The following is a 111,384-nucleotide window of genomic DNA, read 5'->3' as shown; positions in this document are numbered from 1 at the left end:
TCGTCGTTGGTTTCTTCGCCATGCCTTCGCTACCCTGTACAAGCTGCCGCGGGACTTATGTTCTGCTTATTGATTCTGCCTAGCGTGTCCCGCGCAGGAGGCTGAAAATGGACCTGTCGTATCGTAATGACACAGCGGGGTAAAGAAAACATGCATTCCGCCCGATACGTAAAACTTTAAATATAAGGTTAACGAAGCCGTGATTTCGGCGCCGTTATCGCGACATTTTTCCGGGCCAATCATTAACCCGTTATCCACCGGATACGCCTAGTTTTTGCGGCGGCCGAAGAACGGAGTCTCAAAGTGATACGTGGCGAAAACGGCATTGCCTTCTCGATGCCCGGCGGCGACGTGTCGGGGACAGCCGGGGCGCGGCCGATCGACCTGGCGCATCTTGCGCGCCAGACGATGGGCGATCGGAGCCTCGAGCAGGAGGTGCTGGCGCTGTTCGTCCAGCAGGCGCTGTCGGTGCGCGACAAGATCGTCGATGCGGATGTCAGCCAGCGGCTGCTACTGGCGCACGGGCTCAAAGGCTCGGCGCGCGGGGTCGGTGCCTTCGCCATTGCCGATTGCGCCAGTGCGATCGAATGCCGGCCCGAAGACGCCAGCACGCTGAAGCGGCTTGGCTCGCTGATCGAAGAAGTGCGCGATTTCGTCGCCGCCATCAGCCGATAGGACTTATTCCCAAAACGCCACGCAGCGGCGCTTTCGCGCCGCAGTTGACTTGTCCGGCAGAGTGATTATGTCGGCTCAGACTCCCTTCAGGTGACAAATGACCAAGCTGACCTTCATCGCCCATGACGGCACGCATTTTGACGTGGATGCCGAAAACGGCTCGACCGTCATGGAAAATGCGATCCGCAATGCGGTGCCGGGAATAGAAGCGGAATGCGGCGGCGCCTGCGCCTGCGCGACCTGCCATGTCTATGTCGACGAAGCCTGGACGGCGGAGGTCGGCGAGCCGGAAGCTATGGAAGAGGACATGCTGGACTTCGCCTACGAGGTCCAGCCGAACTCGCGGCTGTCATGCCAGATCAAGGTGCGCGACGCCCTCGACGGGCTGGTCGTGCGCGTGCCGGCCCGCCAGGGCTGAAGCCGATTTTTGCCGCTGCCGCTTGGCAGCGGACCAATGGTCATGCAGTGTCGCGCCGTTTTCCCATAAAGGCGCACGCTCCATGACCGCTATCACCAAGACGGACGTACTCATTGTCGGGGCAGGGCCTGTCGGCCTGTTTGCCGTATTCGAGCTCGGCCTCTTCGACATGAAGTGCCATCTGATCGACATACTCGACCGGCCCGGTGGGCAATGCGCCGAACTCTATCCGGAAAAGCCGATCTACGACATTCCGGGCTGGCCCTCGATCTCGGCGCAAGGCCTGGTCGACAAGCTGCTTGAGCAGATCGCGCCGTTCAAGCCCGAATTCACCTATAACCGCATGGTTTCGAGTCTGGAAAGGCTGGAGGACGGCAGCTTCCGCGTCACGACCGACGAAAACGAGGTGTTCGAAGCCAAAATTGTGGTGATCGCCGCCGGCGGCGGCTCTTTCCAGCCGAAGCGGCCGCCGATTCCGGGCATCGAGCCCTATGAAGGCAAGAGCGTGTTCTACTCGGTGCGCCGGATGGAGGACTTTCGCGGCCACGACCTCGTCATCGTCGGCGGCGGCGATTCGGCGCTCGACTGGACGCTGAACCTGCAGCCGGTCGCCAAGAGCGTGACGCTGGTGCACCGGCGCCCCGAATTCCGCGCAGCGCCCGACAGCGTCAACAAGATGTACGCAATGCAGGAGATGAAGGAGCTGGAATTCCAGGTTGGACAGGTGACTGGCCTGACCGGCACCGACGGCCAGCTAGTCTCCGCCACCATCAAGGGGCCGGAGGGCGATATCGAAGTGCCGTGTACGCGGATGCTGCCGTTCTTCGGCCTGACGATGAAGCTTGGCCCAATCGCCGAATGGGGCCTCAATCTTCACGAGAACCTGATCCCGGTCGATACCGAAAAATTTCAGACGTCCGTGCCCGGCATCTTCGCCGTCGGCGACATCAACTGGTATCCCGGCAAGCTGAAGCTGATCCTGTCGGGGTTCCATGAGGTCGCGCTAATGGCGCAGGCAGCCAAGCGCATCATCAGCCCCGGCGAGCGCATCGTGTTCCAGTATACGACCTCGTCGACCAGTCTGCATAAGAAGCTCGGCGTGGTCGACTGAGCCTCGCTGTATTTTCGTCAGGCGGGTCTACTCCGCCATGGCCGGGGCCACAGCCTCGGCATGGCCGCGAAGCGTTTTCTCCGGCATCAGCCAGAGCGTGATGAACGACAGCAGCAAGGTCGCCGCCGCGGCAAGAAAGATCATCACAAAGGGCGTAACCGACCCGATATGGCCGACCTCCTGCGCGCCTTCGCTGGCCAGCGGCAGCCCGTAGCCAAGGGCGACGGCACCAAGCATTGCGACGCCAAGCGCACTGCCCAGCGAGCGGAGGAAGGTGAGCACGCCGGTCGCCACGCCAAGGTGCATGCGATCGACGGCGTTCTGGACCGATACGGTGGCAACCGGAAAGGTCGTGCCTGTGCCCAAGCCTATGCAGGTCGTCAACACCTCGACAACCAACAGCGAGGCATGCCCGGCGACCAGGCTGAGTACACCGAGGCACAGGATCGAGAAAACAGTGCCGATCATGGCGATGCGCTTATAATGGAAAAAGCGCGGGATCATTCGCCCGCTGAACGTCGCACCGGCGACCGTGCCGAGCATCAGCCCAAGCAACGCGGTGCCCGATTCACTAACCGACAGGCCGACGATCGACTGCAGGTAGACAGGCAGATAGACCGACAAGCCGACATTGGCGGCCTGCAGCAGGAACATCGAAAGCGTGCCGGCGAGAACAATCGGATTGCCTAGCACTTCGAGCGAGATCAGCGGTTCGGCCGCGCGCATGAGCCGCAGCGCGAACGCGCTCCAGAACGCAGCAGAGCAGGCGAGCAGTCCAAGGATTTCAGGCGACAACCACGGATACTCGCTGCCGCCCCAGTTCAAGGCAAGCAGCAGCAAGGAGGTGGCCGCGATCAGAAGCACCGCACCGAGGCCGTCGACGCGGTGATGCTTTGCGGCGATCGGCAGCTTCTTGAGCGGCTTGTTGATGATCGCCATGGCCAGCAGGCCAAGCGGGATGTTGATCCAGAAGATCAGCGACCAATGCAGATGCTCGGCGAAGGTGCCGCCGAGCAGCGGCCCGGCGATGCTGGCGACGGCCCAGGTGCCCGAGATCCAGGCGGCGTAGCGGGCCCGCTCGCGCGGCGGCACGAGATCGCCGATCACGGTCTGCGTCAGGGCGAACAGGCCGCCGCCGCCGGCGCCCTGGATCGCCCGGCCGACGACGAGGACCAGCATGTTGGGGGCCATGGCGCTGACCAGCGACCCGGCGAGAAAGATCAGGATTGCCGCATAGACGGTCGGCCGGCGGCCATAGATGTCGGAGATCTTGCCGTAGAGCGGCGCCACGGCGGTCGCGGTCAGAAGATAGCCGGTCACGATCCACGGCAGATATTCGGCATGCCCGAGCAGACGTGCCATCGTCGGCATCGCCGGCGCGACGATGGTCTGGTCGAGCGCCGCCAGCAGCATCGACAACAGCACGCCGCCGATGATGGCGTTTTTCTCGGCTTCGGTCAGCGGCGTGCTGGTTTCCACCATCGCTTGCTTGTCGATAGTCTGGTCCATATCCGTTCATCCATTAATGCTTGCGTGCAGGTCGGCGAGGCGGCTGGAGTGCGTCGAATGTGCAGATTGGACGTGTTCTCGTGCCTTGAGACTGAGCCTTGCGAACTTGACATATGTCGTTCGCTATAGGCCGATTTCGACAGGGGCTCGAAAGTTTTTCGAAGCTGGCACTATGCTTCGCCAAAATTGGCTTGTTCCAAATTGGCTTTGTCCGACGACGCAGAGTTCAGCCGGGAGCGAGCCGGCCGTTCTCGATGCGCTCGATGCGATAGTGCAAAAGCCGCAGGATACGGCTTTGGAAATTGACGCTTTCCACACGATCGAAGCGCATCTGGTCCTGGTCGTGCTTGGCAAGCATGGCCGCTGTGATTTTCGCGGCCTTGGCCTTGGCCAGTTCGCAGGTCTTTTCCGGGTAGCTCGCCTTCAAGGCGTCTTCGAGTTCGCGGCCATGGTTCTTGGCAATCTCGACGTGGCGTTCCTCATGGCGCTTGATGTCGGCGGATAACGTATCCCAGAACAGCCTGACGCCGGCATCGGCCTTGCGCGGGCGGCGCCATGAGGGAAGGATGACCTTGACCTTGACGGTGACGACGGCGTCAGCAATCCAGCACGAGCCCGGCTTTTCCGCATAACTGACGCGAGTGGTGAACGCCATCTGGGTGGCGCCTGGATGCCGCGACCCGGTGCTTTTCACCTGAGGCCCGAGTTTCGACAGCTGGGTCTCGATGTCGTCGAGCGTCCTGCCGCCGATCGGGAAATAACTATATGTCTTGACGAGAGTCGTAGCGCCGGCCGGGAGTGCGGTCAGAGCGAGCATCAGGGCGCAGAGGAGGGATCGTGTCATCGTGTTGCCTCTTTGCCCACCTTGCTTTACCGCCGTCTCCGGCGCAACGGAATTGATCCCCGGTCGTGGCGCGGGATCGAACATGGTTGATGGGCAATGATGACAGGGCGATGGCAACTGGCACATGGGCGCCATCTCGACCTTGGCGGCAAGGCCGTCGTCGTCGGCATCCTCAACGTCACGCCCGACAGTTTTTCCGACGGCGGGCTGTTCGATGCCCCGGAAAAAGCGGTGGCCCGGGCGCGCCGTATGGTGGAGGAGGGGGCCTCCGTCATTGATCTCGGCGGAGAATCGACACGTCCCGGCGCGACTGCGGTCTCCGCAGAGGAAGAACAGGCCCGCATATTGCCGATCATCGAGGCGCTCGCGAAATCTGGCGGAACGCTGATCTCGGTCGACACCTACCGGGAGGACACGGCCCGGCTTGCCGTCCAAGCCGGCGCGCATATCGTCAACGACGTCTGGGGCCTGCAGCGCGAACCGGGTATTGCCCGCATCGCGGCCGAAACCGGCGCCGGGCTTGTCATCATGCACACGGGACGGGATCGGCAGAAACTGCCCGACGTGATTGCCGATCAGCTTTTCTTCCTCAGGAAGTCGCTGGAAATCGCGCAGCGGAGCGGTGTTGCCGACGACCATATCGTGCTCGATCCGGGCTTCGGCTTCGCCAAGGAGACAGCTGCGGAAAACTTTGACCTGATGGCACGATTTTCCGAGCTTCATGCGCTGGGCTTTCCGCTGATGGCCGGCACATCGCGAAAGCGCTTTATCGGCACCGTCACCGACCGCGACGCGGCGGCAAGGGGTGCCGGAACCGCGGCCACCAGCGTCATCCTGAGGCTCAAAGGCGCGCATCTGTTTCGCGTCCACGATGTCGCAATCAACGTGGATGCGTTGGCCATTGCCGATGCTATGCTGGCACGTGAGACCGGGGAAAGCTGAGCCATGTATGTCATCCGAATGAAGAACTGCGCCTTCTTCGCCCGGCACGGCGTGCTGGACGAGGAGGAGACGCTCGGTCAGCGCTTTTATGTCGATGCCGCACTCACGGTGGATCCAGGGCGGGCGCTGGTCGACGATTCCATCGAAGACACCGTCAATTATGGCATTGCCTTTGCGGTGATCGAAAGGATCATTACCGGCGAGCGGCGCTTTCTGATCGAAGCGCTGGCGCTCGAAGTGGCGAGGGCGCTGACGGCACGGTTTCCGCAGATCAAAAAGGCCGAGATTACCGTGCGCAAGCCGAATGCCCCGGTGCCGGGTGTGCTCGATCATGTCGAGGTGACCGTTGTCTGGCCAGAATAATAATACCAGTAACACCGTCTATCTCAGCCTTGGTGGCAATCTCGGCGATCCGGCGAAGTCGATGGCCGCGGCGCTGGGCATTCTGGATGCCGACGAGAGTACGCGCGTCGTTGCCGTTTCGTCGCTCTACCGCACGCCGCCCTGGGGCAAGCTCGATCAGCCGGATTTCCTCAACGCTGCGGCCGAAATCTCGACCGTGCTCGCGCCGCGCGCCTTGCTCGAGCTTTGCCTTGATGTCGAGCGAAAACTGAAGCGGGTGCGCGAGGAGCGCTGGGGTCCACGCCTGATCGATATCGACATTCTCGTGTTCGGCGACCGCATCATCCACGAGACCGGACTGGAGGTGCCGCATCCGCGCATGCTGGAGCGCGCCTTCGTGCTGGCGCCGCTGGCAGAAATTGCGCCGGAGCTTGTGGTCGACGGCAAGAGCGTGTCGGAGCGACTGGCCGCCGTCGACACTTCGGGCATTGGACGGCTGCCGTCGGGCCGGGATTGGTGGACGGCCTGACGCTGCCGCCATCGGTGCCCGAACTCAGCCGGAAAACCCACCGCCGTCGAGGAACATCTGTTCGTCGGGTGTCGTCTCCCGGCCAAGCATCCTGTTTCGATGCGGAAAGCGGCCGAAGCGCTGGATGATATCGCGGTGCTCTACCGCATATTTCAGATAGGACGGGGCTTTGGCGGCGGTAAGCTCCATCGATTTGAGCTGGTCGGCAAGGTCCTCCGAATGCTCATAGGGCAAATAAAGAAAGACGCGGAGCTCTTCGTCGAGCGCCAGGTCATGACCGGCGGCAATCGCCTTCCCGGCGAAATGCCGCGCCAGCGGGTCCGTGGCGTACATGTGGCCGGTGCTGCGAAAGCAGTTTCGCGGAAACTGGTCGAGCAGGATCATCAGCGCCAGCGACCCTTCGGCGTGTTCGGACCAACCGTCGCATTCGCGCCGGGCGGCGGCGAAGTGCAGATCGAGAAACCGGGTGCGGAAGTCGGCATCAAAGGTGTCGCTCTTCTCGAACCATGCATCCTCCCCGGCGTCGCGCCAGAATCTGGTGACGGAGAGAGCGCGCTCGTCCAGTTCGTTCATCATTCGCGTCTTTCCAGGGGTTAGTCGGCCGGCTCGGATTTCTGCAGCACGCCGGCGGTCTCTTCATTGAGCGCCTGGCCCGCGCGCCGTGGTGTGCTGAGCGGCGTCGGGATGGGCGTGCCGATATTGCCTTTGAGAAAGCGCCGCCCGGCGCGGATGCCTTCGGCCTGCTGCAGTTCGAAACGGGCAGCATCGCGGCGACGGACGTCCTCGACGACCTCGGCGACCTCTTCGGGGTCGACGCCAAGAGCTTCCAGCGTCGAGCCGCCGAAGACAAGCGCCGATTCGAAAGTCTCGCGGAGCTGATAGTCGACGCCGGCACGAATGAGCTGTAAGGCGGTGCCGCGGTCGAAGGCCCGCGCCAGCACGGTCAGCAAGGGAAACTCCGCCTTGATCAGCTCCGCGATGCGCACGGCGGCATCGGGCTTGTCGACGCAGATCAGCACGGCGCGGGCCCGCCCGGCTCCCGCGGCACGCAGGATGTCCAGCCGCGTGCCGTCGCCATAATAGACCTTGAAGCCGAAATCGGCCGCCGCCTGGATCATTTCGACCTCATTGTCGATGATCGACACGTCGATCCCGCGCAACAAAAGCGGCTGGCTGGCGATCTGGCCGAACCGGCCAAAGCCGATGATCAGCACGCTGCCGGTCAGGCCGTTGGCGACATCGACGCCTTCGAGCGACTGCTCGTCGCGCGGCGTCAGATACCGCAGTGCTATGATTGCCAAAGGCGTCAGCACCATGGAAATGATGACGATGGCGGTCAGCATCGCATTGGCCTGGCCGTCGATGATGCCCACCGCCGCCGCTGCGGAATAGAGGACGAAGGCGAATTCGCCGCCCTGCGCCATGAAGACGGCGCGCTCGAGCGCTTCCCGATGGCCGGTTTTGAGGATGCGGGCAACGAGATAAATGCCGATCGCTTTCATCACCATGTAGGCAACGACATAGATGGCAATGAGCTGCCAGTTGACGACGACCACATGCAGGTCGAGTGACATGCCGACGGCGAGGAAGAACAGACCGAGCAGAATGCCGCGGAACGGTTCGATGTCGGCCTCCAGCTGGTGGCGGAAGGTCGATTCCGACAAAAGCACGCCGGCCAGGAAGGCGCCCATCGCCATCGACAGGCCGGAAAGCTGCATGGCAAGCGCCGATCCGAGCACGACCAGAAGGGCGGCTGCGGTCATCACCTCGCGGGCGCGCGCATCCGCCAGGATACGGAAGAACGGATTGAGCAGATAGCGCCCGGCAACCACCAGACCGACGATAGCGGCAAGGCCGATGCCGACCTCCGTCAACCGATCCGACAGGCTCATATCGGCGCCGCCCGGCGCAAGGAAGGCGATCAGCGCCAACAGCGGCACGATCGCGAGATCTTCCAAAAGCAGGATCGAGACGATGCGCTGGCCCTTGGGCGTGGCCAATTCGCCACGTTCTTCCAGCAACTGCATGACGATTGCGGTCGAGGTGAGCACGAAACCGGCGCCGGCAACGAAGGATTGTGCGATCGGAAAGCCTCCGGCCAGCCCGACGCCGGTCAGCAGAACCGCGCAGACGCCGACCTGCAGCGCGCCAAGCCCGAAAATCTCGCGGCGCATGCCCCATAGCCGTGACGGCTGCATCTCCAACCCGATGATGAACAGGAACATGACGACACCGAGTTCGGCGACATGAAGAATGGCTTCCGATTCGGAGAAGATGCGCAGCCCGAACGGGCCGATCACGACACCGGCCGCCAGATAGCCGAGAATGGAGCCTAGTCCCATGCGCCTGAAGATCGGCACCGCAACGACGCCGGCGGCAAGCAGCGCCACCACTTGGATCAGATCGCTGTTCGATGCCTCTGCCGCCATGCCTGCCGTTCCGCTCTCTTGGGAGTCAAGCGGCCAAGATAGGGGCTTCGGCGCGGATCGAACAGTGCGAATCCAGCGCATCGTGAAAGCGATATTGCAGGCGCACTGCACAGGATAGTGGGGCCTCCGGGGCGGCACGGTAGCGGCCGACGCCTGCAAGGCCTATGACGAGCTGATTGCCGCGATCAAGGGCTGAGCGCCCAGGTGCATGTCAAAGAGGGCGGCGCCGCTTGGCTGCCGCCTTTTTTATGCCGGAGGCTCAGTTCGGAGCGATGGAGCCAACTTCTACCGCATCGATCCGCTTCAACTTCATGCCGATGACCGGGACCAGTTGCTGGTCGACGCGCACGGCAACGGTCACCGTCATCGAATTGTCGTCGGGGACAAGCGCCTGCATCACGCCGCGCAACTGATTGCGATTGATGGTGAAAACCACCTTGTGCGCATCGACGACATTGCCACCGATAATGTCGAGGCCGGAGCCAGCGGCCCCGCCCATGAAGCTGCCCTTGTAACCCTGCCGGCCCTTGTGTTCGATCGTTGCCGACATCTGCTGGGTGAACATGCCGACCCGGCAGCCGCCGTCGAGCGACATGCCGACCTTGCCGTCAGGCGTCGAGCCGATGAAGCTGCAGGTGAATTTCGTGCCCTTGTATTTGCCGGCAACGATTTCTCCGGGGCCGACCCATTTGCCTTCGACCGATCGAAAGAACTGCTTGTCCGGTTCCGCCGCCGAAGCCTTTCCGGCGATGCCGACGATTGCGACAAGCGTGAGCGCCACGGGCAGCACGCTGGACAGAATAACGCTTTTCATCGACGACACCCGGCAACAAAGAGACTGGTTTGGACGCCTCCGACCATGAACAAGATTGGTTAATGCTTTGTCACCCGAAGGCGATAGTCACGTTCCGGAAGCGGATGTTTCTTTTTCTTTCTTTGCTGCAAAGGAGGTCAGCGCGGAGAGGAAATCGCCCAATCCTGGCCGCCTGACAGCGTTAAAGGGCAGGGGCCTTGCGGTTTCCATGGCGGCAATGCCGATGCGCGCGGTCATCATGCCGTTGACGACGCCTTCACCAAGCTTCGCCGACAGCCGGGCGGCGAGGCCGTGGCCGACGATCTGCTGGACGAAACTGTCGCCGACGGCGATCGACCCGGTGACCGCCAGATGGGCGAGAACGCTGCGCGCCAGGCGAAAGAAGCCAAGCGTGCCCGGGCGGCCGCCATAGAGCTCCGACAGGCGGCGAATCAGCCGGCCGGCTTCGAATACGACATAGGCGACGTCGACCAGCGCGCGTGGGCTGACCGCGGTTACCAGCGACACACGCTTCGCCGCATCGAGGATCATCACCTTCGCGCGGGCGTCGAGCGGGCCGAGGATCTCGGTCTCGGCCAGGCGCACCAGATTGCCGCCGTCGATGATCTCGCCGCGCAATTCGGCCAGCGAGCGCCTGCCGGCCGCTGTTTCGGGCTTGGCCGCGACAAAGGCCGACAACTCGTCGACCACGGCACGCGCGGCCTTCGGATCGTCGCGGGCAATCGCGTCGAGTGCCCGCTTCTGCAGCTTTTCGACCTCGGCGAGGCGGGCAATCGCCAGGAATTCGCGGACGAGGATGACCAGAAGCGCCAGGATGGCGATCGCGGCCATTCCGGCGGCCAGCCAGCCCAGCCATTCGGCGCGCTCGAACAGGTCGCGAATCAGCTGGTCGGTCCAGAGGCCGACGGCCAGCGAAACCAGAACGCCCAGCGCGCCGAAGAACAGGCTGCCAAGCAGCGAACGTTTTCGCGGCGCAATCGCCGGCGGCGGTTCGGCAGCGACGATATCAGGCTCGTCGAAGACGTCGATCTCCGCCGGTATGACCACGGCAAGATCCGCCTTCACGGTACGCGGCTTTCGCGCCGGCGCGGCCTCGGACGCGGCATGGCGAGACGTCGGATCTTCCTTCGGCAGGGGCTCCGGCTCGATGCGAAAGGCCGCCGGTCTGCGGGGTGCGCTCATGCGAGATGGTCTCCGATCAGGAACTGCAGCGCGCGGTCGAGCCTGATATGCGGCAGCGACAGCGTCACGCCTTCGGCCGTGCGTTCGAGTTTCGGCGGGCGAAAGCGCACGAAGCGGATCGCCGGGTCGTCATTGTTCTGCCGGTGCTTCGATTCGGAAACATCGAACACCGCATCAACTTTCTCCGGCAAATCACCGGGAAATATGGCCGTTTCGGTGTTCCCGTCAAAGGTTTCGCCATTGATTTTTTCGCCGCGCAATGGCGTGCCGATAATGATCGGCAAAGTCTCGCGGCCCTGCTTGACCGTGCCTTCCCGGGTCGCGCGCATGGCCGCCATGGCGACGACGTCGACGTCGGCGCCGGTGAAATTCGCCCGCGCCACGGCGCGGTCGGCAAGCCGCCGCACGATCGCCTGCAGCCGGTCGTGGCTTTCGTGGTGCAAATGGTCGGCCTTGGTCGCGGCCACCAATATGCGGTCGATGCGCCTCGAAAACAGGTCGGTCAGGAAGTTGCCACGGCCGGGACGGAAACAGGACAGGATTTCGGTGACCGCGCGTTCCAGATCGGCCATCGCGCCGGGGCCGGCATTCAACGCCTGTAAGGCGTCGATGAGCACGATCTGCCGGTCGAGACGCGTGATGTGTTCGCGAAAGAACGGTTTGACGACATGCGTCTTGTAAGCCTCATAGCGCCGCTCCATCATCGCCTGCAGCGATCCGGAGCGGGCGCGCCCGGCGCCGAGTTTCGGCAGCGGCGCGAAGGTCAGCGCCGGCGAGCCTTCAAGATCGCCGGGCATCAGGAAGCGGCCGGGCGGCAAGGTCGAAAGCGCCCGCTCGTCGAGCTTGCAGGCCTTGAGGTAGGCGGCGAAGCACTCGGCGAGGCGCCGCGCCGCCATCTCGTCGGCGTCGGCGTTCGGATCGACGGAGGCGGAGAGTGCCTGCCATTCCCGCGAAAGATCGACACGCACCGGCAACGCGGCCATCTCGAAGGCTTCGCGAGAAAAATCGGCGAAGGACTTGCCGAGCAGCGGCAGGTCGAGCAGCCATTCGCCGGGGTAGTCGACGATGTCGACCGACAATTTGCCGGCAGAAAACATGCGGCTCCAGCCCGAGGCCGCTTCGTATTCGATGGTGAGCCTCAGTTCGGAAATCGCACGCGTCGAATCCGGCCAGAGGCGGTCGTCGACAAGAGCCGCGATGTGATCCTCGTACTGGAAGCGTGGTACGGCGTCGTCCGGCTGCTCTTCGAGAAAAGCCCGGGCGATGCGCCCCGATTTTTGTGCCTCAAACAGCGGCAAGCGCCCGCCATGGACCAGATTGTGCACAAGGGCCGAGATGAACACCGTCTTGCCGGCGCGGGACAGCCCGGTCACGCCAAGACGCAGCGACGGAGTGAAAAGCCCGGCAGCGCGGCCTGACAACGTATCCAAGGCAATCTTCGCCTCGTCGGTGAAAGTCGTCAGCGATGATGCCAAAATCTGTTCTCGCGGGGCCGGTCAGGCTCCGATATAGGCTTTGATGCGCGGCTTTGAAATGGCCTCAGATATCGGCAGGCGTCAGGAAGGCTTCGAGATAGCCGGCGCCCGGCGCAGCCTCTTCAAGACTGCCTTTGAACCGGACCACCGCAAGAGCGGAGGTCGGGAAGCCGTGGTTCAGCATGGCCCGCGCGGTCTCGTCGCCATCGCCTGAGACCGCCATGGCGAGATCCTCAATCATCGGATTGTGGCCGATGACGAGCAGGGGGCCCAGCCCGCCATTCTGCCGGATGGTAGCCAGATACCCGGCGGCATCGTCACTGTAGAGCGTGTCAAAGAACAGCACCCGGCCCGTGTCCGCATAGCCCGCTAAGCTTTCCAGCGTCTGGCGCGCACGCCTGGCGCTGGAACAAAGGGTGAGGTCCGGTAGATAGTTGCGGGCGCGCATCAGCACGCCCATCGCTTCGGCATCGGCGAAGCCGGATGCATCGAGCGGGCGATCGAAGTCGCGGACGCCGGGCAGCGCCCAGCCGGCCTTTGCATGCCTCAGCAGGTAAAGTCTGGTCACGGAACCCCCGATATGTCGGGTACCGACCGGTCAAATGCGGCCGCTGGAATTAGCCATCAGAAGCGCTTCGCGCGCAATGCCGATGCCCGTCAAGCATAATGAATCATGCGCGAATTCGGGCGTGCCGTTCATGCGAATGATGTCGCCAATGTCGGTTTGTCCCACATAAACAAATGCGTGAAACTGTCGTCGATTGAGCTTGTGCAGTTTTCGGTCCGCGAATATATAGGCGCAAAAATTGGGGTTTGTTGGGTGAGTCGAATGAACGACATCGTTACCGCCGATTACGTACCCTCCGAAGACGAGCCGTTCATGAACGAGCGGCAGAAATCCTACTTTCGCCTGAAGCTCGTCACCTGGAAGAACGACATCTTGCGCGAAGCACGCGAAACTCTCGAAATCCTGCAGCAGGAAAACGCCAACCACCCCGACCTCGCCGATCGCGCCTCCTCGGAAACCGACCGCGCCATCGAACTTCGCGCCCGCGATCGCCAGCGAAAACTCATCTCGAAGATCGATTCCGCCCTCCAGCGCCTTGACGAAGGCACTTACGGCTATTGCGAGGAGACGGGCGAGCCGATCGCGCTGAAGCGGCTCGACGCGCGCCCGATCGCTACCTTGTCGATCGAGGCACAGGAGCGCCATGAGCGGCGCGAGAAGGTCTACCGCGACGACTGAGTCGGCGGGAAAAACAGCGGCATCGGTAAAGCGTTCAAAATGGCCGGTTTTCCGGCCATTTTTCATTGGCCGTTCGCTATCAGCCTATCTTTTCTGATTGGACAACTCGCCGAGGAGCTTCGTCATCTCGTCGTCGAGAGAGGGCGATGCCTTCGCCACTGGCTTGCTCGGCGTTTGGCTGAAGCGTGGCTCGTCGAGGGAAACCTCCAGCTCCTTCATCAGCGCATCGTCGATCGACTCATGCCGTGCCGGGGACGATTCATGTCTTGTCGCGGACTCGTGCCTTGCCGGAGGCTCGTATCTTGCCGGGGAGTCCTGTCTTGCCGGCGGCGGTGCATGTCGCGAGGCATTGGCGTTGACGGATCCATAACTTGGCAACGGTGTGACGTTCGATGCCGGTTTCGGCGCCGGTGCTGGCATTATTGCCGGGGTTGTCGCCGTCTGGCGGGCTCGGACGGGCGTTGCGGCTGCACTTGCCGGCTGCGGCGGCGCTTGCCTCACCGGCGCGGCTGTGGTCTGAGCCGACCTTGCTGCTGGCTGGTGGCTGTTGTCTCCGGTCAATGCCGGGCGGCGCAGCGCCGAGAGCCTGATGTCGCGCTCGACGACGACGTCGGTCGGGCCACCGATCAAGAGCAGGTGCTCGATATCGTCGCGGCGCACCAGCACCAGCCGCCGGTGACTGTCGACCGCTGTGGCGTCCATGACGGCCAGCCGCGTCTTGCGGTTCCTGCCGCCGGCGACGAATGTTCCGAATGTCAGGCTGCGGACCAGCTTGATGATGAGAAGAATGATGAGCAGAAGGACAAGTACTGCAAACGTCCACAGGATTGCTGCGGCATAACCAGGACCCGCCACGCCATCCAGCCATTGCAGCATTGGTTCCCCCAAAATCGGCTTTCGAAGAGAGGCGACACTAGACTGTTGCGGCAGGCCACCGCAAGTTGCCTTTCACGCTTCGTGAACAGCTTGAAACACCGGGAGCCGAACGGCGTCATTTTTAGCGGACATTTGCCGCCGGGCCTTTTCCCGACCCTGAGAATATGATTCAACCGACACCGGAATTCACGAGCAGGGGGCACATGGCCAAGGAAGCGCGCGGCGATTTCTATCCGGTACCTATCGTCGACCAGAACACGCGACCGGGCGCGGTCACCCGGCTCATCGTCTTCATCGTCGTCCTGACAGGGGCAGCGATCGTCTTCGGCCTTTTCCGCGAGCGACTTGGCGATCCATTCCTGCTCGGCATGCTTGGCGTGCTGGCGATGATCGGCGTCGGCTTTCTGTTCGCCACTGCGATCGGCTTCGTGCACATCACGCCGCGCTCGACAAGCGACGAACTGTCGAAAGCTTTCGTCGATTCGATGTCGCAAGGTCTCCTGGTCACCGACACCAAAGGCCGCATCATCTACGCCAACCGGACCTATGCCGACATGACGGGCGCCGAGTCGGCGGCCGCCCTCAAGACGGTCGAAGGTTTGCTTTCAGACGTTCCCGAGGCCTCGGTGACCATATACCGGCTGGCGTCGGGCCTGCGCGACGGCCAGCCGGGCGACGGCGAGTTTCGGCTGGCCCAGTCCATTCGGCCAGGCGCCGAACCGGGCGCGCGCTGGTACCGCGTTCGTGCCCGCGCGTTCAGCGTTCCCGGCCAGCGGCTGCCCATGCTTGCCTGGCAGCTTGCCGATATCTCGCAGGAACGGGCCGAGCAGGAGCGGTTCTTTCTCGACCTGCAAAAGGCCATCGATCACCTCGACCATGCGCCGGCCGGTTTCTTTTCCGCTGACCAGGAAGGCCGCGTCACCTATATCAACGCGACCCTTGCGGAGTGGCTGGGCATCGACCTGGCCAGCTTCACCCCCGGCGCCATCAAGCTGCCGGAGATCGTCGCCGGCGACGGCATGGCGCTGGTCCGTTCGGTCAAGGCCGACGCGGGTACCACGCGCAATGCCGTTATCGATCTCGATCTGACGACGATGACCGGCGAGGCGCTGCCGGTGCGCTTCATGCATCGTGTTTCGGCCAGCCGAGAGGGCCTCAACGGCCCGACTCGCACCATCGTGCTCAACCGGACGCAAGGCGAGGATGCTTCGGCCGACCTCCGCGCCTCGGAAATACGCTTCACGCGGTTCTTCAATTCGACGCCAATGGCGATAGCCGGCGTCGACCATGCCGGGCGCATCCTGCGCACCAATGCGCCGTTCCTGTCGCTGTTTTCCTCGGTCGTCGACCGCGACGCGGTCGATCGGCGTGTGCGGCTGGATACGGTGATCCACGAGCGCGACCGGCCGGCTTTCGCCGCGGCATTCGAAAAGGCACGCCAGCAACAGGCTGACATCGAACCGATCGATACGGTGCTGCCCGGCAATGAGGAGCGCCACATACGCTTCTACGTCAATGCAGTAGCAGACGGTACCGGCGGCGAGGGTGCCGAGGAATCGGCCATCGTCTATGCCGTCGAGACCACCGAGCAAAAGGCCCTCGAGGGCCAGATGGCGCAGAGCCAGAAGATGCAGGCGGTGGGCCAGCTCGCCGGCGGCATCGCGCACGACTTCAACAATGTGCTGACCGCCATCATCATGGCCTCGGACCTGCTTTTGACCAATCACCGGCCGTCCGATCCGTCGTTCCCGGACATCATGAACATCAAGCAGAATGCCAACCGGGCGGCCTCGTTGGTGCGGCAGTTGCTGGCCTTCTCGCGCAAGCAGACGTTGCGGCCGGAGGTGCTCAACCTGACCGACGTGCTCGCCGATCTAAGGATGCTGCTTGCCCGCCTGGTCGGTAACGACATCAAGCTCAAGATCGACCATGGCCGCGACCTGTGGCCGGTCAGGGTCGATATCGGGCAGTTCGAGCAAGTGGTGGTCAATCTGGCGGTCAATGCGCGCGATGCGATGCCGGCCGGCGGTGACCTCACCGTGCGCACCCGCAACGTCAGCGCCGGGGAATGCAAGACCTTTTCCTATCGCGAACTTACTCCGGCCGACTATGTGCTGGTCGAGGTCGAGGACAGCGGCAGCGGTATCGCGCCTGATGTGCTGAAAAAGATCTTCGAGCCCTTCTTCACGACAAAGGAGGTTGGCAAGGGAACTGGCCTTGGCCTGTCCATGGTCTATGGCATCATCAAGCAGACAGGCGGCTTCATCTTCTGCGATTCCGAAGTCGGCAAGGGATCCGTGTTCCGCATCTTCCTGCCGCGGCACATTGCGGAGGCGAGAAAGGCGGGCGAGGCCGGAGAAGTGCCGGCCGCACCTGCCAAGATCGCCGACTCAGCCAAGGATCTGTCGGGCTCGGCCACGGTGCTGCTGGTCGAAGACGAGGACGCCGTGCGCATGGGCGGCATGCGGGCGCTGAAATCGCGCGGCTATACCGTCCACGAGGCGTCCTCGGGCGTCGAGGCGCTTGAAGTCTACGAAGCGCTCGGCGGCAAGGTCGACATCGTCGTCTCCGATGTAGTGATGCCGGAAATGGACGGCCCGACGCTGCTTGGCGAATTGCGCAAACGGCAGCCCGACATCAAGTTCATCTTCGTGTCCGGCTATGCGGAAGACGCGTTCGCCAAGAACTTGCCGGCGGACGCGCATTTCGGCTTCTTGCCGAAGCCGTTTTCGCTCAAGCAATTGGCCACAATCGTAAAGGACATGCTGGAATCCTGACTCTTCCAATGCTCCGCTTGCGCAATGTCGTGAGACTGCCATGATTGCAGGCGAAACGGGCGACGGGTTTTGGAAAGCATGCCGTGACGCCACACAACGAGGCAAGCAAGGGCGAGTACGCAAGCACGGTGCTGCTGCCGGGCGATCCGCAGCGCGCTGAATGGATGGCACAGACTTTTCTGGAGGCGCCGCGCTGCGTCAACCGCCGCCGCGGCGCGCTTGGTTTTACCGGCCTGTTTCGCGGCAAGCCTGTCAGCATTCAGTCCACCGGCATCGGCGTCCCGTCATTCCTGGTCTACGTGCATGAGCTGCTGGATTTCTATGGTGCGAAACACTGATCCGTACCGGCACATGCGGTGGGCTGACCGCCGAGCTGGTGCTGCGCAGCCTGGTGATCGCGCAATCGGTGCGCGCTGAAAGCTCAGAAAGCGGCCAGAGTTTCGGGCTCTACCGTGCCGATGCCGGCCCCGATCCGGCATTGTTGGCTCAGGCGTTGGCCCGGGCCGCCGAGCTCGGCATCGATCATCGGGCCGGGCTGACCATCTGCAGCGATATTTTCTATCATCCGCAGGGGCGCGAGCGCTTCGCCGAAGCACAGGCACAGGGCGCGCTCGCCGTGGACATGGAAACCAGCGCGCTCTACCGCATTGCGGCCGATTTCGACGCCCGGGCGCTGTCGATCCTGACCGTCGTCGACAATGTGGCAACCGGCGAGCAGACCGACTATTCCGAACGCCAGGGGCTTTTCACCGATATGACGCGGCTGGCGCTCGACGTGGCGGCGGAGAGCTAGGCGGCTTTCTGCTTCGGCGCGATTTGCTTTTCGACTTTGGGCGAGGGCCACACAAATTAGAGCTGCCTTCCGGCGCGGAACCTTGCCGGGTTCGGCAATTTTTTCAGCGCCTCGTGCAGGTCGAGGCAGTAAAGGCTCCGTCCGACTGCTTCATGATGACATCGAAGGACGGGGTGGTTTCGCCGTCCAGCGTCGCTTGCGTGAGCGAGATCGAGTTGCCGCCGCTGGTGTAGCCGCCTAGTGGACCCAGCCAGGTGATCACCCCGTCTGCGTCCATCTGGTAGTTATGGCTCGGCGGGGCGGCGCCGAAGCTCACCGGACCGCTATAGACGTTTCCCTTGATGGTGATGTCGCCGAGGCTGAGAAACATGCCAAGCAAATAGACCTCGCAATGATAGGTGCCGTCCGGCAGCTTGCCGTCGCTGAAGTTGGCGCGCGCCGCGGTCGTCGTCGCCAGCAGAAGCATGGTGGTGAAAATGCAAGAAGTTCTGAAGGCCATGGCGTCGCTCGTTTGAGAGGCGAACTTGCCCCAGTTCGCTGCGGCGCCGCAATCCTTCGCCGGCGCTCATGTGATGTTGCCTAAAAACAAGTCATCTGTTGGCATATGAGTAAAACTTAGGCTGACGCGGGTGGTCGTTTCTCATTCAAAACCTGGTGAGCGGTGTTCATCTTCTGCGGCTAATATATTAACCCGCTGATAGGGCTGGGAAATCTCAATTCCTCCGATCTTGCTCCCGTGATTGGCACAGCCGTTGCATGGTCTGTTCCGATGCAGTTAACCAGTTTGGGAGTTAAAAGTATGAGGGGCAGTTTCTCGACAATAACAAAAATGTTTTCGGCCGGCGTGGTCACGGCCGGCTTGCTGATGAGCGTTCCCGCCAGGGCGGCCGACGACACCATCAAGGTCGGCATCCTCCATTCGCTGTCGGGAACCATGGCGATCTCGGAGACGACGCTGAAGGACGCCATGCTGATGCTCATCGAAGAGCAGAATGCCAAGGGCGGCCTGCTCGGCAAGAAGCTCGAGGCGGTGGTCGTCGATCCGGCTTCGAACTGGCCGCTGTTCGCCGAAAAGGCGCGCGAGCTGATCTCGAAGGACAAGGTCGCGGCGGTGTTCGGCTGCTGGACCTCGGTGTCGCGCAAATCGGTGCTGCCGGTGTTCAGCGAGCTCGACAACATCCTGTTCTACCCGGTCCAGTATGAGGGTGAGGAAAGCGAGCGCAACGTGTTCTACACCGGTGCGGCGCCGAACCAGCAGGCCATTCCGGCCGTCGATTATCTGATGAGTGAGGATGGCGGTTCGGTGAAGCGCTGGGTGCTCGAAGGCACCGACTATGTCTATCCGCGCACCACCAACAAGATCCTCGAAGCCTATCTGAAGGCGAAGGGCGTTGCTGCCGAAGACATCATGGTCAACTACACGCCGTTCGGCTTCTCCGACTGGCAGACCGAAGTCTCGGCGATCAAGAAGTTCGGTTCGGCCGGCAAGAAGACCGCGGTGGTCTCGACCGTCAACGGCGACGCCAACGTGCCGTTCTACAAGGAACTCGGCAACCAGGGCATCAAGGCCGAGGACATTCCGGTCATGGCCTTCTCGGTCGGTGAGGAAGAGCTTGCCGGTCTCGACACCGCGCCTCTGGTCGGCCATCTCGCCGCCTGGAATTATTTCGAGAGCGTCGATACGCCCGAGAACGAGAAGTTCATCGCCGACTGGCACAAATTCATCAAGAACGACAAGCGCACCACCAACGACCCGATGGAAGCCCACTATATCGGCTTCAACATGTGGGTGAAGGCAGTCGAGAAGGCCGGTACCACCGATCCGGACAAGGTCATCGACGCCATGATCGGCATCTCGGTGCCGAACCTGACCGGCGGCTATTCGACCATGATGCCGAACCATCACATCACCAAGCCGGTGCTGATCGGCGAAATCCAGGCCGACGGCCAGTTCGAAACCGTCTCGCAGACGCCGGGCCTGGTGATGGGCGACGAATGGTCCGACTATCTGCCTGATTCCAAGGACCTGATCTCCGATTGGCGCGCGCCTCTGTCCTGCGGCAACTTCAATGTTGCCACCGGCAAATGCGGCGGCAAGGGAACCAACTGATCCTCCCGGTCTGTCCTCCCAGACCGCAAAGCCTCCGGGCGGGCTCGTCCTCCAGCCTGCCCGGAGGCGACATTCAACCTCCAAGAGCCACCAGAAACCGATGATCCTGATCCGCGCGATTGGCCTGATGCTGCTCCTCCTCCTTGGAATGCTGCTGCCGTCGAACGCCAGCGAAGCCGATCTGCGCGCGGTCGTCGCCAAACTCGCCACCGCCTCCAATTTTTCAGCGATCGAAGCCGTCGTGCGCGAGCTTGCGGCTTCCGGCGATCCGGCCGTAGAACGGCCGCTTGCCGCGCTTGCGGAGGGCAGCCTTTACGTCCGCAAGGCCGATTCACTGGTCTTTGTCGGTAAGGAGAGCGGCGACAGCATCGAGCTGCTCGATGCGCTCACCGGCGAAAAATCGGGCGAAGCTGCCAAGACCGACATCACCAAGATCAAGGTCAACAACACGCTGCGCCGCGTCATCCGCGACGCGCTGGGGACGCTGACGCTTGGCTCCAAGGATTCCGCCGTGCGCATTGCCGCCGCCGACACCATGTTCAAGACGCCGGACGCGGCAAACATCGAGCCGCTCGACACCGCGATCGCCAATGAGAGCGTGGCAAGCGTCAAGGCGCTGCTCGAACAGGCCCGCGCAGCATCGGTTCTCGTTTCCGACAGGCCGGAGGCCGACAAACTGGCGGCGATCGCACTCATCGGTGCGCGCGGCGACCGCGATGCGGTGTCGCTGCTCACGTCGGTAGAGGCCAATTCCGAAGGTGCGGTGAAGGACGCGGCGACGGCGGCGATCGCCAACATCAATTCGACGCTGGCGCTGTGGGATGCCGGCCAGAACATCTGGTACGGCATATCGCTCGGATCGGTGCTGCTGCTGGCGGCGATCGGCCTCGCCATCACCTTCGGCGTCATGGGCGTGATCAACATGGCGCATGGCGAGATGGTCATGCTTGGCGCCTACACGACGTTTGTCGTGCAGGAGGTGATCCGCAATTCCTTTCCCGGCCTGTTCGACTGGTCGCTGGTCATCGCCCTGCCGCTGGCCTTCCTGGTAGCGGCGCTCGTCGGCCTTGTCATCGAGCGCGGGCTGATCCGCTTCCTCTATGGCCGGCCGCTGGAGACCCTGCTGGCGACGTGGGGTGTCTCGCTGATCCTGCAGCAGGCCGTGCGCACCATTTTCGGGCCGACCAACCAGGAGGTCGGCAACCCGTCCTGGATGTCCGGTTCGTTCGATATCGGTCAGCTTGCCGTGACCTGGAACCGGCTCTGGATCCTGGCTTTTGCGCTCGGCGTGTTCGCGGTGCTGCTCTACGTGATGAAACGCACACCCTGGGGGCTGCAGATGCGTGCCGTCACCGCCAATCGCCGCATGGCCGCCTCGATGGGCATCAGGACGCCGTGGGTCGACGCCCTGACCTTTGCATTGGGGTCGGGCATTGCCGGCATCGCCGGTGTCGCGCTCAGCCAGATCGACAACGTCTCGCCCAACCTTGGCCGCGGCTACATAATCGATAGCTTCATGGTCGTCGTCTTCGGCGGTGTCGGCAACCTTTGGGGCACGCTGGTCGGCGCCTTCTCGCTCGGCATCGTCAACAAGTTCCTCGAACCTTATGCCGGAGCAGTCCTCGGCAAGATCGTCGTCCTGGTGCTGATCATCCTGTTCATCCAGAAACGCCCGCGCGGCCTGTTTGCGCTCAAGGGCAGGTCGGTGGAAGCATGATCACGGGACGCTTCTTCGCCGCCGGCGCCGACCGCCGCATCGCCATCACGATCTTCATCCTGCTGGCGGTCGCCATCATCGTGCCGCTGCTCAACCTTGCGGTCTCGCCGACAAGTTCCTTCTACGTGCCATCCTATATCGTCGCGCTCACCGGCAAATATCTCTGCTACGCGCTGCTCGCTTTGGCGCTCGACCTCGTCTGGGGCTATTGCGGCATCCTCTCGCTCGGCCATGGCGCCTTTTTCGCGCTCGGCGGTTATGCGATGGGCATGTATCTGATGCGCCAGATCGGCTCGCGAGGCGTCTATGGCAATCCGCTGCTGCCGGATTTCATGGTGTTCCTGAACTACAAGGAATTGCCGTGGTTCTGGTATGGTTTCGACCATTTCTGGTTTGCCGCGGTCATGGTCCTTGCGGTGCCCGGCCTGCTCGCGTTCATCTTTGGCTGGTTCGCCTTCCGCAGCCGCGTCACCGGCGTCTATCTGTCGATCATCACCCAGGCGATGACCTATGCGCTGCTGCTTGCCTTTTTCCGCAACGACATGGGTTTCGGCGGCAATAACGGCCTGACCGATTTCAAGGACATTTTTGGCTTCAACGTGCAGGCCGACATGACGCGCTCGGCGCTGTTCGCGGCCAGCGCCGTCATGCTCGCGTCTGCCGTCTTCGTCACCTGGGCAATCGTCGGCTCCAAATACGGCAAGCTTTTGATGGCAGTCCGCGACGCCGAGAGCCGCACTCGCTTTCTCGGCTGGCGCGCGGAGAACGTCAAACTGTTCGCCTTCACCGTGTCGGCTGTCATGGCCGGCATCGCCGGCGCGCTTTACGTGCCGCAGGTCGGCATCATCAACCCGGGTGAGTTCGAACCGTCCAATTCGATCGAGGTGGTGGTATGGGCGGCAGTCGGCGGGCGCGGCACCATCGTCGGGCCGATCGTCGGCGCGCTTCTGGTCAATGCCGGTAAATCCTGGTTCACCGGCGTGCTGCCGGAGTTTTGGCTGTTTGCGCTGGGCGGGCTGTTTGTCGCCGTCACGCTGTTCCTGCCCAAGGGCATCATCGGCATGTGGGATTCCTGGCGCGGCAATGCCAAGGCGATGCGGGCAGCCTCGGTCGCCGAGGAAGCCGGCATCGATCCCGACGCGCCGGTGCCGCCGAAAACCGATCGCTCGGCGGCAAGAAAGCCGGGCGACTGGTCGGCCTCCGGCGCCGAACCGCAGCCTGCGGAGTGAAGGCCTGATGTCGAAGAGCAATACCATCCTCTATCTCGACGGCGTTTCGGTTTCCTTCGATGGTTTTCGCGCCATCAACAATCTGTCGCTGGTGCTCGACAAGGGCGAGATGCGGGCGATCATCGGCCCCAACGGCGCTGGCAAGACGACGATGATGGACATCGTCACCGGCAAGACGCGGCCCGATGCGGGCGAAGTTTTCTTCGACGGCGAGGTCGATCTGACCAAACACGATGAGGCCAAGATCGCCATGATGGGCATCGGCCGTAAATTCCAGAAGCCGACCGTCTTCGAAAGCCATACGATCGAGGACAATCTGATGCTGGCGCTGAAAGGCCCGCGTTCGATTTTCCCGGCGCTGTTCCATCGCCGCTCGGCCGTCGAGGCGCGGCAGATCGACGACATTCTCGGCATCATCCGGCTTGGCGACAAGCGCGACGAGCTCGCCGCCAGTTTGAGCCATGGCCAAAAGCAATGGCTCGAGATCGGCATGCTGCTCGCGCAGGATCCGAAGCTGCTCCTCGTCGACGAACCTGTCGCCGGCATGACCGACGCCGAGACCGAGGAAACCGCGCGGTTGCTTAGGGATATCGCGCGCGACCATTCGGTCATCGTCGTCGAGCACGACATGCATTTCGTGCGCGAGCTCGGCGTCAAAGTTACCTGCCTGCACGAAGGCTCGGTGCTTTCCGAGGGCTCGCTCGACTTCGTTTCGGCCGACGAACGTGTCGTCGAAGTCTATCTGGGGAGATGAGCATGGTCTGGCGGGTTCCGTTCCATCATTTCGACCTTTCGTTCTTCAGGCGTTGGAGAAAGCGCTGATCATGCTCGAAGTCTCCAATGCCACGCTACATTACGGCGCCGCCCAGGCGCTGCGCGGCGTCTCGCTGAAAGCCGGCGCCGGCAAGATCACCTGCGTGCTCGGCCGCAATGGCGTCGGCAAGACCAGTTTGATGAGATCGATCGTCGGCCATCACCGGCTGACGAGCGGAAGCGTTGCCTTCGAGGGGAAGGCGCTCGACCGGAGCGCGGCGTATGATCGCGCCCGGTCGGGCATCGCATTCGTGCCGCAGGGCAGGGAGATCTTTCCGCTGCTTACGGTGCGGGAAAACCTCGAATCGGGCTTCGCGCCGCTGAAGCGCGCCGACCGCAACATTCCCGGTCACGTCTTCGAGCTGTTTCCGGTGCTGAAGCAGATGCTCGGTCGCAGGGGCGGTGACCTTTCCGGCGGCCAGCAGCAGCAGCTTGCCATCGGCAGGGCACTGGTGATGCGGCCGAAGCTGCTGGTGCTCGACGAACCGACCGAGGGCATCCAGCCGTCGATCATCAAGGACATCGGCCGCGCCATCCGCTATCTGCGCGACCAGGCCGGCATCGCCGTGCTTTTGGTCGAACAGTATCTCGATTTCTGCCGGGAATTGGCTGATGAGGTCAACATCATGGACCGCGGCCAGATCGTCCATACCGGCCCGGCCGAGGATCTCGACCGCGCGGATGTCCGCAAATTCCTGACTGTCTGAATTCTTATTGATTCTATTACTTTGCAACCCTGGCGCGCCGAAGATTGCATGCTAGGCTTTGCTTGGCCTTGGTGAGTCGGCCGCTTTCCGTATCAGTCTCAATTGGCAGATCAGAGGAAGGTGCGGGCCGCGCCATCACGCTTCATGCGAGCGGCTTCCTTCCTGCGATCTGACTGTTATTTCAACTTTTCGGGCATCAGGGAAGCTGATGGAACGTTACGTCGAGGACTACCAGAAACGACGGCTCACGGAGCGCGTCGACATCATGACCGCCATCAACATTTTGAAATCTCACGGATACGACCACGACGAGCTGATCGCGGAGATCACCAAGGTCTTCTACGTCGATCTCGATGCCTACAATGAGATCGTCATGGCGGCATGAGGACTAGCTGAGGCCGATTACCCTGTGCTGCCGAGCGGCTAGCCTGCCAGTCGGAGCGTGGCGGCCGCGACGCGGTTGCGACCGCCGCGCTTGGCGGCATAGAGCGCCTTGTCGGCGGCACTGAGCACCTTGTCGAAACTCATGCCGTCCTTGCTGCCGAAAGCGTATCCGGCGCTGACCGTACATGTCAGCGGACGGGTTTCGGTCGCAATGACGCGGGCAGCGAAGGCGGTACGTATACGCTCGGCGGTGAATTCCACTGTTTCGGGCAGGGTCCGCTTCAGAGCCAGCGCGAATTCCTCTCCGCCCAAGCGCGCGGCGACATCGGTCGGGCGAAGATTCTCGAGCAGTTCCTCGGCGAACACTTTCAGCACCTGATCGCCCGTGGCGTGGCCGAATTCGTCGTTGATGGCCTTGAAACCGTCGATGTCGAACACGACCACTGCCGTGAACGCCCCGATCGGGGCGCCGCCATTGAGATCGAACAGGGCACGCCGGTTGAGAAGGCCGGTCAGCGGATCGGTCAGTGCATCCAGACGGTGATGCCGGGCTAGACGGCCTTGGTTGAGCGCCAGCGAAAGGGCGCCGATGCCTGTCATGCCGGCAATGACGATGACGAGGCTCAGATCCTCGGCCCAGTTGCTCGGCGCATGTCCAAGAATCAGCTTCCCGTCCCACGCAAGAGCCATGGCACACAGCACGAAGGACATGGCCGTGGTCGAGTAGAGCGCGGCGAGGCCGATGATCGGGACGGGGGCTTCAGCGCGCCCGATCCAGTACTGATAGGCCGTTGCAAACAAAAGCAGGGCGGCAAGAAGATTTTCGAACATGAAGCCGAGACCGTCATAGCCGAACGCCATCGGCGGCAGCGCCAGGGCAAGCGAGATGCAACTGCCGCGAACCGTCAGCGGGATCGGCGACCGGCCGGTTCTGAACTGATAGGCGGCGCCCAGTATGGTCGAGAACCCAACCAGGAGCAGGGCAAACGTCGCGATGCCGAGGATGCGTCCGGGCGTCTCGATATAGTCCTCGTAGATGAAAACGTCGCCGACGATCAACAAAGCGCTAATCGCCCATGTCAGCAGGAACTTTTCGGTTCGCGCGGTCAGCCAGATGCCGAACAGCGTCAGGCTCAGGCAGGCGGCGGAAAAACCGACAGCCAGCAGAAGTGAGTGGTAGTCGAGCGACATGCCCTAACCCGCGGCTGCCCTAGCTCCGCGGATTCATGCAGCAAGGAGGTATCGATAAGGTTACGATGGTGATGAAGATGTCACAATTCGGGGTCGTCAGCCCGTGACCCGCTTCATCAGCGCCATGGCGCCGAATGGAGCGCGGACCTTGCCCTCGGTGATGAAGTAGACGAACACGTCGCGTGGCTTGACCGGCGCGTCCGTCGAAGGATCGGCGCGCGGCAGGTCGGCGGGAACCTTGCCTTCCGCCCAGACCTTTGCCCGGGCTGCCCATTCGTCGAGCCCGTTCGGCGTGTAGCAGTCGGGATTGTCGTCGCTGCCGGTCTGCAGCCGGGCATAGACGAAGTCGCCGGTAACGTCGGCGATCGCTGGATATTTGGCATGGTCGGCATAGACGACCGCGACGTTGTATTTGCGGGCCAGCGCGGCGAATTCCGGCACGACGAAGCTATCGTTGCGCACCTCGACCGCGTGGCGCAGCCCAACGCCGTCCTGCTTTTCCGGCAACAGCTTGAGGAAGGCTTCGAAATCGTCCGGGTCGAATTTTTTGGTCGGCGCGAACTGCCACAGGATCGGCCCGAGCTTGTCGCCAAGTGCTGCGACACCCGACCCGAGAAAGCGCATCACCGATTCGCCGGCCTCGCCGAGCACGCGACGGTTGGTGACGAAGCGGTTGCCCTTCAGCGAATAGACGAAACCGTCCGGCGCCTCGTTGGCCCATTTGACGAAGGTCGGTTCCTTGAAGCTCGAATAATAGGTGCCGTTGACCTCGATGGTCGGCACCTGCCGGCTGGCATAATGCAGCTGCTTGGCCTTCGACAATTTGTCCGGGTAGAAGGACGTGTCCCACGGCTCGAAGGTCCAGCCGCCCATGCCGGCGCGGATTGTTCCTGATTGAGTCATTGTCGTCCTCCCGGTTTGAAAAGATCAGGCGATGGCGGTCGTCTGGACGGCTTTGGCCATGTCGACGATCGTCCATCCTGGCCGGTATGGATTGGGCCGACGACCCGTTTCGCGAAAGCCATGGGCTTTGTACAGTGCGATGTTCCGTTCCATCCTGGCATTGGTATAGAGCCGCACCTCGGGCAAGCTCCACAGGCGGGTCTGTTCCTCGGCCCAGTTGAGCAGCGCGACGCCGAAACCCTTGCCTTGAAAGGCCGGCGCGACGGCGACGCTGAAGATCATCGTATGGTCTGGGTGCCGTTCGAGAACGACCAGGCCGGCCGGCTGTCCATCTTGCTCTGAAAGCCAGACCTCGCCGCGTTCGATGCGCAGCGCATAGTCTTCGGTGACAGGGATCGGTGGCGCCGAGCAAGGCGGTGTAGGGCGCGTAGGCGGCGCCGGTCAGCCGGACGACAGCATCAAAATCACCGGCAAACGCTCTTCTGATCTTCATTTGAAGGTTCTTCCAAACGCTAGCCAGTCCTCATTCACTCCGCCGCTTCGCGCTTACCCCCGGGCCTTCGTTCCAGCAACTCCCTCAGGAACTGCCCGGTATAGCTGCGTTTTTCGCGGGCGATGTCCTCCGGCGTGCCGGACGCCACCAGCTCGCCGCCGCCGTCGCCGCCCTCGGGGCCGAGATCGAGTACCCAGTCGGCGGTCTTGATCACCTCGAGATTGTGCTCGATGACGACGACCGTGTTGCCTTGGTCGACCAGCTCGTGCAGCACTTCGAGCAGCTTGGCGACGTCGTGGAAATGCAGGCCGGTGGTCGGCTCGTCGAGGATGTAGAGCGTCTTGCCGGTCGCCTTGCGCGACAGTTCCTTGGCGAGCTTGATGCGCTGTGCCTCGCCGCCCGACAAAGTCGTCGCCTGCTGGCCGATATGGATGTAGCCGAGGCCGACCTGGTTCAACGTCTCCAGCTTGTCGCGCACGCCGGGCACGGCGGCGAAGAAATCGACGCCTTCCTCGACCGTCATGTCGAGCACATCGGCGATCGACTTGCCCTTGAACAGGACGTCGAGCGTCTCGCGGTTGTAGCGCTTGCCGTGGCAGACGTCGCAGGTGACGTAGACGTCGGGCAGGAAGTGCATTTCGATCTTGATGACGCCGTCGCCCTGGCACGCCTCGCAGCGGCCGCCCTTGACGTTGAACGAGAAGCGCCCCGGCTGGTAGCCGCGCGCCTTGGCTTCCGGCAGGCCGGCGAACCAGTCGCGGATCGGCGTGAAGGCGCCGGTATAGGTGGCGGGATTGGAGCGCGGGGTGCGCCCGATCGGCGACTGGTCGATGTCGATGACCTTGTCGAGGAATTCCAGCCCCTCGATGCGGTCGTGCTCGGCCGGATGCTCGCGCGAGCCCATGATGCGGCGCGACGCCGCCTTGAACAAGGTCTCGATCAGGAAGGTCGACTTGCCGCCGCCGGACACGCCGGTGACCGCGGTAAAGGTGCCGAGCGGAAGTTCGGCGGTGACGTTCTTCAGATTGTTGCCGCGTGCGCCGACGATCTTCAGCCGCCGGTTCTTCTTGGCCTCACGCCGCACCGAAGGCGCCGCCACTTCGAGTTCGCCAGACAGGTATTTGCCGGTGATCGAGGCGGGGGTGGCCATGATCTGCTGCGGCGTCCCCTGGGCGATGATGTGGCCGCCATGGATGCCGGCAGCCGGGCCCATGTCGACGACATAGTCGGCATGCAGGATGGCGTCCTCGTCATGCTCGACGACGATCACCGTGTTGCCGATGTCGCGCAGATGCTTCAGCGTGTCGAGCAGGCGGGCATTGTCGCGCTGGTGCAGGCCGATCGACGGCTCGTCCAGCACGTAGAGGACGCCGGTCAGGCCGGAGCCGATCTGCGAGGCGAGGCGAATGCGCTGGCTTTCGCCGCCCGACAGCGTGCCGGAGTTGCGCGACAGCGTCAGATAGTCAAGCCCGACATCGTTGAGGAAGCGCAGCCGCTCGCGGATCTCCTTGAGCACGCGCACCGCAATCTCGTTCTGCTTGTCGTTGAGGGAAGCAGGCAGATCGGTGAACCACTGGTCGGCCTTGCGGATCGACAGCTCGGTGACCTCGCCGATGTGCTTGCCGGCGATCTTGACCGCGAGCGCCTCCGGCTTCAGCCGATAGCCGCGGCAGGCCGGGCAAGGCGTGGCCGACATGAAACGCTCGATCTCCTCGCGCATCCAGGCTGATTCGGTTTCCTTCCAGCGGCGCTCGAGATTGGGAATGACGCCCTCGAAGGTCTTGGTCGTCTTGTAAGAGCGCAGGCCGTCATCATAGTGGAAGGTGATTTCGCGCTCGCCGGTGCCGTGCAGGATGGCTTGCTTTGCCTCCTCGCTCAAATCCTTGAACTTGTCGCCAAGCTTGAAGCCATAGGCAACGCCCAGCGCTTCCAGCGTCTGCGCATAATAGGGCGAGGTCGACTTCGCCCACGGGCTGACGGCGCCGGCACGCAGCGAGACATTCTCGTCGGGCACGACCAGGCTGGCGTCGATGGCGCGCTGGCTGCCGAGACCGTCACAGGTCGGGCAGGCGCCGAACGGATTGTTGAACGAGAACAGCCTGGGCTCGATCTCGGGAATGGTGAAGCCGGATACCGGGCAGGCGAACTTTTCCGAGAACAGCATGCGCTCATGCGTCTCGTTCTTCGACTTGTTGACCGAATCCTCGCCGGTTCGGCTGGCGTCGAGCGGCTTGTCGGCGAACTCGGCCACCGCCAGTCCGTCGGCCAGCTTCAGCGCGGTCTCGATGGAGTCGGCGAGCCGCGTCGCCAGATCGCCGCGCACGACGATGCGGTCGACGACGACGTCGATGTCGTGCTTGTACTTTTTGTCCAGCGCCGGGACGTCGGCGATCTCATAGAAGACGCCGTCGACCTTGACGCGCTGAAAGCCCTTCTTCTGCAGCTCGAGCAGTTCCTTGCGGTACTCGCCTTTGCGGCCGCGCACCATCGGCGCCAGAATGAACAGCCGGGTGCCTTCCTCGACCGCAAGCACCCGGTCGACCATCTGCGAAACCGTCTGGCTCTCGATCGGCAGGCCGGTGGCCGGCGAATAGGGGATGCCGACGCGGGCGAACAAAAGCCGCATATAATCGTAGATCTCGGTGACAGTGCCGACCGTCGAACGCGGGTTCTTCGAGGTGGTCTTCTGCTCGATGGAGATGGCCGGCGACAGGCCGTCGATCTGGTCGACGTCCGGCTTCTGCATCATTTCGAGGAATTGCCGTGCATAGGCCGAAAGGCTCTCGACATAGCGGCGCTGGCCTTCGGCATAGATGGTGTCGAAGGCAAGCGACGACTTGCCGGACCCCGACAGCCCGGTCATGACGATCAGGCTGTCACGCGGCAGGTCGAGATCGACATTCTTCAGATTGTGTTCGCGTGCCCCGCGAATGGAAAGATATTTATGGTCGGCCATCGCCGGTCGCCGCCTCAGAATCTGGAATTCGTGGGATGGGCGGGTTTTCCCGACCACCCCCTATGTAGGTAATTTCGCCGCCTTTTCGAGAGACGCCACAACTCTCGACCAAAGCGTTTAACCGTCTTTCGCGCGAACGGGCAAGCGGAAAGAACAAAGGCCGAACACGCTCCTGACAAAAGCTGCCCGTGCAGCCGGCTTCACAAAGCGTCTCGCGATCACATTTTTCGGTAAATCGGCTATTCAAGGTTGACGTCCCTGCGCCATGGGGGCAGACTCCAAACGTCAACGAAGCCGGCCGTCTTTCGATGGCCTCGCGGCCTAGGGCCAGCCTGCGAAACGCTGCAGGGTATGCGATGAGCGCTTCGATGACGACAGTCACAACGAACAGAAGGAGAGCAGAGGCATGACTCCACCGGATAGTTCCTTGAGGCTCCACGTGTCGCTGGAGCCGCGGCAGGTATAAGTGGCCAGGGTCAGGCGTTTTCGCCGCCCGCTAAACGTTGATCTGCCGATCCCCACAAAAATCAGAGACTGCTAGTCGGATCGTCGGCTGAACGCCGCGAAGCATCCGAAATAAAAAGCCGGCAGTACACTCCCGGCAATTTGGATTTCAGATCCAAGAAGCCCCGTCAGTTGCAAAAGCAATGGCGGGGCTGTTCGTTTGAGGCGCAACGATTGTGGTGCATACCAGGCGAACTTACCGGCTGGAGGGCCTGATCCCGCCGGTAGCGACATCGATGGTTATGCTACCGGAAATCCGAACATCGGTATCGCCGATCTTGAACGTGCCGTTGCCGCTGCTGGGAACCGCGTCGTCGGGCTCGGGCTGCGGGGCTGGCTCGGCGATGCGATATTCACTGGTCACACCGGGCAGGGCGCCCTTTTGCGAAGACGTCGAATTATCTTGGGCAAATGCCGTGCCGACCAGCATGTTCGTGCCGGCAATGGCGACGGCGGCAAAGCGCAATATGCTGGATGAACGGCAGGCGATCATCGCCGGACTATAATGCCGCGATAGCGGCAGGACCAGACCGGCGGCGCTGAATTGCGGGCGCTCAATCGCCGCAGTTCCGTCCGCCGGCTCCGCTCGTTCACGCGGCCTGTTTGCGAGTGTCGAAAACATGGTCGACAAGGCCCCAATCCTTGGCCTCCTGGGCGGTCATGAAAAAGTCGCGGTCGAGCGTGCGTTCCACTTCTTCGTAGGTGCGGCCGCAATGGTGGGCGTAAAGATCGGTCATGCGCCGCTTGGTGCGAAGGATGCCCTCGGCATGGCGCTGGATGTCGGAGGCTTGGCCCTGGAAACCGCCGAGAGGCTGATGCAGCACGATGCTGGTGTTGGGCAGCGCGATACGCCGCCCCGGCGTGCCCGCCATCAAAAGGAACGAGGCCATCGAGGCGGCGAAGCCCATACAAACGGTGGAGACCGGGCAGCTGATGTACTGCATCGTGTCGTAGATGGCGAAACCGCTGGTCACCACGCCGCCCGGCGAGTTGATGTAGAGCGAGACCTCCTTGTCGGGATTGTCGGATTCCAGCGACAGAAGCTGGGCGCAGACCAGCGCCGAGGTGCCGTCATCGATCGGCCCGTTGATGAAGACGATGCGCTCGCGCAGCAGCCGCGAAAATATGTCGAAGGCGCGTTCGCCGCGGCTCGACTGCTCGATCACCATTGGGACCAGGTTGGCAAGGCCGCTCATCGTTTCTCTCCGTTGACTATTGTCGTTCAGGCCGCGCGCCGGAAGAGGCGCGGGGTGTTTGCGGCGATCTGCTTGTGGCTGGGATTGCTTGCTTCAAACGAAAGCCTGCAGCCGGCGCCTGCCATCGCGATCTCTGGCATCGCTGCCCGGGCAAAACCATCATGGACGATGCGCAGATGCGTGCCCCCGGAAACGGTGCGGTCGAGCGTAAAGGTGACGATGCTGTCGATTGGGCTGTCCGTTGGACTGTCGAGCGGGGCCTGCGCATCGCCGGGCGCCGGCCGTTCCCGCCAGGAATACCGCAGCAGGCGTCCGGGATCCGCGTCGAGGATTTCGCACTCGATCGGCGCCTCCGGCGTTTTAAAGGCAAAGCGGCTACCGATTTCGGGCTTTATGTCGTTCGGCATCATCCAGGCCGCGAGCAGGTGCGGCACTGTCAACGCCCGCCACACCTTTTCCGGCGGGTCGGGCAACTCGCACTCGAACTCGATCTTGTCTGCCGCCATTTCCGCGTGTTCTTTGCCTCGGCTGGTCATTGGTCCATATCCTTCAAAACCGTCTTGAGCCTTTCAATGCGCTCTGGCCAGAATGCACGGTAGCGTTCGATCCAGCCGAGCAGCGGCGCAAGCCCCTTCGGATCGGCGCGGTAATAGGCGTTGCGGCCAGCCCGTCGCTCGACCACAAGGCCGGCGCCGCGCAGCACGGCCAGATGCTGCGATACCGCCGGCTGCGATACCGGCATGCCAGTGCGCAGTTCCGACACCGTCATCTCGCCGTCGGCGAGCCGCTCATAGACGGCGCGACGCGTTGGATCGGCCAGCGCCCGAAAAATCTCTGCTTCGATCATGCCGAAAGCATAAGTCGATACTTATCGGTTTGGCAAGCGAAGTTTTTTAAGACAAGCGGTGTTTTAAGACAGGCGAGGTTTTACAAACTCTCTGGGAGCCAGCGTCTCACCATGTCGGGGGATCCGTTGAACGTCGCCTCGAAAACTGGCGACGCGAGCACGGCATGGATATGAAGCATTTCGGAGCCGACGTTTCGGAAGCCATGTTGCCTGCGCGCGGCAACAACAAGCGACTGTCCAGCAGTCAAGACGAGATGCTCTTCGTCGATCCACATCTCGGCCTTGCCAGCGATGACGGTAAGCACTTCCTCGACCCGGTGCCAATGTGTCGGGGCGCCAACCGCCGGTTCGACCCATTGTTCAAATATGCAAAGTTGAGTTGCGCCGTTGCGGGCCGAGACATGCATGCGGGTCTTTACTCCCGCTCGCCATTCTTCTTGCGGCTGGTCGTCGTGCGCAATCATCTTCATTGCGTTCGCCTCGATCTCATGGTTCGTGGAAATTCGACGCCAAGACACTACTTGTTACTGACAACTATTGACAGTGCAGGGCCTTTAGCCTAGAACGAAAAGAGAACAAAAACCTTGTGGGAAAAGGCAGCCACGGCAGGCGGGGATCGTCCGCAGCCTGTAAGGTGCAGCGACAAAAGTTTGGTTTCGGATAAGCGCGGAGAAGTGTCATGGCGGGTAGCGTCAACAAGGTCATTCTGGTGGGCAACCTCGGGGCGGACCCTGAAATCCGCCGCCTGAATTCGGGTGACCCGGTCGTCAACATCCGCATCGCCACCTCGGAAAGCTGGCGCGACAAGACGTCAGGAGAGCGCAAGGAAAAGACCGAGTGGCACAATGTCGTGATCTTCAACGACCAGATCGCCAAGGTGGCCGAGCAGTATCTGAAGAAGGGCATGAAGGTCTATGTCGAGGGCCAGCTGCAGACGCGCAAGTGGCAGGACCAGACCGGCAATGACCGCTATACGACCGAGGTCGTGCTGCAGAAATTCCGCGGCGAGCTGCAGATGCTCGATGCGCGGGGCGAGGGCGGCGGCCAGGTCGGCAACTATGCCGGTGGTGGTGCGAGCCGCGGTTCCGATTTCGGCCAGTCCGGCCCCGGCGAAAGTTTCAATCGCGGCGGACCCAACAAGGGCGGCGGTGGTTCGTCGCGCGAGCTGGACGACGAAATCCCGTTCTGATTTCTCGGGGCGGACTACCCTTACGGCGAAAAACGCCGGCTACTTGGCCACGAATTGGCGTCCTGAAAATCTGTCTTGGATTTTCGGGACGCTGTGCGTTTGAGCGGTGAAAGGACGTATCAAGTGAAAGCACGGGTCAAATGGGTCGAGGAGCGCACTTTCGTCGGCGAGTCCGCCAGTGGGCACAAGCTGGTCCTAGGTACTGCGTTGGGACCGGAAGGCAAGACGCCGGGGCCGAGCCCAATGGAACTGGTGCTGATCGGCACCGGCGGCTGTTCGGCCTATGACGTGGTCCATATCCTCGAAAAGGGGCGCGAGGCGGTCGAAGATTGCGTGGTCGAACTCGATGCTGATCGCGCAGAAGCCGATCCCAGGGTGTTCACCCGCATCCACATGCATTTCGTCGTCAAGGGCCGGGCGCTGTCGCACGACAAGGTGAAGCGGGCTATCGAGCTTTCGATCCAAAAATACTGCTCGGCCTCGGCAATGATGGCCAAGACCGCCGTGATCACCCACGACTTCGAAGTCATTGAGACGGCAAAGTAAGACAGTTTCCTACGTCGCCATCAGCGCCTTGATGCCATCGGCGACGAACTGTACGGCGAGCGCCGCCAGGATGACGCCCAGCAGCCTTGTCAGGATCGAACGGCCAGTTTGGCCAAGGATACGGTCGATGCGCTCTGACAGCACGAACACCAGATAGGTGATGACAAGGCAGATCGCGATGATGCCGACAAGGGCTGCCTGTGCGCCAAAACCCTGAAACGAGCTTGAGAGCAGAACGGTCGCCGAAATCGCGCCGGGACCGGCAATAAGCGGGATCGCCAGCGGAAAGGCGGCGATGTTGTGGATCATGTCCCTGGTGATGGCGACGTCGCCGATCTTCTCCTTGCGGTCCTGCCGGCGCTCGAACACCATTTCGAAGGCGATGAAGAACAGCAGGAAGCCGCCGGCGACGCGGAAGGCCGGCAGGGTGATGCCGAACACCGACAGGATCGACGCACCGGCGACGGCAAACAGCGCCATCACCAGGAAAGCAATGATCGAGGCGCGCACGGAGACCTGGTTGCGCTCCTCGCGGTTCATGCCGCGGGTCACGGCGAGGAAAAGCGGCGCCAGGCCAGGCGGGTCGATGGTCACGAGAATGGTGACGAAGGCGTTGAACAGGCTGTCGAAGCTCGGCATCTCTGACCCTCCCCGCCGGGCCGTGCCCGAATACTGGCATTGGTAGAGCAAAGCAGGGTTAGTGGAAACCGTTTGAGCTGCGGGAATTCGGCAACCTTGATGGGGTAGGATGAGCCTAGCCGGCCGCTCCGCAATAGGCCTCGATGCGATAGCCGTCCAGGTCGATAACAAAGGCGGCGTAGTAATTTTCGCCATAGCCGGCGCGCAGGCCAGGTGTGCCATTGTCGCTGCCTCCTGCACGCAAGGCGCCCGCATGGAAGGCATCGACGTTGCTCCGCGTCGGCGCCGCAAAGCAGAAATGCAGGCCGGACTCGCCGTCTGCTGAAACCGGGCGCTGAGCCTCGTTCACCCACACAGCGCAACACCTTGCGCGCCATAGCCGAGCGAGCCCGGCGACTGGCTGAGACAGGTATAGCCGAGCGGCTTCAGCGCGGCATCGTAGAAACGCTTGGAGGCGTCGGTATCGCGGACACCTATTGAAACATGGTCAAGCATGGTTTTCTCCTTTTTTACAATGTATTGGGCTGTCAAGTGTCGGCTGTTCTGTGGGCCAGAAACTCGACCTCGAGACGCCAGGTGGCGCCGTCGTCCTGCGAGCGCTCGCCCAGCCAGCGGAAGGAATTTCCGGTGATCTGGGAAAAGCTCCAGCGCACTGAAGCGCCGGTACCGTCTGCGCCCAATTGGACGATCGTATCGCCCTCGGCGCGGCCGAGCTGGCGGCTGTAATACTGGCTGCGCGGATCGCTCCAGAAGATGTGCCAGGCATCGACGCCGGGGTCGTAGACGCGCAACGTCGTGCCGTAGAAGGTCCATTTACCGAGCGAAGGCGAGGCACCTGCGTCACGGGCGGGCAGGATCCACACGTCCTGGATCGCCCGGCCCTCCAGGACCCAGCCGAAATGCACCTCGCCGCGCCCGGTCAGCACCGAACCGTCCTCGAGATGGCGTGTGGCATCGAATGTCCAGGCGCCGACGAAACGGCCGTAAAGGTCCAGTTTTTCGGCAAGGGCCGGTGCGGGCCCATCGCTGTGCAAGGCTTTGGCAAAAGAATTGGACATGGCTTCGCTCTCATCGTGTCAGGAGACCGGCAGGCATAGTGACTGACAGTGTTCTGCGCTTGGGAAAAATTGCTATCTTTCGGTGATGACGACGAGCGCGCATAGGCTGGCGTCGGGCCGAGGCTGGCAGGTGTCGGATGTCATCTGCACCGCCAGTGCCGCCGACAGGCCATTCGAGGAGGAGCATCGGGATTTCTGCGTCGCCGCCGTCACCAGCGGCACCTTCCGTTATCGCGCGCGCCAGGGCACGGCGATGCTGGCGCCGGGGGCGCTCCTGCTCGGCAATCCCGGCACATGCTACGAGTGCGGCCACGAGCATGGCGCCGGCGACCGCTGCCTCTCCTTCCATTTCGGACCGGCCTATATGGAGCGGATCGTCGCCGACGTGCCGGGCGCGAAGCAGCTTGATTTCAGGATGCCGCGCCTGCCGCCATTGCCGGCGCTGGTGCCGCTGCTCGCCGAAGCAGAGGCGGCGCGCGAGATGGCCGACACCGGCGCCTTCGAGGAATTCGCCCTGCGCATTGCCGGTGCGGCGGTGACAGCGGCTTGCGGCGCTACGGAAGGGCAACGCGCGCCGAGCCGCCGCGACCAGAAACGCATCGCCGAAGCGGTGCTGCGCATCGAAGTCGATGCCGACCGACCGATTTCGCTTGCCGAACTCGCCGATCAGACCGCCACCAGTCCTTACCATTTCCTGCGCACCTTCCGGCACGTTGCCGGCATGACGCCCTACCAGTTCCTGCTGCGGACCCGGCTGCACAAGGCCGCCGTGCGGTTGCGGACGTCAGATCAGGCGATTTCGGCGATCGCCTTTGCGGCGGGATTCAACGATCTATCGACCTTCAACCGCCGTTTCCGGCGGCTGATGGGCGAGACGCCGGGTACTTATCGCGCCCGCCGGCGACGCTCGTGAAAGGGTGCCACGGCCATATCGTCGCAATTGGTGTATCCTTTTGAATTTGCCGCTAAAAACGACACTGGAAAACTGCCGCGATTGTTGGAGTTTCGGGCCGGCTTCCTATATAAGCACCAAGTGATTCCTGATTAGATTGTGATCCGATTTGACCGACCAAAAGACACCGCGCGGCGCCGACGGCGGCCCCACCGGCATCGAGCCGATATCCATCATCGAGGAGATGCAGCGCTCCTATCTCGATTACGCCATGAGCGTGATCGTCAGCCGTGCGCTGCCGGACGTGCGCGACGGCCTTAAGCCGGTGCATCGCCGCATCCTCTACGCCGCCTATGAGAGCGGCTATCACTGGAACCGCAAATATGTGAAATCGGCACGCCCGGTCGCCGACGTGATGGGTAAATACCATCCGCATGGCGACGCCTCGATTTATGACGCTTTGGTGCGCATGGCGCAGGATTGGTCGCTGCGCGTTCCGCTGATCGACGGGCAAGGCAATTTCGGCTCGATCGACGGCGATCCGCCGGCGGCGATGCGCTACACAGAATCGCGGCTGACCAAGGTCGCGCATGAGTTGCTGGAAGACATCGACAAGGACACCGTCGATTTCCAGGACACTTATGATGCGTCCGGCAGCGAACCGAAAGTCCTGCCGGCGCGCTTCCCGAACCTGCTGGTCAACGGCTCCGGCGGTATCGCCGTCGGCATGGCCACCAACATCCCGCCGCACAATCTGGGCGAGGTCTGCAACGGCGCCATTGCCCTCATCGACAATCCGGCGATCGATCTGCCGGCGCTGATGGAGATCATTCCTGGACCGGATTTCCCGACCGGCGGCATCGTGCTCGGCCGTTCCGGCATCTACAGTGCCTATTCGACCGGCCGCGGTTCGATCGTCATGCGCGGCCGTGTCAATATTGAGCAACGCGGCAACGACCGTGAATCGATCATCATCACCGAGGTTCCCTATCAGGTGAACAAGTCGTCGATGATCGAGAAGATGGCCGAGCTGGTGCGCGACAAGCGCATCGAGGGCATTTCCGACATCCGCGACGAGAGCGACCGCCAGGGCTACCGCGTCGTCATCGAACTGAAGCGCGACGCGGTCGCCGACGTCATCCTCAACCAGCTCTATCGCTTCACCCCGCTGCAGACGTCCTTCGGCGCCAATATGGTGGCGCTGAACGGCGGCAAGCCAGAATTGCTGACGCTGACCGACATGCTGAAGGCGTTCGTCGCCTTCCGTGAGGACGTGATCAGCCGGCGCACGAAATTCCTGCTGCGCAAGGCGCGCGACCGCGCCCATGTGCTGGTCGGCCTTGCCATCGCCGTCGCCAATATCGATGAAGTCATCAAGCTGATCCGCACCGCGCCGGATCCGCAGACGGCGCGCGAGCAGTTGATGGAGCGGCGCTGGCCTTCGGGCGACGTGGAATCGCTGATCCTTTTGATCGACGATCCGCGCCACCGCATCAACGAGGACGGCACCTACAATCTATCCGAGGAGCAGGCCCGCGCCATCCTCGAACTGCGTCTGCAGCGCCTGACCGCGCTCGGCCGCGACGAGATCGCCGACGAGTTGAACACGATCGGCGACGAGATCAAGGATTACCTGGACATCCTGTCGTCCCGCGCCCGCATCCAGCAGATCGTCAAGGACGAGCTCATCGCCGTGCGCGACGAGTTCGGCACGCCGCGCCGCACCGAGCTCGCCGAGGGCGGGGCGGACATGGAAGACGAGGACCTGATCCAGCGCGAAGACATGGTCGTCACCGTCAGCCATTCCGGCTATATCAAGCGCGTGCCGCTGTCGCTCTACCGGGCGCAGCGCCGCGGCGGCAAGGGCCGCTCCGGCATGTCGACCAAGGAAGAGGATTTCGTCACCCGGCTGTTCGTCGCCAACACACACACGCCGGTGCTGTTCTTCTCCTCGCGTGGCATCGTCTACAAGGAAAAGGTCTGGCGCCTGCCGATCGGCAACCCGCAGTCACGCGGCAAGGCGCTGATCAACATGCTGCCGCTCGAACAGGGCGAGCGCATCACCACCATCATGCCGCTGCCTGAGGATGAGACGAGCTGGGGCGAGCTCGACGTGATGTTCGCCACCACGCGCGGCACCGTGCGTCGCAACAAGCTTTCCGACTTCGTCCAGGTCAACCGCAACGGCAAGATCGCCATGAAGCTGGACGAGGAAGGCGACGAGATCCTCGGCGTCGAGACCTGCACCGACAATGATGACGTGCTTTTGACAGCAAGTTCCGGCCAGTGCATTCGCTTTCCGGTCAGCGACGTACGCGTCTTCCAAAGCCGCAATTCGGTCGGTGTGCGCGGCATCGTTATGGCCGATGGCGACCGGGTGATCTCGATGGCGGTGATCGAGCACGTCGATGCGCCGCCGGCCGAGCGCGCCGCCTATCTCAAGCGGGTGGTGGCTGAACGCCGGCTCGCCGCCGACATTGCGGCCAGCGAGGAGGAAGAGATTCAGCTTACCAATGAGGAGGTCGGCGAAGAGGCGGAGCTTTCCGACGAGCGCTACGAATTCCTCAAGGCGCATGAGCAGTTCGTGTTGACGGTGACGGAATATGGCTACGGCAAGCGTTCGTCGTCGTACGATTTCCGTCTGACCGGTCGCGGCGGCAAGGGTATCCGCGCCACCGACGTTTCGAAAACAGCCGAAATCGGCCGTCTGGTGGCGACCTTCCCGGTCGGCAATGACGATCAGATCATGCTGGTTTCGGATGGCGGCACCGTCATTCGCGTCCCGGTCAACGGCATTCGTTTCGCCAGCCGCGCCACCAAAGGCGTTACCATCTTCAATACCGCAGAGGGCGAGAAGGTCGTGTCGGTGGAGCGGATTTCGGAGCCGCAAGCGGACGAAGAGATCGAAGAGAGTGTCGAGGCTGAAGGTGGCGCTGCTACCGATGCGGAAGGTGGGGAGCCTGACACAACAACGTCGAGTGAGTTGCCACGACAATGCCAGCCCGATAGGTCGGCCCGATAGGTCGGCGTTGTCAACAAACAATCTAGAAGTGGCGATAAGGCTTGCGGCTGCCGAAGCCTTCGAACCGTTTGGTATTGGCCTTGGCGCGGACGCGCTGTGCCTCCTGATGCAACCCGAATACGGTAGCGATCAGCATGGCGACGGTCATTGCGGTGGCAAGCATGTAGATCAGCATGTGCGTGTTCTCCTGCGCCTACCAACGATTAGATGGGTGTTTGGTTTCATCTTCTGCAGCTGTAACTTGGTGAACACTGCGTGAAGCCGTTGTGACCGGCACATTCATCTGTCGTTCACGTCGGCCAAAAGGTTCATGGGGCGGGCCTGCTGATCGGATTTGCCTTTAGGGGAGAGGCTCGCTAGAAGCACCTGCCATGACCGAACGCATCGCCCTTTATGCCGGCTCTTTCGACCCGCTGACCAACGGCCATCTCGACGTGCTGAAAGCGTCGCTGGCCGTGGCGGACACCATCTATGCGGCGATCGGCATCCATCCCGGCAAGAAGCCATTGTTTTCCTTCGAGGAACGGGTTGGCCTGATCGAAACGGCAGCCAAGGCGGAATTCGGCAGCGACGGTGCGCGCATCAAAGTGGTCGCCTTCGACGGTCTGGTCATCGATGCGGCCAGGAAGCATGGCGCCTCGATCATGATCCGCGGCCTGCGCGACGGCACCGATCTCGACTACGAGATGCAGATGGCCGGCATGAATGAGACCATGGCGCCGGAGCTGCAGACGGTTTTCCTGCCAGCCAGTCCCTCGGTGCGCACCATTACCGCCACACTTGTGCGCCAGATAGCTTCGATGGGAGGCGACATCCGCCCCTTCGTGCCGGCGGCGGTGGCTGGCGCGCTCACCGCCAAATTCGCGAAATAAATGCACGTCGCCCAAAAGTGGAACCCGGTTTTGGGTAACGACATGCATGAACGAAGATATTCGGAGAAAGATCCCATGCAGCTGAAAAAGCTTGCCTCGTTGCTTGTCATGCTTGCCGGTCTTGTGACCGCATCCGTGTCGGCCTTTGCTGCCGATTCGGAAAACACCATGATCATAACGCTGAAGGACGGCGACGTGACCATCGCGCTGAGGCCCGATCTTGCGCCGAAACACGTCGCGCAGATCAAAAAGCTGGTGCGCCAGGGCGCCTACGACAACGTCGCCTTCCACCGTGTCATCGACGGCTTCATGGCGCAGACCGGCGACGTCAAGTTCGGCAACATGAAGAGCGGCTTCAATGCCGACGCCGTCGGCACCGGCGGTTCCGATCTTCCCGACCTGCCGGCCGAATTCTCCAGCACCGAGCACTACCAGCGCGGCGTGGTCGGCATGGCCCGTTCCGACGATCCGAATTCCGCCAATTCGCAATTCTTCATCATGTTTGCGCCGGCACCGCCGCTCGATGGCCAGTACACCATCGTCGGCAACGTCGTCAGCGGCATGGAACTGGTGGACCACATCAAGAAAGGCGACGAGGCGCAGAACGGGACGGTGACCGAACCCGATCGCATGATCAAGGTGCGCATCGCCGCGGACGGCAAGTAAACCCAAGTTTCAAAAGGATATTCTGACATGGCCGAGATTAAGGACCGCGAGAACGCGCTCATCATGGACACGACCAAGGGCAAGGTCGTCATCGAACTGTTCCCAGACCTGGCGCCCGGCCATGTCGGCCGTATCAAGGAACTGGCGCGCGAAGGTGCCTATGACGGTGTAGTCTTCCACCGCGTCATCGACGGGTTCATGGCGCAGACCGGCGACGTGAAATTCGGCAATTCCAACAAGCCGTCTTTCGCGCCGTCCCGCGCCGGCACGGGCGGCTCCGACAGGCCCGACTTGAAGGCCGAGTTCTCCAATGCCAACCATGGCCGCGGCACCTGCTCGATGGCGCGCTCGCAGAACCCGAACTCGGCTAATTCGCAGTTCTTCATCTGCTTCGACGATGCCGCCTTCCTTAACCGCCAGTACACTGTATGGGGCCAGGTCATCGAAGGCATGGACAATGTCGACAAGATCAAGCGCGGCGAACCGGTGCAGGATCCCGACAAGATCGTATCGCTCAAGGTCGCGGCCGACGTGAAATGACCAGCCGGGCTGTCGCGGCCATCGCACTTGTGCTCGTCGCGGCGGCCACTCCGGCGCTGGCGACGGAATCGATCGTTTGCAGCGCCGACGGCGGCGCGGCATCGATCGACGTGCTGATGGGACACACAGCCGTCATTGCGGTGGCGCGCGTGTGGCTGGATGCCGGCGGCAAGACATGGACCACGGACGGCCAGCCTGGTTCGACGAAAGTCATCGTCGGACAGGCATTCGAAGACGACGAGCGTATGCTGATCGATCTCACTGATGAGGGCCTCAGCTCGATCGTCGCCAAATTGCGGCTGGTCAAGGCCAGCGAGCAGTCCGGTTCCGCAATGGGCGGTACGCTGAGCATAGACGGTGTCGGCGCCTGGGTGGTGACCTGCCCGGAACCTTGAGGCGGGGATTTCTTGCGCGTCGACCTTTTCGACTTCGATCTGCCGGAGGAGCGCATCGCGCTTCGCCCGGCCGAGCCGCGCGACAGGGCCCGGATGCTGGTGGTCAGGCCGGGTGAGGGGCTCGCGGACCGGACGGTGCGCGACCTGCCGTCCCTGCTCGAGACCGGAGATTTGCTGGTCTTCAACGACACCAAGGTCATTCCGGCGCAGCTGAAAGGCATCAGGCGGCGCGGGGAGGCAGCGGCGCAGGTCGAAGCCACGCTGCATATGCGGACGGCGCCCGACCGCTGGCTCGCCTTCATGCGGCCGGGCAAGCGCGTCGCCGCCGGCGATCGCATCCATTTCGGTCATGATGCCAATTCCTGCTTTCTCGGCCAGCTCGATGCGACCGTGATCGAGAAGGGGGAAGGTGGCGAGGTGCTGCTCGGCTTCGACCTGTCAGGTCCGTTCCTCGATGAGGCGCTGCACGCCGTCGGCCACATTCCGCTGCCGCCCTACATCGCCTCCAAGCGTGACGACGACGAGCGGGACCGCAGCGACTATCAGACCATCTATGCCAGGGAGGAGGGCGCCGTGGCCGCGCCGACGGCGGGTCTGCATTTCACGCCGGAGCTGTTTGCCGCGCTCGACGCCAAGGGTATCGAGCGCCGTTTCGTCACGCTGCATGTCGGCGCCGGCACGTTTTTGCCGGTGAAGGCGAACGACACCGCCGATCACAAGATGCACGCCGAAACCGGTTCGGTCAGCCAGGAAACCGCCGAGGCGCTGAATGCGGCGAAAGCAAGAGGAGGGCGCATTGTCGCCGTCGGCACGACATCGCTGCGCTTGCTAGAGAGCGCGGCTGGCGAGGACGGCAGGCTGGCCGCATGGTCGGGCCCGACCGACATCTTCATCACCCCCGGCTATCGCTTCAAGACCGCCGACATGCTGATGACCAATTTCCATCTACCGCGTTCGACGCTGTTCATGCTGGTTTCGGCCTTCTGCGGTTTACAGACGATGCGCGCGGCCTATGCGCATGCCATCGAGAACCGCTACAGGTTCTATTCCTATGGAGACGCAAGTCTTCTGTTCAGGGAGGATAACGATGGACGATGACCTGGAAACCTTCGACCGCGAAGCCTTGTTCGCCGAGGTCAGGAAACTGCGCGCCGGCATCCGCCAACACCGCGACGCCACCGGCCATGATCTGTGCTGGCATCATCCCGACCTCTGGTCGCTTTTGCCTGAAAAGACCGAGCCGGCGATTGCCGTGCCGCCCTGGCCGAAATTCATGCGCGGCTGCATCCGCTACCGGCAGTCGCTCGATAAGCAGGCTCCGGACGCGCCGGTGTTCGACAAAGAGTTCGATGGCTAGGGAGTTCGATGGCTAGGGAGTTCAATGACTAACGCATTCACCTTCAAGGTGCTGGCGACCGACGGCAGGGCGCGGCGTGGTGTAATCACCATGCCGCGCGGGGAAATCCGCACGCCCGCCTTCATGCCGGTCGGCACCGGCGGCACGGTGAAGGCCATGTATATGCATCAGGTGCGCGGCGTCGGCTCGGACATCATTCTCGGCAACACCTATCACCTGATGCTGAGACCCGGCGCCGAGCGCGTGGCACGGCTCGGCGGCCTGCATGAATTCGCCCGCTGGCCGTATCCGATCCTGACCGACAGCGGCGGCTTCCAGGTGATGTCGCTGTCGAAGCTGAGGAAACTGACCGAGAACGGCGTGACCTTCCGCTCGCATATCGACGGCGCCGCCTACGAAATGTCGCCGGAGCGTTCGATCGAAATCCAGGGGCTGCTCGATTCCGACATCCAGATGCAGCTCGACGAATGCACTGCGCTGCCGGCCAAGGAGAAGGAGATCGAGCGCGCCATGGAGTTGTCGCTGCGCTGGGCCGAGCGTTGCAAAACGGCATTCGGCGAGCAGCCCGGCAAGGCGATGTTCGGCATCGTGCAAGGCGGCGACGTGCCGGACCTGCGGCTGCGCTCGGCGCAGGCGCTGAAGGCAATGGAGCTGAAGGGCTACGCGATCGGCGGGCTGGCCGTCGGCGAGCCGCAAGCGGTGATGCTGGAGATGCTCGACATCACTTGCCTGGAGCTGCCAGTTGACCGGCCGCGCTACCTGATGGGTGTCGGTACGCCGGACGACATCTTGAAGTCGGTGGCGCGCGGCATCGACATGTTCGATTGCGTGATGCCGACGCGGGCAGGGCGCCATGGCCTTGCCTACACACGGCGCGGCAAGGTCAATCTGCGCAACGCCCGCCATGCCGACGATCCGCGCCCGCTCGATGAGGAAAGCGACTGCCCGGCCGCACGCGACTATTCGCGCGCCTATTTGCACCATCTGGTGCGCTCGCAGGAGGCGCTTGGGGCGATGCTTCTGACCTGGAACAATCTGTCCTACTACCAGCAATTGATGCGCGACATTCGTGAAGCGGTCGAGGCTGGGAGGTTTGCCGAACAAGCTGAGATCATCACCCAACAATGGGCAAACGGTGACCTGCCCGTCCGCTAGGAACGGTCTTGATGGTCAGGCTCGAGGTGGGGAGCAGCACCTGCCATGAACTGTTTTGAAACGTCTGCCCAATAAGCATTGCCGGACTGCATTGGGCGAGGATCAAGAACCTGTTCGTTTCGGGACAAGTTTCAGTTCCCAGCACGACGGTGCGGACGAACGGCATCGCCGAGCCTTCGCCTTCGTCCTCCGTGGCGGTCCAGCGATGGACGGCTGGATCGTTGCTTGCCATTCTGGCGATCGCCATGATCGGGCTGGTCTTGCGCTTGCTGGGCGCGCGTGGCGACCTTTGGCTGGACGAGATCTGGAGCTTTGCGCTGATCGAGCCGCTGACCTCGATCGACCAGATATTCTGGCGCGTCAATCACGACAACAATCATTTCCTCAACTCGGTCTATCTCTATCTCATCGGCCCCGACGCCTCGCCGGGGATCCAGCGGGGCCTGTCGACAGCACTCGGTGTCGCCACGATCGTCGCGGCGGCGGCGACCGCCGCGCCGCGCGGACGACGGGCGATGATCGCCACAAGCCTGTTGTTTGCCGTGAGCTATCCAATGGTCCACTACGGCTCGGAGGCGCGTGGCTATGCCGGACTGGTACTGTTCACGCTGCTTTCGGTGGTTTTTCTGGAGCGCCGGCTCGACAACAAACGGTGGTCTGGCATGGCCTTGGCAGCGGCGATCCTTTTCGGGTTCCTATGCCACCTCACCATGATCGGAATGGTGGCAGTCCTCGCAATCTGGACCGCGTGGCTCGCTTGGCAGCGTACGGCGAAGATTGACCGTGTCGTTGCGGATCTGGCGTCAATCTTCCTGCCGGGCTTGCTTGCCGTGCTGCCGCTGGCTGCCTGCGTGTTTATCGGTGGCAGGCTGTTCGGCTTCAGTGTCGGTGGTGCTTCGCCGTTCTCGATTGCCGCCTTCGCGCAGGGCTATGGCGGGATGATCTGCTCTCTGTCCGGGCTGCCACCCTGGTTCGGCGACTGGCCCTGCATCGTTGCCGCCTGCGGCCTTGTCTGCCTATCCGCTGGTGTCTGGCGCGATCGCCGGGCCAGCCTCTATGCCGTCGGGATTATCGGACTGCCTTTGCTCATGGCGACGGCACATCTGCCCAACCTCGAGTTTCCGCGCTATTTCATCATCAACGGAACATTGCTGCTGCTTTGGGCCGGCGAGATGATTGGCCGCGGCTTGGATGCTCGCGGGACCGCCAGGCTACTTGCGATGGGAGCGCTGGCGCTCATGGTGAGCGGCAATATTTCGTCGCTGCTCCAGTTCTATCAGTATGGACGCGGCTCCTACGCCGCTATGGTCGATGAGATGACCAGGAACAGCGCTGCCGCCTATGCCAGCAACAGTGATTTCCGCACCGCCATGGTCGTCGATTATTTTGCGGCACGGATGGATCGTCGGGCTTTGCTGGTTCCAGACGATAGGATGTGCGCCGAACGGCCGGCGTGGCTGATCCTCGAGGGGGACGTGGACAAACAAGCTGAACATGTCGAACCGACGGCCGCATGCGCTCTGGCGTATGAACGGGCCGATCGGTCGAGACATTGGGGGTTTTCAGGCCTAAGCTGGACGCTCTACCGGCGACAGGATTGAAACAGCTCTGCCTCTCGTCAAGCGCCCCTCAGGTGCTGAGCGACGTGGACGCGCGCAGGCTGCAGCCGGTGATCCGAAAGCTGCCGTCAGGCTGTAGTTCGAGCGTGTAGACCGCCTCGTAGTCCTTGCCGTCCGGGCCGACGATCAGCACCTGCTGGACGATCGAGGTCGGGCTCGTCTCCCGAACCTTGCCGAAGGAGTAGATCTGCGGCTGGCGCACCGGCGGATAGCCGTTGGTCACCATGTTCATGAAGCTATCGACGGTCGGAAAGGTGCGTTTCACATTCGGTGCGGCAAAGCTGTAGGCCGTCGCTCCGTCATTGGCGATGAAGGCCCTCAACTGACCATCGATGACCGTCTGCGCCGCCTTGACTTCGGCGTCGCCAGCAAAGGCCCGGGATGCGAAAATGAGTGGAACGACTGCGAATGCGAAAAACGTACGGCGCATGGCCTGTCTCCGTTATTCCCCGAGAAGTCGCTGTCCGAAGATACATGATACCATACGCTTTGCAGGGGTTCAGGGTTTCAGCCGAGCACAAATATTCGGCGCGGCAGCCTGTGTCCAAACCGAGCATGCATTGTCGAGGCGAGAACCGCCTGAGCGATGGCCGATGCTTGAAAGGCGGGCGGCAGTCTGCCACAAGGGCCGCTCGATTATACCTAGAGCGTGCGATCTTGGGCAGGACCAGGCAATGAAGGCATTTTTCGTGCAGATAAAGTGCGATCTGGGCAAAGCCTATGACGTTGCCAGCGCTTTGGCCGATGCCGAGATCGCTTCGGAAATCTATTCGACAGCCGGAAATTACGATCTGCTCGCCAAATTCTATGTCGACGACGAGGAAGACATCGGCCACTTCGTCAACGAGAGAGTGCAGATTCTCCCCGGCATCAAGGATACGTTCACGGTCGTCACTTTTCGCGCGTTTTGATCTGCATCCGGCATTTGCCCGGACACGAGGCAAAGCCTGACCACGGCCCTATCGGTGCTGCCTTAATTTTAGGCAACCGCGATATACTGATCGCCGGCGCCTGCCAAATCACCGATTGCGCTTGATTTTCTCCAGCGACGCCAGTGAAATGGCGTCACAGGGGAGTATGCGATTGGCAGCGTTCGATGAAATGCTTCCGGAAGTTTCCGGGCTGAGAAAACCATATTCGGCTTACGATCGCTGGCTGAAGGAACAGGACCCGGCCAGGCTTACCGAGAAGATGCAGGACGCCGAACGCGTCTTCCGCAAGACCGGCATCACCTTCGCCGTTTATGGCGAGCAGGAAGCGTCGGAGCGGCTGATCCCCTTCGACATCGTTCCACGCATCATCTCAGGCAATGAATGGCGGCGGCTGACGCAAGGCATCGAGCAGCGCGTCCAGGCGCTGAACGCCTTTCTCGACGACATCTACCATCGCCAGGAGATCTTGCGCGCCGGCCGCGTGCCGAAGGAGTTGATCGCCAAGAACGAGGCGTTCCTGCCCGAGATGATCGGGGTGCGGCCGCCGGCCGGCGTCTATACCCATATCATCGGCGTCGACATCGTGCGCATCAGCGAGAACGAGTTCTACGTGCTGGAGGACAATGCGCGCACGCCGTCCGGCGTCTCCTACATGCTGGAGAACCGCGAGACGATGATGCAGCTCTTTCCCGAGCTGTTCCAGCAGATCAAGGTTCGGCCGGTGGAGAATTATCCGCAGCTCTTGCGCCAGTCGCTGGCGGCGGTGCGGCCGCAAAGCACCAAGGGCGCGCCGACCATTGCCGTGCTGACGCCGGGCAGCTTCAACTCAGCCTATTTCGAACATGCCTTCCTTGCCGACCAGATGGGCGTGCAGCTTGTCGAGGGGCAGGATCTGCGTGTCGTCGACGGCCATGTCGCGATGCGAACGACCGAGGGCTACAAGCAGATCGACGTGCTCTACCGGCGTGTCGACGACTCGTTCCTCGATCCGCTGACCTTCCGTCCGGATTCCGCCCTTGGCGTGCCGGGCATCATGGACGTCTACCGCGCCGGCAATATCACCATCGCCAATGCGCCGGGGACCGGCATAGCTGACGACAAGGCGATTTATTCCTACATGCCCGAGATCGTCGAATTCTACACGGGCCGCAAGGCGATGCTTGGCAACATCCCGACCTGGCGCTGCTCGGAACTGGACAGCTTGAAATATGTGCTCGAGCACATCGACGAACTGGTGATCAAGGAAGTCCACGGATCCGGCGGTTACGGCATGCTGGTCGGGCCGGCGGCGACCAAGAAGGAATGCGAGGAGTTTTCCAAGAAGCTCGCGGCAAAACCATCGAACTACATCGCCCAACCGACGCTGGCGCTGTCGACCTGCCCCATCCTGACGGACAAGGGGCTGGCGCCGCGCCATGTCGATCTGCGCCCCTATGTGCTGGTTTCCGACCGTATCCAGATCGTGCCCGGCGGGCTGACCCGAGTAGCGCTCAAGGAAGGCTCGCTGGTCGTCAATTCCTCGCAAGGCGGCGGCACGAAGGACACGTGGGTGTTGGATGATTAGCGCGAATACCGAGTGGTAAATAGTGAATAGTGAATAGTGAATAGTGAATTAGTGAATAGATAAGGATGACATGTCGTTGATGTTGGTGAAATGCCCTGAAGTGAAGCACGCGGCGCCGTGCCCTACAAAAATCTGGCCATTCACCCTTCACTATTCACCATTCACTATTCACCACAGGACTGCCTAATATGCTTCTCGGCCGCACCGCCAACGGGCTCTACTGGATGAACCGCTATATCGAGCGGGCGGAAAACATGGCACGGTTGGTGGATGCCGGGCTGCGCATGGCGCTGACTCGTACTCAGAACGCTTCGGAGGAGTGGAATTCGGTGCTGCTCAGCGCCGGCTCGGACGCCAGCTTCACTCAGAAATATTCGGACTACACCGCCGCCAAGGTCGCCGACTACCTGCTGCGCGACACCTCGAACCCGTCGAGCACGATGTCGTCGATCGAAACGGCCCGTAACAATGCCCGCATGGTGCGCACCGCATTGACGCGCGAAACCTGGGAAAGCATCAACGAAGCCTGGATGTCGCTGAAGCGGATGCTGGCCAAGCCGATCGACGAGCGCGACCTGCCCAGCGTGCTCGACGCAATCAAACGCGAGACGGCGCTGATCCGCGGCTCGTTCTACGGCACCATGCTGCGCAACGAGATCTTCGATTTCTCGCAGCTCGGCACTTACGTCGAACGCGCCGACAACACCGCGCGCATCCTGGACGTGAAGTACTACGTGCTGTTACCATCGATCTCCTGGGTCGGCTCGACGCTCGACAACTACCAGTGGGAATCGATCCTGCGCTCGGTGTCGGCGCACCGTTCCTACCGCTGGGTCTATGACGCCGATTACAAGCCGAGCAACATCGCCGATTATCTGATCCTCAACGTTCGCATGCCGCGCTCGCTGACCTTTTGCTATCGCTTCCTGACGGAGCATCTCAAATTCCTGGGTGACGACTATGGTGAGCGCCACGCCTGTCATGCGACGGCCGCCAAGACCCATTCCATGCTGACGGCCGGCTCGATCAAGGACATTTTCGACGCTGGCCTGCACGAATTCCTGGCCAATTTCATCCGCGACAACACCAGGCTCGGCGACGAGATCGCGCAGGATTACAGCTTCTATTGAGCATGATCCCAAAAAGCGGAGACCAGTTTTCGGAAAAGCTCCAAGGACGAGAGCGATGCGGCTGAAGATCACTCACCGGACCGAATACCGCTACGATGCGCCGGTGCATTATCTGTTGCAGCGGTTGCGGCTGCTTCCGGTGAACGGGCGCACGCAGACGGTGCTGTCCTGGGCGCTGAGGATCGAAGGCGCGCGCGAGGAAGTGCGCTTCACCGATCATTTCGGCAATGATACCCGGCTGTTGAGCGTGGAGGGCGAGCGCGACTTCATTACCGTCGAAGCTGCCGGCGAAGTGGTGACGCGCGACACCGCCGGCGTCAGCGGACCGCACCAGGGTTTCGCGCCGCTCTGGCTGTTCGGCCAGGAAACGCCGCTGACGACGATCGGCAGCGGTATTCGCGAGCTCGCTGCCTCCGTAGGCAAGGGCACCGACATCGAAAGGCTGCATCGGTTGATGGCGGTGATCGGCGAGCGCGTCGCTTATACGCCGGGCACCACCAACGCGACGACGCCGGCCGAAGAGGCCCTGGCGCTCAAGACCGGCGTTTGCCAGGACCACAGCCACATCTTCGTTGCCGCCGCGCGCGCCATGGATTTTCCGGCCCGCTATATCAGCGGCTATCTGATGATGGATGCAGCGATCGAGCAGGCAGCAAGCCACGCCTGGGCCGAGGCGCATGTCTCGGGCCTCGGCTGGGTCGCCTTCGATGTCGCCAACGGCATTTCTCCCGACGAGCGCTATGTAAAGGTGGCGACCGGCCGCGATTATCGCGACGCCACGCCGGTGTCGGGAATTCGGCTGGGACAGGCGGAAGAACAGCTTGCGGTCACCGTCACCGTGGAGCAGTAATCCCCGGCAAGATTGTTGCCAAAGAGATTCGATGACCTATTGCGTCGGCCTGAAGATCGATCGCGGGCTCGTGTTCATGTCGGACACGCGCACCAATGCCGGCATGGATTCGATCTCGACCTTCAGGAAGATGCATGTCTGGGAGGAGCCGGGCGAGCGCGTCATCGTTTTGATGTCGGCCGGCAATCTGGCGACGACCCAGGCCGTGGTCAGCCTCCTCGATGAACGCACCAAGGCAGTGGCGGAGCGCCACGCCACGCTGCTCGAAACCCCCTCCATGTACCAGACAGTCCGGTTGGTCGGAGACACCGTCAAGGAGGTCATCGCCAGTTCGTCGCCGGCAGGCGAAAAGGCGGATTCCTATTTCAATGCATCCTTCATCCTTGGTGGCCAGATCAAGGGCAGCGCGCCGCGTCTGTTCATGATCTATCCGGAAGGCAATTTCATCGAATCGACCGACGATACGCCGTTCTTCCAGATCGGTGAGACCAAATACGGCAAGCCTATCATCATCCGGGCTTACGAAAAGACGATGAGTTTCGCCGAGACAGTGAAGCTGCTGCTGGTGTCGTTCGACTCGACGCTGAAGTCGAACCTGTCGGTCGGCCTGCCGCTCGACCTGCTGTTCTATGAAAAGGACACCTTCAAGGTCGGCCTCAAAAAGCGAATAACCCAGGACGATCAATATTATCGCACGATCTCGGACAGCTGGTCGAACGCGCTGAAGACCGCCTTTGCCAGCCTGCCTGATTTTCCCGAATGAAAAACCTTCGTTTTTCGTGCTCTTTGATCGCGGCTCGATGAGGCGCTACGGAGGCGAAGATGAATAGCAACGAATTCCGCGAATGGTCGCTGCGAGCGGCTGAATGGGGCGCCGACTACAGAAACAGCCTTCGCGAAAGACCAGTGCGGCCGCTTATCGAGCCGGGCGAAATCTTCAGAAGCATCGATGTCGCGCCGCCGGAAGACGGCGAAACGATGCAGGCAATCTTCGCCGATTTCGAGCAAAAGATCCTGCCGGGCATGACGCACTGGCAGCATCCGCGTTTCTTCGCCTATTTTCCGGCCAATGCGGCACCGGTCTCCGTCGTGGCCGAGTATCTGGTTTCCGCGATGGCTGCGCAATGCATGCTCTGGCAGACCTCGCCGGCAGCAACCGAGCTCGAGACGCGCGTCATCGACTGGGCGCGGCAGGCGCTTGGTCTGCCGGAGGGATTTTCCGGCGTCATGCAGGATTCGGCCTCATCGGCAACGCTTGCCGCCGTGCTGACCATGCGCGAGCGCGCGCTCGACTGGCAAGGCAACAAGAGCGGCCTGCAAGGCCAGCCGGTAGTGCGGGTCTATTCTTCCGACCAAGTCCATACTTCCATCGATCGGGCGATCTGGGTGTCAGGCATCGGCGAGGCGAACCTCGTGCGCATTCCGGTCGCCGGACGCCTTCGCGCCATGCAGCCGGCGGCTCTGGAAGCGGGGATCGTCGCCGACCGGGAAGCGGGCATGCTGCCGGCCGGCATTATCGCTTGTGTCGGCGGCACCAGCACCGGCGGCACCGACGACGTCGCGGCTGTTGCCGCGGTGGCGAAGCGGCACGGGCTCTATCTGCATGTCGATGCCGCGTGGGCCGGCTCCGCGATGATCTGCCCCGAGTTCCGGCATTTCTGGGCCGGCGCCGAACATGCGGATTCGATCGTCTTCAATCCGCATAAATGGCTGGGCGCACAGTTCGACTGCTCGATGCAATTCATCCGCCAGCCGGAAGACCTCGTGCGCACGCTGGCGATCAAGCCCGAATTCCTGAAAACACATGGCCGCGACGGGGTCATCAACTACTCCGAATGGTCGGTGCCGCTCGGCCGGAGGTTTCGTGCGCTGAAACTTTGGTTCCTGCTGCGTGCGCATGGCTTGGAAAATCTGCGGACCATGATCCGCAACCATGTCGCCTGGAGCGAAGGTCTCGCCACGCGGCTGGCCCGGGAACCGGATTTCGAGATTGTCACGGAACCGATGCTGGCGCTGTTTTCGTTCCGGCACGTGGTGGCCGAAGGCGGGGATGCGGACGAACACAATCTGCGGCTGGTCAACGCGATCAACGATGACGGTCGCATCTACCTGACGCAGACTCGGGTGGACGGGCAGGTGGCGATTCGCTTTCAGGTCGGGCAGTTCGAAACGACTGCGGCGGATGTCGACACTGCGTTCGAGGTCATCACTGAGATTGCGCGTGGCCTGGGTTGACCGGCCTCATCGAGATTGCGCCGGAGCTCTTCTTTGTAGTCACCTGATTTTCATTAGCCAGCTCATGCCTGTTCATAGCTTTCGTTTTCAGTTATAGACAAGAAAAACGAAAACGCGAGGTTGCTAGATGTATCTGTCGCCGCGTCATTCCGAAATTATCCAGATGGCCAAGGATCATGGCCGCGTACTGGTCGAGGAGCTGGCGACGCATTTCAACGTGACGCCGCAGACGATCCGCAAGGATCTCAACGATCTGTGCGACCAGCGGCTTTTGTCCCGTATTCATGGCGGGGCATTGTTCCCGTCCGGCATCGAGAACATGGAATATGAAGCGCGGCGCAAGATCGCCGCCGAGGAGAAGGAGGCGATCGGCCGTGCGGCCGCCAGGCTGATCCCCGACAACGCGTCCCTGTTCATCAATATCGGGACCACGACGGAGGCGGTCAGCAAGTCGCTGCTCGACCACAGCGGTCTGATGGTCATCACCAATAACATCAATGTTGCCAACAGGATGCGTGTATATCCTTCGATCGAGGTGGTGATCGCCGGTGGCGTCGTGCGCGGTTCCGACGGCGGGGTTGTCGGCGAGGCAGCGGTCGATTTCATCAGGCAGTTCAAGGTCGATTTTGCGGTGATCGGCGCCTCGGCCATCGACCATGACGGCGCACTGCTCGACTTCGATTTTCGCGAGGTGAAGGTGGCTCAGGCGATCATCGCCAACGCCCGGCATGTGATCCTGGTGTCGGACCAGACCAAATTCGAGCGCACCGCGCCCGTCCGCATCGGCCATCTGTCGCAGGTCAACACCTTCATTACCGATCGTTGCGACATCCCGTCGGTGCGCAAGATCTGCCAGGAGGCAGAGGTTCAGCTGATTGAAACGTCGCTGTCCTAGAGGTGCCGTTGCGGCATCTGTCGCCAATCATATTTCGTTTGACATTCGTTATCATTTCGAAATAATTCCGCTACGGTTTCGTAAAACCCAAAAAATGTTGCAATGCGAAATCGGAGGAGGACCCTTTTGAGCGCATCACCGATCCATGACATTTTCGTCATCGGTGGCGGTATCAATGGCTGCGGGATCGCTCGCGACGCCGTTGGGCGTGGCTTTTCGGTCTTCCTTGCCGAGATGAACGACTTGGCCAGCGGGACCTCTTCCGGTTCGACCAAACTGATCCATGGCGGCTTGCGTTATCTCGAATTCTACGAATTCCGCCTGGTGCGCGAAGCGCTGATGGAACGCGAGATCCTGTGGAGGAACGCGCCGCATATCATCTGGCCGATGCGCTTCGTGCTGCCATACGCCAAGGGGCTGCGTCCGGCTTGGCTGATCAGGCTCGGGCTTTTCCTCTACGACCATATTGGGGGGCGCAAATTGCTGCCGCCGACGAAAACGCTGGACATGGCCAAGGATCCGGCCGGCAAGCCGCTGAAGCCGCTGTTTCGAAAAGCGTTCGAATATTCGGACGGTTGGGTCAACGATGCCCGGCTGGTTGTGTTGAACGCCCGTGACGCCACTGAGCGCGGCGCAACCATTCGAACTCGTACAAGGGTCGTTAGCGCACGACGTGAAGGCAATCTCTGGACGGTCAGGCTTGAAAACGTGCGGACCGGCGATACCGAAGAGGTCAAGGCGCGGCTGCTGGTCAATGCCGCCGGCCCGTGGGTCGACCAGGTGCTGTCGGCCACCGTCGGCCTGAACGACGTGCACAATGTCCGCCTCGTGCAAGGCAGCCATATCGTCGTCGGCAAGAAGTTCGACGACCCGCGCGCCTATTTCTTCCAGAACCAGGACGGCCGCATCATTTTCGCCATCCCTTACGAGGACGAGTTCACGCTCATCGGCACCACCGACCGGGACTATCCCGGCGATCCGCACGACGTCAGGATCAGTGACGCAGAGATCGACTATCTCTGCGCTGCGGCAAGCGAATATTTCGCGCAGCCGGTCAAACCGTCAGATATCGTCTGGACCTATTCCGCGGTGCGCCCGCTCTACGACGATGGCGCCTCAAAAGCACAGGAAGCCACCCGTGACTATGTGCTGAAGGCCGACGGAGGTGAGGGCGCCGCCCCGATCGTCAACGCCTTTGGCGGCAAGATCACCACCTACCGCCGATTGTCGGAATCGATGCTCGAGAAGATCGAGGGTTTTCTCGGCAAGCGCGGCAAGCCATGGACGGCAAACGCGCCGCTGCCCGGTGGGGACTTTCCCGTCACCGGCTTCGATGCCGAGGTGGCGAAACTGAAAACGGCATACCCGTTCCTCGATGCGCGGCTGGCCCGTCGGCTGACCCGCCTCTACGGCACCCGCGCAAGGAAGCTGCTGGGCCTCACCAAGTCGAACGCGGATCTTGGCCGCAACTTCGGCGCCGATCTCTACGAGGCCGAGGTGCGCTACCTCGTCGAAAACGAATGGGCGGTGACTGCCGAGGATGTATTGTGGCGCAGGACCAAGCGCGGCCTGCGTCTCAGCCGTGAGCAGGCGGCAGTGCTCGACGAGTTCATGCGCGGAATAAGCCGGCAGCACGTCGCTGCTGCCGAATAGGGACGGCCGACTGATGCAGAAAGCCTGGGAGGAGGCATCATGCTGGAACTGAGAAACGTGACGAAGACGGTGGGTGCGGCGGAACATATCCGCGACCTCTCGCTGACGCTTCAGCACGGCTCGCTCAACGTGCTGCTCGGGCCGACGCTCTCCGGCAAGACCAGCCTGATGCGACTGATGGCGGGCCTCGACGTGCCGACCTCCGGCTCGGTCTGGTTCGATGGCAAAGATGTCACCGGCATGCCGGTGCAAAAGCGCAACGTCGCCATGGTCTACCAGCAATTCATCAACTATCCGGCGATGACCGTCTACGAAAACATCGCCTCGCCGCTGCGGGTGGCCGGCACGGAGCAGGCAAAGATTGACAAGGAGGTGCGCAATGCCGCCGCCCTTCTCAAACTGACGCCCTATCTCGACCGCACGCCGCTCAGCCTGTCCGGCGGCCAGCAGCAGCGCACCGCACTGGCGCGCGCCATCGTCAAGAATGCCAGCCTCGTACTGCTCGACGAGCCGCTCGCCAATCTCGACTACAAGCTGCGCGAGGAGATGCGTGCGGAACTGCCGAAGATCTTCGCGGCGGCCGGCACCATCTTCGTCTATGCCACGACCGAGCCGCACGAAGCCCTGCTGCTCGGCGGCAACACGGCAACGCTTTCAGAAGGCCGTATCACGCAGTTCGGGCCGACCATCGAAGTGTTCCGCAAGCCGGTCGATCTGGTGACGGCGAGAACCTTCGCCGATCCGCCGCTCAACACCATCGTACTTGCCAAGAAGGGCCTGGATTTTCTGCTCGAGGGCGGGGTAAAATTACCGGTGCCGGCCGAGCTCTTCGGCATTGCCGATGCGATCTATACGATCGGCTTCCAGCCGCATCATCTTTCCCTCGATCGGCCCAACGCCGCCGCCGTGCCGGTGCGCGCAAAGGTGACGATCACCGAGATCACGGGATCGGAAAGCTTCATCCATCTCGATTTCGCCGATGCCCGCTGGGTCATGCTGACCCATGGCATTCGCGACTTCGAGCCGGACGAGGAGGTCGAGGTGTTCATCGATCCGCGCCACATCATGGTCTTCGACGAGCACGGCCGTGCCGTGGCCGCGCCGAAGCTGGCGGCTTAGGAGGAAGCGATGGCGCGCATCGACGTCAACCATATCCGCCACTCCTATCTGCAGAACCCGCGCACGGATGCCGATTTCGCGCTGAAGGAAGTGCACCACACTTTTGAGGACGGCGGCGCCTATGCGCTGCTCGGCCCATCCGGCTGCGGCAAGACCACGCTGCTCAACATCATTTCGGGGTTGCTGCATCCATCGCATGGCCAGCTGCTGTTCAACGGCAGGAACGTGACCAATTTGTCGACCCAAGAGCGCAACATCGCCCAGGTGTTCCAGTTCCCGGTGATCTACGACACGATGACGGTCTATGACAATCTGGCATTCCCGCTGCGCAATCGCGGCGTGCCGGAGGCCGACGTCGGCCGCAAGGTGCGCGAGACGCTGGAGATGATCGATCTCGCCTCATGGGCGAAGAAGAAGGCGCGCGGACTGACAGCCGACCAGAAGCAGAAGATCTCGCTCGGGCGCGGGCTGGTGCGCTCTGACGTCAACGCCATCCTGTTCGACGAGCCTTTGACCGTCATCGACCCGCATATGAAATGGGTGCTGCGCTCGCAATTGAAGCAGCTACACCGCCGCTTCGGCTACACCATGGTCTATGTGACGCACGACCAGACCGAGGCTCTCACCTTCGCCGACCGGGTGGTCGTCATGTATGACGGCGAAATCGTGCAGATCGGCACGCCGGCGGAGCTGTTCGAGCGTCCGCGCCATACCTTTGTCGGCTATTTCATCGGCTCGCCCGGCATGAACGTCATGCCGGTGGCGATCGACGGCAAGATGGCGCGGCTGGGCTCGCAGCAGATCGAACTGCCGGGCGTGCCCAAGGCGAGCGGCGGCGCCATCGAGCTCGGCATCCGTCCCGAATATGTGCGCCTAGGCAGCCAGGGCATGGCCGTCCGAATCAGCAAGGTCGAGGACGTCGGCCGCCACAAGGTGGTCCGTGCCAATCTCGAAGGGCGCGAGATCGCCGCCGTCATCGGCGAGGACGAGACAGTTCCGGCCGATCCGAAGGTGCGGTTCGATCCGGCCGGCATCAACATCTATGCCGATTCCTGGCGCGTCGAGATGGGAGCCTGAAGTGGAAAAGACCTGGAACAACAGAGCCTGGTTCCTCGTGCTGCCGGTGCTGCTGCTGGTGGCGTTCTCGGCGGTCATCCCGCTGATGACTGTCGTCAATTATTCGGTGCAGGACACTTTCGGCAACAACGTCTTCTTCTGGGCCGGCACGGAGTGGTTCGAGGAATTGCTTTCCTCCAGCCGCTTCTGGCAAGCAATGGTGCGCAACCTGATCTTCTCCTTCATCATCCTGGCAATCGAAGTGCCGCTCGGCATCTTCATCGCGCTCAACATGCCGAAGAAGGGCTGGGGGGTGCCGGTCTGCCTGGTGCTGATGGCGTTGCCGCTGCTGATCCCCTGGAACGTCGTTGGCACTATCTGGCAGGTGTTCGGGCGCAACGATATCGGCCTGTTCGGCTATTACGTCAATGCGATCGGCATAGACTACAACTATGTGCAGGATCCCTACGACGCCTGGGTCACCGTCATCATTATGGACGTCTGGCATTGGACCAGCCTTGTCGTGCTGCTCTGCTATGCCGGCCTGGTCTCGATCCCGGATGCCTTCTATCAGGCGGCCAAGATCGACGGCGCCTCGCGCTGGGCGGTGTTCCGCTATATCCAACTGCCAAAGATGAACCGGGTGCTGCTGATCGCAGTGCTGTTGCGCTTCATGGATAGCTTCATGATCTACACCGAGCCGTTCGTGGTGACCGGCGGCGGACCCGGCAACTCGACGACGTTCCTGTCCATCGACCTCGTCAAGACGGCGCTTGGTCAGTTCGATCTCGGCCCGGCGGCGGCGATGTCGCTGGTCTACTTCCTCATCGTCCTGTTGTTGTCATGGGTATTCTACACCGTGATGACCAATTACGACGCGGAGCGCTGAGATGAGCCGCGCCGACGAGAGGGCCGACAGAGTGAGCGAGACGACAGCTTCGGAAGGGCTCGCCAGCACGCTGCGGCAGGACGAGATCGCACGGCTGATGCGCCGCCGCGGCGAGGAGTCGCGCTGGTGGTGGATCGTGCCGACGCTCTACATCATCGTTCTGCTTTTGCCGATCTACTGGCTCATCAATATGAGCTTCAAGACCAATGGCGAGATCGTCTCGTCGCTGACGCTCTACCCGCACGCACCAACATTGGCGAATTACCGCACCATCTTCACCGACGCGTCCTGGTATTCGGGCTACATCAACTCGATCACCTATGTGGTTATGAACATGGTGATTTCGGTCGCTGCGGCACTGCCTGCTGCCTATGCCTTTTCGCGCTATCGCTTCCTCGGCGACAAGCATCTGTTCTTCTGGCTGCTGACCAACCGCATGGCGCCGCCGGCGGTGTTCGCGCTGCCGTTCTTCCAGCTTTATTCGGCCTTCGGCCTGATCGACACCCATATCGCCGTGGCTCTGGCGCATTGCCTGTTCAACGTGCCGCTGGCGGTGTGGATCCTCGAAGGCTTCATGTCGGGCGTGCCGAAGGAGATCGACGAGACCGCCTATATCGACGGCTATTCGTTCCCGCGCTTTTTCATAAAGATCTTCATGCCGCTGATTGCGAGCGGCATCGGCGTGGCGTGCTTCTTCTGCTTCATGTTCTCGTGGGTGGAACTCTTAATCGCCCGTACGCTGACGACGACCGATGCCAAGCCGATCGCCGCGACCATGACCCGCACCGTTTCGGCCGCCGGTATGGATTGGGGACTGCTCGCCGCAGCCGGCGTGCTGACGCTGATCCCAGGCGCGCTCGTCATCTGGTTTGTGCGCAACTACATCGCCAAGGGCTTTGCCCTGGGGAGGGTATAATGGAGCAGGTCGACAGGAACCCATGGTTATGGGCCGTGCTGTTTCTCGCCTTGGTCGTCGTGGCCTGGATGGCACTTCAAATCGATTTCGTGGCAATGACGGTAGGCTTCAGCGATCCGGCCAATATCCGCTTATGGGGATTTAACCTCTCGTCCAACCTCGACTTTTCCTGGATGGCCTGGACGTGGCCGACGGCGGCCTTCTTTGGGACCATCTTTCTGCTGCTTTGCGGCATGGCGGCGTGGGAATACGTCTCGCCGGGCGGCAATCCGCGCGTCGGCGTGCTGCGCTTCGAAACGACGCGCGGCGACCGCCTGTTCCTGTCGCTGCTTGGCAGCGCCTTTATCCATCTCGCTTGGCTGGGTCTCGTCGGACCCAATCTGTGGTGGGCTCTCGCTCTCTCCGTGGTCTACGCCATCGGCGTGTTCCGCTACGTATAGAGGGGGAATAGTTGGAGCGGCCGCGTGCCGGCGACCGCTTCAGATCGTACTTTAAACTTTAACAGTGGAGGAAATACATGCGACGGCAATTCTTGACATCAACGACTGCGCTTGTCCTGTTGCTTGGGGCAGGCAATGCCTATGCCGGAATGGACGAGGCAAAGGCCTTCCTCGACAAGGAAATCGGGCCCCTTTCGACGCTTTCGCGCGCCGACCAGGAAGCCGAGATGCAATGGTTCATCGATGCCGCGAAACCTTTCGCCGGCATGGACATCAAGGTGGTTTCCGAAACCATCGCCACGCATCAATATGAATCGCAGGTACTGGCGCCGGCCTTTACAGCCATCACCGGCATCAAGATCACGCATGACGTCATCCAGGAAGGCGACGTCGTCGAGAAGATCCAGACCCAGATGCAGACCGGCCAGAACCTCTATGACGGCTGGGTCAACGATTCCGATCTGATCGGTACGCACTGGCGCTACCAGCAGGTGCGCAACCTGACCGACTGGATGGCGGGCGACGGCAAGGATGTCACCAACCCGAACCTCGACCTGAAGGACTTTATCGGCACGTCGTTCACGACCGCGCCCGACAAGAAGCTCTATCAGCTTCCCGACCAGCAGTTCGCGAACCTCTATTGGTTCCGTTACGATTGGTTCAACGACGAGAAGAACAAGGCCGACTTCAAGGCCAAATACGGCTACGACCTCGGCGTGCCGGTCAACTGGTCGGCCTATGAGGACATTGCCGAGTTCTTCACCGGCCGCGAGATCGACGGCAAGAAGGTCTATGGCCACATGGACTATGGCAAGAAGGACCCGTCGCTCGGCTGGCGGTTCACCGACGCCTGGCTGTCGATGGCCGGCAATGGCGACAAGGGCATTCCGAACGGCCTGCCCGTCGACGAATGGGGCATCAAGGTCGACGAGAATTCGCGTCCGGTTGGTTCCTGCACGGCGCGCGGCGGCGACACCAATGGTCCGGCTTCCGTCTATGCCATCCAGAAGTACCTCGATTGGCTGAAGGCCTATGCACCGGCGGAAGCCCAGGGCATGACCTTCTCCGAATCAGGGCCGGTGCCGGCGCAGGGCGCGGTTGCCCAGCAGATCTTCTGGTATACCGCGTTCACCGCCAGCATGGTCGACGCCAGCGCCAAGGCAGTGCTGAACGACGACGGCACGCCGAAGTGGCGCATGGCGCCGTCGCCGCATGGCGTCTACTGGAAGGACGGAATGAAGCTCGGCTATCAGGACGTCGGTTCCTGGACGCTGATGAAGTCGACGCCGACCGACCGCGCCAAGGCCGCCTGGCTCTACGCGCAGTTCGTCACCTCGAAGACGGTCGACGTGAAGAAGAGCCATGTCGGCCTGACCTTCATCCGCGAGAGCACGATCCACGACAAAAGCTTCACCGAGCGTGCGCCGAAGCTCGGCGGCTTGATTGAGTTCTACCGCTCGCCGGCGCGCGTCCAGTGGTCGCCGACCGGCACCAACGTGCCGGACTATCCGAAGCTGGCGCAGCTCTGGTGGCAGGCGATCGGCGATGCTTCGTCGGGCGCCAAGAGTGCACAGGAAGCGATGGACTCGCTCTGCGGCGAGCAGGAGAAGGTGATGAGCCGCATCGAGAAGTCGGGCGTCCAGGGCGATATCGGCCCGAAGATGGCCGAAGAGCATGACCTCGCCTACTGGAACGCCGACGCGGTCAAGAAGGGCAATCTCGCTCCTCAGCTCAAGATCGAGAACGAGAAGGAAAAGCCGGTCACCATCAACTATGACGAGCTGGTTAAGAGCTGGCAGCAATAGGACTGTTTGATGTGGGCGTCAGCGCCCGCATCGCAACACTCAGGGGAGGCGGCATGTTGCCGTCTCCCCTGTTTGCGTGAACGACCGCGACACGTCACGCGTGGTGAAGCCGTAGCACTTTGAATTTGCGCCGACGGGGAGAGAGAATGACCGGGTACATCCTAGCAATCGACCAGGGGACGACATCGAGCCGGGCGATTCTGTTCGATGACAAGATGAAGGTCGTCGGCAGCGGACAGAAGGAATTCACTCAACATTATCCCGCCTCCGGTTGGGTCGAGCACGATCCCGAGGAGATCTGGTCGAGTGTCGTGGAAACGGTAGAGGCTGCGCTGAAGACAGCCGGCTGCGATGCAGCGGACGTCGGCGCGATCGGCATCACCAACCAGCGCGAAACCGTCGTCATCTGGGACAGGGCGACTGGCAAGCCGATCCACAACGCGATTGTCTGGCAGGACCGCCGCACCGCGCCGCTGTGCCAGAAATTGAAGAAGCAAGGGCTGGAGAAGAAGTTCGCGAAAAAGACCGGCCTGCTGCTCGATCCGTATTTCTCCGGTACCAAGATCGCCTGGATGCTGGACAAGGTAAAGGGTGCCAGAAAACGCGCCGAGAAGGGCGAACTGCTGGCCGGCACCATCGACAGTTTTTTGATCTGGCGCCTGACTGGCGGCAAGGTCCACGCCACGGACGCCACCAATGCCTCGCGCACACTGGTCTACAACATCGAACAAAACGCCTGGGACGACGAACTGCTTACCATCCTCGGCATACCGGCGAAAATGCTGCCGCAGGTGAAGGATTGTGCCGATGATTTTGGAATCACGGACAAAAGCCTGTTTGGCGCGGAGATCAGAATCCTCGGTGTGGCCGGCGACCAGCATGCGGCGGCGATCGGCCAGGCCTGTTTCGAGCCAGGCATGATGAAGTCGACCTACGGCACCGGTTGCTTTGCGCTGCTCAACACCGGCAGCGATCTGGTTCGTTCGAAGAACCGGCTTTTGACCACTATCGCCTACAGGCTGAACGGCAAGACCACCTACGCGCTGGAAGGCTCGATCTTTATCGCGGGCGCCGCCGTGCAATGGCTGCGCGACGGCATCAAGGTGATCGGCAAGGCTGAGCAGAGCGGCAAATTGGCAGCGGAAGCCGATCCGACGCAGAACGTCTATCTGGTGCCGGCTTTCGTCGGGCTCGGCGCGCCGCACTGGGATGCCGGGGCGCGCGGCGCCATCTTCGGGCTGACCCGCAATTCGGGGCCGGCGGAATTTGCCCGCGCGGCACTGGAATCCGTTGCGTTCCAAACGCGCGACCTGCTTGACGCCATGCGCAAGGACTGGAAGGGCGCCTCGGCCAAGACCGTGCTCAGGGTCGATGGCGGCATGGTGGCGTCGAACTGGACCATGCAGCGGCTGGCCGACATTCTCGATGCGCCGGTCGACCGGCCGACAATTCTCGAGACGACTGCGCTTGGTGCGGCATGGCTGGCCGGCTCGAAAGCGGGGGTCTGGCCGAAGGCCGCGGAATTCGCCAGGACTTGGGCGCTCGAGCGCCGGTTCAAGCCGGAGATGGATGCTTCGACACGTTCCGCCAAGCTGGCGGGTTGGCGCGATGCTGTGCGCAGGACGCTAAGCATGCAATAAGCACGTAGCCACCGAATTCCCAACCTTGTTTAATGAGGCTGGGCGGTGGCTGCTCGGATGCGTGGGTCGGCTCGGAGAGCGGGTCAGGCAGGGTGAGGGTCCATGAAACACCCAGATTGGTATCCTGCCTGGCGCCAAGAGGCTATCGAGCAACTGAACGCCAAGAATAGACGCTTGCAAGATGATTTCGGCGTCGGCAGTTGGCCTCGTTATGATTACGACCTCAAGACCGGAAAGCTTCTTTTCTCAGATCAAGGTGTCGTCAAGGTCGTCGCCGAGATCCAGGTTGCAGGCTCAACAAGTGGCAAGGGTGGCAATTGGCTTTGGGCCTGGGGAAATTCAAACCTGCCTAGCGACCTGATCACCGACGCCCAGTTGGTCCGATCCTTCGGGGAGAAGAACGGCGTTGACGAACTAACTCAGGTTTTTGTGACGGATAATGACCTGACCGTGCTCGGTTGGGAACTGACCGCCGTAATGGCTCGAATTTGCAACGCCCAAGGACCTACCGTTCTCCTCGTGGCGAAGGAGGAGGCCTCTATCTGATCATCAAGAGCATCAATTGGGCAAACTGACCCTGAGGTCTGCCTGCCGGCCATTCGAGACGCGATCACAGTGGCGGAGACCTCGAAATTTCGTCGCCCAACACAAACCCGCGCCGTTTCGGGCGCGGGCTTGCAGCTTCTAATCTACGACTCAGTAAGGCGACCGGCATTGCCGGCGCGGACCGTAATTGGGCTGGTACGTGTTGTCAGAGGCACGATAGCTCCGATAACGGTCATAGCACCACTGCACGTGGGCATCGCCGCGATACACGCGATTCTGATTGTTGATGATGGCGCCCGTAATCAGCGCGCCTGTAGCGAAGGCCGCCAGCGGGAACCAGTAATCGCCGTGACGGCGATAGCCGCGACGATATTCGCGATAACCGCGATGGCCACGCCAATACATGTCGTCGTTACGGGCAAAACTGCGCCGGGAGAAATCGCGACGCGAGAAGTCGCGGTTGAAATTCCGGTGCCTCCGCCACGGCTCGTACTGGACAGTCTGGACATTCGAGGTGAGCCCCTGGGCCGGGGGCGCATAGCTGGGCTGAGCGTTGACTGGCACGATCTCCGCGGCAGCGAATGAGATCGAAAGAGTGGTCGCCAGCAGGCCCGACATGATCCTGTTCATAGTCTTCTCCTTGAAACGCGTGTCCCTTATCGCGGGAAACGGGCAGGCTGCGCAAATTGTTCCGCTAAAAATCCCAAGTTGCTGATCCGCAAAGGTTCTCCCGATTTGCTGCTTGCCTTTACCCCCATAGAAGGTGAGCTTCGGCCTTGCGCGGGAGGGAGGCCGTTCCGTCGACGCCGAGGCGCTCCGCAAGGCATGACGACACTGCGGGAAAGCCCGGTTCGCGAGTCGTCTTTTTCCGGTTGACCGGCAGAGGCACTCTCCCTATGTTCCGCGCAATTTCGAGGGCGGCCTTTCTGAGCCCGCGGGAGCGCGTAGCTCAGCCGGTAGAGCAACTGACTTTTAATCAGTAGGTCATGGGTTCGAATCCCATCGCGCTCACCAAAATCCGATAAGATTCAGCACCTTCTTGCAGGCGGGGAGGTGATCGCGGCCCGGTCGTATTAGCCGCTGGCGCCATCGTCCATCATCGTGCCTGTGAGTGCCTCATAGGCCCTGCTGCACAGCTGAGAACGCGGACAATCCTTCACAACAAGCACTGGCGCCACGGGTAAGAACCGCTGCGGCAAGGATTTGTACACCGAGACGGACAGCGCTTACCTTCCTGCCGAACACGCCGGCCAAGAAAAAGTAGAGACCCTGGGCCATGCAGGCTGCCGTCAGAATGCCCAGAAGCGTGCTGGTCGCTCTTGCGAAGGGCGTTATGTAGCCGTCGGGAAAACCCAGCATGCCGAGATCCGTCGACCATTTCAGCGCCAGCACGGCGCTCAACGCTGCCCAAACGAGGGCCGTCGTACGAGTGAACAGCGTCTGCCTTGGCTTCTCACCTAGATCGGCCATGGAATCACGTCGGAATTGCGTGCCGGGACATGCGCAAGCTCTCGGTCAAATCAGCGAGACATTGCCGCCAGCATGGCGCTCGAGCCGTCCGGCGAGGTCGAGCTCCAGCAGCACCATGAACACTTGGGCGGGATGCAGGCCGGTATGGCGGATGATCTCGTCGACTGCTACCGGCGTCGGGCCAAGCGCCTCGACGACGCGGTCGCGGTCGCCCTCGCGCGGCGGCGGAGTTGCCGAAAAGTCGGGCGGCTCTTCAAGCGGCGATGTCCTTGGCGCCCACGCGCCGACCAGCGGCGCGATCGCGCCGGTGATATCGGCGGCCTCGGTGACAAGAGTGGCGCCGTCCTTGAGCAGGCCATTGGCGCCGGCGGCGCGCGGATCGAGCGGCGAACCGGGAACGGCGAAGACCAGCCGGCCCATCTCGCCGGCCAGGCGGGCGCTGATCAGCGAGCCGGAGCGCTGTGCGGCCTCGACCACCACCAACCCCAATGCAGCACCCGCGACAAGCCGGTTGCGGCGCGGGAAATCCTGCGCGCGCGGCTGCCAGCCAAACGGCATTTCGGAGATGATGGCGCCGCCGCGCTCGGCAATCTCGTCGCATAGGCCGGCATTTTCGGGCGGATAGGGCAAATCGAGGCCGCCGGCGAGCACGCCGATTGTGCCGGTCGAAAGGCTGCCCTGGTGCGCGGCCGTATCGATGCCGCGCGCCAGGCCGGAGACAATGCCATAGCCGTCGCGGCCGAGGTCCGCCGCCAGCATTCGCGCCATCTTGATGCCGGCCAGCGAGGCGTTGCGAGCGCCAACGATGGCGACCGCTGGCAAGCGGAAAACCGCACTATTGCCCCTGACCGCGAGCAGCGGCGGCGGATGATCCATGCTTTTCATCAGCGGCGGATAATCCGCCTCGCCGATGCCGACGAAGCGGGCACCGGCCCGCCTGGCTGTCTCCAGCTCCGCCTCGGCCTCGGCAATGGACGGAATGCGGACGATTTTTTTGGCGCCGCCCGAAATCATCAGCTCGGGCAGCATCGCAAGTGCTGCTTCGGCCGAACCAAACCGGTTGATCAGGTCGCGAAAGGAAGCTGGGCCGACATTGGGCGTGCGGATCAGGCGAAGCCAGCTCAGCCGCTGCCGGTCGCTGAGGCGCGGACCGGCGGCGGGCTCGCTCATTCCTTGGCCCCGATCTTGCCCTCGGTGCCGGCAAGCAGCCGCGCAATGTTGGCCCGATGTTTCAGGATGACGATCAGGCTCATCACTGCGAAAAGCCCAGCAATCTGCGGTGTGCTGAGGAAATAGAGGGCGATTGGCACGACGACCGCTGTCGTCAGCGCCGCGAGCGAGGAGTAGCGGAACAGGAAAGCCACTGCGAGCCAGACGACGGCGAAGATCAGCGCCACCTGCCAGGCAAGGCCGATCAGCACGCCGAGATAGGTGGCGACACCCTTGCCGCCCTTGAAGCCGAGCCAGACCGGAAAAAGATGGCCCAGAAACGCGCCGAAACCAGCCCAGAGTCCGAGCTCAGGTGCAAAGCGGCCGGCGATCAGCACGGCCGCGGTGCCCTTCAGCGCATCGAGCAGCAGGGTGGCCGCGGCGAGGCCCTTGTTGCCGGTGCGCAGCACATTGGTGGCGCCGATGTTGCCGGAGCCGATGTTGCGCACGTCGCCGAGGCCTGCGGCACGGGTGATCAGCAGCCCGAAGGGGATCGAGCCGAGCAGATAGCCGAACACCAATGCCAAGACGGGACTGTAAGTCATTGTTCCCCCCGAACTTTCCTTGGCTGAGTGGATTTCAAGGCGCGATCCCTGTTCCGTCCTAGGCCGAAAACACTGTGCGGCCCGCCACCATGGTTTGCAAGACCTTGCCCTGTAGCCGCGCGCCTTCGAAACAGGTGTTTTTCGAGCGCGAGCGGATGCCGCTCTCGCTGACGATCCATGGCTCGTCCAGAGCGACGAGCGCAAGGTCGGCCAATGCTCCCGGTTTCAGCGTGCCGCCGGGCAGGCCGAACAATCTTGCCGGCGCGGTCGACAGCGTCTCGACCAACCTGAGCAGCGTCACGTCGCCATTGTGATAGAGCCGCAATGCCGCGCCCAACAAAGTTTCCAGCCCGATGGCGCCGGCCGCAGCATCGGCGAAGGGCAGGCGCTTGGTGTCGACGTCCTGCGGGTCATGCGAGGAGACGATGATGTCGATGGTACCGTCCTTGACCGCCTCGATCATCGCCAGCCGGTCTTCCTCGGCGCGCAGCGGCGGCGTCAACCGGAAGAAGGTGCGGTACTCGCCGACGTCGTTCTCGTTGAGCGACAGATTGTGGATCGACACGCCGGCGGAGACGTTGGCGCCATCGGCTTTTGCGCGCGCTACCGCGTTTGTCGCCATAGCCGTCGAGATCTTGGCAGCGTGATAGGCGCCGCCGGTCAGCCGCGCCAGCGCGAGATCGCGCTCCAGGGGGATCGATTCGGCCTCGCGCGGAATGCCGGCAAGGCCAAGCCAGCTTGCGTAAAGGCCCTCGTTCATCACGCCGGCCGAGGCGAGATCGGAATCCTGGGTTTCATGCGCGATGACGCCGCCGAAATCGCGCGCATAGGTCAGCGCGCGGCGCATCACCAGCGCGCTGGCGATCGAATGCCGGCCGTCGGTGAAAGCGACCGCGCCGGCCTCGCGCAGCAAGCCGAACTCGGTCATCTCGCGGCCTTCCAGCCCCTTGGTGATCGCTGCCGCCGGAAAGATGTTGACGATGGCAGTGTCCTTGGCGGTGCGCAGCACAAACTCGACCAGTGCCACATTGTCGATCACCGGGTCGGTATCGGGCATCATGACGATTGAGGTGACGCCGCCGGCCGCCGCAGCAATGCTCGCCGAAGCGATGGTCTCGCGGTGTTCGCCGCCCGGTTCGCCGATGAAGACGCGGGCGTCGATCAGTCCGGGGATGATGACCTTGCCGGTGCAGTCAATGATCGCGGCGCCCTCGGGCGCGCCCTGGTTCAAGGCCGCCTTGCCGGCCGCAACGATTTTGCGGCCCTCAATGATGACGGCGCCGACCTCATCGATGCCGCGCGAGGGATCGACGATGCGGGCTCGGTTGAATACCGTAGTGCTCATGCGCCACGGCCCTCATGGTTTCGACGGGAGTCGAGCAGGGCTTCCATCACCGCCATGCGCACCGCGACGCCCATCTCTACCTGTTCCTGGATGACGCTTTGCGGGCCGTCGGCGATCTCGGAGGCGATCTCGACGCCGCGGTTCATCGGGCCGGGATGCATGACCAGCGCACCGTCCTTGGCCGCTTTCAGCTTCTCGGCGTCGAGGCCGAAATAGCGGAAATATTCGCGCACCGAAGGTACGAAAGCGCCCTCCATGCGTTCGCGCTGCAGGCGCAGCATCATCACCACATCGGCGTCCTTCAGGCCCTCGGCCATCGAGCGGGTAACGATGACGCCCATCTTCTCGATGCCGGCGGGCAAAAGCGTCGAAGGGGCTACGACCCGTACCTGGGCACCAAGCGCATTGAGCAGAATGATATTGGAGCGCGCCACGCGCGAATGCAGGATGTCGCCGCAGATCGCCACGATCAGCTTCGACAGCGGACCCTTGGCGCGGCGGATGGTCAGCGCGTCGAGCAGCGCCTGCGTCGGGTGCTCATGGGCGCCGTCGCCGGCATTGATCACCGAGCAGCCGACCTTTTGGGCAAGAAGTGCTGCCGCGCCCGCCGATTGGTGGCGGATAATCAATATGTCGGGGCGCATGGCGTTCAGCGTCATCGCCGTATCGATCAGCGTCTCGCCCTTCTTCACCGAAGAGCTCGCCACGGACATGTTCATGACGTCGGCGCCGAGCCGTTTGCCGGCCAGCTCGAACGACGATTGCGTGCGGGTCGAGGCTTCGTAGAAGAGATTGATCTGAGTGCGGCCGCGCAGCGTCGATGTCTTCTTGTCCGATTGCCGCGAGATGGCAACGGCCCGGTCCGCCCGGTCGAGCAGAAGCTCGATGTCGGCGGGGGAAAGATCGCGGATGCCTAGAAGATGGCGGTGGGGATAAAGTGGCAGGGACGATGCGTCGGTCATCTCAAGTCGCTGCTATAGGGGGGAGGCTCCGCGGCTGCAAGCACCGGCTTTGGATTGGATCGGTTCTCCCCGGTATTTTCGTCGCGCGCCGCCGGCCATAGGCTATAAACCGCCTTGGCTTTGGATTCGCAGACTTCAGGTGATAAGGACGAAGCGTGACCGACGACGTGACCAACCAGCCGCCGCCGCTGGCCGGCGGCAACGCCTGGCGGGGCGATCCGTTGCTGATCCAGCTTGCCGAGCGCTTTTCCGATCCGGTGCGCAAGGACGTCGATGGGCTTGGCCGTTTCGTTCTGACGCATGAGGCGCAGGAGTTGGCCCGTCTTGCCAATGTCGAGACGCCGAAGCTCAGGACCCATGACCGCCAGGGTCGGCGCATCGACCAAGTCGAGTTCCACCCAGCCTATCACGCGCTGATGCGTCGCTCGGTTGCCAACGGGCTGCATTCGTCGGTCTGGGAAAACGGTGACGCCGAGATCGGCCGCCGCCACCAGGTGCGCGCGGCGCGCTTTTACCTCACGGCCGAGCTTGAGACTGGGCACCTCTGCCCAATCACCATGACCAGCGCTTCGCTGGCAGCGCTGATGGCCAGCCCAAAGCTGTTTCGCGAATGGGCGCCCCGGGTGACGACGCGCAAATACGATCAAAGCCAAAAGCCGCCGGTCGAAAAGGCCGGGCTGACGCTCGGCATGGGCATGACCGAGAAGCAGGGCGGCACCGATGTCCGTGCCAACATCACCAGGGCGGAGCGCGCCGGCAGCGGTTTTTATCGCCTGACCGGCCACAAATGGTTCATGTCGGCGCCGATGTCGGATGCCTTCCTCGTGCTCGGACAGGCGCCGGAGGGATTGTCGTGCTTTCTCGTTCCCCGCTTGCTTGGCGACGGATCCGGCAACGGCTTCCGCTTTCAGCGTCTGAAGGACAAGCTCGGCAACCGCTCCAATGCGTCCTCCGAGGTAGAATTCGTCAATGCCATCGGCGAGATGGTCGGAGAGCCCGGCGCCGGCGTGAAGACGATCATGGACATGGTGACGCTGACGCGGCTCGATTGTGCCGTCGCCTCGTCGGCGATCATGCGGGCCGGACTGGCCGAGGCCGTCCACCACACGCGTCACCGCCAGGTGTTTGGAACCAATCTGATCGAGCAGCCGCTGATGCAGCGTGTGCTGGCCGACATGGCGCTCGATGTTGCCGCCGCTACCGCGCTGTCGTTCCGGCTGGCGCGCTCCTTCGACGAGGCAGCAGGCGACCGTGGCGAGGCGGCCTTCGCTCGCGCCATGACGCCCGTCGTCAAATACTGGGTCTGCAAGATCGCGCCGCCGCTGCTCTACGAAGCGATGGAGTGCCTCGGCGGCAATGGCTATGTCGAGGAGGGGCCACTCGCCCGCTACTATCGCGAAGCTCCGGTCAACGCGATCTGGGAAGGTTCAGGCAACGTCATGGCGCTCGACGTGCTGCGCGTGCTCGGCCGCGCGCCCGGCCTGTTCGATGATGTGCTGGCCGGCATCGACCGCGATCTCGGCGCAGGCGGACGCGGCACCGTCGGCGTGCTCAAGGCGGCAATGCAGGTCGCGGCAACGGACGAGGGCTCGGCCCGGCTGTTGACGGAGCAATTGGCGCTGTCGGCGGCGGCGGCGGAATTGCGCCGCCTGGGGGCAGGGCGGATCGCCGACGCCTTCGTGGAGACGCGCCTCGCCGGCCAGTGGCGCAACACCTATGGCATGCTCGATTCGCGCCATGACGCGCGGATGATCATCGATACGCTCTATCCGCCGATCAACTGATCAACCAAGGTCGAAGACGGGTTTTTCGCTGCCGCTTTTGCGCGCCCTGTGGATGATCGTTAACCTTAACGAATGGTTTCCATTGCGGCGGCCGGTGGCAAAGCCCAGTGTTATGGTTAAGGTAAGGACTGTTCGGCTTGACCGGCCTTTGCCCTGCGGAGCAGGAGCGTCATGCGGCATATTTTGAGCTCTTTTCTGGCATTGCATTGGGCGGCAGTTTTCGCCCTGCTGGCGTTCATCTGCATCGATGGGAATCGTGGCGTCGCGACGGCACTTGGCGTGCTCGGCGTTCCCGTCCAGGACACTCGGTTTTCCGATCTCGAAAACGCCGTCGTCGTGGCGCCGCTCGCCGTAGCGCTACTTGTCGTCGCGGTGCTGTTCTGCTGGGCCTTTGTTGAAGCACTGACGAGCGACGCGACCAACCCGGACCCCGCCGACAGCGTCGTGCGGATCGCCTTCATCTCCGCCTCGGGCGTGCTGTCGCTGATCGTCATCGGCGGCGCTGCGCAAGGCATCAATGGGCTGTTCATGGTTGTCGCGGTGCAATTAGCGGCCCTTCTGGCGTCCTACGTCGCGATGCTCGCCGAGCGGCGGTCAGCTGTTGCCGCGGCGGCTCCGGGCACCGGCGAAATCCGTGCGGCCGCGCATGTCATGGCCAAGGCAGCGGCGCACAATTCCTCGCTTGCCCGCATTTCCGGCCGGCTGGATTCGAGGGATGACCGCTGATGCGCACCTTGTTCGCACTGTGGGCGGCTCCGCTCCTCCTGTTCTGGGGCTGGTTCTTTCTGTCGCTCAACGACATCAATTTCGGCTACGTCATGCTGAGCCGTCAATTGCATGACCTGGTCTTCCAACTCTATGGGCAGATGCTCGGCGTCGATCCGGCGCTCATTCCTGGCATGGTGGCAAAAGCTTGCGTCTTCGACGGGCTGCTGCTGATGGCGTTCTGGGCATTTCGCCGCCGCAAGGCGATTGGCGGCTGGATCAAGGCAATGCGCAACCGCTATTTCGACCAGGCATCGACGCCGAGCGCCTGAAGCCGGTCGAGAACGCCCTGCAGGATAAAGGCCGCCGCAGCCGAATCGATCTTGCCGGCACGTTTCTTGCGGGAAAAATCCATCTCGATCAGTGTCCGCTCGGCCGCTACCGTCGACAGTCGTTCGTCCCAAAAGACGAAGGGCAGATCGGTCAATCCAGCCATGTTGCGGACGAAAGCGCGGGACTTCTGGGCGCGGGGGCCTTCAGAGCCGTCCATGTTGATGGGGAGGCCGATCACCACGGCGCCGGCATTTTCGTTCTGCAGCAGAGCGAGCAGCACTGCGGCATCGAGCGAGAATTTCCTGCGCATGATGACAGGGCGAGGATGCGCGAAGGACAAGCCGCGGTCGGAAACCGCCACGCCGATCGTCTTGTCGCCGAGATCGAGCCCGGCCAGGGTCTTGCCGCCGTCGAGGCGTGCCGGCAGCTCCTCGATGGTGATGATGCTCAACGGCTTTTCCTTTGCCCACGACGCGGCGCTTCCTATACGCGCAAAGCGTGCCGTGGCACTTTAATTTCGCCGTCGGCGTTCTATCCTCTACCGAGGCAAAAATCGAGGAAAGCATTGATGAAACTGACCTGGTACGGACATTCGGCATTCCGCATCGAAATCGAAGGCGCGAAAATCCTGATCGACCCCTATCTGGTCGGCAATCCGTCATGGACAGGCGGGTGGCAAGGGCCGGCCGAAGGGGTCACGCACGTGTTGCTTACCCACGGTCACAGCGACCACATCAGCGGCGCCGTAGAAGTGCTCAAGAAAAGCAGTGCGATGCTGGTCGCCAATTTCGAGATTTGCATGTACCTGGTCGGCAAAGGCGTCAGTGACAAGCAGATCAACCCCGGCAATATCGGCGGTACCGTCGATTGCGGCGGCTTCACCACCACTTTCGTTCAGGCTCTGCATTCGTCGTCCTTTCCGGGCGAGGGCGGCCAGAACACCTATCTCGGCAATCCGGGCGGGCTAGTCCTGCACTTCCCCGAGGACAAGACGCTCTACCACATGGGCGACACCGACATTTTTTCCGACATGGCACTGATCAACGAGCTGCATGAACCGAAGATCGGCATCGTGCCGATCGGCGACCGTTTCACCATGGGCGGCGCGGTGGCAGCGCTTGCCTGCCAGCGTTTCTTCAAGTTTGAGACGGTCATTCCCGCCCACTTCGGCACATTTCCGATGATCGACCAGACCGCCGACAAGTTCGTGGCCGGGCTGGACGGATCAGGTGTGAAAGTGGCGTTGCCGAAGATCGGCGAGACGATTACGCTGTAAAAACAGTGAGCCGGGATGAAGACATGGGTCTGAGGAATTCTCTTTGCATATCGATGCTGGTTGCCGCGTCGCCGGCGCTGGCCGCGGAGGATTTCATCAAGGGCGTCTATCTGCAATCGGAGGATCTCTGCGCGCAGGCCAAAAAGGATACGCTGCAGACGGTGATCGAGGGCGGCAATATCGTGCTGTCGGCAAACGGACTGGAAAGCATCGAATACAATTGTGAGTTCCTGCAGATCACCAAAGCCACACGCTCGCCAAGCTGGGCCGTGACTGCCATATGCCAGGAGCCGGGCTACGTCTTTCCCGATGTTCTCTCGCTGACACAGATGAGCCCGAAGCAGATCGATCTGGTTTCGGTTCGGCCTGCCGCGGACCAAAGCGAGCAGAGCGGCAACAGCGGCAGCTATTTCCTCTGCGACGGCGTGGCGATGCCATAGGGCAGTTGTCGGCACGATGCATGTTGCGCGGCACGCTCTGCGCCGCTATAGCGCGCACTGGTTTTCCCGAGGCAGAGCTATGTCCGTTGATCTTCAGACCGTGAAGCGCGTCGCGCATCTCGCCCGCATTGCGGTGAGCGAGGAGGACGCAGAACGCATGACCGGCGAATTGAACGCTATTCTGGGTTTTGTCGAGCAGTTGAACGAGGTCGATGTTTCCGGCGTCGAGCCGATGACCTCGGTCACGCCGATGGCAATGAAGAAGCGCCAGGACGTGGTCACCGACGGCGGCAAGGCAGCCGACATCGTCGCCAATGCACCGGCGACCGAAGAGAACTTCTTCCTCGTGCCAAAGGTCGTGGAGTAACAGGCCGATGGCAATCGAGATCGCCGCGGAGACGCCGCTGCAGGACGATGTGCTTGGGCTGGTCGAGGAGCTCAATGCCACGCTGCTGGAGCTGACGCCGCCGGAGCATTGCTACCATTTGACGGTCGAGCAAATGGCCGATCGGGACACGACCGTCTTCATCGCCCGCGATAATGGCCTTGCCATTGGCTGCGGCGCGCTGAAGCGCCATGATGCAGTCGTCGGCGAGCTCAAGCGCATGTATACGCGGCCCTCGCATCGCGGTCGCAAGATCGGCGCGAAGATCGTCGAGCGGATCGAGACGCTGGCACGCGAGGAAGGGCTGAAGCGACTGGTGCTGGAGACGGGCGACCGTCATCCCGCCGCCTGGACCGTCTACGAACGTGCCGGTTTTTCGCGCTGCGGCCCGGTGCTGGATTATCCCGATTCCGAGTGGTCGGTGTTTTACGAAAAGAGCCTTGCCTGATGAGCGACCTGACCCAGCTGACGATTTCGCAGGCCCGCGCCAAGTTGCGCTCCAGGGAGATCACCGCCACCGAAATCACCGAGGCCTATCTATCGGCGATCGAGCGAGCCAATCCGGCGCTCAATGCCTATGTCGTGGTCACCGACGACAAAGCGCGCGACATGGCCAAGGCCTCCGACGCGAAACTGGCCAAGGGCGAGGGCGGGTCGCTCGAGGGTATCCCGCTCGGCATCAAGGATCTGTTCGGCACCGAAGGCGTCCACACTCAGGCCTGCAGCCATGTGCTGGATGGCTTCAAACCGCACTATGAATCGACCGTCACCGCCAATCTGTGGGCGGATGGCGCCGTCATGCTCGGCAAACTCAACATGGACGAATTCGCGATGGGCTCGTCCAACGAGACTTCGTATTACGGGCCCGTCATCAACCCGTGGCGGCGTTCGCGCCTCGACACGGTGGTGATGCCGACGACGCACCAGGGCGAGGGCGGCTTCGTTTCGGCCGGCGGCACCAAGACCGCGCGCACATTGGACAATGCCCAGCTGGTGCCGGGCGGTTCGTCCGGTGGCTCGGCATCAGCCGTCTCTGCCTTCCTATGCGCCGGCGCCACCGCTACAGACACCGGCGGCTCGATCCGCCAGCCCGCTGCCTTCACTGGCACGGTCGGCATCAAGCCGACCTATGGCCGCTGCTCGCGCTGGGGCGTCGTCGCCTTCGCCTCGTCGCTCGACCAGGCCGGGCCGATCGCGCGCGACGTGCGCGATGCCGCGATCCTGTTGAGGTCGATGGCTTCGGTCGACCCGAAGGACACGACCTCCGTCGACCTGCCGGTGCCGGATTACGAGGCGGCGATCGGCCGCCCGATCAAGGGAATGAAGGTCGGCATCCCCAAGGAATATCGTGTCGACGGCATGCCCGAGGAGATCGAGGCGCTGTGGCAAAAAGGCATTGCCTGGCTGAGGGATGCCGGCGCCGAGATCGTCGATATCTCGCTGCCGCACACGAAATACGCGCTGCCAGCCTATTATATCGTAGCGCCCGCCGAAGCCTCGTCCAACCTCGCCCGCTATGACGGCGTCCGTTACGGGTTACGCGTGCCCGGCAAGGACATTGCCGACATGTATGAAAAGACCCGCGCCGCCGGCTTCGGCCGCGAGGTCAAGCGCCGCATCATGATCGGCACCTATGTGCTTTCCGCTGGCTACTACGATGCCTATTATCTGCAGGCGCAGAAGGTTCGCAATCTGATCAAGCGCGACTTCGAGAATGTGTTCGCGGCAGGCGTCGACGTCATCCTGACGCCGGCAACGCCGTCCGCCGCCTTCGGCATCGCCGACGAGGACATGGCCGCCGACCCGGTCAAAATGTATCTCAATGACATCTTTACGGTGACGGTGAACATGGCCGGCCTGCCCGGCATAGCGGTTCCGGCCGGGCTCGACGCCAAGGGGCTGCCGCTCGGCCTGCAGCTTATCGGCCGGCCCTTCGACGAGGAGATGCTGTTCCAGACCGCCCATGTCATCGAACAGGCGGCCGGTACGTTCCAGCCGGAGAAATGGTGGTAGGATCGTTCCTCATCTAGCGGGGTGAGGATGATGTTCTTCTATCTTTCCAAGGTTCTGTGGCTCTTCGTCCAGCCGTTGAATCTCGCGATCATCGTGCTGCTGGCTGGGTTGCTTGCGGCATTGGTCGGGCGCAAGAGGCTGTTTGCCACCGGCAGCGTGCTGGCATTCCTTGTCCTTGCACTCTCGGCGTGGACCTCGCTCGGCGTAGTGATGCTTAATCCGCTCGAGGAGCGTTTCCCCAAGCCACCCCTGCCGGAACGAGTTGACGGCATCATTGTGCTGGGCGGCGGTATGGAGAGCGCCATCAACTTCGTCCGCGGCGGCTATGAACTCAACGCCAGTGGCGATCGAATGGTCGAGGCAGCCGTGCTGGCACGGCGTTTTCCGACAGCGAAGGTCGTCATTTCAGGTGGCCCCATTGCACTGGTCCGCGAAGACGAGGGCGATGCGGCGACAGCTCCACGCCTGTTCACTGCGCTCGGCGTGACGGCCGATCGGCTGGTCCTTGAGGGCAAATCACGCAACACTTACGAGAATGCGGTCTTCACCAAGCAACTGATCACGCCAAAACCGGGCGAAACCTGGCTGCTGGTGACCTCGGCCTTCCACATGCCGCGCGCCAAGGCGCTGTTCGACAAAGCCGGCTTTCCGACGGTTCCGTGGCCGGTCGACTACCGCACCTCCGGCAAGGAAGGCATCGGCCTGTTCCGCACAGATGCCAACGAAGCGCTGCAGACCACAACCATCGCGACCCGTGAATGGATCGGGCTGATTGCCTACTGGCTGTCAGGCCGGATAGACCGGCCTTTTCCGGCGCCGGATGTTGGGCCGGGCGGCTGACCGAGCACTGCTTGTCGCGCCGCGGAGAAAAACTGCCGGCGCACCAGCACCGCCAGGAGCAGCAGCGTCGACAGGACGAACACTGCAGGATCGACGAACCAGCCGAGATAGCCGATCGAGAAGAACACGCCGCGCAGGCCGGAATTGAAATGCTTTCCGGCCAGCATGTTCATGCGCGCCGCACGCCAAACCGCGGTTTCGGTGACAGAGTTGCGAGCCGCTTCGCCATGTGGAATCGGCACCGCGCCGATCAGGATCGAGCAATAATTGAACAGCCGGTAAGCCCAGCCGAACTTGAAGAAGGAATAAGCAAGGATCAGCACCAATCCGAACACCTTCATCTGGAAGGCCGCGCGGGAAGAGGTCGCACCCAACGGCAGATCGCTTAGCACCGCGAGGACCTGGTCGGAGGCGCCAAGCAAGGCAAAACAGCCACCCAGCGCGATCAGCGAACTGGAGGCGAAGAAGGCAGTCCCCTGTTGAAGACCGGCCATGATAGCGGTGTCGACGATGCGGATTTCGCGCTCGGCCATGGTCCGCATCCAGGCTTCGCGTTGGACATTCATCGCCGTCGTCAGCGACATGCGGCTGATCAGCTTTCCGTCTGAGGCGAGCGTATGCAGCACCCACACGGCAAGGAAGAACGCAAGCGCCGCGAGGTCGGCCGTCGACAGATGGAAGGAATCGCCCATGCGTTTGCTTTTACCACAAGCGGAGGGGCCGCTTCGATGGCCGAAGCTGGAATGTCGCTGCCGGAGCAAACAAGGTCGGCAGGCGCAGCGCCGCAATCTTCAAAACAGCGGAAAACATCATGGGAATTCCTATATGTAGACCTCAACAGGGTCCCAGGAGAAAACGCTCACGTGTTCCTTTCGGTTTTCGACCTGTTCAAGATCGGCATCGGCCCATCGAGTTCGCACACGATGGGGCCGATGACGGCTGCGCGGCGGTTTCTCGACGAGATTGCGGGAGACGACTGGCCGCGCCCGGCTGGCGCCAAGGTAGACCGGATCGCGGCCAGCCTGCATGGCTCGCTCGCCTATACCGGCATCGGCCACGGCTCCGACCGTGCCGTGGTGCTCGGCCTTGCCGGCCAAACGCCGCAGACGGTGGATCCTGACCAGGCGGACGGCATCGTCGCTCGCATCACCGCCGAGAAGCGGATTTCGCCGCTCGGCCATCCGTCCTATCGTTTTGACCCGGCAACGGATCTGGTGCTGGATCGCAAGACGCCGCTGCCGGGTCACGCCAATGGGATGGCCTTCTCTGCCTATGATGCTGGCGACCGGTTGCTGCTCAAGCGCATCTATTATTCGATCGGCGGCGGCTTCGTGGTTTCGGAGGAAGAGCTGCAGCGGATGAAGGCAAGGGGCTCGGCGACAACCGAAGGCAAGAAGGTTCCATATCCGTTCAAGAACGCCGTCGAAATGCTGTCGATGGCGGCGAAAAGCGGCCTTTCCATTGCCGAGATGAAGCGCGTCAACGAGGAAACGCAGATGTCGCGCGAGGAGCTCGACGCTGGCCTCGACGACATCTGGAGCGCCATGAAGAGCTGCATCGAGCGCGGCCTGTCGAAAGACGGCATAATGCCGGGCGGACTGAAGGTTCGCCGTCGCGCGCGGATGCTGCACGACAAGCTGCAGGAGCAGTGGCAGCAGAACCGGCCCAACCCACTGCTCGCCAATGACTGGCTGTCGATCTATGCCATGGCGGTCAATGAGGAGAACGCTGCCGGCGGCCGCGTTGTCACCGCGCCGACCAATGGGGCGGCAGGCACATTGCCAGCGGTGCTGCGCTACTGGCTGCATTTCCATCCGGAAGCCGACCAGCCGAGCATCCGCGATTTCCTGCTGACCGCGGCGGCGGTCGGCGGCATCATCAAGACCAATGCCTCGATCTCGGGCGCCGAAGTCGGCTGCCAGGGCGAGGTCGGTTCGGCTTCGGCAATGGCTGCGGCGGGATTGTGCGCCGTCATGGGCGGTACGCCCGAGCAGGTCGAGAACGCCGCCGAGATCGCGCTGGAACATCATCTCGGCATGACCTGCGACCCTGTCGGCGGGCTGGTGCAGGTGCCGTGCATCGAGCGCAATGCGCTTGGCGCCGTCAAGGCGGTGACCGCCGCTTCGCTGGCCATCAAGGGCGATGGTGTTCATTTCGTGCCGCTCGATGCGGCGATCGAGACCATGCGCCAAACCGGCCTCGATATGAACGAAAAATACAAGGAAACCAGCCTTGGCGGATTGGCCGTCAATGTCGTGGAGTGCTGAGCGCCAATCTGGCGGCCATGACCACCACTGTGGAGAAGTCGATCAAGCCGTTGACGGGTTCGTGTGCTGGACTAAACCTTAGACGATGCCTCTCAATCTCATAAAGCTTTGCGTCGGCTGTGACAGCGTCGAGGATCTGGAAGAGTGGATCGCCTTCCGCCTCGACGAGCGGCGCCGCGCCGGCGAACCGGCCGAGCACTACCACACCACCCGCATGGTGCCGACGCGCGGTGCCGAGATTACCGACGGCGGCTCGCTCTACTGGGTGATCAAGGGCAATGTCCAATGCCGCCAGCTGATCACCGAAATCCGGCCCTTCACCGATGACGACGGCATCGGCCGTTGCCATCTGATCCTCGATCCCGAGGTCGTGCGCACCGACTGGCAACCGCGCCGTGCATTCCAAGGCTGGCGCTACCTGAAGCCGGCGGACGCGCCGGCCGATCTCGGCAAGGGCAAAGCCGGGCTGGTCGAGATGCCGCCGAAGCTCAGGCGTGAGCTTGCCGATCTCGGCCTGCTCTGACACCAAGAACCGCAACGCCAAGAGCACCGGCCGAAGCGTTTGTCCGCAGTTGCCATCATCACCGGTCCTCCAGGTCGCCTTATCTGGGCTTGCAAGCCGGGGAACAACGCCACATCTTGAATGTCATGAGCGACAAGAAGCAGCCCGTGCCTGCAAAGGCCAATCCTGCGCCGGTCGAGTCCCAATCGAGCACCAGCGAGATCGAGGCCTTTCTCCGTCAGGCAAGGACGCTCGCTGCATCGGCAACGGGTTCAGGCAGGCTGATCCTTTCCCTCGACGCGACGATGAGCCGCCAGCCGACTTGGGATCTCGCCTGTGCGCTGCAGGCCGAGATGTTCGACGCCGTCGGCAAGGCTGGGGCGCTCAAGGTTCAACTGGTCTATTTTCGCGGCCTTGGCGAGTGCCGCTCATCCGCATTCGTCACCGATACCGAAGCTCTGAAGCAGCTGATGACGCGGATCGACTGCCGCAGCGGCCACACCCAGATCGGCAAGGTGCTCGCCCATGCGCTGAAACAGACGGCGGCGGCGAAGGTCAACGCGCTGGTCTATATCGGCGATGCGATGGAAGAAAATATAGACGATCTGGCGGAAAAGGCCGGCAGCCTAGGCCTGCACGGCGTTCCTGTCTTCGTCTTTCAGGAAGGCCATGATGCCGATGCAGAAAAGGCGTTCAAGGAAATTGCGCGGCTGTCCAAAGGAGCCTGGTTCCGGTTTGATCGGCGGGCTGCCGCGACCTTGGCCGGCCTGCTTTCGTCCGTCGCCGTTTTTGCGACCGGCGGGCTGAAAGCATTGGAGGCCCGGGGCAGGCCGGAGGACCGGCTGATGATCGAGCATCTGCGGGGCGGCGGAAACTGATGGGCGCGATTATCGCTTTTGTAGCATTGCTCCTGGTGCTTCTCGGCATGCTCACCGTCTTCCTGCGCGCCGACCCGGCGAAGCTTGCAGGCGGCATGAGGACGCTTGGACCCGTGCTGCTCGGGCTGGTTGGCGTCGCCGTGCTGCTGGTCGGGCGCGAGGGCATCGGCGGCTTGATCCTGTCGGCCGCGCTCGCCTGGTACGGCTCCATGCGCATGAATCGGCCGGCGGCAAAACTGGCACCAGGCAAGCGTTCGACGGTGCGTACTGCGGCGCTTGAGATGGAACTCGATCACGATACCGGCGGCCTCGAAGGCCTCGTGTTGGCCGGGCGCCATGAAGGCAAGATGCTTGGCTCGATGGGGCTTGCCGAATTGCAGCAACTCTATCGCGAGCTCGCCGGCGATCCGGAGAGCCGCCAATTGCTAGAGACGTATCTTGACGGCAGATTTCCCATCTGGCGCAAAGACGCTGATGCGAATGGTGGCGAAGGGCTGGGTGTTGCGCCAAGTTCGGGCGCCATGACTAAGGAGGAGGCCTACAAGATCCTTGGTCTTGAAGCGGGGGCTGCCGCGGCGGATGTCCGCAAGGCGCACCGCCGCCTGATGCAGCGCCTGCACCCCGATATCGGTGGCACGTCTTTCCTGGCGGCGCGGATCAACGAAGCCAAGGACGTCTTGCTCTCCAATCACAACTAGTCTCCTTCGACGCAGAACTTTCGGGAAGGTATCTTTCGCGCCCTTACTGCCGGACGGCGTAGCACTCGATTTTCTTCTTTTTCAAAGCGTTACAGGCTTTCCAGGCGGCGGTCTTCGAACCGAAACCACCGAACCGGGCGCGGTAATAGGTGACGCCGTCCTTGTCGAAGGCGACGGTGAAACCAGCGGCATCAGCTAGAACGGAGGGCGCCTCCTTCGTCGTCTTGTCGAGGAAAGCCTTCGCTTCTGACTGTTTTGGAGAAGAGGCGACCTGTATTGCCCAGCCGGATGGCACCGACGCCGTATTGACGGGATCGACCGCCGCCGGTTCGGCATAGGCCGCGACGACCCGAGCCGTCGCGATATCGTCCGCTGTCGCCACGGTCGCTGTCTTGACCTTCTTGGTCTGAACGACGGGAGTGGTTTCTTCAACGCCGGGCGCATTTTCCTCGACAAGAGAGGCAACGGCATCGTCGTCCGGCTTACTGTCCGGCGTCGGCGCGTCATGCTTCGGCAGAAACACCTTGGCCAGGGCTGAAATCGGATTGCCGCCGCCGGCCTTGGCAATCAACATGCCGCCGCCGCGCGACGACGCCTTCGGCATGTAGGCATTGATCAATCCCGCCATCTGGCTGTCGCGGCTGCCGCCGGACCTGCCGCCCATGACCACCGCTACGATGCGCCGATCGCCATCCGAGACCGAGGAGACCAGATTGTAACCGGAGGCCCGGGTATAACCGGTCTTGATGCCGTCGACGCCCTTGATGCGTCCGAGCAGACGGTTATGGCCGTTGATGCGCTGCCGTCCGTAAAGAAACGAGCGCTGCGAGAAATAGCCGTAATATTGCGGAAAATGCTCTCTCAGGGCGATACCGAGCAGCGCCATGTCGCGCGCCGTCGTGAACTGGCCGGGATCAGGCAAGCCGTTGGCGTTGCGGAAAACGGTTCCCCTCATGCCGAGCGCCCGCGCCTTGGCCGTCATCATGCGGGCGAAATTAGCCTCATTGCCGCCGAGCATCTCGCCAAGCGCCGTTGCGGAATCGTTTGCCGATTTGGTCACCATCGACAGGATGGCGGTCTCGACCGTGACCGAGCCGCCCCGCTTGACGCCGAGCTTCGTCGGCGGTTCGGCAGCGGCATTGGCCGAGAACACGACCGGGGAATTCCTGCTGATCCTGCCGTTCGCCAATGCCTCGAAGGTCAGATAGAGCGTCATCATCTTGGTAAGCGAGGCCGGATAGCGCCGGCCATCGGCATCCGACGAATAAAGCACCTTGCCGGTCTTGGCATCGATGACGATGGCCGCCGACTTGGCCGCCATGGATGAGGCTGCGTCCGCGACGACGAAGGTCATCGCCATAGCGAGCATCATGATCGTTTTGAGGGGGGACGCGGATTTGGAAACGAAGCCCGACAACGCCTTACGCACTGATAGTTCCTTTGAATTTCCGTTGCCTTGGAGGCGGCAAAGGGTCCTGCCTCACCTCGGGCCACGCTAACGCGGGCAGCGTTACCAATCCGTTTATGGTAACCGCCGCGTTCACCATTTTCTGCGGGATTGAGCTTTTCTTTATTCGAATCTTAGCGATTGCCGGCAGCTCACGGTGCGCATTGCCGCGGAAATCTTGACTTTTGTGCATTGCACAATATAATTACATGCATTGCACAACGCGGCCCGGACAAGGCGCGTCCATCGTCCAAGGTAACCGTTCAAGGGAATGCGTGAAATGACCCAGACCTATGAAGATTTCAGCAAATACGGCAAGGAATTTGCCGACACCGGATTGAAGAGCTTCGCGTCGCTGTCCAAGGGTGCGCAGGCCATCGCCGCCGAGGCGGGCGAGTACACAAAGAAAAGCTTCGAGGCCGGCAGCGCCGCTGTCGAGAAGCTCTTTTCCGCCAAGTCGCTGGACAAGGCGATCGAAATCCAGTCCGACTACGCCAAGCAGTCCTATGAGAGTTTCGTCACCGAGGCCACCAAGCTCGGCGATCTCTATGCCGAGCTCGCCAAGGAAGCCTACAAGCCGTTCGAATCGATTGTCGCCAAGGCGAAGTAAATTCGACGAACGTTCCGAGCCGGCCCTTGGGCCTGCAAAGACAAACCCGGTCGCGAAGGCGCGGCCGGGTTTTTTCATGCCAACCCGAAATCGGGGGCCTTGCAGTCTTCACGATTTGAAAAATCGGTCAAGTTGGCCACCTAGCCATATTGTCAGCTAAACAGAAGGGCTTAAAATCGTTCATCGAGCACCTACATGTCGAGCATGCATGAGGATTCGAAAGAGGCAGGACTACGTGACTACAGGTTTGACTGCCACGAGCTACGTGGTGCGAATGCAAAACGGCAGCAACGGCAATGAGGCCGGTCGCGGCACGGCCGTCATCACGCGTACAAAAACCAAGACCAAGAAGCCCAGTCTGTATCGGGTCCTCATCCTTAACGACGACTACACACCCATGGAGTTCGTGGTCCACGTGCTGGAGCGTTTTTTCCAGAAGGACCGCGAAGCCGCCACACGCATAATGCTTCATGTTCACAATCATGGGGTGGGCGAGTGCGGGGTCTATACATTCGAGGTGGCCGAGACCAAAGTGTCTCAGGTCATGGATTTCGCCCGACAGAATCAGCATCCGCTGCAATGCGTGATGGAGAAGAAGTGAGGTAACATGCCGGCTTTCTCCCAAGGCCTGGAAAAGGCGCTTCACCAAGCGCTGACGCTCGCCAATGAGCGGCACCATGAATATGCAACCCTTGAACATTTGCTGCTCGCCCTGATCGACGACACCGAGGCGGCCGCCGTCATGCGTGCCTGCAACGTCGATCTCGACGAGTTGAAGCATACGGTTCTCACCTATATCGATACCGAGCTCGACAATCTCGTCACCGGCTACGACGAGGACTCCAAGCCGACTGCCGGTTTCCAGCGCGTCATCCAGCGCGCGGTGATCCATGTGCAGTCGTCAGGCCGCGAGGAAGTGTCCGGCGCCAATGTGCTCGTTGCCATCTTCGCCGAGCGCGAGAGCCATGCCGCCTATTTCCTGCAGGAACAGCAGATGACCCGCTATGACGCGGTCAACTACATCTCGCATGGCATCGCCAAGCGCCCCGGCGCTTCCGAGACGCGGACGCCGCGCGGCGCCGACGACGAGCAAGGCAGCCAGAGCGGGGCCGAGCCGCAAGAAGAAGGCGGCAAGAAGAAGCAGCAACAGGATGCGCTGACCGCCTATTGCGTCAACCTGAACAACAAGGCCAAGGCCGGCAAGATCGATCCGCTGATCGGTCGCGAGAGCGAGATCAACCGAACCATCCAGGTGCTGTGCCGCCGCTCCAAGAACAACCCGCTCTATGTCGGCGATCCCGGCGTCGGCAAGACGGCGATCGCCGAAGGCCTCGCCAAGCGCATCGTCGAGGGCGACGTTCCCGAAGTGCTGCACAATGCCACCATCTTCGCGCTCGACATGGGCACGCTGCTGGCCGGCACCCGCTATCGCGGCGATTTCGAGGAGCGGCTGAAGCAGGTCGTCAAGGAGCTCGAGGACTATCCGGGCGCCGTGCTGTTCATCGATGAGATCCATACCGTGATCGGGGCAGGGGCAACCTCCGGCGGCGCCATGGATGCGTCGAACCTGTTGAAGCCCGCGCTGTCGTCCGGCGCCATCCGCTGCATCGGCTCGACCACCTACAAGGAGTTCCGGCAGTTCTTCGAGAAGGACCGCGCGCTGGTGCGGCGCTTCCAGAAGATCGACGTAAACGAGCCGACCGTCGAGGATGCCATCGAGATCATGAAGGGCCTCAAGCCCTATTTCGAGGAGTTCCACAAGGTTCGCTACACGAGCGAGGCGATCAAGGCTTCGGTCGAACTCTCGGCGCGCTACATCAACGACCGCAAGCTGCCGGACAAGGCGATCGACGTGATCGACGAGACCGGCGCCTCGCAGATGCTGGTGCCGGAAGCCAAGCGCAAGAAGACCATCGGCATCAAGGAGATCGAAGCCACGATCGCCACCATGGCGCGCATCCCGCCGAAGACGGTTTCCGCCGACGACGAGAAGGTGCTGCAAGGCCTCGACATCGAGCTGAAGCGCGTCGTCTACGGCCAGGACACCGCGATCACCGCGCTGACCTCGGCGATCAAGCTGGCGCGGGCCGGCCTGCGCGAACCGGAAAAGCCGATCGGCTCGTACCTGTTCTCGGGCCCGACTGGCGTCGGCAAGACCGAGGTCGCCAAGCAGCTTGCCGCCTCGCTCGGCGTGGAGCTGATCCGCTTCGATATGTCGGAATATATGGAACGCCACACCGTTTCGCGGCTGATCGGCGCGCCTCCCGGCTATGTCGGCTTCGACCAGGGCGGCCTTCTGACCGACGGCGTCGACCAGCATCCGCATTGCGTGCTGTTGCTGGACGAAGTCGAGAAGGCGCATCCGGATCTGTTCAACATCCTGTTGCAGGTCATGGACCACGGCAAGCTGACCGACCATAACGGCAAGCAGATCGACTTCCGCAACGTCATCCTGATCATGACCACCAATGCGGGCGCATCCGATGCGCAGCGCGCGGCGATCGGTTTCGGTTCGACCAAGCGTGAAGGCGACGATGTCGAAGCGATCAACCGGCTGTTCACGCCGGAGTTCCGCAACCGTCTCGATGCGATCATTCCGTTCGGCTCGTTGCCGATACCGGTCATCCATCAGGTGGTACAGAAGTTCGTCATGCAGCTGGAAGCGCAACTTTCCGAGCGCGGCGTGACGTTCGACCTGTCGCAGGAGGCAATCGCCTGGCTGGCCGACAAGGGCTATGACGAGCGCATGGGCGCCCGGCCACTTGGCCGTGTCATCCAGGAGCACATCAAGAAGCCGCTGGCCGACGAGGTGCTGTTCGGCAAGCTCAAGAAGGGCGGCACGGTGCGTGTCACCGTCGAGAAGAAGGAAACCGGCGAGACCGGCCTGAAGCTCGAATCGCTCGCCGACGAGGCGCCCGTCAAGCCGAAGAAAGAAGAACCGGACGACGCGCCGAAGAGCAAGAAGGCTGTGGCGAAAAAGCCCGCCGCGAAAAAGGCGGTGGCGCAGAAGCCGGAGCCTAAGGGCAAGGATGGCGGCAAGCGCAGCCTGGTGCCGCAACTGCCGCGTAAGAACTAACGAACCTGCAAGTCAAAAAAGCCCCGGAAACGGGGCTTTTTTCATGAAGCGATAGAGCGCCGGCAGCTGCCGAGCGGCTTCGCGCCAGCTCAGTCTGCCAGCGCCGTCCGTATCTTGCCGGCGTTCTCGGCCAGGACTTCAGGCTTTTCCATCTGTCCGCTGTGCGGCTTCAAGGCAATGCCCTCGAAGCGCGGAATGACGTGGACGTGGAGGTGGAAGACGGTCTGGCCCGAAGCTGGTTCGTTGAACTGCATGACTGTGACGCCATCGGCATCGAAGGCCTTCTTTACCGCCCGCGCAACTTTCTGGACGTGAGCGAAGAGCGGGCCAAGCACTGCCGGATCCGCGTCGAGCAGGTTGCGCGACGGCGCTTTCGGCACCACCAGCGTGTGACCCGGTCCTTGCGGCATCACATCCATGAAGACGATGACTGCATCATCCTCGTAGACCCGGTGCGAAGGGATTTCTCCGCGCAGAATTTTTGCGAAGATGTTGCTGCTGTCGTAGGTTGCTTCGGCCATGGCGCGCACTCCGGTTCTTGGCTCGCTATCTCGTGTAGCGAAGCCGTTCCGGGCGGGCAAGACGATCGGTTGAGATCGGCCATGCCGGCCCGCGGCTGAGCGATTGGGACTTGCTACTCTACTCAGCCAGGTCCTTGCGGAACGGGGTATGCTCTTCCAGATATTCGCTCATCCGCTCGACTTCGTGGCGCTCGCGTTTGAGGTAATCGGCCACTGCATTGCGCAGACCGGGATGGGCGATGTAGTGCGCTGAATGCATCGTCACCGGCCGGTAGCCGCGCGCCAGCTTGTGCTCGCCTTGCGCACCGGCTTCAACCACCCTCAGCTTGCGCGAGATGGCAAAATCGATCGCCTGATGATAGCAGACCTCGAAATGCAGGAAGGGGTGGTCCTCGATGCAGCCCCAATTGCGGCCGTAGAGCGCGTCGGAACCGATGAAGTTGATGGCGCCGGCAATGTAGCGTCCGTTACGCTTGGCCATTACCAGCAGGACATCGTCCGCCATGCGTTCGCCGATCATGGAGAAGAAATCGCGGTTGAGGTAGGGCCGGCCCCATTTCCTGCTGCCAGTATCCATGTAGAACGCGAAAAAGTCGTCCCAGGCCTTTTCAGTCAGATCCTTACCGGTCAGCCAGTCGATCGAGATGTCGTCGGCGAGCGCCTCGCGCCGCTCTTTTTTCATCGCCTTGCGCTTGCGCGAGGCCAATGTCCCGAGAAAATCGTCGTAGCTCGAAAAGCCTTCGTTGAAGAAGTGAAACTGCTGGTCGGTACGATGCAGGAAGCCGGCTGCCGCCAATATCTGGACATCATCCTCCGGCGCGAAGGTGACATGCGCGGAAGAAACGCCGCGCTTATCCGTCACCGCCTTCAGGCCGGCCGCAAGGCCGGCTTTGACGGTGTGGCTGTCCTCGCCCTTGCCGACCAGCAGGCGAGGGCCGGTGACGGGCGTGAACGGCACCGCGCATTGCAGTTTCGGGTAGTAGCGCCCGCCGGCGCGTTCGAACGCGTCCGACCAGCCATGGTCGAACACATATTCGCCCTGGCTGTGCGACTTCAGATAGCAGGGGACCGCACCGAGCAGCTTGCCTTGCGCGGTTTCCAGCCTGAGATGATGACCCTGCCAGCCGGTGCGTCGAACGGCGCAGCCGGAATCTTCCAGCGCGCTCAAAAAAGCGAATGAAACAAGCGGGTTGTAGGCGTTTTCTGCATCGCTCCGCGTAGTGCCACCGAGGCTGTCCCATTCGGTGCGAGTGAAGGCGCCGATGCCCGCGGCGATGCGGATCGACAGCTCCGCGTTCGCCGTTTGTCTTTCGCAGTCGTCCCCTTGATCCATGAGGCTTACTTAAGCTCGCTGCGGACCCATACAAGCCCGCTCAAGCGAGCCGTACAAGATCGGGCTCAAATCCTTCGAACGTCATCTGGTCGGCAAATCTGAAGGTCAGGTCGATGGCAGGTTGATCATGCACTGTCCAGGTGATCACCGGCATGCCGAGCCTTTCACGTACGAACGAGACGAACCGGTTCGGCAGGTCGCCGGCGGCGTAGGAGGTGAAGGCGATATCATGCGCCAGCATGGCGAAATGCGCCTCGATCAGCTGGTTGTCCTTGCCATAGGCGGTCAGCCCGCCAGGTATGCCGGGCGCATGTTTCGGGAAATCGCGGATCAGCCAATGGTCGAACGACATGATCGCGGTCTTGCCCTTGTAGCGCTTGAGCATCTTGCCGACGCTTTCGACCAGGCCTTCGTCGTGCCCGGCAGCGCCTTTCAGCTCAACAACCATCGACACACGGCCGTCGACCAGATCAAGCGCCTGCTGCAGCGTCGGCAAATGGTCGGCGGTGCCACCGACCTTCAGCGCCGTGATTTCGGCAGCCGTACGCTGCCAGACGAAGCCGTCCTCGCCGGTCAGCCGCCGCAGATCGCCATCGTGGATGATGACGGGGACGCCGTCGGATGACAGGTGGACGTCGCATTCGATCGCGTAGCCGCGCTCGGCTGCCGCGGCGAAGGCGGGAAGCGTGTTCTCCCACCGCGTCTTGTTCATGTCGTGCAGGCCGCGATGGGCGACGGGCCGGGCAGTCAGCCAGGAAAGATCGGTCATGGTCGCAGTCCCGGTCATTCGACTTCGAAGATCGCTTCGATTTCCACTGCGGCATTAAGCGGCAGGGAGGCGGTGCCGACGGCGGAGCGGGCGTGCTTGCCGCGATCGCCGAGCACTGCGACGAGAAAATCGGAGGCGCCGTTGGCAACCAGATGCTGCTCGACGAAGTCCGGCGCCGAGGCGACGAAGACGGTGATCTTCACCAGGCGCTGGATTTTCTCGAGATCGCCAAGTGCCGCCCTGGCCTGCGCCAATATGTTGATCGCACAGTATTTTGCGGCTTCCTTGCCGGTTGCGGTGTCGACATCGCGGCCAAGCAGTCCGCTCGTCTGGAGCTTGCCCTCCATGAGCGGCAATTGCCCCGCGGTGAACAGCAGATTGCCTGACCTGCAATAGGGCACGTAATTGGCGGCGGGCGCGGCGGCGGCCGGCAGCGTCACGCCGAGATCGCTTAGTCGCTTTTCGATTGTTTCGCTCATGCTATTTCCCTATTGCTTGAAGGCGCCGCGCAGGCCGGGCCGAAATTGCTATTTTTGCCTCGCTTCCGCCACGACTTTTTTTAAGCTGGACTATCTTTCCATGCGGCCTGCCATTAGCCGCGATGATCGGAGCACCCTATGCGCGCAACGCGCCTCGCATTCCACGCCGTTCTTCTGACAGCGGCTTCCTGGGCGGCTCCCGCTTTTGCGGTGCCGGCGCTGCAGGCGCATCGTGCCGTCTATGATATTACCCTGGACAAGGCGTCGGATCGCTCGGGGATCACCGGCATCACCGGCCGCATGGTCTACGAGTTCAACGGCTCGCCCTGCGAGGGCTATACGGTGAAGTTCCGTTTGGTCACCCAGATCGTCACCAGCGACAACACCAGGCTGACCGATCAGCAGATGACCACCTTCGAGGATGCCGAGGGCAAGACCTTCTCCTTCGTGAACAAGTCCTTTGTCGACCAGAACCTCGATAAGGAGGTCAAAGGTACCGCAACGAAGGAGGCCAATGGTCTCAAGGTCGAAATCGACAAGCCCGAGAAGAACAGCCTGGAACTCGCCGCGACCCAGTTCCCGACCCAGCAAATGGTTGAAATGATCGGCAAGGCGGAAAAGGGCGAACGTTTCTACGAAACCAACCTGTTCGACGGCTCGGAGGATGCCAACAAGGTGATGACCACCACCGTCGTCGTCGGCAAGCAAGCCGATGCCGACAAGACCGATCCGGAAGCGCCGGCGCTGGCCAAGCTCGCCACCGACAAATACTGGCCGGTCGACATCGCCTATTTCGACGATACCGACAAAGGCGGTGAAGAGGTGCCGGAATACCGGATCAGCTTCAAGCTGCACCAGAATGGCATCACGCGCGATCTCGTGATGGACTACAACGATTTTTCGATGACCGGCAAGCTGGTCAATCTGTCGCTGTTCGATCAGCCAAAGACCTGCCCGCCGAAATGAGCTCGAACCGACGGCAAGCTGCCGCCGGCTGCTCTCCGCGATAGTGGCGCTTGATCTTGCGGGGCATGTTGCACCGACTTGAGCATGCCGCAATTGCATATCAACGTTTTACGACGGTAGGCGCCGGGGGGAGCAGGTTGAGCAGGATCGATGTGTTCGTGGCGCCGCGACCCAATGCGGCGCTGATCAAGGCCATGACATTCGTCAACCGGATTGTCATGCTGCACGGCATTCCAGGGTTTCGCGACCTGTTGCCGTTTAACCGTCTGGCCGGCTTGCGCGGCGTCGCCAATGTCCGCCACATCGATTTTCCGGAGGATGACCGGCAAAGGCTGAAGACTTGTTGCGGCGCGGGCAAGGCGACGTTCATCACGCCCAACCATCCGGAGTTCTTTACCGACTGGATGATCGACAAGGAGGTCGTCTCCCGGGTAAGCCCGCTGGCGGCATCCTGGGCCACGCATGGCGTCGTCAACGGGCTTGGCCGGCTGATGCAGAAATTCTGGCTGGCCAACAATCTGATCGCACAAATTCCGGGCAATAGCGGGGCGGCCAAGGAACATTCGGTGGCCTGGGCGCTGAAAGGGCAGGGCGTGCTCCTGCATCCCGAAGGCGGCGTCGGCTGGCATGCCAACATCGTTGCCCCGCTGCTGCCGGGCGCGGTCGAGATGGGGTTCGAAGCGCTGAAGCGCGGCCGGCTGACGGATCCGGATTTCAAGGTTTGGATCGCGCCCGTGATATGGAAGCTCGCTTTCACAGGGGATGTCGAGGCAGCGCTGGCAAAGGAATGCGGCTATATCGAGCGCAGCCTGAAGATCGAACGCCGTGCCGCCGATACGCTGCCGGAGCGCGTCCATCATATCTACGCGACGCTGCTGTCGCGCGATGAGGCTGCACATGGCCTGCGACAAGATGAGCGGGCTTCGTATGACGCACGTCAGAAGGACCTGCTCGCGGAACTCGGCCGTCGCCTTGCTGAACTTGTTTCGGTCGACGCCGGCACGCTCGACAGTGCCGAGCTTTTGCGCCGGTCGCGCCGCTGGCTGCGGGAAAACACGGATGATACCGGAAGCCGGAAGCAGGTCCGAACGCTGGCGGATACGATCCAGCGCCTGCAGCCCGTCGGACCGTGGGCTTCAGCCAATCCGCGCATCACGCAGGAGGAGATCGCAGAGCATTTGAAGCGGATCCGCAACGATTATTGCAATGGTACGCTGCGCGATACGCTCAACCGTTTCGTGCCGCAGCCGGCAGGCCCACGCTGCGCTCATATCCGGGTACCGGAGCCGCTCGGGCTGCACGCCTATCAAGGCTCCGTCGAGGAGGCACTCGCCGAACTGCATGACCGCATGCAGGAGACCGTCACCAGGACCGTCGTGGAACTCGAGGCCGGCGGCGGCTTCATTTTCTATACCAATCCCTTCTATCATCGTTAGCGGCGTGTTGGTTGGCGCAAGATGAAGGAGTGCGGCAAGCCTCATGGCGGTCTATGTCGATGCGGCGATCTGGAAATGGATCGGCCACCGCTGGTGTCATCTGCTGGCAGACGACACCGACGAGTTGCATCGCTTCGCCGCGCAGCTCGGCATCAAGCGCTCGTCCTATCAAGGGCCGCCGAAGACATCGGCGCCGCATTATGACATAACCGGGTTCGAGCGCGACCGCGCGGTGCGGCTCGGCGCTATCGAGTGCAGCCGCGAAGAGATCGTAGCTGTTTTCCGGCGTGTGCGGGTGCCGAAGGGGAAGATGCGATCATGACACCGGTGCGCTGATCGCCGCACGCTGAACCGCAAGACGCTGCAGCGCTTGCGTTTGTCGCGCATCCCCTTTATATGCGCGCTCATTCCACACACGGACTTTGGTGTCTGCCCGGGAGAAATCCGGCTGAAACCTCCGGTGGCGTTCGAGGACAAAGTCCAGAAATGCCTGTGTCCGTGGAGGCTAACCGGAAAGGATACTCAAGAATGGCACTGCCTGATTTCAGCATGCGTCAGCTTTTGGAAGCTGGCATTCACTTCGGCCACCAGACCCACCGCTGGAACCCGAAAATGGCGCCCTACATCTACGGCGCCCGCAACAACATCCACATCATCGACCTCTCGCAGACCGTGCCTTTGCTGCACCAGGCGCTGAAGCAGGTTTCCGACACTGTTGCCAAGGGCGGCCGCGTGCTGTTCGTCGGTACCAAGCGCCAGGCGTCCGACATCGTCGCCGATGCCGCGCAGCGCTCGGCGCAGTATTATGTCAATTCGCGTTGGCTCGGCGGTATGCTGACCAACTGGAAGACGATCTCGAATTCCATCCAGCGCCTGCGCAAGCTCGACGAGATGCTGGCCGGCGAGGCCCAGGGCCTGACCAAGAAGGAGCGCCTCAACCTCGACCGCGAGCGCGAGAAGCTCGACAAGGCGTTGGGCGGCATCAAGGACATGGGCTCGACGCCCGATTTGATGTTCGTGATCGATACCAACAAGGAGGCGATCGCCATCCTCGAGGCCAAGCGCCTCGGCATCCCGGTCGTTGCCATCATCGATTCGAACTGCGATCCGGACAAGATCGACTTCCCGATCCCCGGCAATGACGACGCGGCCCGCGCCATCCAGCTCTATTGCGATCTGATCGCCAAGGCAGCTATCGACGGCATCGCCCGTCAGCAGGGCGCGCTCGGTGTCGATATCGGCGCGTCGGTCGAGGCTCCGGTCGAGCCGGCGCTCGATCAGACCCCGGCCGAGACCCCGGCCGCCCAGACCCCGGAAGCATAATAGCGAAGGCCGGCTGCGGCCTTCATCTTTCCAATATGTTGGCGCGTTAAGCGCTACTGGCGCCAGGCGCATCATCGAGAATCGATGGTGCGTCGGTGCATTTAGACAAAGAGGCGACAATGAGCATTTCGGCTGCACAGGTCAAAGAACTCCGCGACTTGACCGGCGCGGGCATGATGGACTGCAAGGCGGCGTTGAACGAGACCAACGGCAACATGGAAGAAGCCATCGACTGGCTGCGCAAGAAGGGCATTTCCAAGGCCGACAAGAAGGCTGGCCGTACCGCTGCCGAAGGCCTGATCGGCGTCGATTCCGGCGTCCGCGAGGCAGCGATCGTCGAGGTCAATTCCGAGACGGACTTCGTTGCCCGCAACGCCGCTTTCCAGGAGATCGTTGCCAACGTCGCCAAGGTCGCGCTCGCTTATGGCGGCAAGACCGAGGCCGTCGCCGCAGCTCCCTATCCGGGCTCGGGCAAGTCGGTCGCCGAGACCATCAAGGATGCCGTCGGCACCATCGGCGAGAATCTGGGCTTCCGCCGCTCGGCCAAGCTCACCATTGAGCATGGCGCTGTTGCAACCTACGTCCACAATGCGGTTGCCGACGGCCTTGGCAAGCTCGGCGTGCTGGTCGCCATCGAGACGTCGGGCAACGCGCAGGCCGCCAACGCCTTTGCTCGCCAGGTCGCCATGCATGTCGCCGCCACGAACCCGATGGCGCTGACGACGGAACAGCTCGATCCGGCTGCGGTCGAGCGCGAGAAGGCGATCTTCGCCGACCAGGCGCGCCAGTCCGGCAAGCCGGAAGCGATCATCGAGAAGATGGTCGAGGGTCGTCTGCGCAAGTTCTACGAAGAGGTCGTGTTGCTCAAGCAAGCCTTCGTGCTCAATCCCGACATCACCGTCGAGAAGGCGCTGAAGGATGCCGAGAACGACATCGGCGCGCCGGCCAAGATATCAGCCTATCTGCGCTTCGCGCTCGGCGAAGGCATCGAGAGGGAAGAGACCGATTTCGCGGCGGAAGTCGCGGCAGCGGTCAAGAAGTAAGCCGCGCTCTATCTTTCTGAAAAGACTTTACGGCCGGGTGTCCGCGAGGATGCCCGGCCGATTTCTTGCGCGGTGTCGATGAAGGCCCTCAGCTTCGGCGCCATCGCCGCCCGGCGCGGGAAATAGAGGAACAGCCCCGGCTCGTCGATCGAGGCGTCGCGCAATACCTCGACCAGCCGGCCGGCCCCGATGTCGGCCTTCACCAGCGGCTCGAACAGATAGGCAAGGCCGATCCCGGCTAACGCCATGTCGCGCGCCGACAGGGGATCGGTGACGACGACGCTGCCGCGCGTCTCGACGCTGATATCTTTGCCCTGGTCTGACAGATCCCAACGGTAGAGCGCACGTGATCGCAACAGCCGATAGCGGATGCAGTTGTGGGTGGAGAGATCAGCAAGTGTTCGCGGCTTTCCGTGGCGGCCGACATAGGCCGGAGAGGCGACAATGGCTGTCCGGAACAGCTGAGTCAGCCGCACCGTCACCATGTCCTCAGCGATCATCTCGCCCAGCCGGATGCCGGCGTCGAAACCCTCGCCGACGATATCGCTCAGACGTTCGTCGGTGACGATCTCCACCGTCACGTCAGGGTAACGCTCCGCCATCGCCGTCAGGATGGGCATCAGCGCCAGAGGCAGCGCCACACGCGGCACGTTGATCTTGAGCAGTCCGCTCGCTCTGCCTTTCACCGAGCGAATGCGCTCGATTCTGTCGGTAATGTCTTCCAGCGCCGGTTCTGCCGCGGCGACAAGCGCTTCTCCGGCCTCTGTAAGTGCCACGCTGCGCGTGGTGCGGGCAAACAGTGGCTGGCCGATCCGCTCTTCCACCAGCCGCACCGCGTGGCTGACAGCGGATGGACTCATGCCGAGTTCTGCCGCCGCCGAGGCGAAGGCGCCACGCCGCGCGACGGCGACGATGATAGGTAGGTGGCTAAGCAGATCGCGGTCCACGGCAATCGCCGAACAGCCACGGAGACGTCCGATGACCGACCTCAATTCCGAACAAACCCGTAATCTCGAGACCGTGCGTAAATTCTTTGATCTGATGCACCGCAAGGACATCGAGGCATGGGGCAACCTTTGGGCTGACCGAATCCTTGTCTTCTACCCGCCGGCAGGATTTGGAACCAGCATCGATGGCAAGGTCGCGATCCTGGCCGCCTTCCGACGCCTCTTCGACAATTTCGAATCCTTCGATCCGCAGCTGACAGCCATCTATCCGGCAGCGGATTCGGACGCGATCGTCGTTGGGCACAAGAACCGCGCGGTGCTGATCGGCGGCACTGAATACACCAACAGCAATATCGCGGCCTTCCGCTTCGAGAAGAGCCCGATCAACGCCTACCACGATTATTTCGATCCGCGCCGGTTCCAGGTGGTGGTCGATGCGCTGGCCAAGGCCTGACTGCGTATCCCAGCCAAGACCTCAATCCCGCTTTTCAAATTTCAGGAGAAAATCCATGACCATGTCCTACTACACGCTCGGCAACAGCGGGCTGCGTGTCACTCGCCTGGCGCTCGGCACCATGACGTTCGGCACGGAATGGGGCTGGGGCGCGGAGAAGGAAACCGCGCGCGCCTTGGTTGATGCCTATGTCGAAGCCGGCGGCAATTTCTTCGATACCGCCGATCTCTATACCGGTGGCACGGCCGAAACCTGGCTCGGCGAATTCATCGCCGAGCGTGGGCTGCGCGACAAGGCGGTGATCAGCACCAAATTCACCTGCAACGCCGAACCGGCAATCCGAATGCCGGCGGCAACGGCCGCAAGAACATCCTGCGGGCGGTAGACGGTTCGCTGAAGCGGCTCGGTACCGACTACATCGACCTCTATATCCTCCATACCTGGGACAGGCTGACGCCTCCGGAGGAGGTGATGCGGACGCTGGACGATCTGGTCCGCGCCGGAAAGATCCGTCACGTCGGCCTCTCCGACGTCCCGGCCTGGTATGCCAGCCGGGCCCAGGCGGTCGCCGAGCATCGCGGCTATGAACCGGTCTCGGCGCTTCAGCTTGAATACTCGCTGGCCGAGCGCAACATCGAACACGAATTCGTGCCGTTCGGCACGCGCTACGGTGCGGGTATAATGGTCTGGAGCCCGTTGGCCAGCGGCCTGCTCAGTGGGAAATACCGGTCCGATACGTTGAACAAGGCAGGTGGCAGGCTGGAGACGATGCGCGGCTCGACCAATCCCGGTTTCCAGAAATTCAATGATCGCAACTGGGAGATCGTCGCCGAGCTGGAAAAGGTCGCAGGTCAGCTCGGCCGCAGCATGGCTCAGGTTGCCTTGAACTGGGCTGCGACCCAGCCCGGCATTGCATCCGTGATCATCGGTGCGACGAAGCTGGATCAACTCAAGGATAATCTCGGCGCGCTCGATTTCGACATTGCGCAGGAGCTTCGGGCACGGCTCGATGCGGTGAGCCGGCCAATCACACCCTTTCCGTATTCGTTCTTCGGCTCGGAAATACAGGGCGGCCTTACCGGAGGTCAGGCAGTCGGCGACAAGCCGGCTGGCTACATGCCGGACCTGCTCATGCAAGGTGCTTTTGCCGGTGTAAGCTAAAGGCTGGAAGAGAGTTTTCTGGTGCGGGCGCCGGGTCCACGGGGGGCGCCCTTCGTGTATCGGAACGCCAATGTCTCGGGGCAGCGCCTGCGCGAGGGAGCCACCCCAAGCGTCACACGCACAATGATGAGGACCAGATGACGGTGAAGCCCCTCTACCGACGTGTCTTGCTGAAAGCGTCGGGCGAAGCGTTGATGGGCGAGCAGCATTTCGGCATCGATGTGTCGGTGGTCGATCGTATAGCCGCCGACATCGCCGAGGCCCGCGCCTTGGGCATCGAGGTCGGCGTCGTCATCGGCGGCGGCAACATCTTTCGCGGCGTTGCCGTTGCATCAAAGGGCGGCGACCGCGTCACCGGCGACCATATGGGCATGCTTGCCACGGTCATCAACTCGCTGGCGCTGCGCACCTCGCTCAATAAGATCGGCGTCGATGCCGTGGTGCTATCGGCGATCGCCATGCCCGAGCTCTGCGAAAGTTTTTCGCAACGTCAGGCAACCGCCTACATGAACCAAGGCAAGGTCGTCATCTTCGCCGGCGGCACCGGCAATCCGTTCTTCACCACCGATTCGGCTGCAGCCCTTCGCGCGGCCGAGATCGGCGCCGATGCGCTGTTCAAGGGCACCCAGGTCGATGGCGTCTATTCGGCTGATCCCAAGAAGGACCCGGATGCGACACGCTTCGAGCGCATCAGCCATGGCGAAGTCATAAAACGCGGGCTTTCGATCATGGATACGGCGGCGATTGCACTTGCGCGCGAAAACAACATTCCGATAATCGTCTATTCAATCCACGAGAAGGGTGGTTTCGGTGATATCCTGCGTGGCGGCGGCCATTGCACGGTTGTCGCCGACGATTAATCCGGACCATGAACCCGAAAAAGGGACCGGTTCGCGGATTGAGCCTCGAACAGGGTTTTACCCTCAAGGCAGTGAACCCGGGCTAACGGGTCGAGGAGACGATGATGAGTGGCGAATACGACGATCTCAAACGGCGCATGGACGGGGCGATCGCCGCGTTCAAGCATGATCTGGCTTCGCTGCGCACCGGCCGCGCGTCGAGCAGCCTGCTCGACGCCATCCAGGTGCAGGCCTACGGCACCGCCATGCCGATCAACCAGGTGGCAACCGTGTCGGTGCCGGAGCCGCGCATGATCTCGGTTTCGGTCTGGGACAAGTCGATGGTCAGCGCCGTCGATCGCGCCATCCGTGAATCCAATCTCGGCTTCAATCCTATCGTGGACGGAACCAATCTCAGGATCCCGTTGCCCGAACTCAACGAGCAGCGCCGCAAGGAGCTGGTCAAGATCTCGCACGGCTATGCCGAGAATGCCCGCGTCGCCGTGCGTCACGTTCGCCGGGACGGCATGGACTTTCTGAAGAAGGCGGAAAAGGACGGCGACATCAGCGAGGACGACCACCGCAAACGGGCCGACCAGGTTCAGAAACTAACCGACGAGACGATCAGCACCATCGACCACCTGCTTTCCGACAAGGAAGCGGAAATCATGCAGGTCTAGGGTCTGGCCAAGGCTGGCCCGGAAGCGAGAACATGGCAACGCCCGCGCATGTCGCGATCATCATGGACGGAAACGGACGCTGGGCCAAGGCGCGCGGCTTGCCGCGGCTCGCCGGTCACCGTGCCGGCGTCGAGGCGCTGCGCAAGACGGTGCGCGCCGCCCCCGGCCTCGGCATCTCCTTCCTGACCGTCTACGCTTTCTCGTCGGAAAACTGGTCACGGCCGAAATCCGAAGTCAGCGACCTCATGGGCCTGCTGAAACTTTTCATCCGACGCGATCTGGCCGAGCTGCACCAGAGTGGGGTGCGGATCAGGGTCATCGGTGACAGGGCAGGGCTGCAGCCCGACATAAGAGGCCTGCTCGAAGAAGCCGAAACGCTCACTCTCCGCAACGAGGCGCTGACGCTGGTCATCGCCTTCAATTATGGCGGGCGCGACGAGATCGTGCGCACGGCGCGCAAGCTCGCCGCGGCGGTGGCGCGCGGTGAGATCGACAGCGAGGCGATCACGGCCGAATCCTTTGCCAGCTCGCTCGATACAGAGGGCATTCCGGATCCGGAACTGGTCATCCGCACCAGCGGCGAGCTTCGGCTGTCGAATTTCCTGTTATGGCAGGCTGCCTATAGCGAGCTCGTTTTCCTGCCTTGCTACTGGCCCGACTTCAGTCGCGAGCACCTGTCCGATGCACTGCGCGATTTCGCCGGCCGCGAGCGCCGCTTCGGCGGACTTGCCGCCCAAGACGTCGCCTCAGGCTGAGGGATGAGCAACCTTCAGCTTCGCGTCATTTCGGCCGTCGTGCTTGCCGTCGTCACGCTTGGCCTGACGTGGCTCGGCGGACTGCCCTTCCGGCTGCTTTGCGCCGCCATGGCGGCGGTGATCTTCTACGAGTGGACGCGGATGAGCCGCCCTGTTGCCCCGGCAGGTGTTAATGCTACGAAAGGTCTCGGCTTTCTGCCCGAAGCGCTGATCGTGGTCTTTGTCGGTGCCCTCATCGCCGGCCTGCCTGCGTCTTTGCTGCTGCCGCTCGTCGCGGCTCTGGTTGCTGTCACTGCCATCGCGGCATCGATGCGCAAGGCAGGACGGTGGGAAGCATCCGGCCTCGCCTATGCGGCCGTGTCGGGCCTGTCGCTGGCCTTCTTGCGTGACGGCGACCGTTCCGGGCTGCTGGCCATTCTCTTCCTGTTCGCCGTGGTTTGGGCGACCGACATTTTTGCTTATTTCGTCGGCCGCTCCGTCGGTGGTCCAAGGCTGGCGCCGTCGATCTCGCCGGGCAAGACGCGGAGCGGGGCGCTCGGCGGAGCGGTCGGCGGCGTGGTGGCCGGGCTGCTTCTGGCCGCCGTCGCCGGAACGGGCAACCTCGTCGTGCTTGGCGTGGTCGCACTGGTGCTTTCGATCGTCGCGCAGGCCGGCGACCTGTTCGAATCATGGGTCAAGCGACGCCACGGCCACAAAGATTCCGGCACGCTGATACCCGGCCATGGCGGCATCATGGACCGGGTCGACGGGCTTGTCGCGGCGGCTTTCGCCCTATACGTCATCGGCTGGATTTCCGCGACCGCCGATCATCCGGCACAGGGGCTGTTTCCGGTTTGAGCGGCATCGTCGGTGGGCCGGCGCGGGCTGCGCCATGGATTCGCCTGGATTGATGTCACAGTCGCGGCGTACCTGCGCCGTGGATGAATTTGAGGTATGAATTGAACGAGATTCTTCACGCGGTTTTCAGCACGGAGGGCTTTGTCCTCGGCACGCTGGTGCCTTTCCTGTTCGTGCTGACCGTGGTCGTGTTCGTCCACGAAATGGGCCATTACCTCGTCGGCCGCTGGTGCGGTATCGGCGCAAAAGCCTTTTCGATCGGTTTCGGCCCTGAGATCATCGGCTTCAACGACAGCCGCGGCACCCGCTGGAAGCTTTGCGCCATACCGCTCGGCGGCTACGTCAAGTTCGTCGGCGACATGAACGCGACGTCAAGCCAGCTCAGCTCGGAGGAGGTCGAGGCGCTGAGCGACGAAGAACGCAAGGTCGCCTTCCACACGCAGCCGATCTGGAAGCGCGCGGCGACGGTCGTGGCGGGGCCGCTGTTCAACTTCCTGCTGACGATCGCCGTCTTTGCCGTGCTGTTTTCCGTCCATGGCCGGCCCGTGCTGGAGCCGATGGTGGCTGAGGTCACCGTCGGCAGTCCGGCAGCGGCGGCCGGCATCATGCCCGGCGACCGATTCGTCAGCGTCGACGGCAGCAAGGTCGAGACCTTTGCCGACGTCCAGCGTCTGGTTTCTGGCCGCGCCGGCGACAGCATCACCTTCGTCATGCTACGCGGCGGCAAGGAAATCACCGTCACGGCGACGCCGCGCTTGATGGAACAACAAGACGCACTGGGTAACAAGGTCCAGGTGGCCGTGATCGGCGTCGTCAACAACAAGGAACTCGGCCAGCCGCGGCTGATCACCTACAGTCCGGCCGGGGCGGTCGGGGCAGCGGTCCAGGAAACCGGACACGTCATCCAGCGCACCGGTCAGTTCCTGCAGCGTTTCGTTGTCGGTCGCGAGGACAAGTGCCAGCTGGGCGGCCCAATCAAGATCGCCAAGATGTCGGGTCAGGCGGCAAAGCTCGGCTTTGAATGGCTGGTGCAGCTTGTTGCATTCCTGTCAGTCGGGATAGGGATTCTGAACCTTCTGCCGATTCCCCCCCTCGACGGAGGGCATCTTCTGTTCTACGGCGTGGAGGCTGTCATCCGGCGGCCGGTGTCCGAACGGATGATGGAAATGGCTTATCGGAGTGGCCTCATCCTGGTGCTCGGCTTCATGGGCTTTGTTTTCTGGAACGATCTGTTTGGGTGCTGAAATCATGAAGAAATTTGGCTTCAGCGCGAGCAATGTTGAGACGCCGTTTACCATGCGTGGGGATATGCGTGACGCGAAAGCCACGCCACAGGGTTAAGTAAATACAAATTAACCAGAAGCCTTGCGTGTAGGGAAAATCCGGTTAATACGGTAGGGGAAATTACCGCACGTCCGGTTTTCTCGCCGTGGGGACTTCGAGAAAAGGTACAAAAGCCCGATGAAGGCAGCATCCAAGTTTCTGAGCGCCGCGTCCGCGGTGGCTATGTCCGCCGCTCTGGTTGTGCCAGGCGCGCTCGCAGTGCAGTTCGTTGCCACATCGGCCGCCGAAGCGGCTGTCGTCTCAAGAGTGGAAGTCACCGGCAATCAGCGTGTCGACGCCGACACCATCCGCAATTATGTGCCGATCAAGCCCGGCAAGGCGTTTTCCAGCTCGGACATCGACGATGCGGTCAAGGCGCTGTTCGGCACCGGGCTGTTTTCGGACGTGCAGATCAACCAGGTCGGCTCGACGCTGGTCATCAAGGTTTCCGAATACCAGGTCGTCAACCAGGTGCTGTTCCAGGGCAACAAGAAGCTCAAGGACAACGCGCTTGAAGCCGCGGTGCAATTGAAGCCTCGCGGCACCTTTTCGCAACAGCAGCTCGATGCCGATGTCGAGGCGGTCAAGGCCGCTTACAGGCGTATCGGCCGCGACGACGCCGCCGTGACCACCCAGATCATGGATCTCGGCGACAACCGCATAAACGTGGTCTTTAACATCAACGAAGGCGGCCGCACCCAGATCGCGGCGATCAATTTCGTCGGCAACAGCGCCTATTCGAGCCGCCGGCTGTCGGACATCATCTCCACCAAGCGCTCGTCCTTCCTTTCGTTCGTGCTGCGCGACGACGTCTATGACGAGGACAAGTTGCGCGCCGACCAGGAGCTGCTGCGCCGCTTCTATTACAATCACGGCTATGCCGACTTCCAGGTCGTCTCGGCTGTCGGCGAGCTCGACGACACCACCAACAAATACACCGTCACCATCACGGTGCAGGAGGGCGAGCGTTATACGTTCGGGGATGTCAGCGTCGAAAGCACGATCCCCGAGGTCGACAGCAAGTCGCTTGAATCGGTGGTCGAGACCCACAAGGGCGATGTCTACAACGCCAAGAACGTCGAGGACACGATCATCGCCTTGACCGAAAAGGTCGCTGGATCCGGCTATGCCTTCGCCCAGGTGACACCGCGCGGCGACCGCAACTTCGAGAACCACACGATCTCGGTCGTTTATACGGTCGACCAGGGTACCAAGGCCTATATCGAGCGCATCGAGATTCGCGGCAACGATCGGACGCGCGACTACGTCATTCGCCGCGAGTTCGATGTCAGCGAAGGCGACGCTTTCAATCAGGTCCTCATCCAGCGCGCGAAGAGGCGGCTGGAAGCGCTCGATTATTTTGAAAAAGTCGAAATTTCCACCGTTCCGGGTTCTGAGCCGGACCAGGTTGTGCTGGTGGTCGATGTGGTCGAGAAATCGACCGGTGAGTTCACGGTCGGCGCCGGTTATTCGAGCGGCGGTGAAACGTCAGGTCCGTCCGTCGAAGGCTCCGTCAGTGAGCGCAACTTCCTCGGTCGCGGCCAATTCATCAAGGTGGCGGCGGGCGGTGGCAAGAACTCGCGCGACTACAGCTTCTCTTTCACCGAACCCTATTTCCTCGGGCGCCGCATCGCGGCCGGCTTCGACATCTACAAGCAGAGCCGAAACTACGACCATTACGACAGCGACACGACAGGCGCGACCGTTCGCTTCGGGCTGCCGATCACCGACAATATCACGACGCAGCTGGCGTATAACATTGCGCAAGAGAAGTACGAGTTCGACGAGGGCTGCGTTCCCATTATCAATGGTGGCACCTGCGACGTCTCCCAGGCGATCGTAAACGGCGTTGAAGAGAGCCCATGGCTCAAGTCCTCGGTCAGCCTCGGCCTGATCTACAATACCATCGACGACATGAAGAACCCGCATGACGGTATTTATGCCAATGTCGGCACGGAAGTGGCCGGCGTCGGCGGCGATGCCAAGTTCATCAAGGTCACGGCGCGCGGCAGCATTTATCAGACGCTGTCCGAACAATTGGATCTGGTGGGTCTCATTTCGGGCGGCGCCGGCCATGTCCAGGGATATGGCAGCGGCGATCTGCGTGTCTTCGACCATTTCCAGAGCAGCGAGCGCATGATCCGCGGTTTCGAATACGGCGGGATCGGCCCGGTTGCTTTGGACAACAGCAATGACCATCTCGGCGGCACCACCTACTTCAATGCCTCGGCGGAAGCGCAGTTCCCGCTGCCGGTCATCCCGGAAAGCTTCGGTTTGCGCGGTGCGGTCTTCGCTGACGCGGCAACGCTCTACGGCAGTAAGATTGCCTCCAATCTCGTCAATCAGTCGACGACCGGCATGGAATGGCGCGCCTCTGTCGGCGTCGGTTTGATGTGGGCGTCGCCCTTCGGCCCGATCCGCATCGACTATGCGATCCCGGTCAAGAAGGAAAAGACCGACGACGTGCAGGAATTCAACTTCGGTATATCGACCCGCTTCTGATGCGCGGGTAACGATGCTTCCGGGTCGTTTGAATCCGGAAGACGGTGATCCGACACTACAGCGCGGCGCGTCCTATCGGACGAGCAAAGGACGCTGTAGCACTTTGATTTGCGCATGATCCTTTCCGAGGATCGATTTCCGATTTTCGGGGTCATGCGCTAGCTGGATATTGCTTCTGGAATGACCGATCCGGTGTTCTTCGCGCCCTCACGCCGGTATACGGCCGGCGAAGTCGCGAATCTGACCGGTTCGACGCTTGTCGATTCCGGTCTCTCCGATGTATCGATCGAGGCTCTGGCGCCTGCCAATGAAGGCGGCGAGAACGCACTTGTCTTCGTCGATGGCAGGCGCAATTTCGCGCTGATGCAGTCACTGCGGGCGGCAGCGGTTCTCTGCCCTGCCGAATTTGCCGGCAAGGCGCCGGCGGGCATTGCGGTTCTGGTGCATCCGCGCCCGCAGCAGGCTTTCGCAATGGTCGGGCGTCTGCTTTTCCCGGCGGCTGCGACGCCTGGACCGATGACCGGCGAAACCGGTATCTCGCCGCACGCCCATGTCGATCCGACCGCCCATGTCGAGGCCGGTGCGATCATCGAAGCAGGCGCGGTCATCGGGCCGCGCGCCGCCATCGGCAGCGGAACCGTCATTGCCCCGCATGCGGTTATCGGTCCTTCCTCACAGATCGGCCGCGACGGCTATGTCGGTCCAGGTGCCAGCGTACAATATGCGTTGATCGGCAATCGCGTCATCATCCATGGCGGTGCCAGGATCGGCCAGGATGGCTTCGGCTTCGTCGCCGGCGCCAAAGGTCCGGAGCGGGTTCCGCAGATCGGCCGCGTTATTATCCAGGATGACGTCGAGATCGGGTCGAATACGACTGTCGATCGCGGCGCTATGTCCGACACGATCATCGGCCAGGGCACCAAGATCGACAATCTGGTGCAGATCGCGCACAACGTTCGCATCGGCCGCAATTGCATAGTGGCCGGGCTTTCGGGTATTTCCGGGTCCGTGACGGTGGGCGACAACGTCACCATGGGCGGCGGCGTCGGCCTTGCGGATCATTTGACCATCGGATCCGGGGCCAAGCTTGCCGCAAGAAGCGGGTTTATGAGCAATGTGCCTGCAGGTGAGATTTGGGGAGGATATCCGGCGCAGCCGATGGCGGAAGCCATGCGCGAGATAGCGGCCTTGCGCAGACTTGCACGGACGCGCAAACAGGGTGAGGGGGGAAATGGCTGACATCGCAGCGGCGACGCTCGAAGCGGTTGACATAATGCGGCTGATGAAGCTCTTGCCGCACCGCTATCCGTTCTTAATGATCGACCGTATCGTCGACATAGACGGCGACGAATCCGCCATCGGCATCAAGAACGTCACCATAAACGAGCCGCATTTCCAGGGTCATTTCCCGGACCAGCCGGTCATGCCCGGCGTGCTGATCATCGAAGCGATGGCGCAGACGGCCGGCGCCATCTGCATCCGCAGCCTTGGAACGGAAAAGCCATCGCTGGTTTATTTCCTGACCATCGACAACGCCAAATTCCGCAAGCCGGTCGTTCCAGGCGACCAGTTGAAAATCCATGTGAAGAAAATCAAGAAACGCGGCAATCTTCTCAAATTCGCCTGCGAGGCCCTCGTCGATGGCGCCAAGGCGGCGGAAGCCGAGATCTCGGCGATGATGGTCGCAAGCGGCTGATAAACGAATGCTAATGAAGATACAGACAGTCATCCATCCATCGTCGGTCATCGAGGCAGGCGCCCAAATCGGCGAAGGCGCCCGCATCGGGCCCTTCTGCCACGTCGGCCCCGACGCCGTGATCGGCGACCGCGTCGAACTGGTCAGCCATGTCTCGGTGATGGGCGCGACTACCATCGGTGCATCGACAAAGGTCTATCCGATGGCGATACTGGGCGGGCCGCCGCAGAACACCAAGCACAAGGGCGGCCGTACCACGCTGGTGATCGGCGAGAACTGCACGATCCGCGAAGGCGTCACCATGCATCTCGGGACCGATTCCAGCCGCGGCGAGACGACGATCGGCGACAACGGCAACTTCCTTGCCTATGCCCATATCGCCCATGACTGTGTGGTCGGCAAGAATGCCACCTTCGCCAATCAGGCGACGTTAGGTGGCCATTGCGAGGTCGGCGACAATGTCTACATCGGCGGCCTTACCGCGGTTCATCAGTTTGTCCGCATCGGCGACAACGCCTTTCTCGGCGGTTGCTCGGCGATCGTCGGCGACGTCATTCCCTACGCCATCGCGGTTGGCAACCGCGCCAGCCTTCGCGGCCTCAACATCATTGGCCTGAAGCGCGCCGGACTGCCGCGTTCCGAGATCCACTTGCTGCGCAAAGCCTACAAGACGATCTTCGATCGCTCTCGGACGGTCGGCGAAAACATCGAGTTCGCCAAAGCGGAATTCGCCTCGTCGCCGACCGCCATGAAGATCGTCGATTTCATCGCCGGTCGCGGCAAGCGGCACTATGCCGTGCCGTCGCTCAAGGGTGGCGACGGCGACGATACCGATGATCAAGACTGAGGGCAGATGACGAAGATTGAGGCTGCCGGAAAGGGCCTTGATCTCGCGCAAGATGCCAAGGTCGGCATCATCGCTGGCGGCGGCAGTCTCCCGGTCGAAATTGCCCGAGCGCTCGCCCGGCAAGGCAAATCTCCCTTCGTCGTGATGGCGGCGGGCGAGGTCGACCGCATAGCTGATTTCGAGCCCTATGAGCAGGCAACCTTGAGGCTGGAAGACGTCGGCTCGCTGCTGCCGATGCTCAAGCGGCACCACGTTACGCATCTGGTAACCGCGGGTCATATCACGCGCCGCCCCAGGCTGAGCGCCATGCGCCTCAATTTAGGCCTGCTCGCCTGGCTACCCAGCCTTCTCGTCGGTGTAACCCGGGGCGACGACACCGTGCTGAAACTGTTCGTGCGCAGGATCGAGCGCAGCGGCATCAAGGTCGTCGGCGCTCACGAGATCGTGCCGGAACTGGTAGCCGCCGAAGGCCTGCTGACCAAGGCGGCGCCCCGCAAATCCGACTGGCGCGACATCGAGGCGGCGCATGCGGCGGCAAAAGCCATCGGCGCGCTGGATATCGGCCAGGCGGCCGTTGCGGTCGGCGGCCGCGCCATCGCGCTGGAAGGCGTCGAAGGCACAGACGGGCTGCTCGAGCGAACAAAACAGTTACGCGGGCACGGCAGGCTGGCGGGCCGGAGCCGCGGTGTTCTGGTCAAATGCGCCAAGCCCGGTCAGGAACTGCGTGCCGATCTGCCCTCCATAGGCCCGCTGACCGTCGAGGCGGCGCATGCCGCCGGACTGGCCGGCATTGCCGTCGAAGCCGGCCGCTCGCTGGTGCTCGAAGGCCCCGCCACCATCGGGCGTGCCAATGCACTCGGCCTGTTCGTGATCGGCCTGCCTGCTGCGGAGCCGGCGCATGGCGAATGAGCGGCCGTTGAAGATAGCCGTCGTCGCCGGCGAGGAGTCCGGCGACCTGCTTGGCGCCGACCTTGTGCAGGCGCTCAAGCGCTTGACCGGGCGCGAGGTTCGGCTCGTCGGCATCGGCGGTCGCCATTTGCAGGCGCTCGGCTTGGCGCCATTGTTCGACGGCAGCGAGATCGCGCTGATGGGGCTTAGCGCCATTCTGCGCGACCTGCCGCGCTTGATGCGGCGGATCGGCCAGACGGCGAACGCGATTTCCGGCGAAAAGCCCGACTGCCTCATCACCATCGACAGTCCGGATTTCTCGTTGCGCGTCGCCAAGAAGGTGCGTGCCGTCGATCCGACGATCCCGATCGTTCACTATGTCTGCCCCAGCGTGTGGGCGTGGCGGCCGGGCAGGGCGGCGGCGATGAAGCCGTATGTCGACCACATTCTTTGCATCCTGCCGTTCGAGGTGAAGGAACTCGCTCGCTTAGGGGGGCCGCCCGGCACCTATGTCGGGCATCGCCTTGCACATGATCCGGGTATAGTTAGTGCCGCCAAGGCGCAGGCGCAGCCGCGTGACCTGTCCGCCGACCGCGTGAAAACGTTGCTTGTATTGCCCGGCTCGCGTCGCGGCGAGGTGCGACGCTTGGTCGGGCCGTTCGGCAAGACGGTGTCGATCCTGCGGGCGCGCGGGCACCGCCTGCGCCTGTTGCTGCCGACGGTGCCGCACGTCGCCGACCTGGTCAGGACCTCGGTGGCAAGCTGGGACGAGAAGCCGGAGATCATCCTCGATGCCGAACGCAAATGGCAGGCCTTCGGCAAGGCCGATGCGGCGCTGATCGCATCGGGAACGGTGTCGCTGGAATTGGCGCTGGCGGGTGTGCCGATGATCTCCTGCTACCGGCTCGATCCGGTCATGCGCATGGCGCAGGGGCTCATCAAAGTGTGGAGTGCAGCCTTGCCCAACCTCATCGCCGACCGGCCGGTCGTGCCGGAACACTACAACCAGTATGTGCGGCCGCATTATCTGGCGCGGCAGCTGGAGGCGCTGTTCTCCGATACCGCCTACCGCGCTTGGCAGAAGGACGGTTTTGCCGAAATCGCCGGGCGCATGGTGACCGACAAGCCGTCAGGCGAGATTGCTGCGGGGGTGGTGATGGGGATGGTGGGGAGTAGGTAGTGAATGGTGAATAGTAAATAGTATTTGCTATGGACAGGGAGTTGCGCTCCGCTTCACCATTCACCATTCACCATTCACCATTCACCATTCACCATTCACCATTCACCATTCACCGCTTCGCGATCGGCACGTAGTCCCGTTCCGGCGCGCCGGTATAGAGCTGGCGCGGGCGACCGATCTTCTGGTGCGGGTCCTCGATCATCTCCTTCCACTGCGCGATCCAGCCGACGGTGCGGGCGACCGCGAACAGCACGGTGAACATGGTGGTGGGGAAGCCCAGCGCCTTCAGCGTGATGCCGGAATAGAAATCGACGTTCGGATAGAGCTTCTTCTCGATGAAATAGGAATCGGTCAGCGCGATCTTTTCCAGCTCCATGGCGATGTCGAGCAGCGGATCGTCCTTGATGCCGAGCTCGCCCAGGACCTCATGCGCGGTCTTCTGCATGATCTTAGCGCGCGGGTCGTAGTTCTTGTAAACGCGGTGGCCAAAGCCCATCAATCGGAACGGATCGTTCTTATCCTTGGCGCGCGCAATGAATTCCGGGATGTGATCGACATGGCCGATCTCGCCCAGCATGTTCAGGGCTGCCTCATTGGCGCCGCCATGTGCAGGGCCCCACAGACACGCGATGCCGGCGGCGATACAGGCAAAGGGATTGGCGCCCGACGAGCCGGCCAGGCGGACGGTCGAGGTCGAGGCGTTCTGTTCGTGATCGGCGTGCAGGATAAAGATACGCTCCATCGCGCGCGCCAGCACCGGGTTGATCTTGTATTCCTCGCAAGGCACGGCGAAGCACATATGCAGGAAGTTGGCTGCGAAATTCAGCTCGTTCTTCGGATAAATGAACGGCTGGCCGATATGGTATTTATAGGCCATCGCCGCGATCGTCGGCATTTTGGCGATCAGCCGCATCGAGGCGACCATGCGCTGATAGGGGTCCGAGATGTCGGTGGAATCGTGATAGAAGGCCGACAGCGCGCCGACCACGCCACACATCACCGCCATCGGATGCGCATCGCGGCGGAAGCCGGTGAAGAAGCGCGACATCTGCTCATGCACCATGGTGTGGCGCGTCACCCGGTAGTCGAAATCGTCCTTCTGTGCCTTGGTCGGCAGTTCTCCGTAGAGCAAGAGATAGCAGACTTCGAGGAAGTCGCCGTGCTCGGCCAGCTGGTCGATCGGGTAGCCGCGGTGCAAAAGAATGCCGGCATCGCCATCGATGAAAGTGATTTCCGATTCGCAGCTTGCCGTCGACGTAAAGCCGGGATCGTAGGTAAAAACGCCGGTGGTGTTATAGAGCGAACCGATGTCGATGACATCAGGTCCTACCGAACCGCTTCGTATCTTGAGTTCATGGGTTTTGCCGCCGAGTTCCAGTTTTGCCGTCGACGCTTGGGTTTTGCCGCCAAATTCCATTTTTGTCGCAGGTTCGGTCATAGCAAACTCCTTTTTGATTCCTCAGGCCGGCAAAGCAAAAATATCTGAACCCAACACGTCCAAAGCATCGGAATACGCACATTTGCGCCCGCAATTGAATCTGCGCGCCAGATTAGGCCAAGACCCAATGTTGCACTGCGAAACACACCTTTCAATGCCAATCTTCTTGGGCCAGTTTCCTAATCGATTTGATCGGCGATCCGCGCCAGGCTTTCCTCGCGGCCAAGCACGGCTAGCAGATCGAAGACGCCTGGCGAGGTGCTTTTGCCGGTGAGCGCGGCGCGCAAAGGTTGGGCCACGGCGCCGAGTTTGTGGCCGCCAGCCTGCGCATAGGCGCGGATCGCGGCTTCCGCCGAGGCGGCAGACCAGTCCGAAACCGTGGCCAGTGCCGCGTGAGCGCCCCGCAGGATTGCGCGCGCCTCGCCGCCGAGCAGCGCTGCTGCCTTTTCGTGGGGCCGGCGCGGGGGGGGGGCGGACAACGGAGGCGGCCCCGGCACCAAGTTGGCCCGACGCTTGGGGGGGGGCGAGAAGCCCCGCCGACCCGCCCGGG

113 protein-coding genes, 1 tRNA gene and 5 pseudogenes (1 of these 119 only partly in view) are annotated in these 111,384 nt (G+C 62.1%); 78 read left to right on the top strand and 41 right to left on the bottom strand.

Annotation, left to right across the window (positions count from 1 at the left end):
• A protein-coding gene (locus NKI85_RS20955; protein WP_352777732.1) for an apolipoprotein A-IV repeat region-like domain-containing protein crosses the window boundary here: on the bottom strand, positions 1-22 show its 5' end (the start). Its footprint begins 6,473 nt before the window's first position; only the first 22 of its 6,495 coding nucleotides appear in the window; it begins with the start codon at positions 20-22; its stop codon lies off the left edge, out of view.
• 284 nt (positions 23-306) lie between these two features.
• Here NKI85_RS20955 and NKI85_RS20950 point away from each other — a divergent pair, with 284 nt between their 5' ends.
• The 3 genes from NKI85_RS20950 (at position 307) to NKI85_RS20940 (ending at position 2,204) form a co-directional block, all read left to right on the top strand.
• Positions 307-675 (top strand): Hpt domain-containing protein, encoded by a 369-nt coding sequence (locus NKI85_RS20950; protein WP_352523846.1) that lies wholly within the window; start codon positions 307-309, stop codon positions 673-675.
• 97 nt (positions 676-772) lie between these two features.
• Positions 773-1,093: a 2Fe-2S iron-sulfur cluster-binding protein gene (locus tag NKI85_RS20945; RefSeq protein ID WP_023674833.1), complete on the top strand. Its 321-nt coding sequence runs from the start codon at positions 773-775 to the stop codon at positions 1,091-1,093.
• A gap of 82 nt (positions 1,094-1,175) precedes the next feature.
• Entirely contained in the window at positions 1,176-2,204 is a 1,029-nt protein-coding gene (locus NKI85_RS20940; RefSeq protein WP_352777730.1) for an NAD(P)/FAD-dependent oxidoreductase, read from the top strand.
• A gap of 27 nt (positions 2,205-2,231) precedes the next feature.
• On the opposite strand, the gene NKI85_RS20935 is transcribed toward NKI85_RS20940, so the two are convergent.
• Together NKI85_RS20935 and NKI85_RS20930 are read right to left on the bottom strand one after the other, a co-directional pair.
• Complete coding sequence (locus NKI85_RS20935; protein ID WP_352777728.1) at positions 2,232-3,713, bottom strand: MDR family MFS transporter; 1,482 nt, start codon at positions 3,711-3,713, stop codon at positions 2,232-2,234.
• 226 nt (positions 3,714-3,939) lie between these two features.
• Entirely contained in the window at positions 3,940-4,557 is a 618-nt protein-coding gene (locus tag NKI85_RS20930; RefSeq protein ID WP_352777726.1) for a DUF922 domain-containing Zn-dependent protease, read from the bottom strand.
• A gap of 96 nt (positions 4,558-4,653) precedes the next feature.
• Between NKI85_RS20930 and folP the strand changes: the two genes are divergently transcribed.
• The 3 genes from folP to folK are packed head-to-tail and all read left to right on the top strand — an operon-like array spanning position 4,654 to position 6,370.
• The gene (gene folP / locus NKI85_RS20925; RefSeq protein WP_352523435.1) at positions 4,654-5,499 is read left to right on the top strand and encodes a dihydropteroate synthase; all 846 of its coding nucleotides are present in this window, start codon (positions 4,654-4,656) and stop codon (positions 5,497-5,499) included.
• 3 nt (positions 5,500-5,502) lie between these two features.
• On the top strand, positions 5,503-5,862 hold the full coding sequence (gene folB / locus NKI85_RS20920; RefSeq protein WP_352523436.1) for a dihydroneopterin aldolase: 360 nt from the start codon (positions 5,503-5,505) through the stop codon (positions 5,860-5,862).
• Positions 5,846-6,370, top strand: coding sequence for a 2-amino-4-hydroxy-6-hydroxymethyldihydropteridine diphosphokinase (gene folK / locus NKI85_RS20915; RefSeq protein ID WP_352523438.1), 525 nt, complete (start codon positions 5,846-5,848; stop codon positions 6,368-6,370). Before folB ends, folK begins: the two co-directional genes overlap by 17 nt.
• 24 nt (positions 6,371-6,394) lie before the next feature.
• Here folK and NKI85_RS20910 read toward each other — a convergent pair whose 3' ends face one another.
• From NKI85_RS20910 to NKI85_RS20885, 6 genes are all read right to left on the bottom strand, one after another.
• Positions 6,395-6,943, bottom strand: coding sequence for a DUF924 family protein (locus NKI85_RS20910; protein WP_352523847.1), 549 nt, complete (start codon positions 6,941-6,943; stop codon positions 6,395-6,397).
• A 20-nt stretch (positions 6,944-6,963) separates the two neighbouring features.
• Complete coding sequence (locus tag NKI85_RS20905) at positions 6,964-8,799, bottom strand: monovalent cation:proton antiporter-2 (CPA2) family protein (RefSeq protein ID WP_352523440.1); 1,836 nt, start codon at positions 8,797-8,799, stop codon at positions 6,964-6,966.
• Between the two features lie 259 nt (positions 8,800-9,058).
• Positions 9,059-9,613 (bottom strand): hypothetical protein, encoded by a 555-nt coding sequence (locus NKI85_RS20900; RefSeq protein ID WP_352523442.1) that lies wholly within the window; start codon positions 9,611-9,613, stop codon positions 9,059-9,061.
• A gap of 87 nt (positions 9,614-9,700) precedes the next feature.
• The gene (locus tag NKI85_RS20895) at positions 9,701-10,795 is read right to left on the bottom strand and encodes a YcjF family protein (protein WP_352523444.1); all 1,095 of its coding nucleotides are present in this window, start codon (positions 10,793-10,795) and stop codon (positions 9,701-9,703) included.
• Positions 10,792-12,270 carry a YcjX family GTP-binding protein gene (locus NKI85_RS20890; protein WP_352523445.1) on the bottom strand — a complete coding sequence of 493 codons (1,479 nt, stop codon included), beginning with the start codon at positions 12,268-12,270 and terminating at the stop codon, positions 10,792-10,794. The genes NKI85_RS20895 and NKI85_RS20890 overlap by 4 nt, the downstream gene beginning before the upstream one ends.
• 64 nt (positions 12,271-12,334) lie before the next feature.
• Entirely contained in the window at positions 12,335-12,838 is a 504-nt protein-coding gene (locus NKI85_RS20885) for a SixA phosphatase family protein (protein WP_352523447.1), read from the bottom strand.
• Positions 12,839-13,099: 261 nt separating this feature from the next.
• Between NKI85_RS20885 and dksA the strand changes: the two genes are divergently transcribed.
• Positions 13,100-13,516, top strand: a complete 417-nt coding sequence (gene dksA / locus NKI85_RS20880; RefSeq protein WP_023717816.1) for an RNA polymerase-binding protein DksA — start codon at positions 13,100-13,102, stop codon at positions 13,514-13,516.
• An 84-nt stretch (positions 13,517-13,600) separates the two neighbouring features.
• On the opposite strand, the gene NKI85_RS20875 is transcribed toward dksA, so the two are convergent.
• A complete protein-coding gene (locus NKI85_RS20875) occupies positions 13,601-14,392 on the bottom strand; it encodes a hypothetical protein (protein ID WP_352777722.1) in 792 nt (263 codons plus the stop codon).
• Positions 14,393-14,595: 203 nt separating this feature from the next.
• Here NKI85_RS20875 and cckA point away from each other — a divergent pair, with 203 nt between their 5' ends.
• Both cckA and NKI85_RS20865 read left to right on the top strand, forming a co-directional pair.
• A complete protein-coding gene (gene cckA, locus NKI85_RS20870) occupies positions 14,596-17,169 on the top strand; it encodes a cell cycle histidine kinase CckA (protein ID WP_352523450.1) in 2,574 nt (857 codons plus the stop codon).
• A gap of 83 nt (positions 17,170-17,252) precedes the next feature.
• A pseudogene (locus NKI85_RS20865) lies at positions 17,253-17,962 on the top strand (purine-nucleoside phosphorylase).
• Positions 17,963-18,065: 103 nt separating this feature from the next.
• On the opposite strand, the gene NKI85_RS20860 reads toward NKI85_RS20865, so the two are convergent.
• Positions 18,066-18,461 (bottom strand): hypothetical protein, encoded by a 396-nt coding sequence (locus tag NKI85_RS20860; RefSeq protein WP_352523453.1) that lies wholly within the window; start codon positions 18,459-18,461, stop codon positions 18,066-18,068.
• 300 nt (positions 18,462-18,761) lie between these two features.
• Between NKI85_RS20860 and urtA the strand changes: the two genes are divergently transcribed.
• The 6 genes from urtA (at position 18,762) to NKI85_RS20830 (ending at position 24,923) form a co-directional block, all read left to right on the top strand.
• Positions 18,762-20,072: an urea ABC transporter substrate-binding protein gene (gene urtA, locus NKI85_RS20855; RefSeq protein WP_352523455.1), complete on the top strand. Its 1,311-nt coding sequence runs from the start codon at positions 18,762-18,764 to the stop codon at positions 20,070-20,072.
• A gap of 100 nt (positions 20,073-20,172) precedes the next feature.
• Positions 20,173-21,789, top strand: coding sequence for an urea ABC transporter permease subunit UrtB (gene urtB / locus NKI85_RS20850; RefSeq protein ID WP_352523457.1), 1,617 nt, complete (start codon positions 20,173-20,175; stop codon positions 21,787-21,789).
• Positions 21,786-23,018, top strand: coding sequence for an urea ABC transporter permease subunit UrtC (gene urtC / locus NKI85_RS20845; protein WP_352523459.1), 1,233 nt, complete (start codon positions 21,786-21,788; stop codon positions 23,016-23,018). The genes urtB and urtC overlap by 4 nt, the downstream gene beginning before the upstream one ends.
• A gap of 7 nt (positions 23,019-23,025) precedes the next feature.
• The gene (gene urtD / locus NKI85_RS20840; RefSeq protein ID WP_352777719.1) at positions 23,026-23,772 is read left to right on the top strand and encodes an urea ABC transporter ATP-binding protein UrtD; all 747 of its coding nucleotides are present in this window, start codon (positions 23,026-23,028) and stop codon (positions 23,770-23,772) included.
• A 70-nt stretch (positions 23,773-23,842) separates the two neighbouring features.
• Positions 23,843-24,538, top strand: a complete 696-nt coding sequence (gene urtE / locus NKI85_RS20835) for an urea ABC transporter ATP-binding subunit UrtE (RefSeq protein WP_006202038.1) — start codon at positions 23,843-23,845, stop codon at positions 24,536-24,538.
• Between the two features lie 208 nt (positions 24,539-24,746).
• A complete protein-coding gene (locus tag NKI85_RS20830) occupies positions 24,747-24,923 on the top strand; it encodes a hypothetical protein (protein ID WP_352523462.1) in 177 nt (58 codons plus the stop codon).
• 38 nt (positions 24,924-24,961) lie between these two features.
• Here NKI85_RS20830 and NKI85_RS20825 read toward each other — a convergent pair whose 3' ends face one another.
• From NKI85_RS20825 to NKI85_RS20785, 9 genes and pseudogenes are all read right to left on the bottom strand, one after another.
• On the bottom strand, positions 24,962-26,113 hold the full coding sequence (locus NKI85_RS20825; RefSeq protein WP_352523463.1) for a GGDEF domain-containing protein: 1,152 nt from the start codon (positions 26,111-26,113) through the stop codon (positions 24,962-24,964).
• 96 nt (positions 26,114-26,209) lie between these two features.
• Entirely contained in the window at positions 26,210-27,016 is an 807-nt protein-coding gene (locus NKI85_RS20820; RefSeq protein ID WP_352777716.1) for a DUF72 domain-containing protein, read from the bottom strand.
• Between the two features lie 24 nt (positions 27,017-27,040).
• Positions 27,041-27,509 (bottom strand): annotated as a pseudogene (locus tag NKI85_RS20815) (GNAT family N-acetyltransferase).
• Between the two features lie 34 nt (positions 27,510-27,543).
• Entirely contained in the window at positions 27,544-30,465 is a 2,922-nt protein-coding gene (gene uvrA / locus NKI85_RS20810) for an excinuclease ABC subunit UvrA (RefSeq protein WP_352777714.1), read from the bottom strand.
• 700 nt (positions 30,466-31,165) lie between these two features.
• Positions 31,166-31,462: a hypothetical protein gene (locus NKI85_RS20805; RefSeq protein ID WP_502896088.1), complete on the bottom strand. Its 297-nt coding sequence runs from the start codon at positions 31,460-31,462 to the stop codon at positions 31,166-31,168.
• Between the two features lie 97 nt (positions 31,463-31,559).
• Positions 31,560-32,165, bottom strand: coding sequence for an ATP-dependent Clp protease proteolytic subunit (locus NKI85_RS20800; RefSeq protein ID WP_254817374.1), 606 nt, complete (start codon positions 32,163-32,165; stop codon positions 31,560-31,562).
• Between the two features lie 26 nt (positions 32,166-32,191).
• Positions 32,192-32,701 carry an SRPBCC family protein gene (locus tag NKI85_RS20795; protein ID WP_352777710.1) on the bottom strand — a complete coding sequence of 170 codons (510 nt, stop codon included), beginning with the start codon at positions 32,699-32,701 and terminating at the stop codon, positions 32,192-32,194.
• Positions 32,698-33,012, bottom strand: a complete 315-nt coding sequence (locus tag NKI85_RS20790) for an ArsR/SmtB family transcription factor (RefSeq protein WP_292653450.1) — start codon at positions 33,010-33,012, stop codon at positions 32,698-32,700. The genes NKI85_RS20795 and NKI85_RS20790 overlap by 4 nt, the downstream gene beginning before the upstream one ends.
• A gap of 80 nt (positions 33,013-33,092) precedes the next feature.
• Positions 33,093-33,419, bottom strand: coding sequence for a cupin domain-containing protein (locus NKI85_RS20785; protein ID WP_352777709.1), 327 nt, complete (start codon positions 33,417-33,419; stop codon positions 33,093-33,095).
• Positions 33,420-33,691: 272 nt separating this feature from the next.
• On the opposite strand from NKI85_RS20785, the gene NKI85_RS20780 reads away from it, so the two are divergent.
• Entirely contained in the window at positions 33,692-34,201 is a 510-nt protein-coding gene (locus NKI85_RS20780; protein ID WP_352777708.1) for a single-stranded DNA-binding protein, read from the top strand.
• 123 nt (positions 34,202-34,324) lie between these two features.
• Positions 34,325-34,747: an OsmC family protein gene (locus tag NKI85_RS20775; protein ID WP_352523475.1), complete on the top strand. Its 423-nt coding sequence runs from the start codon at positions 34,325-34,327 to the stop codon at positions 34,745-34,747.
• A gap of 9 nt (positions 34,748-34,756) precedes the next feature.
• Here NKI85_RS20775 and NKI85_RS20770 read toward each other — a convergent pair whose 3' ends face one another.
• The 3 genes and pseudogenes from NKI85_RS20770 to NKI85_RS20760 all read right to left on the bottom strand — a co-directional run bounded on the left by NKI85_RS20770 (position 34,757) and on the right by NKI85_RS20760 (position 36,444).
• Complete coding sequence (locus tag NKI85_RS20770) at positions 34,757-35,386, bottom strand: MarC family protein (RefSeq protein WP_352777706.1); 630 nt, start codon at positions 35,384-35,386, stop codon at positions 34,757-34,759.
• A 115-nt stretch (positions 35,387-35,501) separates the two neighbouring features.
• A pseudogene (locus tag NKI85_RS20765) lies at positions 35,502-35,881 on the bottom strand (VOC family protein).
• Between the two features lie 32 nt (positions 35,882-35,913).
• Positions 35,914-36,444, bottom strand: a complete 531-nt coding sequence (locus NKI85_RS20760; protein ID WP_352777704.1) for a hypothetical protein — start codon at positions 36,442-36,444, stop codon at positions 35,914-35,916.
• 85 nt (positions 36,445-36,529) lie between these two features.
• On the opposite strand from NKI85_RS20760, the gene NKI85_RS20755 reads away from it, so the two are divergent.
• Together NKI85_RS20755 and gyrA are read left to right on the top strand one after the other, a co-directional pair.
• A complete protein-coding gene (locus NKI85_RS20755) occupies positions 36,530-37,357 on the top strand; it encodes a helix-turn-helix transcriptional regulator (protein WP_352523849.1) in 828 nt (275 codons plus the stop codon).
• A 148-nt stretch (positions 37,358-37,505) separates the two neighbouring features.
• Complete coding sequence (gyrA, locus tag NKI85_RS20750) at positions 37,506-40,358, top strand: DNA gyrase subunit A (protein ID WP_352777702.1); 2,853 nt, start codon at positions 37,506-37,508, stop codon at positions 40,356-40,358.
• A 22-nt stretch (positions 40,359-40,380) separates the two neighbouring features.
• On the opposite strand, the gene NKI85_RS20745 is transcribed toward gyrA, so the two are convergent.
• Positions 40,381-40,533, bottom strand: a complete 153-nt coding sequence (locus NKI85_RS20745; protein ID WP_352523479.1) for a hypothetical protein — start codon at positions 40,531-40,533, stop codon at positions 40,381-40,383.
• 196 nt (positions 40,534-40,729) lie between these two features.
• Between NKI85_RS20745 and coaD the strand changes: the two genes are divergently transcribed.
• The 8 genes from coaD (at position 40,730) to NKI85_RS20705 (ending at position 46,944) form a co-directional block, all read left to right on the top strand.
• Positions 40,730-41,230 (top strand): pantetheine-phosphate adenylyltransferase, encoded by a 501-nt coding sequence (coaD, locus tag NKI85_RS20740; RefSeq protein WP_352448768.1) that lies wholly within the window; start codon positions 40,730-40,732, stop codon positions 41,228-41,230.
• Between the two features lie 108 nt (positions 41,231-41,338).
• Complete coding sequence (locus tag NKI85_RS20735) at positions 41,339-41,896, top strand: peptidylprolyl isomerase (RefSeq protein ID WP_502896089.1); 558 nt, start codon at positions 41,339-41,341, stop codon at positions 41,894-41,896.
• A 27-nt stretch (positions 41,897-41,923) separates the two neighbouring features.
• Positions 41,924-42,436 (top strand): peptidylprolyl isomerase, encoded by a 513-nt coding sequence (locus NKI85_RS20730; protein WP_352523482.1) that lies wholly within the window; start codon positions 41,924-41,926, stop codon positions 42,434-42,436.
• Positions 42,433-42,831, top strand: coding sequence for a hypothetical protein (locus NKI85_RS20725; protein WP_352523483.1), 399 nt, complete (start codon positions 42,433-42,435; stop codon positions 42,829-42,831). The genes NKI85_RS20730 and NKI85_RS20725 overlap by 4 nt, the downstream gene beginning before the upstream one ends.
• A gap of 12 nt (positions 42,832-42,843) precedes the next feature.
• The gene (gene queA / locus NKI85_RS20720) at positions 42,844-43,929 is read left to right on the top strand and encodes a tRNA preQ1(34) S-adenosylmethionine ribosyltransferase-isomerase QueA (protein WP_352523485.1); all 1,086 of its coding nucleotides are present in this window, start codon (positions 42,844-42,846) and stop codon (positions 43,927-43,929) included.
• The gene (locus NKI85_RS20715; RefSeq protein WP_352523486.1) at positions 43,919-44,188 is read left to right on the top strand and encodes a hypothetical protein; all 270 of its coding nucleotides are present in this window, start codon (positions 43,919-43,921) and stop codon (positions 44,186-44,188) included. The genes queA and NKI85_RS20715 overlap by 11 nt, the downstream gene beginning before the upstream one ends.
• Before the next feature lie 24 nt (positions 44,189-44,212).
• A complete protein-coding gene (gene tgt / locus NKI85_RS20710; protein ID WP_352523488.1) occupies positions 44,213-45,343 on the top strand; it encodes a tRNA guanosine(34) transglycosylase Tgt in 1,131 nt (376 codons plus the stop codon).
• 221 nt (positions 45,344-45,564) lie between these two features.
• Positions 45,565-46,944: a glycosyltransferase family protein gene (locus NKI85_RS20705; protein ID WP_352777699.1), complete on the top strand. Its 1,380-nt coding sequence runs from the start codon at positions 45,565-45,567 to the stop codon at positions 46,942-46,944.
• 28 nt (positions 46,945-46,972) lie between these two features.
• On the opposite strand, the gene NKI85_RS20700 is transcribed toward NKI85_RS20705, so the two are convergent.
• Entirely contained in the window at positions 46,973-47,392 is a 420-nt protein-coding gene (locus NKI85_RS20700; protein ID WP_352523491.1) for a DUF4864 domain-containing protein, read from the bottom strand.
• Positions 47,393-47,636: 244 nt separating this feature from the next.
• On the opposite strand from NKI85_RS20700, the gene NKI85_RS20695 reads away from it, so the two are divergent.
• The 16 genes from NKI85_RS20695 (at position 47,637) to NKI85_RS20620 (ending at position 64,632) form a co-directional block, all read left to right on the top strand.
• A complete protein-coding gene (locus NKI85_RS20695) occupies positions 47,637-47,873 on the top strand; it encodes an Lrp/AsnC ligand binding domain-containing protein (protein ID WP_352523492.1) in 237 nt (78 codons plus the stop codon).
• Between the two features lie 172 nt (positions 47,874-48,045).
• Positions 48,046-49,458, top strand: coding sequence for a circularly permuted type 2 ATP-grasp protein (locus NKI85_RS20690; protein ID WP_352523494.1), 1,413 nt, complete (start codon positions 48,046-48,048; stop codon positions 49,456-49,458).
• Between the two features lie 188 nt (positions 49,459-49,646).
• A complete protein-coding gene (locus NKI85_RS20685) occupies positions 49,647-50,588 on the top strand; it encodes an alpha-E domain-containing protein (protein ID WP_352777696.1) in 942 nt (313 codons plus the stop codon).
• 55 nt (positions 50,589-50,643) lie between these two features.
• A complete protein-coding gene (locus NKI85_RS20680; protein WP_352523497.1) occupies positions 50,644-51,438 on the top strand; it encodes a transglutaminase family protein in 795 nt (264 codons plus the stop codon).
• A gap of 31 nt (positions 51,439-51,469) precedes the next feature.
• Complete coding sequence (locus NKI85_RS20675; RefSeq protein ID WP_352523498.1) at positions 51,470-52,201, top strand: proteasome-type protease; 732 nt, start codon at positions 51,470-51,472, stop codon at positions 52,199-52,201.
• A 59-nt stretch (positions 52,202-52,260) separates the two neighbouring features.
• Positions 52,261-53,673, top strand: a complete 1,413-nt coding sequence (locus NKI85_RS20670; protein WP_352777694.1) for a pyridoxal phosphate-dependent decarboxylase family protein — start codon at positions 52,261-52,263, stop codon at positions 53,671-53,673.
• 127 nt (positions 53,674-53,800) lie between these two features.
• A complete protein-coding gene (locus NKI85_RS20665) occupies positions 53,801-54,568 on the top strand; it encodes a DeoR/GlpR family DNA-binding transcription regulator (RefSeq protein WP_254817352.1) in 768 nt (255 codons plus the stop codon).
• Between the two features lie 126 nt (positions 54,569-54,694).
• The gene (gene glpD, locus NKI85_RS20660) at positions 54,695-56,221 is read left to right on the top strand and encodes a glycerol-3-phosphate dehydrogenase (protein ID WP_352523500.1); all 1,527 of its coding nucleotides are present in this window, start codon (positions 54,695-54,697) and stop codon (positions 56,219-56,221) included.
• A 39-nt stretch (positions 56,222-56,260) separates the two neighbouring features.
• Positions 56,261-57,340, top strand: a complete 1,080-nt coding sequence (locus tag NKI85_RS20655) for an ABC transporter ATP-binding protein (RefSeq protein WP_352523501.1) — start codon at positions 56,261-56,263, stop codon at positions 57,338-57,340.
• A gap of 9 nt (positions 57,341-57,349) precedes the next feature.
• Positions 57,350-58,417 (top strand): ABC transporter ATP-binding protein, encoded by a 1,068-nt coding sequence (locus NKI85_RS20650; protein ID WP_352523502.1) that lies wholly within the window; start codon positions 57,350-57,352, stop codon positions 58,415-58,417.
• Between the two features lies 1 nt (position 58,418).
• Complete coding sequence (locus NKI85_RS20645; RefSeq protein ID WP_352523504.1) at positions 58,419-59,285, top strand: carbohydrate ABC transporter permease; 867 nt, start codon at positions 58,419-58,421, stop codon at positions 59,283-59,285.
• Position 59,286: 1 nt separating this feature from the next.
• Positions 59,287-60,201: a carbohydrate ABC transporter permease gene (locus NKI85_RS20640; protein WP_352523506.1), complete on the top strand. Its 915-nt coding sequence runs from the start codon at positions 59,287-59,289 to the stop codon at positions 60,199-60,201.
• A 173-nt stretch (positions 60,202-60,374) separates the two neighbouring features.
• On the top strand, positions 60,375-60,641 hold the full coding sequence (locus NKI85_RS20635) for a DUF2160 domain-containing protein (protein ID WP_352777781.1): 267 nt from the start codon (positions 60,375-60,377) through the stop codon (positions 60,639-60,641).
• Between the two features lie 77 nt (positions 60,642-60,718).
• Positions 60,719-62,446, top strand: a complete 1,728-nt coding sequence (locus NKI85_RS20630) for an ABC transporter substrate-binding protein (RefSeq protein WP_352523507.1) — start codon at positions 60,719-60,721, stop codon at positions 62,444-62,446.
• Between the two features lie 146 nt (positions 62,447-62,592).
• Complete coding sequence (gene glpK, locus NKI85_RS20625; RefSeq protein ID WP_352523508.1) at positions 62,593-64,086, top strand: glycerol kinase GlpK; 1,494 nt, start codon at positions 62,593-62,595, stop codon at positions 64,084-64,086.
• A gap of 102 nt (positions 64,087-64,188) precedes the next feature.
• Positions 64,189-64,632, top strand: a complete 444-nt coding sequence (locus NKI85_RS20620; RefSeq protein WP_352523510.1) for a DUF6882 domain-containing protein — start codon at positions 64,189-64,191, stop codon at positions 64,630-64,632.
• 150 nt (positions 64,633-64,782) lie between these two features.
• Here the strand turns inward: NKI85_RS20620 and NKI85_RS20615 are convergent, their stop codons facing one another.
• Positions 64,783-65,262 carry a BA14K family protein gene (locus tag NKI85_RS20615; protein WP_352523512.1) on the bottom strand — a complete coding sequence of 160 codons (480 nt, stop codon included), beginning with the start codon at positions 65,260-65,262 and terminating at the stop codon, positions 64,783-64,785.
• A 308-nt stretch (positions 65,263-65,570) separates the two neighbouring features.
• On the opposite strand from NKI85_RS20615, the gene NKI85_RS20610 reads away from it, so the two are divergent.
• Positions 65,571-65,646 (top strand) — tRNA-Lys (locus tag NKI85_RS20610).
• A gap of 102 nt (positions 65,647-65,748) precedes the next feature.
• Here NKI85_RS20610 and NKI85_RS20605 read toward each other — a convergent pair.
• The 5 genes from NKI85_RS20605 to NKI85_RS20585 are packed head-to-tail and all read right to left on the bottom strand — an operon-like array spanning position 65,749 to position 70,163.
• Positions 65,749-66,102, bottom strand: coding sequence for a hypothetical protein (locus NKI85_RS20605; RefSeq protein WP_352523514.1), 354 nt, complete (start codon positions 66,100-66,102; stop codon positions 65,749-65,751).
• A 45-nt stretch (positions 66,103-66,147) separates the two neighbouring features.
• A complete protein-coding gene (gene dprA, locus NKI85_RS20600) occupies positions 66,148-67,272 on the bottom strand; it encodes a DNA-processing protein DprA (protein ID WP_352523515.1) in 1,125 nt (374 codons plus the stop codon).
• A complete protein-coding gene (gene plsY, locus NKI85_RS20595; RefSeq protein ID WP_352523516.1) occupies positions 67,269-67,856 on the bottom strand; it encodes a glycerol-3-phosphate 1-O-acyltransferase PlsY in 588 nt (195 codons plus the stop codon). Before plsY ends, dprA begins: the two co-directional genes overlap by 4 nt.
• A gap of 58 nt (positions 67,857-67,914) precedes the next feature.
• Complete coding sequence (locus NKI85_RS20590) at positions 67,915-69,201, bottom strand: dihydroorotase (RefSeq protein WP_352523518.1); 1,287 nt, start codon at positions 69,199-69,201, stop codon at positions 67,915-67,917.
• A complete protein-coding gene (locus NKI85_RS20585) occupies positions 69,198-70,163 on the bottom strand; it encodes an aspartate carbamoyltransferase catalytic subunit (RefSeq protein ID WP_352523520.1) in 966 nt (321 codons plus the stop codon). Before NKI85_RS20585 ends, NKI85_RS20590 begins: the two co-directional genes overlap by 4 nt.
• Before the next feature lie 155 nt (positions 70,164-70,318).
• On the opposite strand from NKI85_RS20585, the gene NKI85_RS20580 reads away from it, so the two are divergent.
• The 3 genes from NKI85_RS20580 (at position 70,319) to NKI85_RS20570 (ending at position 72,984) form a co-directional block, all read left to right on the top strand.
• Positions 70,319-71,947: a DNA alkylation response protein gene (locus NKI85_RS20580; RefSeq protein ID WP_352523521.1), complete on the top strand. Its 1,629-nt coding sequence runs from the start codon at positions 70,319-70,321 to the stop codon at positions 71,945-71,947.
• A gap of 171 nt (positions 71,948-72,118) precedes the next feature.
• Positions 72,119-72,673 (top strand): hypothetical protein, encoded by a 555-nt coding sequence (locus tag NKI85_RS20575; RefSeq protein ID WP_352523523.1) that lies wholly within the window; start codon positions 72,119-72,121, stop codon positions 72,671-72,673.
• Entirely contained in the window at positions 72,673-72,984 is a 312-nt protein-coding gene (locus NKI85_RS20570; protein WP_352523525.1) for a DUF6105 family protein, read from the top strand. Before NKI85_RS20575 ends, NKI85_RS20570 begins: the two co-directional genes overlap by 1 nt.
• On the opposite strand, the gene ruvX is transcribed toward NKI85_RS20570, so the two are convergent.
• Positions 72,951-73,436: a Holliday junction resolvase RuvX gene (gene ruvX / locus NKI85_RS20565; RefSeq protein ID WP_352523527.1), complete on the bottom strand. Its 486-nt coding sequence runs from the start codon at positions 73,434-73,436 to the stop codon at positions 72,951-72,953. The two genes, NKI85_RS20570 and ruvX, sit on opposite strands and share 34 nt — an antisense overlap.
• Positions 73,437-73,553: 117 nt before the next feature.
• Here ruvX and NKI85_RS20560 point away from each other — a divergent pair, with 117 nt between their 5' ends.
• The 6 genes from NKI85_RS20560 to NKI85_RS20535 all read left to right on the top strand — a co-directional run bounded on the left by NKI85_RS20560 (position 73,554) and on the right by NKI85_RS20535 (position 77,939).
• On the top strand, positions 73,554-74,261 hold the full coding sequence (locus NKI85_RS20560; protein ID WP_352523529.1) for a metal-dependent hydrolase: 708 nt from the start codon (positions 73,554-73,556) through the stop codon (positions 74,259-74,261).
• A gap of 23 nt (positions 74,262-74,284) precedes the next feature.
• Entirely contained in the window at positions 74,285-74,701 is a 417-nt protein-coding gene (locus tag NKI85_RS20555; RefSeq protein WP_352523531.1) for a hypothetical protein, read from the top strand.
• A 79-nt stretch (positions 74,702-74,780) separates the two neighbouring features.
• Entirely contained in the window at positions 74,781-75,068 is a 288-nt protein-coding gene (gene gatC / locus NKI85_RS20550) for an Asp-tRNA(Asn)/Glu-tRNA(Gln) amidotransferase subunit GatC (protein WP_352523533.1), read from the top strand.
• A gap of 7 nt (positions 75,069-75,075) precedes the next feature.
• A complete protein-coding gene (locus NKI85_RS20545) occupies positions 75,076-75,534 on the top strand; it encodes a GNAT family N-acetyltransferase (RefSeq protein ID WP_352523534.1) in 459 nt (152 codons plus the stop codon).
• Positions 75,534-77,099: an amidase gene (locus tag NKI85_RS20540; RefSeq protein WP_352777690.1), complete on the top strand. Its 1,566-nt coding sequence runs from the start codon at positions 75,534-75,536 to the stop codon at positions 77,097-77,099. Before NKI85_RS20545 ends, NKI85_RS20540 begins: the two co-directional genes overlap by 1 nt.
• A 30-nt stretch (positions 77,100-77,129) precedes the next feature.
• A complete protein-coding gene (locus NKI85_RS20535; RefSeq protein ID WP_352523853.1) occupies positions 77,130-77,939 on the top strand; it encodes a YdcF family protein in 810 nt (269 codons plus the stop codon).
• On the opposite strand, the gene NKI85_RS20530 is transcribed toward NKI85_RS20535, so the two are convergent.
• Positions 77,876-78,631 (bottom strand): DUF599 domain-containing protein, encoded by a 756-nt coding sequence (locus tag NKI85_RS20530; RefSeq protein WP_352523538.1) that lies wholly within the window; start codon positions 78,629-78,631, stop codon positions 77,876-77,878. The two genes, NKI85_RS20535 and NKI85_RS20530, sit on opposite strands and share 64 nt — an antisense overlap.
• Before the next feature lie 171 nt (positions 78,632-78,802).
• Here NKI85_RS20530 and NKI85_RS20525 point away from each other — a divergent pair, with 171 nt between their 5' ends.
• The 4 genes from NKI85_RS20525 (at position 78,803) to NKI85_RS20510 (ending at position 82,284) form a co-directional block, all read left to right on the top strand.
• On the top strand, positions 78,803-80,206 hold the full coding sequence (locus NKI85_RS20525) for an L-serine ammonia-lyase (protein ID WP_352523539.1): 1,404 nt from the start codon (positions 78,803-78,805) through the stop codon (positions 80,204-80,206).
• A gap of 85 nt (positions 80,207-80,291) precedes the next feature.
• Entirely contained in the window at positions 80,292-80,729 is a 438-nt protein-coding gene (locus tag NKI85_RS20520) for a DUF1489 family protein (protein WP_352777686.1), read from the top strand.
• Positions 80,730-80,854: 125 nt separating this feature from the next.
• Positions 80,855-81,586 carry a vWA domain-containing protein gene (locus NKI85_RS20515; RefSeq protein ID WP_352523543.1) on the top strand — a complete coding sequence of 244 codons (732 nt, stop codon included), beginning with the start codon at positions 80,855-80,857 and terminating at the stop codon, positions 81,584-81,586.
• Positions 81,586-82,284, top strand: coding sequence for a DnaJ domain-containing protein (locus tag NKI85_RS20510; protein ID WP_352777684.1), 699 nt, complete (start codon positions 81,586-81,588; stop codon positions 82,282-82,284). The genes NKI85_RS20515 and NKI85_RS20510 overlap by 1 nt, the downstream gene beginning before the upstream one ends.
• 43 nt (positions 82,285-82,327) lie before the next feature.
• Here the strand turns inward: NKI85_RS20510 and NKI85_RS20505 are convergent, their stop codons facing one another.
• On the bottom strand, positions 82,328-83,713 hold the full coding sequence (locus NKI85_RS20505) for an SPOR domain-containing protein (protein ID WP_352777681.1): 1,386 nt from the start codon (positions 83,711-83,713) through the stop codon (positions 82,328-82,330).
• Positions 83,714-84,011: 298 nt separating this feature from the next.
• Between NKI85_RS20505 and NKI85_RS20500 the strand changes: the two genes are divergently transcribed.
• From NKI85_RS20500 to clpA, 3 genes are all read left to right on the top strand, one after another.
• A complete protein-coding gene (locus tag NKI85_RS20500) occupies positions 84,012-84,341 on the top strand; it encodes a phasin family protein (RefSeq protein ID WP_023674920.1) in 330 nt (109 codons plus the stop codon).
• Between the two features lie 274 nt (positions 84,342-84,615).
• Complete coding sequence (gene clpS / locus NKI85_RS20495; RefSeq protein WP_023717744.1) at positions 84,616-84,942, top strand: ATP-dependent Clp protease adapter ClpS; 327 nt, start codon at positions 84,616-84,618, stop codon at positions 84,940-84,942.
• Between the two features lie 6 nt (positions 84,943-84,948).
• Positions 84,949-87,417 (top strand): ATP-dependent Clp protease ATP-binding subunit ClpA, encoded by a 2,469-nt coding sequence (gene clpA / locus NKI85_RS20490; RefSeq protein ID WP_352523548.1) that lies wholly within the window; start codon positions 84,949-84,951, stop codon positions 87,415-87,417.
• A gap of 89 nt (positions 87,418-87,506) precedes the next feature.
• On the opposite strand, the gene NKI85_RS20485 is transcribed toward clpA, so the two are convergent.
• From NKI85_RS20485 to NKI85_RS20470, 4 genes are all read right to left on the bottom strand, one after another.
• Positions 87,507-87,938, bottom strand: coding sequence for an HIT family protein (locus NKI85_RS20485; RefSeq protein ID WP_352523550.1), 432 nt, complete (start codon positions 87,936-87,938; stop codon positions 87,507-87,509).
• A 118-nt stretch (positions 87,939-88,056) separates the two neighbouring features.
• A complete protein-coding gene (locus NKI85_RS20480) occupies positions 88,057-89,271 on the bottom strand; it encodes a GNAT family N-acetyltransferase (protein ID WP_352777678.1) in 1,215 nt (404 codons plus the stop codon).
• Positions 89,272-89,311: 40 nt separating this feature from the next.
• A complete protein-coding gene (locus NKI85_RS20475; protein WP_352523553.1) occupies positions 89,312-90,040 on the bottom strand; it encodes a glycerophosphodiester phosphodiesterase in 729 nt (242 codons plus the stop codon).
• Between the two features lie 14 nt (positions 90,041-90,054).
• Positions 90,055-90,519: a RidA family protein gene (locus NKI85_RS20470; protein ID WP_352523555.1), complete on the bottom strand. Its 465-nt coding sequence runs from the start codon at positions 90,517-90,519 to the stop codon at positions 90,055-90,057.
• A gap of 138 nt (positions 90,520-90,657) precedes the next feature.
• Between NKI85_RS20470 and NKI85_RS20465 the strand changes: the two genes are divergently transcribed.
• The 5 genes from NKI85_RS20465 to tsf all read left to right on the top strand — a co-directional run bounded on the left by NKI85_RS20465 (position 90,658) and on the right by tsf (position 95,287).
• On the top strand, positions 90,658-91,485 hold the full coding sequence (locus NKI85_RS20465; RefSeq protein ID WP_352523557.1) for a cell envelope integrity EipB family protein: 828 nt from the start codon (positions 90,658-90,660) through the stop codon (positions 91,483-91,485).
• A 137-nt stretch (positions 91,486-91,622) separates the two neighbouring features.
• Positions 91,623-92,921, top strand: coding sequence for a lysophospholipid acyltransferase family protein (locus NKI85_RS20460; RefSeq protein ID WP_352777674.1), 1,299 nt, complete (start codon positions 91,623-91,625; stop codon positions 92,919-92,921).
• A gap of 43 nt (positions 92,922-92,964) precedes the next feature.
• On the top strand, positions 92,965-93,243 hold the full coding sequence (locus NKI85_RS20455) for a DUF4031 domain-containing protein (RefSeq protein ID WP_352523560.1): 279 nt from the start codon (positions 92,965-92,967) through the stop codon (positions 93,241-93,243).
• A gap of 206 nt (positions 93,244-93,449) precedes the next feature.
• Positions 93,450-94,244, top strand: coding sequence for a 30S ribosomal protein S2 (gene rpsB / locus NKI85_RS20450; protein ID WP_352523562.1), 795 nt, complete (start codon positions 93,450-93,452; stop codon positions 94,242-94,244).
• 119 nt (positions 94,245-94,363) lie between these two features.
• Positions 94,364-95,287, top strand: coding sequence for a translation elongation factor Ts (gene tsf, locus NKI85_RS20445; protein WP_352777671.1), 924 nt, complete (start codon positions 94,364-94,366; stop codon positions 95,285-95,287).
• Between the two features lie 8 nt (positions 95,288-95,295).
• Here tsf and NKI85_RS20440 read toward each other — a convergent pair whose 3' ends face one another.
• Positions 95,296-96,234 (bottom strand): LysR family transcriptional regulator, encoded by a 939-nt coding sequence (locus NKI85_RS20440; protein WP_352777669.1) that lies wholly within the window; start codon positions 96,232-96,234, stop codon positions 95,296-95,298.
• A 31-nt stretch (positions 96,235-96,265) separates the two neighbouring features.
• Here NKI85_RS20440 and NKI85_RS20435 point away from each other — a divergent pair, with 31 nt between their 5' ends.
• From NKI85_RS20435 to lpxB, 13 genes and pseudogenes are all read left to right on the top strand, one after another.
• Complete coding sequence (locus NKI85_RS20435; RefSeq protein ID WP_352777666.1) at positions 96,266-96,688, top strand: nuclear transport factor 2 family protein; 423 nt, start codon at positions 96,266-96,268, stop codon at positions 96,686-96,688.
• A 55-nt stretch (positions 96,689-96,743) separates the two neighbouring features.
• Positions 96,744-97,849 (top strand): annotated as a pseudogene (locus NKI85_RS20430) (aldo/keto reductase).
• 137 nt (positions 97,850-97,986) lie between these two features.
• Positions 97,987-98,709: a UMP kinase gene (gene pyrH, locus NKI85_RS20425; RefSeq protein ID WP_352777664.1), complete on the top strand. Its 723-nt coding sequence runs from the start codon at positions 97,987-97,989 to the stop codon at positions 98,707-98,709.
• Between the two features lie 104 nt (positions 98,710-98,813).
• Positions 98,814-99,368, top strand: a complete 555-nt coding sequence (gene frr, locus NKI85_RS20420; RefSeq protein WP_084642476.1) for a ribosome recycling factor — start codon at positions 98,814-98,816, stop codon at positions 99,366-99,368.
• 32 nt (positions 99,369-99,400) lie between these two features.
• Positions 99,401-100,123, top strand: coding sequence for an isoprenyl transferase (locus tag NKI85_RS20415; protein WP_352508486.1), 723 nt, complete (start codon positions 99,401-99,403; stop codon positions 100,121-100,123).
• A gap of 3 nt (positions 100,124-100,126) precedes the next feature.
• Positions 100,127-100,960 (top strand): phosphatidate cytidylyltransferase, encoded by an 834-nt coding sequence (locus tag NKI85_RS20410; RefSeq protein ID WP_352777662.1) that lies wholly within the window; start codon positions 100,127-100,129, stop codon positions 100,958-100,960.
• Between the two features lie 101 nt (positions 100,961-101,061).
• Positions 101,062-102,204 (top strand): RIP metalloprotease RseP, encoded by a 1,143-nt coding sequence (gene rseP / locus NKI85_RS20405; protein WP_352523575.1) that lies wholly within the window; start codon positions 101,062-101,064, stop codon positions 102,202-102,204.
• Positions 102,205-102,421: 217 nt separating this feature from the next.
• Positions 102,422-104,785, top strand: a complete 2,364-nt coding sequence (gene bamA / locus NKI85_RS20400; RefSeq protein WP_352523577.1) for an outer membrane protein assembly factor BamA — start codon at positions 102,422-102,424, stop codon at positions 104,783-104,785.
• Positions 104,786-104,965: 180 nt separating this feature from the next.
• The gene (lpxD, locus tag NKI85_RS20395; RefSeq protein ID WP_352523580.1) at positions 104,966-106,024 is read left to right on the top strand and encodes a UDP-3-O-(3-hydroxymyristoyl)glucosamine N-acyltransferase; all 1,059 of its coding nucleotides are present in this window, start codon (positions 104,966-104,968) and stop codon (positions 106,022-106,024) included.
• Positions 106,017-106,481 (top strand): 3-hydroxyacyl-ACP dehydratase FabZ, encoded by a 465-nt coding sequence (gene fabZ / locus NKI85_RS20390; protein WP_023674942.1) that lies wholly within the window; start codon positions 106,017-106,019, stop codon positions 106,479-106,481. The genes lpxD and fabZ overlap by 8 nt, the downstream gene beginning before the upstream one ends.
• Before the next feature lie 13 nt (positions 106,482-106,494).
• On the top strand, positions 106,495-107,328 hold the full coding sequence (gene lpxA / locus NKI85_RS20385) for an acyl-ACP--UDP-N-acetylglucosamine O-acyltransferase (RefSeq protein WP_352523581.1): 834 nt from the start codon (positions 106,495-106,497) through the stop codon (positions 107,326-107,328).
• A 6-nt stretch (positions 107,329-107,334) separates the two neighbouring features.
• Positions 107,335-108,237 carry an LpxI family protein gene (locus NKI85_RS20380; protein ID WP_352523583.1) on the top strand — a complete coding sequence of 301 codons (903 nt, stop codon included), beginning with the start codon at positions 107,335-107,337 and terminating at the stop codon, positions 108,235-108,237.
• Positions 108,227-109,396: a lipid-A-disaccharide synthase gene (gene lpxB, locus NKI85_RS20375; RefSeq protein ID WP_352777657.1), complete on the top strand. Its 1,170-nt coding sequence runs from the start codon at positions 108,227-108,229 to the stop codon at positions 109,394-109,396. The genes NKI85_RS20380 and lpxB overlap by 11 nt, the downstream gene beginning before the upstream one ends.
• A gap of 109 nt (positions 109,397-109,505) precedes the next feature.
• Here the strand turns inward: lpxB and gltA are convergent, their stop codons facing one another.
• Both gltA and NKI85_RS20365 read right to left on the bottom strand, forming a co-directional pair.
• Positions 109,506-110,834 (bottom strand): citrate synthase, encoded by a 1,329-nt coding sequence (gltA, locus tag NKI85_RS20370; protein ID WP_352523587.1) that lies wholly within the window; start codon positions 110,832-110,834, stop codon positions 109,506-109,508.
• Between the two features lie 179 nt (positions 110,835-111,013).
• Positions 111,014-111,384 (bottom strand): annotated as a pseudogene (locus tag NKI85_RS20365) (glutamate--tRNA ligase); the annotation flags it as partial.

Origin of the sequence: Mesorhizobium sp. M0571 (assembly GCF_040320985.1) — a bacterium.
GTDB lineage: Bacteria > Pseudomonadota > Alphaproteobacteria > Rhizobiales > Rhizobiaceae > Mesorhizobium.
Note: the sequence above shows the minus strand (reverse complement) of the source record. Positions and strands in the feature narration are given on the sequence as shown.

What these genes read in the sequence shown, in the direction of transcription:
- NKI85_RS20535 (WP_352523853.1), top strand. Translation starts at nt 77,130, where the DNA reads ATGTTCTTCTATCTTTCCAAGGTTCTGTGGCTCTTCGTCCAGCCGTTG.
- lpxB (WP_352777657.1), top strand. Translation starts at nt 108,227, where the DNA reads ATGGCGAATGAGCGGCCGTTGAAGATAGCCGTCGTCGCCGGCGAGGAG.
- NKI85_RS20900 (WP_352523442.1), bottom strand. Translation starts at nt 9,613, where the DNA reads ATGAAAAGCGTTATTCTGTCCAGCGTGCTGCCCGTGGCGCTCACGCTT.
- glpK (WP_352523508.1), top strand. Translation starts at nt 62,593, where the DNA reads ATGACCGGGTACATCCTAGCAATCGACCAGGGGACGACATCGAGCCGG.
- urtD (WP_352777719.1), top strand. Translation starts at nt 23,026, where the DNA reads ATGTCGAAGAGCAATACCATCCTCTATCTCGACGGCGTTTCGGTTTCC.
- NKI85_RS20530 (WP_352523538.1), bottom strand. Translation starts at nt 78,631, where the DNA reads ATGGGCGATTCCTTCCATCTGTCGACGGCCGACCTCGCGGCGCTTGCG.
- NKI85_RS20790 (WP_292653450.1), bottom strand. Translation starts at nt 33,012, where the DNA reads ATGATCGAAGCAGAGATTTTTCGGGCGCTGGCCGATCCAACGCGTCGC.
- NKI85_RS20555 (WP_352523531.1), top strand. Translation starts at nt 74,285, where the DNA reads ATGGGTCTGAGGAATTCTCTTTGCATATCGATGCTGGTTGCCGCGTCG.
- NKI85_RS20730 (WP_352523482.1), top strand. Translation starts at nt 41,924, where the DNA reads ATGGCCGAGATTAAGGACCGCGAGAACGCGCTCATCATGGACACGACC.
- folB (WP_352523436.1), top strand. Translation starts at nt 5,503, where the DNA reads ATGTATGTCATCCGAATGAAGAACTGCGCCTTCTTCGCCCGGCACGGC.
- NKI85_RS20675 (WP_352523498.1), top strand. Translation starts at nt 51,470, where the DNA reads ATGACCTATTGCGTCGGCCTGAAGATCGATCGCGGGCTCGTGTTCATG.
- NKI85_RS20500 (WP_023674920.1), top strand. Translation starts at nt 84,012, where the DNA reads ATGACCCAGACCTATGAAGATTTCAGCAAATACGGCAAGGAATTTGCC.
- NKI85_RS20560 (WP_352523529.1), top strand. Translation starts at nt 73,554, where the DNA reads ATGAAACTGACCTGGTACGGACATTCGGCATTCCGCATCGAAATCGAA.
- NKI85_RS20795 (WP_352777710.1), bottom strand. Translation starts at nt 32,701, where the DNA reads ATGACCAGCCGAGGCAAAGAACACGCGGAAATGGCGGCAGACAAGATC.
- NKI85_RS20770 (WP_352777706.1), bottom strand. Translation starts at nt 35,386, where the DNA reads ATGCCGAGCTTCGACAGCCTGTTCAACGCCTTCGTCACCATTCTCGTG.
- NKI85_RS20910 (WP_352523847.1), bottom strand. Translation starts at nt 6,943, where the DNA reads ATGAACGAACTGGACGAGCGCGCTCTCTCCGTCACCAGATTCTGGCGC.
- NKI85_RS20465 (WP_352523557.1), top strand. Translation starts at nt 90,658, where the DNA reads ATGCGCGCAACGCGCCTCGCATTCCACGCCGTTCTTCTGACAGCGGCT.
- NKI85_RS20875 (WP_352777722.1), bottom strand. Translation starts at nt 14,392, where the DNA reads ATGCTGCAATGGCTGGATGGCGTGGCGGGTCCTGGTTATGCCGCAGCA.
- lpxD (WP_352523580.1), top strand. Translation starts at nt 104,966, where the DNA reads ATGACCGATCCGGTGTTCTTCGCGCCCTCACGCCGGTATACGGCCGGC.
- NKI85_RS20820 (WP_352777716.1), bottom strand. Translation starts at nt 27,016, where the DNA reads ATGACTCAATCAGGAACAATCCGCGCCGGCATGGGCGGCTGGACCTTC.
- NKI85_RS20410 (WP_352777662.1), top strand. Translation starts at nt 100,127, where the DNA reads ATGAGCAACCTTCAGCTTCGCGTCATTTCGGCCGTCGTGCTTGCCGTC.
- NKI85_RS20755 (WP_352523849.1), top strand. Translation starts at nt 36,530, where the DNA reads ATGACGACGAGCGCGCATAGGCTGGCGTCGGGCCGAGGCTGGCAGGTG.
- pyrH (WP_352777664.1), top strand. Translation starts at nt 97,987, where the DNA reads ATGACGGTGAAGCCCCTCTACCGACGTGTCTTGCTGAAAGCGTCGGGC.
- NKI85_RS20380 (WP_352523583.1), top strand. Translation starts at nt 107,335, where the DNA reads ATGACGAAGATTGAGGCTGCCGGAAAGGGCCTTGATCTCGCGCAAGAT.
- NKI85_RS20695 (WP_352523492.1), top strand. Translation starts at nt 47,637, where the DNA reads ATGAAGGCATTTTTCGTGCAGATAAAGTGCGATCTGGGCAAAGCCTAT.
- NKI85_RS20635 (WP_352777781.1), top strand. Translation starts at nt 60,375, where the DNA reads ATGGCCTGGACGTGGCCGACGGCGGCCTTCTTTGGGACCATCTTTCTG.
- NKI85_RS20830 (WP_352523462.1), top strand. Translation starts at nt 24,747, where the DNA reads ATGGAACGTTACGTCGAGGACTACCAGAAACGACGGCTCACGGAGCGC.
- coaD (WP_352448768.1), top strand. Translation starts at nt 40,730, where the DNA reads ATGACCGAACGCATCGCCCTTTATGCCGGCTCTTTCGACCCGCTGACC.
- NKI85_RS20680 (WP_352523497.1), top strand. Translation starts at nt 50,644, where the DNA reads ATGCGGCTGAAGATCACTCACCGGACCGAATACCGCTACGATGCGCCG.
- frr (WP_084642476.1), top strand. Translation starts at nt 98,814, where the DNA reads ATGAGTGGCGAATACGACGATCTCAAACGGCGCATGGACGGGGCGATC.
- NKI85_RS20605 (WP_352523514.1), bottom strand. Translation starts at nt 66,102, where the DNA reads ATGGCCGATCTAGGTGAGAAGCCAAGGCAGACGCTGTTCACTCGTACG.
- NKI85_RS20905 (WP_352523440.1), bottom strand. Translation starts at nt 8,799, where the DNA reads ATGGCGGCAGAGGCATCGAACAGCGATCTGATCCAAGTGGTGGCGCTG.
- NKI85_RS20470 (WP_352523555.1), bottom strand. Translation starts at nt 90,519, where the DNA reads ATGAGCGAAACAATCGAAAAGCGACTAAGCGATCTCGGCGTGACGCTG.
- NKI85_RS20685 (WP_352777696.1), top strand. Translation starts at nt 49,647, where the DNA reads ATGCTTCTCGGCCGCACCGCCAACGGGCTCTACTGGATGAACCGCTAT.
- NKI85_RS20670 (WP_352777694.1), top strand. Translation starts at nt 52,261, where the DNA reads ATGAATAGCAACGAATTCCGCGAATGGTCGCTGCGAGCGGCTGAATGG.
- tsf (WP_352777671.1), top strand. Translation starts at nt 94,364, where the DNA reads ATGAGCATTTCGGCTGCACAGGTCAAAGAACTCCGCGACTTGACCGGC.
- NKI85_RS20545 (WP_352523534.1), top strand. Translation starts at nt 75,076, where the DNA reads ATGGCAATCGAGATCGCCGCGGAGACGCCGCTGCAGGACGATGTGCTT.
- NKI85_RS20485 (WP_352523550.1), bottom strand. Translation starts at nt 87,938, where the DNA reads ATGGCCGAAGCAACCTACGACAGCAGCAACATCTTCGCAAAAATTCTG.
- urtE (WP_006202038.1), top strand. Translation starts at nt 23,843, where the DNA reads ATGCTCGAAGTCTCCAATGCCACGCTACATTACGGCGCCGCCCAGGCG.
- rpsB (WP_352523562.1), top strand. Translation starts at nt 93,450, where the DNA reads ATGGCACTGCCTGATTTCAGCATGCGTCAGCTTTTGGAAGCTGGCATT.
- gltA (WP_352523587.1), bottom strand. Translation starts at nt 110,834, where the DNA reads ATGACCGAACCTGCGACAAAAATGGAATTTGGCGGCAAAACCCAAGCG.
- dprA (WP_352523515.1), bottom strand. Translation starts at nt 67,272, where the DNA reads ATGAGCGAGCCCGCCGCCGGTCCGCGCCTCAGCGACCGGCAGCGGCTG.
- uvrA (WP_352777714.1), bottom strand. Translation starts at nt 30,465, where the DNA reads ATGGCCGACCATAAATATCTTTCCATTCGCGGGGCACGCGAACACAAT.
- plsY (WP_352523516.1), bottom strand. Translation starts at nt 67,856, where the DNA reads ATGACTTACAGTCCCGTCTTGGCATTGGTGTTCGGCTATCTGCTCGGC.
- NKI85_RS20860 (WP_352523453.1), bottom strand. Translation starts at nt 18,461, where the DNA reads ATGGCCTTCAGAACTTCTTGCATTTTCACCACCATGCTTCTGCTGGCG.
- NKI85_RS20520 (WP_352777686.1), top strand. Translation starts at nt 80,292, where the DNA reads ATGCCTCTCAATCTCATAAAGCTTTGCGTCGGCTGTGACAGCGTCGAG.
- NKI85_RS20825 (WP_352523463.1), bottom strand. Translation starts at nt 26,113, where the DNA reads ATGTCGCTCGACTACCACTCACTTCTGCTGGCTGTCGGTTTTTCCGCC.
- NKI85_RS20745 (WP_352523479.1), bottom strand. Translation starts at nt 40,533, where the DNA reads ATGCTGATCTACATGCTTGCCACCGCAATGACCGTCGCCATGCTGATC.
- lpxA (WP_352523581.1), top strand. Translation starts at nt 106,495, where the DNA reads ATGAAGATACAGACAGTCATCCATCCATCGTCGGTCATCGAGGCAGGC.
- urtB (WP_352523457.1), top strand. Translation starts at nt 20,173, where the DNA reads ATGATCCTGATCCGCGCGATTGGCCTGATGCTGCTCCTCCTCCTTGGA.
- clpS (WP_023717744.1), top strand. Translation starts at nt 84,616, where the DNA reads ATGCAAAACGGCAGCAACGGCAATGAGGCCGGTCGCGGCACGGCCGTC.
- NKI85_RS20935 (WP_352777728.1), bottom strand. Translation starts at nt 3,713, where the DNA reads ATGGACCAGACTATCGACAAGCAAGCGATGGTGGAAACCAGCACGCCG.
- NKI85_RS20715 (WP_352523486.1), top strand. Translation starts at nt 43,919, where the DNA reads ATGGACGATGACCTGGAAACCTTCGACCGCGAAGCCTTGTTCGCCGAG.
- NKI85_RS20725 (WP_352523483.1), top strand. Translation starts at nt 42,433, where the DNA reads ATGACCAGCCGGGCTGTCGCGGCCATCGCACTTGTGCTCGTCGCGGCG.
- NKI85_RS20655 (WP_352523501.1), top strand. Translation starts at nt 56,261, where the DNA reads ATGCTGGAACTGAGAAACGTGACGAAGACGGTGGGTGCGGCGGAACAT.
- gatC (WP_352523533.1), top strand. Translation starts at nt 74,781, where the DNA reads ATGTCCGTTGATCTTCAGACCGTGAAGCGCGTCGCGCATCTCGCCCGC.
- NKI85_RS20615 (WP_352523512.1), bottom strand. Translation starts at nt 65,262, where the DNA reads ATGAACAGGATCATGTCGGGCCTGCTGGCGACCACTCTTTCGATCTCA.
- folP (WP_352523435.1), top strand. Translation starts at nt 4,654, where the DNA reads ATGATGACAGGGCGATGGCAACTGGCACATGGGCGCCATCTCGACCTT.
- NKI85_RS20785 (WP_352777709.1), bottom strand. Translation starts at nt 33,419, where the DNA reads ATGCATGTCTCGGCCCGCAACGGCGCAACTCAACTTTGCATATTTGAA.
- NKI85_RS20665 (WP_254817352.1), top strand. Translation starts at nt 53,801, where the DNA reads ATGTATCTGTCGCCGCGTCATTCCGAAATTATCCAGATGGCCAAGGAT.
- NKI85_RS20930 (WP_352777726.1), bottom strand. Translation starts at nt 4,557, where the DNA reads ATGACACGATCCCTCCTCTGCGCCCTGATGCTCGCTCTGACCGCACTC.
- NKI85_RS20480 (WP_352777678.1), bottom strand. Translation starts at nt 89,271, where the DNA reads ATGGATCAAGGGGACGACTGCGAAAGACAAACGGCGAACGCGGAGCTG.
- NKI85_RS20475 (WP_352523553.1), bottom strand. Translation starts at nt 90,040, where the DNA reads ATGACCGATCTTTCCTGGCTGACTGCCCGGCCCGTCGCCCATCGCGGC.
- tgt (WP_352523488.1), top strand. Translation starts at nt 44,213, where the DNA reads ATGACTAACGCATTCACCTTCAAGGTGCTGGCGACCGACGGCAGGGCG.
- bamA (WP_352523577.1), top strand. Translation starts at nt 102,422, where the DNA reads ATGAAGGCAGCATCCAAGTTTCTGAGCGCCGCGTCCGCGGTGGCTATG.
- NKI85_RS20415 (WP_352508486.1), top strand. Translation starts at nt 99,401, where the DNA reads ATGGCAACGCCCGCGCATGTCGCGATCATCATGGACGGAAACGGACGC.
- NKI85_RS20650 (WP_352523502.1), top strand. Translation starts at nt 57,350, where the DNA reads ATGGCGCGCATCGACGTCAACCATATCCGCCACTCCTATCTGCAGAAC.
- urtC (WP_352523459.1), top strand. Translation starts at nt 21,786, where the DNA reads ATGATCACGGGACGCTTCTTCGCCGCCGGCGCCGACCGCCGCATCGCC.
- NKI85_RS20780 (WP_352777708.1), top strand. Translation starts at nt 33,692, where the DNA reads ATGGCGGGTAGCGTCAACAAGGTCATTCTGGTGGGCAACCTCGGGGCG.
- NKI85_RS20510 (WP_352777684.1), top strand. Translation starts at nt 81,586, where the DNA reads ATGGGCGCGATTATCGCTTTTGTAGCATTGCTCCTGGTGCTTCTCGGC.
- NKI85_RS20945 (WP_023674833.1), top strand. Translation starts at nt 773, where the DNA reads ATGACCAAGCTGACCTTCATCGCCCATGACGGCACGCATTTTGACGTG.
- cckA (WP_352523450.1), top strand. Translation starts at nt 14,596, where the DNA reads ATGGCCAAGGAAGCGCGCGGCGATTTCTATCCGGTACCTATCGTCGAC.
- NKI85_RS20760 (WP_352777704.1), bottom strand. Translation starts at nt 36,444, where the DNA reads ATGTCCAATTCTTTTGCCAAAGCCTTGCACAGCGATGGGCCCGCACCG.
- NKI85_RS20735 (WP_502896089.1), top strand. Translation starts at nt 41,339, where the DNA reads ATGCTTGCCGGTCTTGTGACCGCATCCGTGTCGGCCTTTGCTGCCGAT.
- NKI85_RS20700 (WP_352523491.1), bottom strand. Translation starts at nt 47,392, where the DNA reads ATGCGCCGTACGTTTTTCGCATTCGCAGTCGTTCCACTCATTTTCGCA.
- urtA (WP_352523455.1), top strand. Translation starts at nt 18,762, where the DNA reads ATGAGGGGCAGTTTCTCGACAATAACAAAAATGTTTTCGGCCGGCGTG.
- NKI85_RS20570 (WP_352523525.1), top strand. Translation starts at nt 72,673, where the DNA reads ATGCGCACCTTGTTCGCACTGTGGGCGGCTCCGCTCCTCCTGTTCTGG.
- NKI85_RS20540 (WP_352777690.1), top strand. Translation starts at nt 75,534, where the DNA reads ATGAGCGACCTGACCCAGCTGACGATTTCGCAGGCCCGCGCCAAGTTG.
- NKI85_RS20805 (WP_502896088.1), bottom strand. Translation starts at nt 31,462, where the DNA reads ATGATCGCCTGCCGTTCATCCAGCATATTGCGCTTTGCCGCCGTCGCC.
- NKI85_RS20800 (WP_254817374.1), bottom strand. Translation starts at nt 32,165, where the DNA reads ATGAGCGGCCTTGCCAACCTGGTCCCAATGGTGATCGAGCAGTCGAGC.
- NKI85_RS20940 (WP_352777730.1), top strand. Translation starts at nt 1,176, where the DNA reads ATGACCGCTATCACCAAGACGGACGTACTCATTGTCGGGGCAGGGCCT.
- dksA (WP_023717816.1), top strand. Translation starts at nt 13,100, where the DNA reads ATGAACGACATCGTTACCGCCGATTACGTACCCTCCGAAGACGAGCCG.
- clpA (WP_352523548.1), top strand. Translation starts at nt 84,949, where the DNA reads ATGCCGGCTTTCTCCCAAGGCCTGGAAAAGGCGCTTCACCAAGCGCTG.
- NKI85_RS20435 (WP_352777666.1), top strand. Translation starts at nt 96,266, where the DNA reads ATGACCGACCTCAATTCCGAACAAACCCGTAATCTCGAGACCGTGCGT.
- NKI85_RS20620 (WP_352523510.1), top strand. Translation starts at nt 64,189, where the DNA reads ATGAAACACCCAGATTGGTATCCTGCCTGGCGCCAAGAGGCTATCGAG.
- NKI85_RS20895 (WP_352523444.1), bottom strand. Translation starts at nt 10,795, where the DNA reads ATGAGCGCACCCCGCAGACCGGCGGCCTTTCGCATCGAGCCGGAGCCC.
- NKI85_RS20515 (WP_352523543.1), top strand. Translation starts at nt 80,855, where the DNA reads ATGAGCGACAAGAAGCAGCCCGTGCCTGCAAAGGCCAATCCTGCGCCG.
- NKI85_RS20590 (WP_352523518.1), bottom strand. Translation starts at nt 69,201, where the DNA reads ATGAGCACTACGGTATTCAACCGAGCCCGCATCGTCGATCCCTCGCGC.
- NKI85_RS20640 (WP_352523506.1), top strand. Translation starts at nt 59,287, where the DNA reads ATGAGCCGCGCCGACGAGAGGGCCGACAGAGTGAGCGAGACGACAGCT.
- NKI85_RS20585 (WP_352523520.1), bottom strand. Translation starts at nt 70,163, where the DNA reads ATGACCGACGCATCGTCCCTGCCACTTTATCCCCACCGCCATCTTCTA.
- NKI85_RS20455 (WP_352523560.1), top strand. Translation starts at nt 92,965, where the DNA reads ATGGCGGTCTATGTCGATGCGGCGATCTGGAAATGGATCGGCCACCGC.
- NKI85_RS20575 (WP_352523523.1), top strand. Translation starts at nt 72,119, where the DNA reads ATGCGGCATATTTTGAGCTCTTTTCTGGCATTGCATTGGGCGGCAGTT.
- NKI85_RS20630 (WP_352523507.1), top strand. Translation starts at nt 60,719, where the DNA reads ATGCGACGGCAATTCTTGACATCAACGACTGCGCTTGTCCTGTTGCTT.
- fabZ (WP_023674942.1), top strand. Translation starts at nt 106,017, where the DNA reads ATGGCTGACATCGCAGCGGCGACGCTCGAAGCGGTTGACATAATGCGG.